At 58.4% G+C, this 115,343-nt stretch carries 93 protein-coding genes and 6 pseudogenes; 58 read left to right on the forward strand and 41 right to left on the reverse strand.

From position 1 onward, the window contains the following. The 3 genes and pseudogenes from CGZ66_RS31060 to CGZ66_RS31070 all read right to left on the reverse strand — a co-directional run. Positions 1 to 829 (reverse strand): annotated as a pseudogene (locus tag CGZ66_RS31060) (hypothetical protein); the annotation flags it as partial. Next, entirely contained in the window at positions 826 to 2,172 is a 1,347-nt protein-coding gene (locus CGZ66_RS31065; protein WP_245331108.1) for a tyrosine-type recombinase/integrase, read from the reverse strand. The gene CGZ66_RS31065 and the pseudogene CGZ66_RS31060, both read right to left, overlap by 4 nt. Positions 2,173 to 2,500: 328 nt before the next feature. Beyond that, the gene (locus CGZ66_RS31070; RefSeq protein WP_095084961.1) at positions 2,501 to 3,229 is read right to left on the reverse strand and encodes an ArdC-like ssDNA-binding domain-containing protein; all 729 of its coding nucleotides are present in this window, start codon (positions 3,227 to 3,229) and stop codon (positions 2,501 to 2,503) included. Positions 3,230 to 3,839: 610 nt separating this feature from the next. Between CGZ66_RS31070 and CGZ66_RS31075 the strand changes: the two genes are divergently transcribed. The 11 genes from CGZ66_RS31075 to CGZ66_RS40450 all read left to right on the forward strand — a co-directional run bounded on the left by CGZ66_RS31075 (position 3,840) and on the right by CGZ66_RS40450 (position 15,248). After that, entirely contained in the window at positions 3,840 to 5,009 is a 1,170-nt protein-coding gene (locus CGZ66_RS31075; RefSeq protein ID WP_095090557.1) for an ImmA/IrrE family metallo-endopeptidase, read from the forward strand. Between the two features lie 6 nt (positions 5,010 to 5,015). Continuing rightward, positions 5,016 to 5,480, forward strand: coding sequence for a DUF4411 family protein (locus tag CGZ66_RS31080; protein ID WP_095090558.1), 465 nt, complete (start codon positions 5,016 to 5,018; stop codon positions 5,478 to 5,480). Positions 5,481 to 6,570: 1,090 nt separating this feature from the next. Then, positions 6,571 to 6,816: an acyl carrier protein gene (locus CGZ66_RS31085; RefSeq protein WP_206073821.1), complete on the forward strand. Its 246-nt coding sequence runs from the start codon at positions 6,571 to 6,573 to the stop codon at positions 6,814 to 6,816. Positions 6,817 to 6,847: 31 nt separating this feature from the next. Beyond that, positions 6,848 to 8,725: an HAD-IIIC family phosphatase gene (locus CGZ66_RS31090; RefSeq protein ID WP_143748909.1), complete on the forward strand. Its 1,878-nt coding sequence runs from the start codon at positions 6,848 to 6,850 to the stop codon at positions 8,723 to 8,725. Positions 8,726 to 8,795: 70 nt separating this feature from the next. Continuing rightward, complete coding sequence (locus tag CGZ66_RS31095; protein WP_095091660.1) at positions 8,796 to 9,989, forward strand: pectate lyase family protein; 1,194 nt, start codon at positions 8,796 to 8,798, stop codon at positions 9,987 to 9,989. A 71-nt stretch (positions 9,990 to 10,060) separates the two neighbouring features. Continuing rightward, positions 10,061 to 11,032 (forward strand): NAD-dependent epimerase/dehydratase family protein, encoded by a 972-nt coding sequence (locus tag CGZ66_RS31100; protein WP_095090560.1) that lies wholly within the window; start codon positions 10,061 to 10,063, stop codon positions 11,030 to 11,032. A gap of 60 nt (positions 11,033 to 11,092) precedes the next feature. After that, positions 11,093 to 11,713, forward strand: coding sequence for a hypothetical protein (locus tag CGZ66_RS31105; protein ID WP_095090561.1), 621 nt, complete (start codon positions 11,093 to 11,095; stop codon positions 11,711 to 11,713). Next, positions 11,710 to 12,993 (forward strand): polysaccharide biosynthesis/export family protein, encoded by a 1,284-nt coding sequence (locus tag CGZ66_RS31110; RefSeq protein WP_095090562.1) that lies wholly within the window; start codon positions 11,710 to 11,712, stop codon positions 12,991 to 12,993. Before CGZ66_RS31105 ends, CGZ66_RS31110 begins: the two co-directional genes overlap by 4 nt. Before the next feature lie 86 nt (positions 12,994 to 13,079). After that, a complete protein-coding gene (locus tag CGZ66_RS31115; protein WP_095090563.1) occupies positions 13,080 to 14,525 on the forward strand; it encodes a UDP-glucose dehydrogenase family protein in 1,446 nt (481 codons plus the stop codon). A 23-nt stretch (positions 14,526 to 14,548) separates the two neighbouring features. Next, positions 14,549 to 14,839: a hypothetical protein gene (locus CGZ66_RS31120; protein ID WP_095090564.1), complete on the forward strand. Its 291-nt coding sequence runs from the start codon at positions 14,549 to 14,551 to the stop codon at positions 14,837 to 14,839. Between the two features lie 13 nt (positions 14,840 to 14,852). After that, positions 14,853 to 15,248, forward strand: coding sequence for a hypothetical protein (locus CGZ66_RS40450; RefSeq protein ID WP_206073822.1), 396 nt, complete (start codon positions 14,853 to 14,855; stop codon positions 15,246 to 15,248). Here CGZ66_RS40450 and CGZ66_RS31130 read toward each other — a convergent pair. Beyond that, a complete protein-coding gene (locus tag CGZ66_RS31130; protein ID WP_095090565.1) occupies positions 15,241 to 16,035 on the reverse strand; it encodes an inositol monophosphatase family protein in 795 nt (264 codons plus the stop codon). The genes CGZ66_RS40450 and CGZ66_RS31130 overlap by 8 nt on opposite strands. Before the next feature lie 302 nt (positions 16,036 to 16,337). Here CGZ66_RS31130 and CGZ66_RS31135 point away from each other — a divergent pair, with 302 nt between their 5' ends. Further along, positions 16,338 to 17,105 carry an FkbM family methyltransferase gene (locus CGZ66_RS31135; RefSeq protein ID WP_095090566.1) on the forward strand — a complete coding sequence of 256 codons (768 nt, stop codon included), beginning with the start codon at positions 16,338 to 16,340 and terminating at the stop codon, positions 17,103 to 17,105. 538 nt (positions 17,106 to 17,643) lie between these two features. Here the strand turns inward: CGZ66_RS31135 and CGZ66_RS31140 are convergent. The 11 genes from CGZ66_RS31140 to CGZ66_RS31190 all read right to left on the reverse strand — a co-directional run bounded on the left by CGZ66_RS31140 (position 17,644) and on the right by CGZ66_RS31190 (position 35,539). Then, positions 17,644 to 18,438, reverse strand: coding sequence for a class I SAM-dependent methyltransferase (locus CGZ66_RS31140; protein ID WP_095090567.1), 795 nt, complete (start codon positions 18,436 to 18,438; stop codon positions 17,644 to 17,646). A 142-nt stretch (positions 18,439 to 18,580) separates the two neighbouring features. Continuing rightward, positions 18,581 to 20,557, reverse strand: a complete 1,977-nt coding sequence (locus CGZ66_RS31145) for a tetratricopeptide repeat protein (RefSeq protein WP_167392331.1) — start codon at positions 20,555 to 20,557, stop codon at positions 18,581 to 18,583. Between the two features lie 7 nt (positions 20,558 to 20,564). Beyond that, positions 20,565 to 21,650, reverse strand: coding sequence for a KpsE/RkpR family capsule polysaccharide export protein (locus CGZ66_RS31150; protein WP_143748910.1), 1,086 nt, complete (start codon positions 21,648 to 21,650; stop codon positions 20,565 to 20,567). Positions 21,651 to 21,738: 88 nt separating this feature from the next. Continuing rightward, the gene (locus CGZ66_RS31155; RefSeq protein ID WP_095090570.1) at positions 21,739 to 22,464 is read right to left on the reverse strand and encodes a P-loop NTPase family protein; all 726 of its coding nucleotides are present in this window, start codon (positions 22,462 to 22,464) and stop codon (positions 21,739 to 21,741) included. Positions 22,465 to 22,470: 6 nt separating this feature from the next. Beyond that, positions 22,471 to 23,811, reverse strand: coding sequence for an ABC transporter permease (locus tag CGZ66_RS31160; RefSeq protein ID WP_095090571.1), 1,341 nt, complete (start codon positions 23,809 to 23,811; stop codon positions 22,471 to 22,473). A 172-nt stretch (positions 23,812 to 23,983) separates the two neighbouring features. Continuing rightward, positions 23,984 to 26,350 carry a hypothetical protein gene (locus CGZ66_RS31165; protein ID WP_095090572.1) on the reverse strand — a complete coding sequence of 789 codons (2,367 nt, stop codon included), beginning with the start codon at positions 26,348 to 26,350 and terminating at the stop codon, positions 23,984 to 23,986. After that, on the reverse strand, positions 26,347 to 28,371 hold the full coding sequence (locus CGZ66_RS31170) for a glycosyltransferase (RefSeq protein ID WP_095090573.1): 2,025 nt from the start codon (positions 28,369 to 28,371) through the stop codon (positions 26,347 to 26,349). Before CGZ66_RS31170 ends, CGZ66_RS31165 begins: the two co-directional genes overlap by 4 nt. A gap of 10 nt (positions 28,372 to 28,381) precedes the next feature. Next, positions 28,382 to 30,361 (reverse strand): glycosyltransferase, encoded by a 1,980-nt coding sequence (locus CGZ66_RS31175; RefSeq protein WP_095090574.1) that lies wholly within the window; start codon positions 30,359 to 30,361, stop codon positions 28,382 to 28,384. 119 nt (positions 30,362 to 30,480) lie between these two features. Next, a complete protein-coding gene (locus CGZ66_RS31180; protein WP_143748911.1) occupies positions 30,481 to 32,172 on the reverse strand; it encodes a tetratricopeptide repeat protein in 1,692 nt (563 codons plus the stop codon). A 128-nt stretch (positions 32,173 to 32,300) separates the two neighbouring features. Continuing rightward, positions 32,301 to 33,875 carry a hypothetical protein gene (locus CGZ66_RS31185; RefSeq protein ID WP_095090576.1) on the reverse strand — a complete coding sequence of 525 codons (1,575 nt, stop codon included), beginning with the start codon at positions 33,873 to 33,875 and terminating at the stop codon, positions 32,301 to 32,303. Positions 33,876 to 33,907: 32 nt separating this feature from the next. After that, positions 33,908 to 35,539, reverse strand: coding sequence for a glycosyltransferase (locus tag CGZ66_RS31190; protein WP_143748912.1), 1,632 nt, complete (start codon positions 35,537 to 35,539; stop codon positions 33,908 to 33,910). An 826-nt stretch (positions 35,540 to 36,365) separates the two neighbouring features. Here CGZ66_RS31190 and CGZ66_RS31195 point away from each other — a divergent pair. From CGZ66_RS31195 to CGZ66_RS31260, 13 genes and pseudogenes are all read left to right on the forward strand, one after another. Beyond that, positions 36,366 to 37,490 (forward strand): annotated as a pseudogene (locus CGZ66_RS31195) (IS701 family transposase); the annotation flags it as partial. A gap of 419 nt (positions 37,491 to 37,909) precedes the next feature. Further along, on the forward strand, positions 37,910 to 38,428 hold the full coding sequence (locus CGZ66_RS31200) for a Ros/MucR family transcriptional regulator (protein ID WP_095091661.1): 519 nt from the start codon (positions 37,910 to 37,912) through the stop codon (positions 38,426 to 38,428). Between the two features lie 123 nt (positions 38,429 to 38,551). Then, on the forward strand, positions 38,552 to 38,860 hold the full coding sequence (locus CGZ66_RS31205) for a sunset domain-containing protein (RefSeq protein ID WP_342586891.1): 309 nt from the start codon (positions 38,552 to 38,554) through the stop codon (positions 38,858 to 38,860). A gap of 206 nt (positions 38,861 to 39,066) precedes the next feature. Beyond that, a complete protein-coding gene (locus tag CGZ66_RS31215; RefSeq protein ID WP_143748913.1) occupies positions 39,067 to 39,291 on the forward strand; it encodes a hypothetical protein in 225 nt (74 codons plus the stop codon). A 260-nt stretch (positions 39,292 to 39,551) separates the two neighbouring features. Then, positions 39,552 to 40,604: an ABC transporter substrate-binding protein gene (locus CGZ66_RS31220; RefSeq protein ID WP_095090581.1), complete on the forward strand. Its 1,053-nt coding sequence runs from the start codon at positions 39,552 to 39,554 to the stop codon at positions 40,602 to 40,604. Between the two features lie 31 nt (positions 40,605 to 40,635). Continuing rightward, positions 40,636 to 41,517 (forward strand): ABC transporter permease, encoded by an 882-nt coding sequence (locus CGZ66_RS31225; RefSeq protein ID WP_095090582.1) that lies wholly within the window; start codon positions 40,636 to 40,638, stop codon positions 41,515 to 41,517. After that, positions 41,493 to 42,239 carry an ABC transporter ATP-binding protein gene (locus CGZ66_RS31230; RefSeq protein WP_095090583.1) on the forward strand — a complete coding sequence of 249 codons (747 nt, stop codon included), beginning with the start codon at positions 41,493 to 41,495 and terminating at the stop codon, positions 42,237 to 42,239. The genes CGZ66_RS31225 and CGZ66_RS31230 overlap by 25 nt, the downstream gene beginning before the upstream one ends. Before the next feature lie 48 nt (positions 42,240 to 42,287). Further along, positions 42,288 to 43,478 (forward strand): annotated as a pseudogene (locus CGZ66_RS31235) (LLM class flavin-dependent oxidoreductase); the annotation flags it as partial. 850 nt (positions 43,479 to 44,328) lie between these two features. Then, a complete protein-coding gene (istA, locus tag CGZ66_RS31240; RefSeq protein ID WP_095085188.1) occupies positions 44,329 to 45,828 on the forward strand; it encodes an IS21 family transposase in 1,500 nt (499 codons plus the stop codon). Then, positions 45,818 to 46,594 carry an IS21-like element helper ATPase IstB gene (istB, locus tag CGZ66_RS31245; protein ID WP_206073656.1) on the forward strand — a complete coding sequence of 259 codons (777 nt, stop codon included), beginning with the start codon at positions 45,818 to 45,820 and terminating at the stop codon, positions 46,592 to 46,594. The genes istA and istB overlap by 11 nt, the downstream gene beginning before the upstream one ends. Continuing rightward, entirely contained in the window at positions 46,591 to 46,812 is a 222-nt protein-coding gene (locus tag CGZ66_RS31250; RefSeq protein WP_095090347.1) for a hypothetical protein, read from the forward strand. Before istB ends, CGZ66_RS31250 begins: the two co-directional genes overlap by 4 nt. Before the next feature lie 110 nt (positions 46,813 to 46,922). Further along, positions 46,923 to 47,081: pseudogene (locus tag CGZ66_RS41135) on the forward strand (LLM class flavin-dependent oxidoreductase); the annotation flags it as partial. A 281-nt stretch (positions 47,082 to 47,362) separates the two neighbouring features. Next, positions 47,363 to 47,827 carry a phasin gene (locus CGZ66_RS31260; protein WP_095090584.1) on the forward strand — a complete coding sequence of 155 codons (465 nt, stop codon included), beginning with the start codon at positions 47,363 to 47,365 and terminating at the stop codon, positions 47,825 to 47,827. A 91-nt stretch (positions 47,828 to 47,918) separates the two neighbouring features. Here CGZ66_RS31260 and CGZ66_RS31265 read toward each other — a convergent pair whose 3' ends face one another. Continuing rightward, positions 47,919 to 48,314 carry a hypothetical protein gene (locus CGZ66_RS31265; RefSeq protein WP_095091663.1) on the reverse strand — a complete coding sequence of 132 codons (396 nt, stop codon included), beginning with the start codon at positions 48,312 to 48,314 and terminating at the stop codon, positions 47,919 to 47,921. Positions 48,315 to 48,396: 82 nt separating this feature from the next. Further along, a complete protein-coding gene (locus tag CGZ66_RS41140; protein WP_245331323.1) occupies positions 48,397 to 49,770 on the reverse strand; it encodes an integrase family protein in 1,374 nt (457 codons plus the stop codon). Positions 49,771 to 50,357: 587 nt separating this feature from the next. Here CGZ66_RS41140 and CGZ66_RS31275 point away from each other — a divergent pair. The 3 genes from CGZ66_RS31275 (at position 50,358) to CGZ66_RS41145 (ending at position 53,415) form a co-directional block, all read left to right on the forward strand. Next, the gene (locus CGZ66_RS31275) at positions 50,358 to 51,044 is read left to right on the forward strand and encodes a hypothetical protein (protein ID WP_095090585.1); all 687 of its coding nucleotides are present in this window, start codon (positions 50,358 to 50,360) and stop codon (positions 51,042 to 51,044) included. Between the two features lie 219 nt (positions 51,045 to 51,263). Beyond that, entirely contained in the window at positions 51,264 to 53,000 is a 1,737-nt protein-coding gene (locus CGZ66_RS31280) for a beta strand repeat-containing protein (protein WP_095090586.1), read from the forward strand. A gap of 121 nt (positions 53,001 to 53,121) precedes the next feature. Continuing rightward, positions 53,122 to 53,415, forward strand: a complete 294-nt coding sequence (locus CGZ66_RS41145) for a PilZ domain-containing protein (RefSeq protein ID WP_095090587.1) — start codon at positions 53,122 to 53,124, stop codon at positions 53,413 to 53,415. A 135-nt stretch (positions 53,416 to 53,550) separates the two neighbouring features. Here the strand turns inward: CGZ66_RS41145 and CGZ66_RS31290 are convergent, their stop codons facing one another. Further along, positions 53,551 to 54,552, reverse strand: coding sequence for an adenosine kinase (locus tag CGZ66_RS31290; RefSeq protein ID WP_095090588.1), 1,002 nt, complete (start codon positions 54,550 to 54,552; stop codon positions 53,551 to 53,553). Between the two features lie 1,409 nt (positions 54,553 to 55,961). On the opposite strand from CGZ66_RS31290, the gene metK reads away from it, so the two are divergent. The 6 genes from metK (at position 55,962) to CGZ66_RS31325 (ending at position 62,100) form a co-directional block, all read left to right on the forward strand. Beyond that, positions 55,962 to 57,284 (forward strand): methionine adenosyltransferase, encoded by a 1,323-nt coding sequence (metK, locus tag CGZ66_RS31300; RefSeq protein ID WP_245331324.1) that lies wholly within the window; start codon positions 55,962 to 55,964, stop codon positions 57,282 to 57,284. Positions 57,285 to 57,898: 614 nt separating this feature from the next. After that, complete coding sequence (locus tag CGZ66_RS31305) at positions 57,899 to 58,231, forward strand: ArsR/SmtB family transcription factor (RefSeq protein WP_095090590.1); 333 nt, start codon at positions 57,899 to 57,901, stop codon at positions 58,229 to 58,231. 16 nt (positions 58,232 to 58,247) lie between these two features. Next, positions 58,248 to 58,754 (forward strand): arsenate reductase ArsC, encoded by a 507-nt coding sequence (locus CGZ66_RS31310; protein WP_095090591.1) that lies wholly within the window; start codon positions 58,248 to 58,250, stop codon positions 58,752 to 58,754. 5 nt (positions 58,755 to 58,759) lie between these two features. Further along, positions 58,760 to 59,464, forward strand: a complete 705-nt coding sequence (locus tag CGZ66_RS31315) for an aquaporin (protein ID WP_095090592.1) — start codon at positions 58,760 to 58,762, stop codon at positions 59,462 to 59,464. A 374-nt stretch (positions 59,465 to 59,838) separates the two neighbouring features. After that, a complete protein-coding gene (locus tag CGZ66_RS31320) occupies positions 59,839 to 60,576 on the forward strand; it encodes an antitoxin Xre/MbcA/ParS-like domain-containing protein (RefSeq protein WP_095090593.1) in 738 nt (245 codons plus the stop codon). 366 nt (positions 60,577 to 60,942) lie between these two features. Then, positions 60,943 to 62,100, forward strand: a complete 1,158-nt coding sequence (locus CGZ66_RS31325; RefSeq protein ID WP_095090594.1) for a porin — start codon at positions 60,943 to 60,945, stop codon at positions 62,098 to 62,100. A gap of 112 nt (positions 62,101 to 62,212) precedes the next feature. Here the strand turns inward: CGZ66_RS31325 and CGZ66_RS31330 are convergent, their stop codons facing one another. Continuing rightward, entirely contained in the window at positions 62,213 to 62,608 is a 396-nt protein-coding gene (locus CGZ66_RS31330; RefSeq protein ID WP_095090595.1) for a hypothetical protein, read from the reverse strand. A 228-nt stretch (positions 62,609 to 62,836) separates the two neighbouring features. Between CGZ66_RS31330 and CGZ66_RS31335 the strand changes: the two genes are divergently transcribed. Beyond that, complete coding sequence (locus CGZ66_RS31335; protein WP_245331326.1) at positions 62,837 to 63,055, forward strand: hypothetical protein; 219 nt, start codon at positions 62,837 to 62,839, stop codon at positions 63,053 to 63,055. Positions 63,056 to 63,471: 416 nt separating this feature from the next. Here the strand turns inward: CGZ66_RS31335 and CGZ66_RS31340 are convergent, their stop codons facing one another. From CGZ66_RS31340 to CGZ66_RS31380, 8 genes are all read right to left on the reverse strand, one after another. Next, the gene (locus CGZ66_RS31340) at positions 63,472 to 64,698 is read right to left on the reverse strand and encodes an ATP-grasp domain-containing protein (protein WP_095090596.1); all 1,227 of its coding nucleotides are present in this window, start codon (positions 64,696 to 64,698) and stop codon (positions 63,472 to 63,474) included. A 418-nt stretch (positions 64,699 to 65,116) separates the two neighbouring features. Continuing rightward, positions 65,117 to 66,175 carry a GlxA family transcriptional regulator gene (locus CGZ66_RS31345; RefSeq protein WP_095090597.1) on the reverse strand — a complete coding sequence of 353 codons (1,059 nt, stop codon included), beginning with the start codon at positions 66,173 to 66,175 and terminating at the stop codon, positions 65,117 to 65,119. A 323-nt stretch (positions 66,176 to 66,498) separates the two neighbouring features. Beyond that, entirely contained in the window at positions 66,499 to 67,827 is a 1,329-nt protein-coding gene (locus CGZ66_RS31355; protein WP_206073823.1) for an aspartate aminotransferase family protein, read from the reverse strand. A 20-nt stretch (positions 67,828 to 67,847) separates the two neighbouring features. Further along, the gene (gene fdxA, locus CGZ66_RS31360) at positions 67,848 to 68,171 is read right to left on the reverse strand and encodes a ferredoxin FdxA (RefSeq protein WP_095090599.1); all 324 of its coding nucleotides are present in this window, start codon (positions 68,169 to 68,171) and stop codon (positions 67,848 to 67,850) included. Positions 68,172 to 68,217: 46 nt separating this feature from the next. Beyond that, a complete protein-coding gene (locus CGZ66_RS31365; protein WP_095090600.1) occupies positions 68,218 to 69,648 on the reverse strand; it encodes a KamA family radical SAM protein in 1,431 nt (476 codons plus the stop codon). A gap of 740 nt (positions 69,649 to 70,388) precedes the next feature. Beyond that, entirely contained in the window at positions 70,389 to 71,945 is a 1,557-nt protein-coding gene (gene amaB, locus CGZ66_RS31370; protein ID WP_095090601.1) for an L-piperidine-6-carboxylate dehydrogenase, read from the reverse strand. A gap of 460 nt (positions 71,946 to 72,405) precedes the next feature. After that, a complete protein-coding gene (gene hglS / locus CGZ66_RS31375; RefSeq protein ID WP_245331327.1) occupies positions 72,406 to 73,845 on the reverse strand; it encodes a 2-oxoadipate dioxygenase/decarboxylase HglS in 1,440 nt (479 codons plus the stop codon). A 331-nt stretch (positions 73,846 to 74,176) separates the two neighbouring features. After that, a complete protein-coding gene (locus tag CGZ66_RS31380) occupies positions 74,177 to 75,292 on the reverse strand; it encodes a saccharopine dehydrogenase family protein (protein ID WP_095090603.1) in 1,116 nt (371 codons plus the stop codon). A 125-nt stretch (positions 75,293 to 75,417) separates the two neighbouring features. Here CGZ66_RS31380 and CGZ66_RS31385 point away from each other — a divergent pair, with 125 nt between their 5' ends. Together CGZ66_RS31385 and CGZ66_RS31390 are read left to right on the forward strand one after the other, a co-directional pair. Further along, on the forward strand, positions 75,418 to 75,849 hold the full coding sequence (locus CGZ66_RS31385; RefSeq protein WP_095090604.1) for an Lrp/AsnC family transcriptional regulator: 432 nt from the start codon (positions 75,418 to 75,420) through the stop codon (positions 75,847 to 75,849). Between the two features lie 174 nt (positions 75,850 to 76,023). Continuing rightward, positions 76,024 to 76,956, forward strand: a complete 933-nt coding sequence (locus tag CGZ66_RS31390; protein ID WP_245331328.1) for a LysR substrate-binding domain-containing protein — start codon at positions 76,024 to 76,026, stop codon at positions 76,954 to 76,956. Between the two features lie 58 nt (positions 76,957 to 77,014). Here CGZ66_RS31390 and CGZ66_RS31395 read toward each other — a convergent pair whose 3' ends face one another. From CGZ66_RS31395 to CGZ66_RS31420, 6 genes are all read right to left on the reverse strand, one after another. Next, positions 77,015 to 78,229, reverse strand: a complete 1,215-nt coding sequence (locus CGZ66_RS31395) for a GlxA family transcriptional regulator (protein ID WP_095090606.1) — start codon at positions 78,227 to 78,229, stop codon at positions 77,015 to 77,017. Between the two features lie 28 nt (positions 78,230 to 78,257). Further along, positions 78,258 to 79,187 (reverse strand): electron transfer flavoprotein subunit alpha/FixB family protein, encoded by a 930-nt coding sequence (locus CGZ66_RS31400; protein ID WP_095090607.1) that lies wholly within the window; start codon positions 79,185 to 79,187, stop codon positions 78,258 to 78,260. Positions 79,188 to 79,210: 23 nt separating this feature from the next. Continuing rightward, complete coding sequence (locus tag CGZ66_RS31405; protein ID WP_095090608.1) at positions 79,211 to 79,960, reverse strand: electron transfer flavoprotein subunit beta/FixA family protein; 750 nt, start codon at positions 79,958 to 79,960, stop codon at positions 79,211 to 79,213. A 105-nt stretch (positions 79,961 to 80,065) separates the two neighbouring features. Next, positions 80,066 to 81,232, reverse strand: coding sequence for an NAD(P)/FAD-dependent oxidoreductase (locus CGZ66_RS31410; RefSeq protein WP_095090609.1), 1,167 nt, complete (start codon positions 81,230 to 81,232; stop codon positions 80,066 to 80,068). Positions 81,233 to 81,295: 63 nt separating this feature from the next. Continuing rightward, entirely contained in the window at positions 81,296 to 83,455 is a 2,160-nt protein-coding gene (locus tag CGZ66_RS31415) for an oxidoreductase (protein WP_095090610.1), read from the reverse strand. 332 nt (positions 83,456 to 83,787) lie between these two features. Further along, entirely contained in the window at positions 83,788 to 84,957 is a 1,170-nt protein-coding gene (locus CGZ66_RS31420) for an ABC transporter substrate-binding protein (RefSeq protein WP_095090611.1), read from the reverse strand. Positions 84,958 to 85,470: 513 nt separating this feature from the next. Between CGZ66_RS31420 and CGZ66_RS31425 the strand changes: the two genes are divergently transcribed. Together CGZ66_RS31425 and CGZ66_RS41905 are read left to right on the forward strand one after the other, a co-directional pair. After that, positions 85,471 to 86,583: an aminomethyl transferase family protein gene (locus CGZ66_RS31425; RefSeq protein ID WP_095090612.1), complete on the forward strand. Its 1,113-nt coding sequence runs from the start codon at positions 85,471 to 85,473 to the stop codon at positions 86,581 to 86,583. Positions 86,584 to 86,804: 221 nt separating this feature from the next. Then, a pseudogene (locus CGZ66_RS41905) lies at positions 86,805 to 87,065 on the forward strand (helix-turn-helix domain-containing protein); the annotation flags it as partial. A 252-nt stretch (positions 87,066 to 87,317) separates the two neighbouring features. On the opposite strand, the gene CGZ66_RS31435 reads toward CGZ66_RS41905, so the two are convergent. Further along, a complete protein-coding gene (locus CGZ66_RS31435; RefSeq protein ID WP_095090614.1) occupies positions 87,318 to 88,631 on the reverse strand; it encodes a type I glutamate--ammonia ligase in 1,314 nt (437 codons plus the stop codon). Between the two features lie 670 nt (positions 88,632 to 89,301). Between CGZ66_RS31435 and CGZ66_RS31440 the strand changes: the two genes are divergently transcribed. From CGZ66_RS31440 to CGZ66_RS31480, 9 genes are all read left to right on the forward strand, one after another. After that, positions 89,302 to 90,078, forward strand: coding sequence for an N-formylglutamate amidohydrolase (locus CGZ66_RS31440; protein ID WP_095090615.1), 777 nt, complete (start codon positions 89,302 to 89,304; stop codon positions 90,076 to 90,078). After that, on the forward strand, positions 90,075 to 90,719 hold the full coding sequence (locus CGZ66_RS31445; RefSeq protein ID WP_095090616.1) for a cysteine hydrolase family protein: 645 nt from the start codon (positions 90,075 to 90,077) through the stop codon (positions 90,717 to 90,719). The genes CGZ66_RS31440 and CGZ66_RS31445 overlap by 4 nt, the downstream gene beginning before the upstream one ends. 175 nt (positions 90,720 to 90,894) lie before the next feature. Further along, the gene (locus tag CGZ66_RS31450; RefSeq protein ID WP_095090617.1) at positions 90,895 to 92,685 is read left to right on the forward strand and encodes a branched-chain amino acid ABC transporter ATP-binding protein/permease; all 1,791 of its coding nucleotides are present in this window, start codon (positions 90,895 to 90,897) and stop codon (positions 92,683 to 92,685) included. Further along, positions 92,682 to 93,431 (forward strand): ABC transporter ATP-binding protein, encoded by a 750-nt coding sequence (locus CGZ66_RS31455; protein ID WP_095090618.1) that lies wholly within the window; start codon positions 92,682 to 92,684, stop codon positions 93,429 to 93,431. Before CGZ66_RS31450 ends, CGZ66_RS31455 begins: the two co-directional genes overlap by 4 nt. A gap of 1 nt (position 93,432) precedes the next feature. Further along, positions 93,433 to 94,326 carry a branched-chain amino acid ABC transporter permease gene (locus CGZ66_RS31460; protein WP_095090619.1) on the forward strand — a complete coding sequence of 298 codons (894 nt, stop codon included), beginning with the start codon at positions 93,433 to 93,435 and terminating at the stop codon, positions 94,324 to 94,326. 137 nt (positions 94,327 to 94,463) lie between these two features. Then, a complete protein-coding gene (locus tag CGZ66_RS31465; RefSeq protein ID WP_095090620.1) occupies positions 94,464 to 95,783 on the forward strand; it encodes an aspartate aminotransferase family protein in 1,320 nt (439 codons plus the stop codon). A 270-nt stretch (positions 95,784 to 96,053) separates the two neighbouring features. After that, entirely contained in the window at positions 96,054 to 96,938 is an 885-nt protein-coding gene (locus CGZ66_RS31470) for a MurR/RpiR family transcriptional regulator (RefSeq protein ID WP_095090621.1), read from the forward strand. A 12-nt stretch (positions 96,939 to 96,950) separates the two neighbouring features. Continuing rightward, positions 96,951 to 100,157, forward strand: a complete 3,207-nt coding sequence (locus CGZ66_RS31475) for a heterodisulfide reductase-related iron-sulfur binding cluster (RefSeq protein ID WP_245331329.1) — start codon at positions 96,951 to 96,953, stop codon at positions 100,155 to 100,157. Positions 100,158 to 100,160: 3 nt separating this feature from the next. Then, the gene (locus CGZ66_RS31480; RefSeq protein WP_095090623.1) at positions 100,161 to 101,123 is read left to right on the forward strand and encodes an electron transfer flavoprotein subunit alpha/FixB family protein; all 963 of its coding nucleotides are present in this window, start codon (positions 100,161 to 100,163) and stop codon (positions 101,121 to 101,123) included. A 193-nt stretch (positions 101,124 to 101,316) separates the two neighbouring features. On the opposite strand, the gene CGZ66_RS31485 is transcribed toward CGZ66_RS31480, so the two are convergent. From CGZ66_RS31485 to CGZ66_RS31495, 3 genes and pseudogenes are all read right to left on the reverse strand, one after another. Further along, positions 101,317 to 102,105, reverse strand: a complete 789-nt coding sequence (locus tag CGZ66_RS31485; protein WP_095090624.1) for an aspartate/glutamate racemase family protein — start codon at positions 102,103 to 102,105, stop codon at positions 101,317 to 101,319. A 126-nt stretch (positions 102,106 to 102,231) separates the two neighbouring features. Further along, the gene (locus tag CGZ66_RS31490; protein WP_095090625.1) at positions 102,232 to 103,272 is read right to left on the reverse strand and encodes an L-histidine N(alpha)-methyltransferase; all 1,041 of its coding nucleotides are present in this window, start codon (positions 103,270 to 103,272) and stop codon (positions 102,232 to 102,234) included. Between the two features lie 261 nt (positions 103,273 to 103,533). After that, positions 103,534 to 103,835 (reverse strand): annotated as a pseudogene (locus CGZ66_RS31495) (integrase core domain-containing protein); the annotation flags it as partial. Positions 103,836 to 104,359: 524 nt separating this feature from the next. Between CGZ66_RS31495 and CGZ66_RS31500 the strand changes: the two are divergent. Then, complete coding sequence (locus CGZ66_RS31500) at positions 104,360 to 104,800, forward strand: Ros/MucR family transcriptional regulator (protein ID WP_095090626.1); 441 nt, start codon at positions 104,360 to 104,362, stop codon at positions 104,798 to 104,800. Positions 104,801 to 104,869: 69 nt separating this feature from the next. Here CGZ66_RS31500 and CGZ66_RS31505 read toward each other — a convergent pair whose 3' ends face one another. Continuing rightward, positions 104,870 to 105,226, reverse strand: coding sequence for a DUF2958 domain-containing protein (locus CGZ66_RS31505; protein ID WP_095090627.1), 357 nt, complete (start codon positions 105,224 to 105,226; stop codon positions 104,870 to 104,872). Between the two features lie 9 nt (positions 105,227 to 105,235). Beyond that, the gene (locus CGZ66_RS31510) at positions 105,236 to 105,445 is read right to left on the reverse strand and encodes a hypothetical protein (protein ID WP_095091666.1); all 210 of its coding nucleotides are present in this window, start codon (positions 105,443 to 105,445) and stop codon (positions 105,236 to 105,238) included. Positions 105,446 to 105,842: 397 nt separating this feature from the next. On the opposite strand from CGZ66_RS31510, the gene CGZ66_RS31515 reads away from it, so the two are divergent. Continuing rightward, positions 105,843 to 106,040 (forward strand): hypothetical protein, encoded by a 198-nt coding sequence (locus CGZ66_RS31515; protein ID WP_143748914.1) that lies wholly within the window; start codon positions 105,843 to 105,845, stop codon positions 106,038 to 106,040. 434 nt (positions 106,041 to 106,474) lie between these two features. Here CGZ66_RS31515 and CGZ66_RS31520 read toward each other — a convergent pair whose 3' ends face one another. Continuing rightward, on the reverse strand, positions 106,475 to 107,056 hold the full coding sequence (locus tag CGZ66_RS31520) for a recombinase family protein (RefSeq protein ID WP_095090629.1): 582 nt from the start codon (positions 107,054 to 107,056) through the stop codon (positions 106,475 to 106,477). Positions 107,057 to 107,315: 259 nt separating this feature from the next. Here CGZ66_RS31520 and CGZ66_RS31525 point away from each other — a divergent pair, with 259 nt between their 5' ends. The 6 genes from CGZ66_RS31525 to CGZ66_RS31550 all read left to right on the forward strand — a co-directional run bounded on the left by CGZ66_RS31525 (position 107,316) and on the right by CGZ66_RS31550 (position 110,339). Next, positions 107,316 to 108,029 carry a hypothetical protein gene (locus CGZ66_RS31525; protein ID WP_206073824.1) on the forward strand — a complete coding sequence of 238 codons (714 nt, stop codon included), beginning with the start codon at positions 107,316 to 107,318 and terminating at the stop codon, positions 108,027 to 108,029. 31 nt (positions 108,030 to 108,060) lie between these two features. After that, positions 108,061 to 108,465 carry a hypothetical protein gene (locus tag CGZ66_RS31530; RefSeq protein WP_143748916.1) on the forward strand — a complete coding sequence of 135 codons (405 nt, stop codon included), beginning with the start codon at positions 108,061 to 108,063 and terminating at the stop codon, positions 108,463 to 108,465. A 160-nt stretch (positions 108,466 to 108,625) separates the two neighbouring features. Continuing rightward, positions 108,626 to 108,847 (forward strand): hypothetical protein, encoded by a 222-nt coding sequence (locus tag CGZ66_RS31535; protein ID WP_095090632.1) that lies wholly within the window; start codon positions 108,626 to 108,628, stop codon positions 108,845 to 108,847. Between the two features lie 121 nt (positions 108,848 to 108,968). Beyond that, complete coding sequence (locus tag CGZ66_RS31540) at positions 108,969 to 109,562, forward strand: hypothetical protein (RefSeq protein WP_143748917.1); 594 nt, start codon at positions 108,969 to 108,971, stop codon at positions 109,560 to 109,562. A 217-nt stretch (positions 109,563 to 109,779) separates the two neighbouring features. Next, on the forward strand, positions 109,780 to 110,043 hold the full coding sequence (locus CGZ66_RS31545) for a type II toxin-antitoxin system ParD family antitoxin (protein ID WP_095090634.1): 264 nt from the start codon (positions 109,780 to 109,782) through the stop codon (positions 110,041 to 110,043). Next, positions 110,040 to 110,339 carry a type II toxin-antitoxin system RelE/ParE family toxin gene (locus tag CGZ66_RS31550; protein ID WP_095090635.1) on the forward strand — a complete coding sequence of 100 codons (300 nt, stop codon included), beginning with the start codon at positions 110,040 to 110,042 and terminating at the stop codon, positions 110,337 to 110,339. Before CGZ66_RS31545 ends, CGZ66_RS31550 begins: the two co-directional genes overlap by 4 nt. A 319-nt stretch (positions 110,340 to 110,658) precedes the next feature. On the opposite strand, the gene CGZ66_RS31555 is transcribed toward CGZ66_RS31550, so the two are convergent. Next, positions 110,659 to 112,599 (reverse strand): ParB/RepB/Spo0J family partition protein, encoded by a 1,941-nt coding sequence (locus CGZ66_RS31555; RefSeq protein WP_095090636.1) that lies wholly within the window; start codon positions 112,597 to 112,599, stop codon positions 110,659 to 110,661. Positions 112,600 to 113,330: 731 nt separating this feature from the next. On the opposite strand from CGZ66_RS31555, the gene CGZ66_RS31560 reads away from it, so the two are divergent. Next, entirely contained in the window at positions 113,331 to 114,011 is a 681-nt protein-coding gene (locus CGZ66_RS31560; RefSeq protein WP_143748918.1) for a hypothetical protein, read from the forward strand. Positions 114,012 to 114,121: 110 nt separating this feature from the next. Next, positions 114,122 to 115,210 carry a tetratricopeptide repeat protein gene (locus tag CGZ66_RS31565; RefSeq protein WP_167392333.1) on the forward strand — a complete coding sequence of 363 codons (1,089 nt, stop codon included), beginning with the start codon at positions 114,122 to 114,124 and terminating at the stop codon, positions 115,208 to 115,210. The last annotated feature ends 133 nt before the right edge of the window (positions 115,211 to 115,343 follow it).

The raw sequence follows: 115,343 nt of genomic DNA on the forward strand, positions 1-115,343 counted from the left end.
CGAGATCGGCGGCGATGAGATGCCGGCGGCCATGCAGATCGTGGATGAGGCGGTCGTTCGGCAGGCCGCTCTCGCGGCGCAGCGTGTAGAGCCGCGTGAAGAGAGGATGCCGGTGCCCGATGACGCCTTCCGCATCGATCAACGCCATGGCCGCTTCGTGAGCCGTTGCCAGAGCCTCGTTCCGATCAACAACGTCGACCGTCGGAATGCGATCGGCCTCGGCGAAGCGACGAATGATGGCGGCGAGATCGGTGCGCGCAGCGGTCCGCAACGCCGTAGCGATGTAGTCGCCATAGGCATCGCGTGGACGGGCGCGCACGCCGGGCCGGTCGCTCGTGTACATCAGCCGCCGCGAGGCATCGGGCGGCAGGCGGCCGGGCTCCGCCGCCTCGGCGAGCCGGAGGAGGTTGAGCACCTTGCTCATCCGCTGCAGCCGGTGATTGGGATGGAGACCGCTCTCCTCCATCCAGGCATCGAAGCCGTCGATGCAAGCGGCGTTGACGTCGGAGAGACTGGCGACGCGCGGTCTGGTGGAATCGAGATAGCGCCAGAACGTCTTGAGCGCATTGGCATAGGCGGAGGCTGTCGAGATCGAGCCCGCTGGACCCCCGACCTGGCAGGCGCGCCAGAGCGCGCCTGCAAAAGTCCGGGCCAATGCGGTTCGACCGCTCAGCGTCATCAGGTCGATCGTGACGCTGCGATCCGCCAGTGTGACGGTGAAGCGGAGCGACGCGATCGCAGCACCGGCTTCGCCTTCCGGATCGGGCAACGCCTCGGGAAAGAGGGCACGGCGGCCCGGCCGCCGCACCGCCGCAGCTACCGTGGTCATTCCACATCACCGGTCGTCTCTTCAGCCCAACGATCGGCCGCCGCATCGACCAGCTCCTGCGCTTCGGCAAGGCTGTCGAGATAAATGTAGGTGCTCGTCACACTAGCGTGCCCCAGGAGGTGCTGGAGCTTCTGCAACGGATCGCCGAGAATCCGTCGATAGGCCGCACCATGCCGATCCTGTGGATCGAACACCGCGCCGATCTGCTCGCGGATCAACATGGAAAGCATGCTGACAGCGAAGGTGTGCCGCAGGGTGTGCGGCGTCACGTCGAGATCAATACCGAAGCGGCGGCAGCGGGCGCAGGCCCGGCGGAAGGCGGCTTCCCAGGTGGCCGATGGCACAGGCTGGCCGCCTTCGGTGAGCCAGAGCAAGGCGTGCTGCGCCTTGCCAAGTGCGCCGATCAGCACACGCCGGCGCTCGCCCGGCGTGAGCCGGTCGAGCCGGACGCGCTTGCCCGCCGCGTCGACAGCCTTCCCGGCATCCGGAGTCAACCACAGCGGATCGGGCATCGAAAGCTCTGAGCGCGCGGACGTGATGGTGCGCTCGAGATCGACATAGTCGCCGATCAAGGTCAGCACGCGGCGGGGAATGCGAATGCGCCGCGGTCGTCCGCCCTTGGCGATCGGACCGGGAAGATCGAATGGAACGGAGCGCGATCCGGGCTCGGTCGAGCGCGGCAGCTCGGTCAGAAGCAGGCTGCCCGCCTCCGTCAGCCGCAGACCGGTGGTTACCAGAAGCTCGGCGAACAGCGCGTTCCGCTCACCATTGCGGCCGCGCCATGTCGGGTCCTCCGAGCCGTCGGGCAAGCGTCCGCGCAGCCCCACGTCGCGGAACAGGAGATAGCGGCCGAGGTCGATGTAGCGCATATCGTGCCGCCGCGCTGCGCGCTCGCGCGCCCGGTTCGTCTGGACGGCCAGCACGGCGCGCGTGCCCGCCGCCCTGCGAAGAGCGACGCCATAGCTGAAGGGTGATGCCGTGGTGATCGCTTCTTCGACGGCCCAGCGGTAGAGCTTATCAAGCGCTGCAACGCTCCGATTCCAGCTTGCCGCCGAAATGCGGAACGCGGCGTCCGACAGGCGCCGCGCCCGGTGAAAGGCAAGCACGTCATGACGGTCCGCCTGCCAGACCGTCTTGCCGCCGCGCCGCTCGCCGAGAAAGCGCGCCCAGACGAGAATATCCCGGGCATAGGAGCGCCACGTGTTCGGCGACCGCGCGCCCACGCCCGGACAGGCGCGAAAGAACCGATTGAGGTTGGGATCGTAGCTGCCGTCATCCATCAGGATGAAGGGCATGCCGTCGATCAGACCGGCGCGCTCGGCGATGTCGAGCGCGCCGGTCATGATGTTCACGGGGGAGCCGTCAACAGAAAGCGGGCGCGACAGAGCGCCAAGATCGGTAAAATACAACTGCACGCACGTGACCTAAGCGGAGCGCCTACGGCGCAAGTTATTGTCTTGAATGCGAGGGGTTCCCCTCGCGCTCTCCCGCTCGCCGCGTGGCAGGGGTGCAGGACTTCGCCTGCACCCCATGAACAGCTTGTCGTGCCGCCGCCGCGTCAAGCGTTGTCCTCGCTACGCTGCGGGAACGCTTGACCCGGACGTCTGAAGAGCCTCACCGGAACAGTCGGTGGGGCCCCTCAATGCCTGATTCTGAGACAGGATTACAGAGTCAGGATAAGGCGACCAGCTCCTCGCGGGCATAGCCGTCGTCTCCGAACCGCTTCCGACCGAAGTCACGGTCAAGGCGCGTAGCGTGCCGGGTCCAGTGCGTGGCCTCGTGGGCAAGCGTGGCGTAGTAGGCTTGCGCATCCCGGAAGGCCTCGAAGGCGGGCATCTGGATAACGTCGAGAGCCGGGCTGTAATAGGCGCAGTCGCCGCCATGCCGGATGTCGGCGCGCGTCGAGGCAAAGAAGGCTTCGGCATGAGCGATGCGCTCATCCGGGTTCCGGACGCTTTCGGCGCGGGCATAGAAGTGAGCCGGCAGCCCGTCGACCTGCTCGACATTGAAGACCGTGTAGGCCTTTAGGAACGGGATGAAGCGCTCGGCCTCATCGCCGGTGGCCTCGTCGGTCTCGGTGCGCCGCATGGTGTCGGCATACACCACGGGAGAGCCCTTCTCGCCCTTGCGGACACGGCCGCCCAGCTCGATGGCCTGCTTGAAGGTGATCCAGATCGGCGCGGCGTAATGCGCGGTCATCGCGGACGCCCAGAGCGTCAGGACGTTGATGCCGGCATAGGGCTGGCCGTTATGGCGAAGCGGCCGGGAGACGTGGCCGGCGGCATGGGCGGCGCTCCAAGGCTGCGTCCAGGGTTTCACTCCCTGCTCAAGGGCTTCGATGATCTGGTTGGTGATGCGGCTGTAGACATCCTGCCGCGGGGTTTCGTTGGTGTCCGACATGACCTTGCTCCTTTTGCGTTGGGTTTTTCTCAAGACGCGGAGAAGCTGGGCCGGGCGATTGAGCCGGCCGGTCAGGCCCTAACACGGTCCCGCCCGGGCGGGAGTGGTGCGGGCGGGGTTTGACCGGGCGGCGCGCCCAGCCGAACGATCGCGGCAAATATTGAGGAAAGCGCGCCGCAATGAGCATGGACGGAACGCCGGAAAGCCAAACCGCGCGGCATCGGCGAAAGTCGACAGGAAGCGACCCTGCAAAGGCAGGCAGCACGCGAGTCAACGCAAATGGACGGCGCTGTGCGGGACCAACTTCACCGCGGCCCTTTTTAAGGTACGGGGCCAAGGCTGGCCTGTGCGACTGGGAAAACGACGACGATCCGGGCGAGAGCACCACGACCGGGCTCGCGTCAGCTGCACCCCGATACGAGGATCACCGGAGAGAAGATCGCATGGGGCGGGAGAACGCCAAAAACGGTCCCGTGGCTTCCGCCACGCCTAGCCCTTGCGACGTCCTTTCGAGTATGACCGGGATGCAACGCCACCACGATCCAACGGCGTTAACTGGAACAAGAGGTGCGGCGGCCATGTTGACAGCTGTGATAGAGTAGGCGTGACCATGACCAAAAGCACCCTCGCCTATATCAATCCGGCCATCCTGCGATGGGTCCGGGAACAGGCCCGCCTCAGCCCCGAGGCGGCGGCCGAGGGTATTGGCATATCCGCCGACAAGCTGCAGGCCTGCGAGGCCGGCGACAAGCACCTGACCTTCCCGCAGTTTCTGGCCGCGGCGAACTTCTACAAGCGCGCACCCGCAATCTTCTATCTGAATGAGCCTCCGGTCGGATTTCAGCCGATTCAGGATTTCCGGCGCCTTCGCGAGACGCCAGAGGACGCCTTCAAGTCCGGTCTGGAATGGGCGATCCGGCAGGCCAGGGAGAGACGTGAATTGGCGCTCGAGCTCCGCAATGATCTGGGCGAGCCGGTTCAGCCGTTCAAACTGCAGGCCGCCGTCAAAGACAACGTAGAGACCGTTGGGGCGGCGATCCGGACCTATCTTGGCATCAAGCAGGTCGACCAGCAGACCTGGCGCGCCAAGGCTTTCGATAACTGGCGCACTGCCATTGAAACCAAGGATGTGCTGGTCTTCATGGTGCCGCGCTTGGCATTGACCGAAATGCGGGGCGTGGCGGTCGCAGAACCCAAACTGCCGATCATCCTGATCAATTCCAAGGATCGCACCAACGGGCGCACTTTCACCCTATTGCACGAATTCTGCCATCTGGTCGTCAGGGCCAGCGGTATCAGCGGTCTCGATTTCGTCGCACCCGAGCCCGCCAGCGCCGTCGTAGAGCAATTCTGCAACGCGGTCGCCGGCGCCGCTCTGGTTCCGAGCTCCTGGTTGCTAAGCGAGCATTTGGTACGCACCAAGGGCCAGGTGAAGACCTGGGACGACGACGAGCTGGCCGCGCTGGCCGGCCGCTTCGGCGTCAGCCGCGAAGTCATTTTGCGCCGTTTGCTGGGCCTCGGCCGCACCACACAGGCATTCTATGAAAGCCGCCGTGCGAGCTTCCAAGCCGAGTATGATGCCTTGGCCGAGAAAAAGAGTAGCGGAGGTCCCGAGCGTCATCTGGTCGTGCTCAGCCAGCTAGGTCGTAGCTTCACTCGCTTGGTGTTGCAGGGTTACTACGATCGCCAGTTGACGCTGCGCGACGTCGCAAGCCACCTCAATATGCAGGTGACTGCCGTTCCGAACATCGAACGCGCCGCCTTCGGCCTTGCAGGGTAGCGCTACGTGGCGACGATTTATTGCATCGACACATCGGCCCTGATCGCCGCCTGGTACGAACGTTACAAGCCCAAGCGCTTCCCGAGATTGTGGGACGAGTTTGACAGGCTGATCGGTCAGGGCCGCCTGGTTTCGTCCCTTCTGGTCCAGGCCGAATGCGAGAAACGCTCCCCGGAGCTGCATGACTGGCTGAAAGAGCGCGCGGACATGTTTGTCGCGCCCGACCAGGCGATCCAGCAGCGGGTCCAGCATGTGCTGAACACCTACAAAGGCCTGGTCGCCGCCGGCAAAGAGAAATTTGCCGCCGATAGCTTTGTCATTGCCACGTCCGAGGTGTTGGGCCACACGCTCGTCACCGAGGAAACCGGCGTGGACAGCTTACGCAAGATCCCCGGCGTCTGTAACGCCATGAAAATACCCTGCATCAACCTGATGCAGCTGTTCGACGCCGAAGACTGGACCGTCGGTTAGCCGGAATGCCTTGGGGCCGGCTAAGCTGTCTGAGAGAGATAACTCCCTCTATGGAAAGCTCTCCAAGTTCCCGTCGACATTGCGAAGGCGCGATCCCTCCCCCGCGAAATTCGCAGGACGGGCAGCATACCCTCCCAATTGCTTCGTATCCTGCAGGGCGATGAACCTCATGGCCGATGTTCGCCGCTCGTGATTGAACCTGTGCCAAGCGGCGCGAAGAAGCACGTCCACCTCATCTTGTACCTGCCGGCGCGAAACGTTGGCATTAAAGACTCGCAGATATGATACCGCTCATCCGGCGCGGCCTGGACGCGGTCCCTTGGGACAAACCACTCTCCCGTCGGCGGGTCATTCCGAGAGTAAGGTTCGGGTTGTTTGACGTAGTAGCCATCCTTAGTAGGTCTGACGTCGCTGGAATCGATTGGATGGCAATCTCGATTGCCGCAGCACCTAAAATGAAGAACAGGGTCAGTCTTGTCTTTATACCAATCGTAGGCGTTAGCATCGCCGGCCAAGACAAGCCATACCAATGCAATGCCCCCGTGCGACTTCCCCATGGCCGGCCTCTCGCACTACTAATACCATATTAGCGATGACTAAACTACATGACTGAAGCCGTACTGCCCGGCGCAGAGGTCCCAACGGCGAAGAATGGCAATCTACGCGCGATAAGCGTTATTCGACCATTGGCCGCCCCCGGTCAGGGACCGCATCCCACCGGCAGCTAACATTACAGTTGTCATTCCCCGCATATATGCCCACCAGATCATCGCACAAATGTTCTCACAGGAGGAAAGAGCAACTGTAATACCAAGATCATATCTCGAAATTTTGTGTGTTTAGACGTCCGTTCTTGCAACTGTATTCATTTCATAGTGTCTCATTTTTGTCATCTTTGGATAGCGCGTGAAAAATTTATTGACAAGGGTTCTAGCGATGGTTCAGAGCATGTTCCGTTGACCTTTGGAGTTCCAGGAATGCTGCGATGAAAGAACCTCCTCTTTGATGGCCGCATGGTGGCCATACGTCAACTCAAGCACAATCCTTCTATCTTATTCAATCATAGCCAAATAGCAAAGGGCAATGGCGTATGGACCATAAGAAGATACTGTCCATCGTAAACGAGCTGATGACTGGCGTGTTTGACGAAGTGGATTTGGTCGCCACTGAGGAAACAACAGCGGATGATGTCGCGGATTGGGATAGTACCAACCATATCCGTCTCATCATGGCAATTGAAGAGACGTTTAAGATAACCTTCTCCTCCGACGAGATTACCGCTCCGCAGAATGTTGGAGAGTTGGTTGATCTAATATCGTCCAAACTGGCTGCATGAACTAAGCTTTCTGGCCCAGGAGTAGTGCAAAGTGCGAGATCTCAATTGGCTTCCCGCGGCGCCAGCTGACTATTCTGCCAAATGTCGTGCCCTCGCCAGCGGAGAAGGGGAGTTTGGCCTTCATCTGCAAAGGCTGTCCGGCTTCCGCCTCAACGGAATTGAGGCCCTGAGTTTCCGGCGCGCGATGGCGAAGGCGCAGATGGCCGGAAAAGATTTGTCGCCGCTTTCAGCTTTCAGGCTAGCCGTGGTGTCAAACGCGACGATGGATTTCGTGATCGACCATCTACCGGCGGCGGCCGCGAGGCATGGCGTCGCCCTTGAGGTCATTGAGACTGACTTCGACGTGGTAATGCAAGAGGCACTCGACACGACGTCGAAAGTCAATGTCAGTAATCCTGATGCGGTGTTACTGGCGGTCGACCACCGCTGGCTCGGGCTTGGTTTGGCAGTCGATGAATCCGGCACGGAGGTGGAAGGAGCTGTCACTAGGCTGCTAGAGGCGGCACGCCAATTCAAGAACAACAGCGGGGGAATGCCGATCCTTTCCTTGCTCGCAACGCCGGGTGATCTGCTCTTCGGCAGCTTCGACCGACGCGTGGCGGGATCTCTCGCCTCTAAGATTGGTCTGGTCAACCAGTCGATCCTCGATTTTGCGCGAGACGAAGGCGCCTACGTGCTGGATGTCGATGCCATAGCGCAGTCAGTCGGGGTGTCCGAGTGGTTCGATTCCATGAAATGGAACGCGCAAAAACAACCTTTCGCGCCCGCTTTCAGCGCTCTTTACGCAGATCGACTAGGCCGGTTGCTCGGAGCCATTCGGGGTAAAGCGCGCAAGTGTCTGGTGCTCGATCTCGACAACACACTTTGGGGTGGCGCGGTTGGTGACGAGGGTCTGGATGGCATTGTGCTCGGTCAGGGTTCCGCCGCTGGCGAGGCCTTTCTCAGCGTTCAACGGACCGCCAAGGCACTAAAAGAGCGCGGCGTCATCCTCGCGGTCAGCTCGAAGAACGACGACGAAGTCGCGCGTTCGGCGTTCCGTATCCACACGGAGATGATCCTAAAAGAGAACGACATTGCCGTTTTCCAAGCGAACTGGACCGACAAGTCGTCGAATCTTGAGGCAATTGCCAACGCGCTCAACATCGGGATCGATTCCTTGGTGCTGTTGGACGACAATCCCGCCGAACGGGGCCAGGTTCGAGCGGCTCTGCCGATGGTGGCTGTGCCGGAACTGCCCGCCGACCCGGCCTGCTTCGCAACCACCCTACTAGCCGCGGGCTACTTTGAAGCGGTCAGCTTCAGCGCCGACGACGTTCTACGCGCGGCCTCTTACGCCGAGAATGCCCTTCGCGCCGAAGTCTTGGCTAAGGCCCGCGATCTAGGCGACTATCTCACCTCCCTCGGCATGGTGCTGCGATGCGGACCAATCGATGCCTCGAACCGGACGAGGGTCACGCAATTGATGAACAAGTCCAATCAATTCAACCTGCTCACGAGGCGGCTCACAGAGAACGAGGTCGAGTCTATGGAGGCCGACCCGTCCATGATTACCCTTCAGGCAAAGCTTAGTGATCGCTTCGGCGACTTAGGGCTGATCAGCGTGGCGACATGCTCGATCGAGGGCGCCAACGCCACCGTCACCGATTGGCTAATGAGTTGCCGCGTGCTGGGGCGTAAGGTCGAGGAGGCAATTTACGGCGTTCTCTTGGATATCCTGGCCAAGCGAGGGGTCCGGACGCTCAACGCCAGCTATCTTCCGACCAAGAAGAACAGCATGGTGAGCGAGCACTTCGATCGGTTGGGTATGACAAGAGTGAAGGAGCTCGCCGACGGCGCGGTTTTTTATGAAGCCTCGACCCCGGGCGACGCGCTGCAATCGCTGCCAATGACGATCGAGAGCACTCTGTGAGGCGCCCCCCTTCTCACCGCGCATCCAGTGCGCCGCCATGGTGCTCGGTCGTTCTTTGGAGCATCGGGGCATGAAGATCGCTGCGGCACTCTCGACGCTCCTGCTGTCGTTCGGCTGCTTCATGCCAGGCGCGAAGGCGTTGAATGATTGTAGCTTGCCAACCCTGTCGTGTCCGGTCGTTCAGTCGCTGCTCAGCCAGCGCGAAGGTTATGGTCGTTCCGCAGCCGGCGGACTCGATGGGACATTCGTGACCGTGACATCGGCCTCGGACTCCGGCCCGGGCACCCTCCGCGATACACTGTCGGGCCGCGGCGCGAAATGGATCCGCTTTGCGAACGACATGACCATCGACCTGAAATCACAACTTAAAGTGCGATCAGGCACGACAATCGACGGACGCGGCCACACGATCATCCTTCACGACTATGGATTGAGCATCACCGATCACACCCAAAGCGTGATCGTTACGCATCTGACTATCGACGGGCGCTTCAAGACGATTGCCCAGGCCGTCAATATTGCCAATTTTTCAAGCGACATCTGGGTGAATCACCTCGATCTGTCACGCTTTATCGACCGGCTTATCAACGTGAAGAGCGGCTCCACAGATGTGACGATATCGTGGGTGAAGTTCCATGACCACAATAAGGTAATGCTGATAAACAACCTTCCGTCGAAGGATCTATTTGCTTTCTACGACCGGGATAAGATAGCGCGCGTCACGCTTCATCACTCCTATTTCCTGAACACTGTCCAACGTAACCCCAGGGTGCAGATCGGACTTCTGCACGCTTACAATAACTTGTTAGAGGACTGGGATGTCTATGGCATGAGTTTTAGCCTCGAAGCGCGTGCCACCGTAGAAGGAAACATTTTTGTCAATAGCACCTCCCGGCCCTGCCGGGAGCCGTCCGTCTTTGCAACAAAGGAGGGACCGGAGATGAACTACTGTAAATATATCCCTCGTGCAGCCGCCAATGCCCAGCTTCCTAACGGCAAGGCCGATGAAGCGAACTACAATGGGACAGTTGATCAGTATGGCTATCAACACGATATGAAGGCGTTTCTGCGCGTACGGGAGAATCTCTATGTCGGCGACGCACTTCAGGGGATTGACGACTACCACCCGGAGAAGGTGCCTACCCCGCCCTATTGTACGTCCTATGAGGCCCCCAGCCTTGGACTGGCGGCGCGTATTCGTCTGGAAGCGGGAAATACAACACAGGAGACCCCCCACGCCATCGATCGATGTCCTGCCCAGTAGACCCGCAGTAGGTCTTTGAATCCGAACGTAAAGTCCGTACCGGCCAACCGGTGCATTTGAGAGGTACGTACATGACCATCCTGGTGACTGGCGCCGCTGGATTTATTGGATATCACGTCGCCGACGCCCTGTTGGCGCTCGGGCACGATGTCGTCGGCGTAGACAATCTTAATTCCTATTATGAGGTGAGCCTCAAGGAGGCTCGGCTCTCGAAACTGACAGCAAAGAGAAGGTTCATATTTCAGAAACTTGATTTATCTGACCGTGATAAAATTTTAGGCCTAGCTGAAGAATATCCTGACATCACTCATATTGTGCATCTGGGGGCGCAGGCCGGAGTGCGTTATTCACTAATCGACCCGTACGCCTATGTGACGTCCAATCTCATGGGTCATGTTGTTATCCTTGAACTTGCACGTAAATTGAAATCTCTGGTACACACTGTTTACGCGAGCTCATCGTCGGTGTACGGCAACAATTCTAAGGTCCCCTTTTCAGTTGATACCCCGGTTGACCAACCACAGTCGCTTTATGCTGCAACGAAAAGGGCCGATGAGCTTATCTCGTACACATATTCACACCTTTATGGACTTAAAATCACAGGCCTGCGATTCTTCACCGTGTATGGGCCATGGGGGCGACCGGACATGGCCCCGATGTTGTTCTCAAAGGCCATTCTCGAAGGTACTCCGATTGACGTATTTAACCATGGAGAGATGTGGCGTGATTTCTCGTTCATAGATGACATCGTCATTGGCGTCATTGCGGCAATGGAACGGCCACCTACTCTCAAGCCACCGCATAAAGTTTACAATCTTGGCAATAGTAAGCCTGAGAAACTCACTGATTTTATATCTGTACTTGAAAGCTCGCTCGGACGAAAAGCGCAGAAGCGGTTTATGCCGATGCAGCCTGGAGATGTTGAGAGAACATCTGCTGATACTCTTGAGGCTCAACTGGACCTCGGCTTTGCGTCATCAACGTCAATAGACACCGGGATCCCACAATTTGTGAAATGGTACCGTGATTACTATGACGCTTGAACCGCAACCGACCTATGCTGCGAGGCACTTTCCATGTCTACCCGGCCAAGAGGTAGATAGATGAGCCGCAACCAACGCGCCACCATTCAGCATGACCATCGCGCGGAGCAGAAGATAGTTTCTGATAGCGGCGGCTATCGAGCGAACACTGAGGTCGCGGTAATGCGCGCCGAGTTAACAGACGGCCTTGCCCCACAGTATGCAGCCCAGCCGGCGGCGGTGCAGCCGATTGGCTATCTCTATCGCTTAACATCCCAACCCAACAATGGATGGCGGTTCACGAGAGATGCACACCTCGCGGAGCGGGCGGAGCCCGGATACTACATTGTCCGACCGGTTTTCGACGCTCCGGTCCCTGTCACCCCCGCAGCATCTGAACCTGAGACGATGGCGGCGAGCGAGGCGCTGCGGGAAGCGCTGGTCGACCACAACAACATATTGAGGTCTGCCTTTCAGATCGCCGGTCGAGAAGGGAAGGAAACGAACTGGACAGCGTTCGCACAGAACGTCAGTTCAACGCTCGCAAAACATCACGCGACAACAAACCAGGCCCGCGCCGCCCTTGCTGGAAAATCCGCGCCATTGGAAGACTTCCTGGCAAGACTGTCCGATGGGCAAAAAACCTTGCCGGAGATTATCGAGGCCCTGACGCGGTTGCGGGAGGATAGACGCGTCAGATGAAAAATGCCTCGAGCGGCTCGCATCGCCACGCTATTTCACAGCCGAATTGGCTCGGCAATCTATCGGCAGCGGCGTGCCGGGCTGCAGCCCATGGCAAGTGGTCCGGCGGCAGATTCCGCACAAGTGCGCTTCTGCTCTGCGTCGGCCTGGTCCCTTTGGCAGGCTGTCAGGTCGTACCCGGAGCAGGCCCTGATGCCGGCACGATATTGGCGGCATCTGGAAAATCCGGATCGGAACAGCATCGGCCTAATGCCGTGGTGTTTGACGTCGTAGAGATTGACGGCCACAGCGCCCGCCTTGTTGCCGACTATTCGTCTCAGATATTTAGCAAGCGCTTCGGCATGGGTGGTCCGCTCAACACCGCGGTCTTCGGTGTGGGCGATCGCGTGCGGGTAATTATCTTTGAGGCCAGTGACACCGGATTGTTTGCTACAAAGGACTCCAAGCAGACAAGCTTGGACTTGGAGGTGCAGCCGGATGGGAATGTTCCTATTCCCTACGCCGGTTTGATCCGCTTCGCCGGCCGCACAGCCGAACAAACACGGAAATCCATTCTTGCCGCCTTGACCGGGAAAGCCGTGGAACCTGACGTCATAGTCACCAGTATCGGAACGGATTCGCGGGTAGCCACCGTCACAGGTGCAGTCAAGGCATCGGCCCAGGTTCCGCTCAACTTGAATGGCAACCGACTGATGGATGTCATTGCAAAGGCCGGGGGGCCCGTTGATCCGCCGTACGAAAGTTATGTGACGCTGAGCCGTGGAACTAAGACCGCCACTACGTTGCTGAAGACAATCATCGAAAGCCCGGTTAACAACGTTTTTATTCAGCCGAATGACCAGATTTTTCTTGCACATGACCCTAGGACATTCACCATGCTGGGACAGACGACCAGCAACAACCGGATTGCATTCGGGGCCAACGACCTAAACTTGCTGGAGGCGATCGCACTCGCAGGCGGTGGGAACGACCGCAATGTAAGCGCCTCCGGTTATTTCGTCTTCCGTTATGAAGAAGAAGGGATCGTGCGGGCGCTCCTTGGCGACAGGCGCTTTGACGAACTGCTCTCTAAAGGTCTGGCGTCCAACAAAGACAACAAGTATCCCATCGTGTACCGACTCGACATGAACAGGCCTGATAGCCTGGTGAGTGGACAAACATTTCCGATAAAGAACCGGGACGTTATTTATGCATCGCGACATCCTGCGGTCGAGCTGCAGTATTTTCTGTCCTTGGCTGCACAGCCGCTCAACATCGCGCGAGGAGTGAGCGGATTCTGATCCTAATCTGACAGCTGTGGCAACGCGACCGCTTTTGCTTACCTTTGTAACAATCACAACGTTCTCAAGTATAGAAGAGATCTAAAATGAGAGTCGCCATCTTCGGGTCTGGCTACGTGGGTCTGGTCACTGGAGCCTGTCTGGCCGATGTCGGCCACAATGTTATCGGGATCGATATCGACGCCGCCAAAGTGGAGCAGCTGCGTCACGGAAAAGTCCCGATATCTGAGCCTGGACTGAGTGAATTGATCTCCCGCAATGCGGAACAAGGCCGCCTGTCATTCACGACTGACCCGGCAGTTGTGCTACAGCATGCGAATCTTGTTTTTATCGCCGTCGGCACGCCCTCCGACGAGAACGGCTCAGCTGACCTAAAGCATGTGCTGAGCGTGGCCAATACGATCGGCGCCCACCTCACTAACTCTGCGATCGTGGTTGACAAGTCGACTGTCCCCGTCGGAACCGCCGAAAAAGTTCGCGCCAGAATCGCTGAGGGCCTAAACGCGCGTCGCGTGAATATCTCTTTCGATGTCTGCTCCAACCCTGAATTCCTCAAGGAAGGAAGCGCTATCGAGGATTTTTCGCGTGGGGCACGCATCGTCGTCGGTACGGATTCGGAACACGTCCGTGAGGGAATGCGCGAATGCTACGCTCCCTATAACCGCAACCACGACAAGCTCATGTTCATGGGCATACGCGAAGCGGAACTGACCAAATATGCCGCCAACGCTATGCTGGCCACAAAAATAAGCTTCATGAACGAGGTCGCCAACATTGCCGAGGGCCTGGGGGTGGATATCGAGCAGGTTCGCCGCGGCATCGGCTCCGATCCCCGGATTGGCTATCACTTCATTTATCCCGGCGCCGGCTATGGCGGCTCATGCTTTCCTAAGGATGTCCGCGCGTTGGTTCATATGGCTCGCAGCGTCAATCACGAGCCGCATCTTCTCACCTCGGTCGAGACCGTAAATGTTGCGCAGCAGCAGACGCTATTCTCGAAACTGTCGGCTGCATTCAACGGCCAGCTTGCAGGACGAACGGTAGCGGTGTGGGGATTGTCCTTCAAGCCAAACACCGATGACATGCGCGACGCGCCTTCCTGTGTTCTCATCGAAGCTGTCGTCAATGCAGGCGGGTCGATCAGGGCGTTCGATCCGGAGGCTATGCGCGAGGCAGAGCGTCGTCTGGGCGTGTTAGATGATATTGTTTTTTGCGCCACCGCAAAGGAAGCCGTTGAAGGTGCCGATGCGCTCGTAATCTGCACCGAATGGAAGCAATTCCGCGTCGTGAATTTCGACTGGTTGGCCAAGACGCTTGGGTTTCCGATCGTCGTCGACGGCCGCAATCTCTATGAGCCTGCGGAGGTCATGAAGCACGGGCTTTTGTATTACGCTGTCGGGCGGGGCAATTCGCTACAATCTGGCAGTAATGCAGGAGCAGAGCCCCTCCTTGCCACGCACGATTCCCCGGCACGGGGAAGCGATGATATGCGGTCCGGACAGGCGCGGGCAGGCACTTGGCTTGACGCCTGATGCCGTGCGGATCCCCTTCCCGCATGCATCAGATCGATGCCGAACAACATCGTTACCATCCTGCCAAAACCGCGGTGACTATGCCTTCTGGTAACAGTTTTCTGCAGTGGGTGAACAGACTCAAGCCTAGGGGGTGGGGGCATATCACGAAGGCGATTGCCCTGGAGACGGAACAACAAGTGCGAATCCGCCATCCGTTCTATGACGGCTTGTTGTGGCTGGTCCCCGAGGTGTTTGACGATGCTGTGCGGGAGGAACTGGAACTGAGTGGGGCTCTACCTGGCTGGGCATCCGAGCTTTTTCTCGATTGCTGAAACGGAGCGTGGAATGGTTGCCGGAGAACCGAATGACGTGCGATTGAAACTTATCAAGGACCAATGGATTGTTCAGGTCGTCGAAAATGGCAAAGTAACTGGGCATTTATTCCACGCTCAAGACCTTGCCGAGAGCTACGCCGAACTCCAGCGAATGAGACTCGGCCTGCCCGTAAAGCCACCAATTTGGGAGGTAGACGAGCGCCGCGAGAGGCTTCGTGAAATATCAGACTTCATCATCGACGATGTTCTCGATCTCGCCGAGTACTCTGATCGGGGTATTGTCACTACCTTGGTTGATACACGCGGAGAGTGCCTGCGTCTCCACCTCACAGCCGTGACCTCAGAATTGCTTTGCGAGCGAATTGCCGACGCGCTGGAGCGCCGCTACGGCGGAGCAATCAGTTGAAATGCAAGATCCCGGTCCGAAAAGCGGAAACGAGCGCAGCGTGCCGGCGAGGGCCAGCGCTGACTAGCGCCGGATGACGTATCCAAGAGCGGTTATAGACCAGCCCCGCGCCATCGCTTGTGGTAAGACATCCGCCCGCTTCCGACAAGATAAGATCGGCGGCCGCGAGATCCCAGTCACGCGCGCCCGCCTTCACCAGCGCGGTATCGATCGTACCACTTGCCAGAAGGGCAATTCGCAAGGCCAGGGACGCAGAACTGCGAAGCCATATGGCTCGGGGCATCTCTGAAGCTGACTGTTGCAAAATTTTCTTGGGGCCGGTGAATATGCGAATGCTTTCCAATGGGCCATCGGATACGGACAATCGCTGCCCGTTTAGGCACGAACCACCACCGAGCACGGCGTCGTACAGATCGTCGGTTGCCGGACGGAAGAGGACGGCGGCAACCGGACGGCCGTCCTCCACTAAGGCAAGGGATATGACCCACTCATCACTTTCAGCCAAGAAACCCCGTGTTCCATCAATCGGATCTACGATCCAAACCCGCCGCTTGCTCAGCCGATCAGCGGAATCCGGCCGTTCTTCAGATAACCACCCGATATCTGGGCAAAAGGACGTAAGCCGTTCGATGAGGTATGCGTCGATGGCAAGGTCGGCTGCCGTAACGGGCGACTGATCCGGTTTTGAAGACGGGTTGATGTCTCGGGTTCTGAAGAACTTTAGGGCGATCAAACCGGCCTCCCGGGCAGCGCTGATCAGCAGGGCATGCGCTTTGAACAAATCCACGAAAGTTTGTCCTCTGTTTGCTTACGATGGCACGCTACCTTCTGGCCCAACGGCAGCTGCAGCGGGCTCGCCTCAAGGCATTTTGAGCGTAACCATTGGTACGACTTCGCATAATCTGGAGCGACCGGCCAGAATTATCCGTTACAATCACCTTCGTAGTTACTGTCGATTCGTGAATTTTTAAAGCGACACCACCATAGCCTCAGTAAAAAAGAGCCGCAGGAGTGGTTTGATGATTGACCAGTGCGACTTCACTAAATAGTTTTGGGTTTTAAACAGCGAACCTGGGATCGGTAGTTGTCATGAGCCTGAAGCAAAGAGCCGATTGGAAGGGCGTCGCAAGTTTCTCTCAGTCCGTTTTCTGCGCCCCAGAACCGCGGAACACCAAATTTATCTATGCGGTGGTGCGCAACTACATATTCGATGAACTGAGCCGCCAGGAAACTGTCCGGTTCGTTCAAGTTGGCACTAATGACGGCATGGGCACTGATCCCCTGCGTGCCCATGTCCTGTCGCACGGCTGGCGCGGCCTTCTCATCGAGCCGATTCCCCAGGCATTCAACCGACTGAAAGCGACTTATGGGGCGCCATCTGGCGTGGATTTCGCTAACGTTGCGATCTGGCCGGACGAAGGCGAGAAGACCTTACATGTCGTGAAGGGATATGACGTCCTCAGCAGCTTCTCGCTGGAAACGATAATGCGTCACGAGCCGAAGTACGATGACCTGCGGTCCGAGATTCTCGCCATCGAAGTGCCAACCCGCCGCCTCGACAGCCTGCTTCTCGAGACGGGCCATTCCGAACCGCACGTGCTCGTCGTTGATACAGAGGGCTGCGACGCCATCGTGCTGCGCACTTATGATTTTTCCAGACACAAACCCAGTGTCATACAGTTCGAGTACGTCCATCTTTCGGCCGAGGCGTCGTCCGATCTACGCGATTGGTTTACCGGTCTTGGCTATGCTCTTCTCTTCGACAGGCACGACGTACTCGCCCTCGTCACGACCCGTTTCGAGGTCGCCTTCGTCCGGTTTTGCCAGGATCTTCTGTCAACGGCCCGTGCAAACTAAGGCGCGATCGCGCTTCGGATCATGTGGAGAGACTCGTGGCCGTTTTGAACGTAAGCATCCTTGTCCGCGACTCTAAAAGGCGCACGCTGCTTCAGTTCCGCGATGCGTTCGCCCCCGCCTTTCCTCTGCATTGGAGTTTTTGGGGTGGAAGGCTGTCGGCGTTGGACGCAAGCCCTGCCCATGGGGGCGCTCGCGAGTTCAGGGAAGAACTGGAACTCGACGCGTCGCCTGACGACTTCAGCCTTGTGGGGGTTCGGACTTCTACTAAAGGCGAGTCTTGGCTTCTCCTATTCCGCCATGCTGTCGAATGGGGTGACTTCCGGGTCCGGGAGGGGGCCGGGGCGGCATATTTCTGGCGAAGTGAAATCGTCCGGCTGACTTTGAGCAAGCCGGTAGCGGCACACCTTCGGACAGCGCCGGAGCTTTTCGGCGAAAGCCCCTGCCCTACGCCGTGCAGTGATCGGTGAGTCCTTAGGGGCCAGACCCTCGCGGCTAAAGGAATAGCCAACTCACCTGGCCCCTACCGAATTGCTTTGATTTATCCCGCCGTGTCGAAGTAATCTTCGCGCGCTTCGAAGAAATCGCGGGCTATCGCATCCCGAGTTTCGGCCAAGGCTTGAGGCGCTCCGGATTCCGCATAGGCCTTATCGCCTGTCTTTCTAAGGAAAACCGTATTATTGACCGTTTTAATTTCCTTCATTAGCCCAAGGCTAACAAGATTTTTGGTAAATTTGTATACCGTGTAATGTTTGCCAAATGGCGTCAGGTCACGAATCTTTTTGGCACCTTTTGACTTCACGTATTTTTCCAGCCTGTCCGGCGGATACTGAACGTATTTCTCGATAGCCTTGTCTTCGCAGTCGTCTAAGATAACGAACCCACCAGGTATTATCCGGTCGTAAAATTGTTCAAAATCTCGGTCCAGTGCGCCATCGGCATCAATAAATAAAAGCCCTATGGATGCGTCTTTGGGAATCGACGTTTCAATGTCCTGTTGGCCCACGATGATAATATTTATGCCATCGCCCACCCCGAACGCCGCCAAGTTATCCTTGAGGACGCTAACGTTCGTATTCACGTCGGAGGTTTTCAAAGCATTCGAACCAGTGAAAACATCCGCAGTATAGATCAGATCCTGCCGCCCGGCGGCACGGCGTCCGAGGGCGATGGAGATCGTGCTGCCCCCTTGGGCAGGGCCAATATCTACATAAATACCCTCTTTTACATTGACTGCCGCCTCGTAGATCGCCTTGTATACATCCGATTTCAACATTCCAGCCGTAGATCTCCGAATCGCATCGAAGGTCTGATCCGATATTTCTTCGTTCGTCATAACATGATCTCCTAACCGGGGCACGATCGCCAAAGTAATGGTTTGTAGCCAAGCTCCACCAAGAATAACGCAAAAATATACTATAGAGTTATTGGCATACGAAAAGCCTCTGATAGCTGGGGAAGGTTCGATGCGGTTCTTCTTAGGGGATAGGGCGAATGCAACTCCATAGGCCTCCGGCAAAACGTAAATTCTCCGGCGGGCCGGCCAAACAGGTACGCAGATTGGCTAAGTAAGCTGCGCGCCAGCGCTCCGCGAACGGGAGCACGTCCTCGTTTGGAAGCGGTGACGGCAGAGGGGCGACCATGCATTCGATCCGGCCATCGTGCCAACGCGGTGCGTAGAAGATGGAGGGTACTTCGGCACGGTGGGCGGCGCGGGCCGCAAAGCCAGAGTAGGTGATGTCCTGGCCCTCAAAGCGGATCGTGGGCGAACCGATCCTCCCCGATCCATCCACGGCGATAGCCACCGCATAGTGGGCATCCAACGCCTTGAGGCAAGCCTTCACGACCTGTGAATCGGTCTGATCGCTGGTAGAAATCACTGAAGACGCGTAGTGCGCGTCGGCAATGCTCGGCGTAGAGGCGACCCAGCGCGATGGAAGGCCTAACAGCTCAAGAAGGATCGGGCCAGAGAACATTGGCCCCACATGGGCAGTGGCCACGACAAAGCCGCGGCCCCGGTACGGCGCGAGAGCCTCCTCCGCCGGAGTGAGATCCGCAAGCAGGGTCATGGCTTCCTCGGCTTGCTGTTCACGGCATTCCAGCCAATCAATGATAAGAAGGTCGGCGAGCAATCCCCATCGGGCGCGCCGCTCCCATTCTGTCCGGTCAATCTCGTTCTGATCCCGACTTAGTCGCCAGGCCCACTCGAGCCGTGCCTGCGGGATCTTTGCCGAGTCAAGTTTGTTGTCGAGACCCGACAGGGCCTCTTCAAAAGTCGGCGCCAGCGCGGCGGCCCGTTTCGTGATCATTGCTTTGAAAACGTTCGACGCGTCAGCTCGTCGGCCCGCTTGGCATAAGGCCCCGACCGCTTGGCGATGAGTCGACCAACTCTCGGGCGCATGGCGCAACAGTTCGACGTATTGATCGGCGCATTCCTCGTATCGACCGGAGTAGCGAAGGGCCCGGGCGTAAAGGTTGCGCGTTTTTGGCGATTTCATTTCGCTTGCAATCGCCTTCTGGAGGGGAAGAACAGCATCTTCATGCCGCCCCGCGCGAAGCAGGACCTCGCCGTAAAGGGCGTTGATCCGCCCATGCTCCGGCTCCCTCTCTACGCCGGCGCGAAGATGCTCGACCCCTCGGGACGCAACGTCTTGCGGTCTGCCGGTCGCCAAGATCGCTTCCCCCAGGTGGGCGCGGATGACGCCGGAGTCATGGCCAGCCGCAATGGCGGCTTCCCCCATGGCGATCGCCTTATGCGTCATGTCGGCGGCGACCAGAGCTTCAGTGGCAATAGCAGCCAGGTGTGGGGCAGGAAAATCCGCCGGATTGAGCGCGACCGCGATCTCAGCAGCCTCCCGGGCAAGGCCGCCTCGCAGAAGGGCCATCATCACGATATAGGCCTCGCGCGATTTCGGCGACAAGCGGGGTTTAAGGTGGGTCGCGAGGTCTGCGGCGGCAGCTATCTGGCGTGCTAGTAACCTGTATTGGATTCGGCTGGCCTCCAGCGAAATGTCATCGGGTGCGGCGGCCGCGGCCGTGTCGACGTGGGCAATCGCCTCGTCCCAGCGCTGCAGCCGGCCTAGCGCGCTGGCAAGCATACGACGCGCATCTACGAGATGCGGATAGGCCACAAGCAGCTTCTCAAGAACTGCCGCCAAAGTCGACAAGCGCCCGGACTTGTGAAAAGGCTTGACCAGATAGCGGCGTATGACCGCCTCGCCTTTTGCCTCGCGTATGAGAGCGGCATCCAAGCCGATCTCCGGTTCGTCCGCATCGGCGCTACGAATCCCGGCTATCTCCAACATCAGCCTGTCTGGAGCGGTCAGTAAGGCTCCGGTTTCGACCACAGCTTCAAACGCCGCGAGGCATTCCTGCCAGTCTTCGCGAGCGAATGCCTTCCTCGCTTGATTCTCAAGCGTGGCTTGGGGGACTGCAACAGCCCTTGCCGTGCTCATCTGCGGCTCATGCATAGCGGAAGCTTCGGTACAGCGCCTGGATCAGATTGTATCCACCGGCCAGGCAGCAACCGCTGCCGAGAGCCAAGAGCAGCACAATCAGGATATTAGGAATGCTCGGCTGCGTTTCGGAGACCGGCCGAGCGATGATCGACAGGTATCTCTGCAGGGCCATGGCATTGGTGAAGGCCTGTTGATAGCCTTGCCTGGCTTGCAACAAGTTGCTGTCGGCGAAGGTCTGCTGGTTTGTAAGTTCAACATAGGTCTTCAACTGAGACGCAAGGGTATCGCCTTGGCCGCTCATACGCGAACGAAGCTGATTTAAACGGTTATTGAGGGCGTCCACCTGCTGTTGCGCCGGCGCGAGCTGAGGATGTTTGGGGTTCCCCTGTGCCTTGATATTGTCCAGGTTCACTTCGGCCGCAGTTAGGCTTGTCTCCAATTCACTTATCTGGTTCAGAAGCATCCCGGCCTCCGCGGCGGGGTCGATGTTGCCGTGCTGCAGACGCCATTGTGAGATTTCTGCGTTAGCCGCTTTCCCCTTCTGTTCCGCCTGCCGCACGGCCTCGCGGCTCACCTTAATGGCGTCTTTAATACCCTCTTGGTTCATCCGGTTGACAAAGTCCTGCACGACTGCGAGCAGTCCATTCGCGACCGCCTCAGAGTCCGAAGGCGAAAGGCCATCCACTTCGAGAACATTGATCTGTTCGATCATGCTGTAAGAAGCATGGACCATTCTCAGATACCCCCTGTACGGATCACTGTGGGAACTATTCCCAGAGCCAGTTAGGGACTCCAGAGGCGATTTAGGCAGGTATTTCTCGAGACCGATCTTCTGGTCCAGCTGCTGCATGCAATCGCGGGAATTAAGGAAGTCCAGAACCGCCCAGCCATCGACGAAGCCGGCCGCTGCGCTCGCAGCCCCGTTGCCCTGGGACAATAAGCTACTCATCGTCGAGCCGGTCGTCGGAGCCGCGCTCAATTGGGCGGCCTGCACCGAGAAGCGAGCCTCTGCTTGGAACTGGGGCACCGCTAGGAAAATGAGATAGGCGCCCGCAGCAATGATTGGGATCAAAACAAGCCCGAGGGTCATCAGGCGCCTGCGGATCCGATGCCGTTGCGCCTCGGAGCGCAAGCGGCGCCGGTGATCAATCGTCGAGGTCCTCTCAACCAAAGCGCCATCAGAGGAGTCCATCCGCCTCAGCGGAGTCTCCGAAGTCGGCACCATCAAGTCCCTCGCCGCTGGGTTGTTCGGCTCGGGACTGTCGAGGAGGGTATCGTCTAATGCAAGCTTCGAGGTCATCATCGATCCAGAATTTACCTTGCTCATGTACCAGAGCCTTCGTACAATAGTCAATCAGCTGGTCTTCACGAAAAGTCGATAATATCAATCCGTTACCGACGATTCTGTCTTCAAATACTGATCTCCATAGCCGGCTAAACCTTGTCTCTTCTATCGGAATGTTCGCATCTATGACAAACATGTCAAATGCTGGCACCAGCGCAATGCTGAATGTATATTCGAGTCGCACGTAACTTGGCCATTCCGCGATCCGTTTTTGGAGAAACTCTGGGGCCGTCATTATCTCGGAAATGAAATTCAGACATGCTGTATAGTCGATGCCATACAACGAACAGATGAACTTCGTCATCTGTATACCTGTAAGCTTTCCCCGAACGAATCCCGCTCGGCCAATCGGCCATGAAATAAAGCCGGTGCGATAGACGAAGCCTCGCCGCGGCGTTCTTAGACCCGTCAAAATATTGATCAGCGCTGGGTGATACTCGGGATTGGCCGAAAGCAGCGCATAGCGCCCAATTGGTAGAACGAGGCTGGCGTCTTCCAACAGTACATGGCTGTCGCCAAAAATACGGGGCACGTCCAGCACGTTTTCGAGCATTATCATAATATATTAAGTCGGTTGGAGGTTGGGTCGCGCAAGCCGGTCCGCGACTAGCGCCGAGATGACGAACAGAGTGATCGCTACAAGAAAATAATTTAGGTTGGCGTCCTGCGATTTATACGCCTTGAAATAAGCAGATCGCAGGAGTTGAAAGCCGTGAGCCAAGGGGCACCAGAGGAAATATTTTCGGTATTCGTACGGCAATTGCTCAGAGACGAAAAAAACGCCCGAAAACACCTGGAGGAACCTCTCGATAGCCGACGAGAAGCGCATAAAAAAAGCCCACCTTGAAGCTATACTCGCAAACAATATCCCCATCGACACCGCAATGATCGCAATCCCTGCAATGCACGACAAAACACCGAGGACATCATCTGGAAGGGAGATTAGGCCCAATAATCTGCCGAAACCAACCATAGTCGATAGAACAAATATATATACAAGAAAGTAAACAGAACCAGTCATGACTGACATGATGACCGGCGAGAGAGGCTCAAAGTTCAACCATCCCCTGGCGCCGACATAGGCTTCACTACTTCTGAAGACAATCTGCCGCAGCATAACCCATATGACGACGCCAGTCAGGGTGAACGTAACAGTATCCATGCCCAGGACGAACCTCATCCCGTTCAAAATATACATGGAAGACCAAAGAACCATTATGACCAATGGCCCGACAAAGAGCCAAATGAGGGCGATGCGGCTGTCTGCCTGGATCAGCAGTAACCGAAGCAAAAAGAGAGGCCCGACCGTCTGGAAGGGAGGCACGGTGCCATTGTGGGTCGGCCTCTGGACCGCTCGAAGGTAGTCCAAAAGCGGCCGAAGACGCGCCAAGTCGGCGGCCTCGTCAGCCGGGACCGGTATGATATGGGCCCTATCCTCGCGAGTGGCCTGGCGACGTTCCTCTCTTGCGCGCGTGATCCGCATTTGCCGCGTTCGAAGACGATAGCCTGCCTCAAGCTTGGAATCGAATTCAGCGAGCCCCTGGGGCAAGTAGCCCGACGAGAACACGTCGACCCCCTTGCGCAGGTCCGCCTCGAGCATTCTGACCGCCCCTTTGACACGCCGCGTCCAGTAGTCCGCGGCCACCTCGGAAAGGCTCCGCTTCTTGATGGCAGCGTCCGTACCCTCGTGCATACGCTGGTAGAGTTCGCGTCGATCGGCGTCGGGAAAGGCGGGTAGACCATCGAGCGCAATCTGCACGATCGAGCGGATGTCGAGGTTCGGCTCGCCAACCAGGGCGAGGGTCCGGGTGAAGGCGGCGGAAAGAGCGTTGGCCTGTGGGTCGGTCGGCAAAAGTCCAGCCTGGCGCTTTTTCCTCCACCCCTCGATCCGCTCTTGGTTCGTCATTTGAGCATCCTAACGAGCCTACCGGCGGTATCGGAGCAGGGCGACACTCCATGACGCAAACCGGATCGCGGGTGACGAGTTGCTGCGCCGGGGCACAGTGATCGGAGGGCCGCGGCTAACGCGCTGATATGGCCAACGTCCTCACGCGCCAAGCTTGGTTGCGCAAGCATGATCAAAGGACCACCTGTTCGGAACAGGCCCAATCGAACAGTTCCGTGCCATCTAGGGGGTCGACATCAAAAGGCTCTCTGGACCTTATGCCGCTGCGCGCGCCGTCACGGCTTCCTACACCTCCTCCGCCGGTCGTTCGTGCCGCAATCAACAAGAGTTTTCGATATCCCTGGGAGGGAGCGGTGAGATCCACGTCGAGTTCACAGTCTTGCTCTCTTGCCAAGCGGACGGCCTCCACAATCGGCGACCAGGGCGTCCCGTCATGGAAGTCAACGCCTAGGCCCGGGCCAAGGTCGGAAACGTTGACCCGACCGTTGTCTTCTTCCAAGCCGATTGGCCGATTGTAGCGAAGGCGGATAGTCCTTTGGCCAACCCAATAAGCCTCCTCTACTCGCAGCGGCTCTCGCTGGGCGCCCCATAAGTCGTCGAGCAAGAACCGGCCGAACAGTTGACCGACACGCCGGTAGCCTAACGCTTTGAGGTGCATAGGCGCGCGCTCCGGCCGCGCCTCCGCGGGAGCGAAATAGGTGGGACCAACGCAATGAACGTATTGGTTGTCGAACCTGGCGTTGAGTTGGGCCATAGGCAGTTCCGGAGTCTTGAATCGGGCCGAGCCCCGGTTGGTTTGCGTCAGATACAAGCGAACAGGATCGGATTGCCCGGTCAGCGCGCGGATGTCAGCGTCGTATTGAACCTGCAGCAACGAAAGCCCACGGCGGTACGCAGGGCCGGAGCTATTGCGACCGGCTTCGTGCTCACCGTGCAGCAAGCAGATGGCCGCAACCTCAAGACGGCGCTTCTGGACTGCTGCAATTTCGCTTGCCCGGTGGAGAAGGCGCAAAACCTCGCGGTGTTGGGCCGAGCCACGGAGGAACCCGTCCTCTTCTGTCTGGCTGGCGCCCGATAGTCCCGAGCCTCCTTTGGAGACGGAGAAGAAGAGCATCGTCGGCGAACCCTGGAATCGCGCCGAAGTATTGCGGATCAATTGGTCGGCTAAACCCGCACAAGGCGTCTCCTTGGCACCTCCACCACCGCGTTCGCGCAAGTCGACGAAACTCGCTACCTCCCGTCCACGCGGTCGCAGGCCAACGTCGAACATCAGAGCCTTGCTTGGATGCTCGGGAACATCGGACACGGTGGCGTCCGCCGGGTCGCCGTTAAAGCCATTCGCCCAAGCACCGCCTAGCACGACGACCGCAGAGATGCTCGATGCATGATCAGGAAGGTGGCTTCCTGTCTTGGCGTCGAATTCGTATGCCCGGGGCGTTGCGACGACCGCTGGTGCAATGTTTCCCAAGACCTTGTCCTTCTTCTGAACAGTCTCCCTGGGCGTGCCTGGCTTTTGCGCCACCCTATTGGTCTTGGGTGCTACTTTCGCGGGCTTGACCGGCAAGTTTGCTGTCGCCGCCAGCGCGCCGACTCCCGACGTTCTGAGCCGTAGTCCTCCAGTCGTCAGCGCATTTTTTTGGGGTGACCGATCGACAACCTCGGTGCAGAAGTCGAACAAAATTTCCCCGAGCCGCAGGTAGTAAGGGGCATTCCAGTGGCGTCGATCGTCCATCAACACCTTTTCCACTCCCTCCTGGGCAACGAACGGCGCAAAGTCAAAAGCCGGCAGGTCGAGCCGCCGCGCGACTTCGATGCAGTCGGCCTTGAAGCTTGCTGGCCATTGCACAGGACGGCCGTCTGGCATGAACATGAAGTTGTAAAGTACCATTCCCATTGGCATGCCGAGCCGATCGCGCAGATCAGCCACGGACTTGGTCATCTCATCGACGTTTAGCGAACGCGAGAAAGTATGGGTGACAATTTTAGAGACGTTTTCAGGAACATGTCCATTTTCACGGATGTTATTATAAAGCTTTTCGGAAAGTGCCTTTCGAGACTCTTCGTCTGATTCCAGTAGCGCCTTTCTCCAGTTGGCTATCAGTTTCTTTTCTGTGGAAAATACAGACAATTGTTCTTTGATGAATTCGTCAAATTTGTTCACGTTGAGCAACGATCCCTCGAAGACCAGCTCCGTAGGCGTCGACATTCCCACCAGAGCAAGGTCGCCCTCGTAGATGAGTTCAGCTTTCTCGGGGCTCGGCGGGTCAACAAAATCACCATAGACTAGGTTTTTCACCCATTCCGGGAACTTCAGCTTCCCTGATAAGAAGTCGATAAGTTGATGATTTGTATTTGCAGATAGTGAGAACGGAGCTCCCCGAAGACCCATCTCGCTGAAGATGCTCGGCTTCTGTTCTTTCTTCAAAACGCCGTTGATCGGATTGTGAAGAAAGCATCCCCCGAATGGCAATGTCCGGATCATTGAACCTGTCCCGCCTCGAATTTCCTTCGCCTCTCGTTCAATCACCGCGCTATTCATTCGAGATAACTCTGAACGGTCAGTTCCAGCATTCGGCGCACGGAGAAATGAGCGTTTGCCCATTCCTTGAGGGACTCGGCAAGCTCGCTCCGATGGTGCGCATCGCGACGCCAAGCAAGGACGGCGTCCGCCACGACGACCGGATCAATCTCGATTGAGGGGAGCACGGTACCGGTGACGCCTGGCTCGAGGGCCTCCGCAGACCCGCCCGCAGGCGTCGTAACCACTGGGACGCCGCACATCTGCGCCTCGATCAGCACGTTCGGCAAGCCCTCGTATCGGGAGAGCAGAAGCAGTACGTCCATCTGGGAGTACCAGAACCCAACGTCGGGTTTTGTGCCGGTAAAGATAATGCGATCACCGATCCCAAGGCCGCGTGCGCGCTCGATCGCACTTTCTAGCAGCGGTCCTTTGCCAACAACGATGAAACTAGCTTCCGGGCATCTCGCCAGAATCGCCGCCGCGCAGTCAACCCACAGCAAAGGGCGCTTAACCTCGGCCATGCGCATCACCGCACCAACCACGAATCGCCTGCCCGATGATGGCAGGCGCGACGCTTGCGCTGAGCTCTCGGGCGTGGGCGTGATGTCAGGTGGTGCGACACCATTCGGTATGACGCGGGCCTTGTGGTGGCCTACCCCGAGCCAGTCAGCATACCGGCTTACGACCAGGCGCGAATTGGACACCATGGTGACACCAGGTCGTCTTAGCAGATCACAGAAGATGGGATGGTATTCCGGCTTTGCTCGATCGTGACGATCGGTAGGCGGCATGGTACGGACACCAAGGACGATGCGAGGGATCCCCGCCAGAACGGCCGCGGCCCCGGTAGCAAGGATGGAACCGTCCTGCCAGATGTGAACCACCTCAGGCGACAAATAGCGAAGTGCATCGGCGAGGTGAACGATGCCTTCCCGCATTCGGCTGGGCAAAAGGGGAAGAAAAGGAGCAACGAGCCGCGATAGCGATCGCCTCGGCCGCCCACCGAAGGGCTCAAACGTCGAATATTCGTGCACCTGCAGGTGGGCGTCGCGCAGGCGCGACAGGTAGAAATCATCGCCTGCTCGCGAGGTGATCGAGCGCAAGATAAGGGTCAGAGGCCCCTGGAAGTCGACCCCGTCGATCTGCCTCCCACTCGTGGCCGCGTCGTGCAGGCCAAGTGCCGTTACCGCGAACTGACGCTCAGCACCGCCCGGCGCGAGCGAGCCACCGATCATTACCACAGGACCGAGCGAGCTGGACGAGCGGGTCGCGGGAATTAATGAGACGATTGGCAGGTGCTCGCCCAGCACCTTATGAATCGTCCGAACCAGGACGGCGGAGCGGTGATCGTCTGGCGTACCAACCACACCCACCATCCGCTGGGCGTGATTGACCTCATGCAGCACAGCATTGTGCTCCGGCGTATTGCCGTACCGCGAGATCAGGACCTCTGCCGCGTTCTCAGCTTCGGAAAATAGGCCCTGCTTAAGCAGGAGCTGGGCAACCTTGATGAGCAGCGAAGCGTTCGACTCGGGTTGTTCAATGAGGTCTCGCAGCAAATCCTCTCCGGCGTCCTCCTTTCCTGCCTCTATCAAGACCCTGGCAAGAACGAACCGTCGCAGCGGTTTTTCCGGAATGTCCGGGAATTTCCGTCGGATATAGCCTTCGGCTGCTTCCGGCCCCTTGGCCCTGTAAATGTCGCGGGCAACGCGAACGGGCGCCGTATCGGATTCGGGAAACCGGCGGTCAATTGCACGCCAGACCAGAGCCGCGCGAGGATCCTGCACTCGGGCCAGAGCTGTGGCCACCAGACGCTGAAGACGCTCGTCGAATGGCTGTTTCCTTATCAGGTGGAACAGCACACCCAACATCGGCATCAGCTCAGCGGTCTTGCGCATGGCCTCCACGCGTGCCTTGATCTGCGCATGTTCATTGGACGTCAGGCGTTCGCCGGTCGCAGCCGTCACGCTCACGAGTTCGTCGTCAATGATGTCCCGGACCGCGCTCTCTGCCGCGGTTGCGATCGCTTCGGCTGTCATTGCCTCCCCATCACAGAGATTCGACTGCTGTCACGAGCGCTTTTCCGCTCGGATGAGCCGCATCCCAGGCGCGTGCTTCCGCCTCCTGGGTGCGGCGCCGTTCGCCTTGGAGAGCGAACGCCTTCAAAGAGTCGATGGCGGATCGTGTATGCTCTGCCCACACGACGGCAGAACCGAATAAGTCTCGGTAACTCTCGCCGCCAACCACGATCACGCACTTGCCGTGTCGCAAGGCCGCCACGATCTGGTAGGGCGACTTGACCGCCTCCTCTTCTGGCGCAAATGGGACAACGATCACGTCGACGCCTCGATAGGCAAGGGCCGCGCGCCGACCCGGCGGCGACTTCAACACAACGCTCACCCGCTGCCCTAAGCCGGCAAGCTCGAGTTGGTCCCGCACTGTCTGGATGCGCGTCCCGACCGAGTGGATGGTGAGTCTGGCTTCGAGCCCAGCCTCCACCAGACCCTTCAGAAGGTCGATAAGGCTTTCGAGATCGATATCGGGACTATTGTCCCCCACATACCCGAAGACGAACTCACCGTTCTCGCTCGACGTCGAGGAAGGTTCTGTGGAGATGCCTCCAGGGGTGTCATCCGTATCCAAATAGACTTTCGGCCCGCGCGGAACGAGGCCCAGGCGATCAGCGATCGCCGGCGTACGAGCCAAGGCGGCTTGCGCGTAATGGAGCAATGCGTCTTCTGTTCGCGACAGAATCCGTCCTCGCTCGGTGCGGCACTGGTCCTCCCCCGGGCTGACGCTCCAGCAATCCAGCAACAGGGGCACGCCCAATTTTTGTGCAGCCACTACGGCTGGGTAACTTTGCATCAACTCCAGGGGGGCAATTAGAACAGTGGTCCTCAGCCGCCTCATAAAGGATATCAAGGCAAGCGATGCCTGTTGGACATAGTCGTTGGTGATGCCTGGCCGCGCCTTCACAGACGGGAGGAGATGGTAGTCAATGCCGTCAACCTTGCGTGAAGAGGGTCGATCGGTCCGTTCGGCGCTCCCGACATCTGGGTATCCGGGGACTGTAACGACGTCTACAAGGACATCGGCCTGCGTGAGGCTCTCTGCAACAGCATGGGTCCGCATCGAAAGTGAGGACCAGTGATAGGGAAATGCTTGAGACGCAAGAATAAGCACTCGCCGGTTGGCTGATCCCACCGATGGCGCCCATCTCCGTTTAGAAGCAAAGACGAGGCCGGTCGATGCGAGATCGGCCATCGCTAGCAGTTCCTGACCACGTGCCTCCTCGGCTGCGTTGAACCTCGCACCCTTTCCGATCGCGGAACGGAGCAGCTGGGCAGCCTCCGTTACCGATCCGGACTCGGCCATCAGAAAGGCGAGACGCTTGACACGATTTTCGTGCGGATCTGCTTGCAGAGCGGCTTCTGCTAAACGAACGGCCTCGTTAAGGTCGATCTTTCGGGCATAGGAAGCGAGATCGGAAAGTGCCCGCGCGGCCACTGAATCCCGCAAATGCTGATCAGAGATCCAGCGTTTGGCTTCTTGTAGGCCTCGCTTCTCAGCCACTTCCAAGGCTCTTTCAGCTGCTGCGGTGTATTCGGTCACCGAACCGTTCGCGACCAGCAATTTTTCAGAGTCTTCTTGCTGCCGACGGCTCTCACGCGACCACCGAGAGATGGCCCCTGGCAGTCGGCCGATCAAACGCCAATCACGCCCCACTTCGATGAGCAAAGCGCCCAGGCGAAAGGTCGGGGACGCCTTTACCGCCTCTATTGAGGCCGTAGACTGTTCCAGTGCTTGGCGAAGGTCGACTGCGGTAAAGTCAGCCGTCTCCCGCGCTTCGCGATACGTCGTGATGTCTCGTTCCAGCCGTTCGATGCGTGACCGCAGCACCCGAGTGTTGTTGTAGAGTTCCGATTCTGCGAGGCGTTCCTCGAGTTCTGCCACGTGGGATGCGAGAGTAACGGCACGTTCGTCCGCGGTTACCCTCTCCGTGGCTACCCTGATAATGTTGGCCGTCACTACATCGCTCCTAGTCTCGGCCTTTCGGCGCCGTTTGAGCTGACCGAAAGGCGCGAAGCGCCGACTCCACCAGGGTGGGGGACGTCAACCAGCCAAATCAGACGCATATTCATCTTCGATCAGGCGGCTAGCTTGGCGCTCGCCCGGTCCAGCATCTTTTGCACAGCGTCGTATTCCGGGCCGGGTTTGATATGGGGCCGGCACAAAGCCACCAGTTCTTGACAGCGGTCGTGGCGCAACAGATCCCTGGCTACTATTTTCAGCGCAATCGGGTGATCCGGTGCTATATCCAAGACCTGCTGGGCTAACGGAACGGCCAAGGCCAGGTTGCCCGCCTTTTCGGCCTCCCAGGCGCTTGACGCCGCCCTCTTCAAAACAGCAGGTTTTAGAGCGCTGACCGACGGATGTTGGCCGTCGACGCGCGCCAACGTGCGGAAGCTGCTGATTGCCGCATCTAGGTCGGAGGCCTTGAGCGCGTTCTTGCAGGCGTTGATCACCCGCTTTCGCAGTCCGTGGACCTGGTCCTTCGGAATATTCGTCAGCCCGTGGTCAGCCAGACATTCTAGCGCACGCTGCTCCCGACCCGCGCGCTGTGCAGCTTTAACGATGCGCGCCCAAAGGACTGCGTCGTCAGGAGTGATCTCAAGAAGGGTGATAAGGCCCTCCAACAGCTCCGAATGATCTCCCAACTGCCGTGCCACGCGTATGACTTTTTTCGCGGCGCCGAGATTCGTCGGATCGAGGACCAGCACATCTTTCCATGCGACCAAATATTTCCGAGGCTCCGCGTCGCGATCCAAAATACGGGCGCGGGCCAGCGCTTCACGAAGCCGGACCTTCAAAATACTGTTTTGGCTCTCTCGTGCCTTAACGTCCCGAGTTTCGGACAACGTCTTGATGAGCGACTCTGCGCCCTCATTGTGATCCAGTTGGGCAAGCCCGCGGATCGCACGATCTTCCAGATCGTGGCGCAATGCCAGATAGCGAAGCCGCTCAAGGGCCTTTTCATGCGCCGGCGCGATGGCAAGAACCTTGAGCCAGGCATCGATCGCATCCTTCTGATCCAGTCGTTCGTACGCCCAGGCAAGCTTGGCGGCCGCGAGCACATCAGAGGGAGAAAGCCTGAGCACTTCGCGCCAGGCGTCCGCGTAACCCGCTAGGTCTTTATTTCGATCCTGGCCTTTGGCCGTCTTTATCGCTTGTTGTACAAGCTGCCGGACCCGGCGGGCCAGGACCTCGTTCCGGGGAGCAATCCGCAGGCCCGCCACCCAAAGCGTTTTGGCAAGATCGTGATTGCCGTCCTTGTCGGCCGCCTGCCCCGCCCTTAGAAGCGAAACGCCTTCTTTCGAAGCTAGATCCGCAACGCCGGCATCGAACCAATCTTCATGAATTTCCAGTTTGGCGTAGATCTGCGCTGCATCAAGTGTCTGGCCTGCACGGTTGAGCTTGCGGCCGGCATTGAAAGCGTCCCGAGGGCTATGACGGACGATCGCAGCCCCAGCCTCGGTAACGTCTGTCCAGTCGCCCGTATAGGCTGCGGCGCGCGCCAGGTAGATCAGCCCAAATATGTTTCCTGGTTCCCATCCAAGAAGCTTTCGGCTCAAACTCACCGTGCTGGAATAATCCTTGTCCTTCCACGCCTGCTTTATTTTGCGGACAGCTTCCCCGACCTCCTTCATATCGACAACATGAACCGGCTCGGCTGCTGAAGTTGCAGCCTTTGCAGGCTGCTTTCGTCGTCGCTGCTTCGTCGAAACGTCTATGGAGGACGCCGCTGCGCTCAACGACTCACCGGAATCTACAATCTTCACGCTCGTTTCTCCCGTGTCCGCTCTTGCTCGAGAAGCTTTGCTTCACGTCCTCGGAGCGCTGATGGATTCAGTTCATTCTATACTGGTATAAAACTTGCAGTCTCTGTGGGTTAGCGTCGTGATTGCAATCATGCCGCTCCCCTTTCCATCAATTCACGCAGCGCGTTTCTTCCGTAGCTGCTTTGACCTTGGTCAGGCAGCACTCCTGGGACCTCGTCGACTTGCTTGTCGCGCCGGTGGCGCGCTACCAGGGTGAGAGCCGCGGCATGATCTGGAACGAGTTCCAGCGTCTCCTCGGCCTGAGCAATAGCCAGGGCCCGGTCACCGTCAATTTCCGCTTTCCGGGCGCTTGCTGCCAAGCTGTTGGCCAGGGCGAACCGCAGGCCCTCTGCCCCGGCATGGTGATCAACCAGCCTCAGCGTTTGATAGCAAGCTAAGGCGAAATCAAACTCCGAGTCCTGCAAAGCAACTTTGCCCGCTTGTAGAACGCGCTTGCAAAGAACGTTAAGTCTTGCTTTGGGCAATTCGCCTGCAAGCTTGTTACGCGCCAGACAGTCTAGCGCGCGGTGTTCTTCGCCGGCGCGCAGGGCGGCAGCAGCCAGACGATCCGCCCCGGCAGCGTCCGGTGTGATCTCCAGATAAGCCGCCCAGCCGTCCACTAGCGCTGGGTAGTCACGTAGGTGGCCGGCCCCTCCGATCACCTTTTGGGCGGCACGGATGTTGTTCGGCTCTAGCCTCAGAACCTCTTTCCAGGCAGCTAGAAAGGTTTTGGGGTTTGCTTCGCGCTTCAACTTAGCCGCCCTCTGGGTGGCCAAACGGACCTCTTTGTCGAAGGTTTTTTTGGCTCTGGCGTCCCGCCCTGCGGCCAACTTTTGAATGATTGGATCAGAGGCTCCGTCCCGCCCGAGGGCGAGAAGGCCGGCAATGGCATAGTCTTCGAATTGGCCCTTACTGACGAGGCTGCTGAGCCGCGATTTCGCCGCCTCGTGATCGGGATCCAAAGCGAGTACCTTCAGCCACGCGTCGACCGCGTCAATCTCGCTCGACCCCTCGCTCGCCCGCGCGAACCTCACCGCCGCTGCCAAGTTACTGGGATTAAGCCACGCCAGCTCGCGACAGACGTCGACATAGCCAGCGGGATTCGTATCAGGGTCCGCGTTCGCAAGGGCCATCTTCAGCCCTCGGGTGAGCCGTCGGACCTTACCCGCCAGGATCTGGCTCCGCGGCGCAATTTGGGCGCCGGCGACCCAGATAACCTTGGCTGCCTTGCTGTCTTCCCTCGTAGAGGCGGATTCGCCTGCCGCAATCAGCAGGTCCGCATCCTTGCGGGCTAGATCGGCCACCTCTGCGTCGAACCAGTCTTCTTGAACGTTCAATTGGGCAAAAATCTTCGCCGCCTCCAGCGCACGTCCGGCACGGTTAAGTTTGCCGGCCGCCACGAAAGCGTCCTTCGGACTACTGTGAACCAGCGCCTCGCCGGCTTCGGCAACGTCCTCCCAGTCGCCAGTAAGCGTGGCCGCCCGTGCGAGATGGACGAGACCTTGAGTGGCATCGGCGTCGGATAGCAAAAGCTCTCGGCACAGATTGGCCACACCCGCGTAGTCCTCTGCCTCCCAGGCGACTTGGATGTCCTGCAAGGCAATTGCAATCCTCGCGTCTTTTACCTTAGACACAAGCTTAGCCGTATTGGTGGTCCCGGGCATATCTGGTTCCTTGTCGAGGTCATGTCACTAAATCATTCAGCAGCAATGCAGCTCGCTTCACCCTGACCCGACAACACACGCACAGTGTGCTCGATCATTGAACGGGCCGAGTAACGCGCCGCGATGTGCCGTCGGGCGTAGCGGTCGACGCCACCCGCTACGCGGGCGTGGGTTGCAATCTGGTCCACCTTTGCAACGATGTCCTCGATGTCGATGGTAACCGAGGTCGCCAGTCCCGTTACCCCATCGACAAAGGTGTCAGTTGCGTTCGCTACCAGCGTGCAGACAACAGGAACCCCGGCCAACTGCGCCTCAATCAGGACGTTCGGCGTGCCTTCGTAACGGGAGAGCAAAACGAATACGTCCATTTTCTTGAGCCAGAAGGTACCGGCCTTGGTCTGCCGAATAAGCAGCAGCCGGCGCGTGAGGCCCAGGGTGCGCACCAGATCACGGACCGTTTCGAAAAAGATGCCCGATCCGATCAGCACAAATCGGGCCTTGGGATGCGAGTTAAGGTAGCAGCGCGCGAACTGGATCCACTCCAACGGACGCTTGTTGGGATGCATGCGAAAGATGCCTCCGATCGTGATGGTCGCGTCCCGTGTCCGCGTGTCGAATTCCGACCAGGTCTTCAGCTCGCCGGCAGTGGGGTGGGCAGAATGGAGGTCAGATCCATTGGAGATCACGTGGAAGGTGTCGGGCGGACAGCCGATCCAGTCCGAATAGGCTGATGCCGCCTTACTGCTATTGCAAACGAAGGTGACCCCCGGCATTGCGGCGAGCGCGGTATACAGCTTTTCGAATTCCGGGAGATGCTCTTTCCAGCGGAGGACGGGCGGCATCCCTCGGAAATTGAGCACCAACCGGGGCACCCCGGCTAGTAACGCAGCCACGGCGAAATGCAGAATGGCGTTGTCCTGCCATATGAAGGCCACTTGAATCTTCTGCTGCTTGAACCATGAGATGAGACGCAAGCCCTTACGGATATTCGGATAGAGCAGCGGCAGAAGAGCCTTTGTGGTCTCGTCATCCAAAAGGCCGTCCTCGGGGCAGGAGCCGGGTAAGTCCTCCATGGACCAAACAGGAACGTTCTTTCGCGCCAGAATCGGTCCAAAAAAATTCAGCGGGCGTGTAGGGTTCGGCGTCAGCGAATTCACAACTACATGAAATGGAAGGGAGAGCTTCACGCCCGCTATTTTCTGATGACTACCTGCCGCCGCAGCGAGCATCTCGGCCGTCCGCGCCATCTGCAGTTCGGCTCCTCCGGCGCCGAGGTGGCCTGTCATTAGCGCCACACCCGATAGCCGCTTGGTGGGAGGTGCCGGGCGCCGGCGCGCTGCCTGGGCATCAAGAATGCAGCCGAGCGCGGCCAGCGAAGTGCTTTCGCCATGTGCAAGCCGTCCATGCCGTTGGGCTTCCAGGACTTGGAGCGCGCGCGCCAAATCGTTGCGGAGACGTCGCAGCTCCGGAGCGTGGACGGTAGCCTCTTCCCGATCGAGACAGGCCAAGGCTTCATAGGCCCGGCCTCCCTCAACCAAGTCAGAAATCGAAGAAAAGAATTCGGGTTGCGGGATTTTGTGGGGCGCCCACGCATCGGGCGTCACCTTGAAGGGTGAAGTATCATAACAATGCTGATGATTAGACCACATGTATTTTCTGACCACATAATGCGCCGGCTAAGTTGGGTTCTGCCATCGACAGCGGTACTTCGGACACGGCCATCCTCTTAGGCCGGTTCCCTGCTCTCATTCCTCTTTGGTGCCATGCTCACCCGCCGATCTGCAAACGCCGTCGCATGCGCGAGCCTTTCGAAAGGGTCTCCCTTGCGCTGGCCATAAATCTTCGCAAGCGGCACACTATCCAACCTCTGGTCATCCCAGATATCTCCCCGCATCTCGTAAAGTACACATCCACAACCACTTGGTGCATTCGAACAGAACTCGCGGGTGCCGAGATACGCTTAAGTTCACGCGTTTCACCAGCGTCCTGCCCACCGATGCTCCCATCATGGGTCCCTTACGAGTTGCGAATTTCTTACTGACAATAGTTGATAATTCTGGGTTCACGAAAGAATACGTGAAGTCCATGTTGATGATTGGCGCTGCAAATCAGGTTTCCACCTTTTGCTTTGTGTCTTCAGTTCTCTATCAGCGGTTTATGATGCCCGGTTGGCTAGCTCTTATTATGATTTTTTATGTTGAAGCGCGAGCCTTAAAGCCATTGTGACCCTGTCCTTCGCCGCTATGCTTTCATTGTTGACTGCGCCTGGGTTATGGCAATCCGAATTTGTTAAGTCAAGCTTGTTTCTAACAAGATAATATGTGATTTGTATGCCGCCTAAATTGTCATTACGGCACTACTGTTATCGGTAAAAAACAAACGAGAAAGTGAGCAGTGTTACAATTGCGTTTCACCTGTAAAATTACTCATCTTTTTTGAATCCGTGGCGGGCAGCTAAAGGGGTTACTGGCGGTGGTTGAATCGATTGAAATGACACTGGCGATATGGGCCTCGGCACTACGCGAGGTGAAGTCCCTGATTAGTGGGCTTTTCCCTCAGGAACGTGTGGCGATTTCGGCCGGACTGTTCCTTGAAGGCCTGCTCCGGGACGAGCATCGCAAGACCGGCTGGATGCGCGCCGAGGCTGCGGGTGACCCCGGGCCATGGCGCCAACAGGCCATTCTGGGGAGGGTCAAATGGGATGCGGACGCTTTGCGCGACATCGTGCGCGAATACGCGCTCAAAACGCTGGCCGACAACGAAGCCGTCCTCGTGATCGACGAGACGGGGTTCATCAAGCAGGGCAAGACGTCCTGCGGCGTCGCGCGGCAGGTCAACGTCTCGACTGGCAAGATGGCCAACTGCCAGATCGGCGTGTTCGCGGCCTATGTATCCCGGCACGGGCAAGCGTTTATTGATCGCGCGCTGTATCTTCCGAGAGCATGGACGGATGACCCTGCCCGCTTGGCGCAGGCCCACGTGCCTGCGGGCACGACTTTCGGAACAAAGTCCCGCCTGGCACTGGTTATGATCTCACGCGCCGTCGCTGCCGACGTACCCTTGAGCTGGGTGGCATCTGACCGCGTCTTCGGTGGCGCCGACATCGAGATGGCCCTCCGACGCTGGTACAAGGGCTATGTGCTCAGCGTTAACGCCAACCATCACTTCTTTTGCCGAAATCGCTTCCCAGAAGGAGGAACAGCCGAAGATATCGCGCGGAACCTCGATCCCTCCCTGTGGCGGAGCTTGCCCCAAGGAGGAGCCCTCCAGGGTTCTGAATCATGGGCTTACTGCCCGTTCACTGACTTGGACGTCGCGGAATATGACAAAACCCGCTCCGGGCTCTGGACCCCGGGGCTCTTGATCCGACGCGATGCGAACCGGGCTCTCAGCTACTTTTCGACATCGTCTCCAGCGGGAACCGAGATCGAAACCCTAGTCGCAGTGCACCAATGCTGCAGGATTATCGAGGAAGGCCTACGCACGGCGAAGAACGAACTGGGCCTCGACCATAACGAAACCCGTTCCTGGCACGGGTGGCATCGCCACGTCTCCCTAGTCATGCTCGCTTTCGCGATGGTGTCGACCGTGCGCCACAAGGCGAGCCTCGAGCCCTCGGGAGCGGTCGGAAGGCTCATGGTGACCAGTCGCAGATTCGAACGCTTACCGAGGCCTCCCAGGAAGCCGAAGCCGGGATCGCTCGGCGCCGCGGCCGCCCTCCCATGGCTAGATCATTCCGGCGAATGTGGCCGCAAGCCCTTGCCGAGCAAAACGCAATAGTAGCGTGAGGTTTCCATGGTGAAATTGTCCGTGAAAACGAGATCCACCCGTCTTCCAAACGAGGCCCGAAGGGCAGCCGGATTCGCCTGAAACGGGAGAAATGAAGAGGTGGTCATGCGACAAAATGCCGTCATCGGTGTCAGTACGCCAGTTCGAGATATCCGACCTGAGCCAGCGCGTAGCCAGGAGCTCTCCGAGGTCGGTTTTCCGGTTGGAGCGAGTAGGAAAGCTATCAAGAAGCAAGGAGCATGATTATGCCTGAAGACAATACAGAACGGACAATCGCAGAAGACGACAATACTGAACAGACAGGCGTGAATGAGGAGAATACTGAGCACATTAGCGTGGATGAGGAGGATGCTGACCAACCAGACGTGGATTTGTTGGGCCTTACGGCAGATATCGTCGCGGCCTTTGTCCAGAAAAACCCGATCCCGGTCGCCGATCTTCCGGACTTGATCGCTAGCGTCAATTCTGCGTTGAGGGGGATTGTACAACCGCCTGCTCCGCCAGAATCTAAGCTCGTTCCGGCGGTCAATCGCAAGCGGTCCGTCTTCCCCGATTATATCATATGCTTGGAGGACGGAAAAAAATTCAAGTCTCTCAAACGGCATCTCCGAGCCAATTACGGCCTGACACCCGACGATTATAGAGCCAAATGGGGACTTGGTCCTGACTACCCGATGGTGGCGCCGAATTATGCCTCCCGGCGGTCCCTCCTTGCGAAGTCCGCCGGTCTCGGCCGCAGGCCAGCCGTCAAAACGCCAGGGTAAAGCCTCCCCGCTTGCTCGCGAGTTCTGGACTTTTTGCTTTGACAGACGCATCCTCTCTTCGGGGAGATGGCGATGGGGAATGCGGCTCAGCCATGGCGCAAACGGCGCACACCATGGTGGCGAATGCTTCTGAAAGGCCGGCTTGCAATCGTTCTTGCGCTGCTTGCGATCTCGTCTGCCGCCTATGTTGCGGCTGACAACCGGCCCCGGCTCCCGGCCGTTCACTCCTATGGCGCGTCATCGAGCGAGGTTGCGGCGCGCAAGGTAGGTTGTGACATCAAGGGCAACATCAATGAGCGCGGCGAGCATATTTATCACGTGCCGGGCCAGGAATATTACTTGGCCACGCGGATAAACCCTGCGCGTGGGGAACGGTGGTTCTGCTCCGAATGGGAAGCATGGTGGGCCGGCTGGCGAAAGGCTAAGGTATGACCAAGCCTGGAACATCCTTTACCGCGGAGGAAATGGCGGCCGAGTTGGAACGCCGGCGGAACGCTGAGAGCCTGATCGAACATGATCGAGCGCGGGTAGCCCAACGTCTCCGTGAGTCCCGGAACGGCCAAAGCGACGGGTGCTTTCGCTGCAATGGCGACGCCGTCGCGTTTATCGGCCGCTTCTAGGCCAGGAGCTATATCGGCGTGTCGATGATCACCATCGGCCAGGACGGCTTGCCGACACCGACTGCCGACGAGGACCGGACACCGGCAATGGATCTGCCGGAGTGGAAAAGCGTGTCGCCATATTTCTGGTTTGGCCCGGCGGCCAGCAGCCGCGACTACTCCATCACGTTCTCGCCTCGTGCCGCATGGGGCAGTTCTGCGATCGTCACGATCTGCGGCCGCCAGTCCTCGCCAGAAAACTGACATAAGCTTTTTTGCAATAACCGGAACAGTCCCTTCGTTCGGCCGCCGCCAGACTGCCGCTTGCGAAGAGGAAGCCGTCGCCGTCTGCGAGTCCCTCCCGCCTCTGTCGAGCGACGCATGCCCCCAAATGGGCATCGGAGGCGAACAGCGTTTCCCTCCGGCGGCAAAGAACAGCATCCGATACTTTATCGTCTACAAAATTGATAGACATAATAAACAGCGAAAGTAGGAAGCCATTTCCAAATTGGAGCAAGACCAGGATGTTAGCTGTGGAGAGATTTTCGAGAAGAAGGTTTAGCGCGCTCGTGGCTGCCTTTGCGGTGCCCTTGGTCGCTTCTTCCTCGCCTTTCGGGGCTCAGGCGGGTAGTTCGGACGCGGGTAAACTGCCGACCGAAATCCCGGAGGGCACCGTGCTTCGCATCGGCGATCCCGAGACGCAAAGGGCGCTGGAACTCTCGGGTCTGATCGATCAACTGCCGTTCAAGGTCGAATGGGCCAATATCAGCGGCGGTCCACAAACAATAGAAGCTTTTCGCGCCAATGCGTTGGACGTTGGATCGGTCGCCGACATTCCGCCCATCCACGCGACCTGGACCGGGCTCAAGGTCAAGATCATTGCCGCGAAGTTCCGCAAGGATCCGGTTGCGCCCCCGATTTATCAGCTCGGCATTGCACCCGGCGTCGAGGTCAGGACGCTCGCGGACTTGCGCGGCAAACGGATTGCTTTCAGCCCGGGTCAGGCGCAGGGCGCGCTGGTGCTGAGGGTGCTGCAGGCCGCCGGCCTGAAAAAGGAGGATGTCAATCTCATCGAGCTGCCCAGCAATGGCGATGCCTATCCGGTGGCACTCGCCAGCAAGCAAGTCGATGTCGCACCGATCTGGGGCGTCCTCATCAAGCACTATCTGCACCAGTATGGTGCCGACGGCGCTACCACCATTCCGCACGGCTTGCGCGACGATCCAGCCCATCTCTATGCGCCACAGGCGGTGCTGGACGACCCGGCCAAAGCTGCCGCTCTCGGCGAGTATGTGCGCTACTGGGCACTTGCGACCCGATGGGTGGAGGAGCATCCGAAAGAGTGGATCGAAGGCTACTATGTCGCCACGCAGGGGCTCGACAGCGAAGATGGCCAGTATCTCGTCGACGCCGACGGCCAGTTCGACATCCCGCCCGACTGGAACGACGTGATCGCGCGCCAGCAGGCAACGATCGATCTCCTGGCCCGGGAACTGAACAGGCCCCCGATCAAGGCCGAGGATCTTTTCGACAGGCGCTTCGAGAAGATCGCCACAAATGCGCTGAACGCGTCATGACGCCCGTTTCTAAAGACTGGAGACGACCCAGATGAACGCATTCTCACACCCCGCCGCGGTTGCGCCCACCATTGGGTATGCATCTGATGAAAGGGCGTTGATCCCGCCCGCCGTAAAGCCCCGCAAGACCGGGACGAGGCGCCGCCTGGCGCTTGGGCGTGCGATCCCGTTTGGCGCGCTGATTGGGCCCGCACTTCTTATTGTTGTCTGGTCCATCGGCAGTGTTGCCGGCCTGATCGATCCAAGAACGCTGCCGGCGCCTTGGTCGGTTGTCGGCACCGCCGTCGATCTTATCGCAGAAGGCAAGCTTCAGGGTCATCTGATGACGTCTGCCTGGCGGGCAGCGCAGGGGCTGGTGTTCGGCGTCCTGATCGGGAGCGTGCTTGCCCTCATTTCAGGGTTGTCCCGGCTTGGCGAAGCGATCATCGACGGTCCCGTTCAGATCAAGCGGGCGATCCCGACGCTCGCCCTGATCCCGTTGCTGATGCTGTGGTTCGGCATCGGCGAGGGCATGAAAGTGACGACGATCGCGCTGGCTGTCCTGATCCCGATCTATATCCAGACCCACAGCAGCTTGCGCAGCATAGACAGCCGTTATGTCGAATTGGCCCAGACCCTGCGAATGGGCTATGGCGAATTCATCCGCGAAGTCATCCTGCCAGGCGCCCTGCCCGGCTTCTTCCTGGGCCTGCGTTTCGCCGTGACCTATGCTTGGCTGTCCCTGGTGGTGGTCGAACAGGTCAATGCCACCAGCGGCATCGGCTATATGATCGATCTCGCACGCAACTACGGCCAGACTGACATCGTCATCGTGGGCCTCGTCCTCTACGCGCTGCTCGGTCTCGCCTCAGACGGCATCGTCAGCTTCTTCCAGGAAAGGTCGCTGTCATGGCGTCGCACCTTGGCGGATTGAGCGGCGCACCCGTCGTGCGGGTCGAGAGCCTTATCAGAAGCTTCGGCCCACGAACCATTCTCGACGGGCTCAGCCTCGACATCGACAAGGGGGAGTTCGTCGCCCTTCTCGGCCGTAGCGGATCGGGCAAGAGTACGTTGCTGCGCGCGCTCGCAGATCTCGATGACAAAGTATCCGGGTCCGGCCGGCTCGAAACGCCCGATAAGAAATCGGTGGTGTTCCAGGATGCCCGACTGTTGCCATGGAAACGAGTGCTGGAGAATGTGATGCTTGGTCTCAACCTACCGGACGCAGCCAAACGCGGACGGGCAGCTCTCGAAGAAGTTGGCCTGGGCGGCCGTGAGAACGCTTGGCCGGTCGAGCTCTCTGGTGGCGAGCAGCAGCGGGTGGCATTGGCGCGCTCGCTGGTCCGTGATCCCGAACTGCTGCTGGCGGATGAGCCGTTCGGCGCACTCGACGCGCTGACCCGCCTGCGCATGCACGATCTGCTGCGTCAGCTTTGTGCCCGTCACCAACCGGCGGTCCTATTGGTCACCCATGACGTTGACGAAGCTGTGACGCTGGCGGACCGGGTTTTGGTTCTCGACAAGGGCGGGATCGTCGCCGACATCGCAATCGATATCCCAACGCCACGCGATCATGGCGATCGCCGGTTCGGCGAGATTCGCTCCGAACTTCTGCGTCATCTCGGCGTCGAGACGAAGCCTGTGCTGCCGGTCTGACCGGTCGAAAACCTGTCGCTCAGAGTCACCACCCAAGAGGACCCCCATATGCCCGCCGAATCACGACAGTTGAAGCTCAATCTTTTCATCTATCCTGGCGGCCATCATGAAGCCGGCTGGCGCTACAAGGATTCCGCCCCTGAGAGAATGCTGGACATCGCTTATTATCAGGAACTGGCGAAAAAGGCCGAGGCGAGCAAGTTCGACGCGCTGTTCTTTGCCGATGGGCCGGCGCTCGCAGACAACATCCGTTACGCAAGCCGCTTCAGGCTGGAGCCGCTGACCTGGATTTCGGCGCTTGCCGCCGTGACGCAACGCATCGGCTTCATCGCGACCGCCTCGACCACCTACAACGAACCCTATAACCTCGCCCGGCTGTTCGCTTCGGTCGATCATCTGAGCGGCGGCCGCGCCGGTTGGAACATCGTCACGACGGGCGATGCGTCCGCGGCGCTGAATTTCGGCTTTGACCGACATCCAACCCATGCCGACCGTTACGAGCGCGCCGGCGAATTCGTTGATGTGGTGACCAAGCTCTGGGACAGTTGGGAGGACGACGCGCTCGTCTCGGACCGGGACTCTGGAATTTTTGCCGACACTGACAAGATCCACTCAATCAATCACATCGGCAAATATCATCGGGTGAAGGGTCCGCTCACGCTTCCGCGCTCACCACAGGGGCGTCCGGTCTACGTCCAGGCGGGTTCATCGGAAGACGGACGATCATTCGCAAGCTGCTATGCCGAGGCGATATTTACAGCCCATCAGACACTCGGCAACGCGCAGGAATTTTACGCTGACATCAAAGCGCGCGTGAAGTCGGTTGGCCGCAACCCTGACCACGTCAAGGTCTTGCCCGGCATCAGTCCCTTCATCGGTTCAACCGAGGCGGAAGCCCGGGCACTGCATGACGAGTTCAATGAGCTGACGCAGCCGGAATACTCTCTTCACCAGCTACGCCGCATCGTAGACGCCGACCTTTCCGGCTACGATCTGGACGGGCCATTTCCGCGCGAGCTCATCCGCGTCGAGGGCGAGCGCGGCGCGAGCAGCCGCTTCCACGTCGTACTCGACATCATTGAGCGCGAGAATCCAACCATCCGCCAGTTGCTGCACCGCCTCGCCGGGGCGCGCGGGCATTGGGTCCAGGCCGGGACACCCGAACAGATCGCCGACAAAATCCAGGAATGGTTCGACAATGGTGCCGCGGACGGCTTCAATATCATGCCGCCCTATCTACTGTCGAAGACGGTCGAAACCCGCTGATAAACGACGACAAGATCTGAAGCGCTGGAAGAGCAAAGGCGGCCGCCCGCGCGCTCTTCAACTAGCGCTGTAGCGGGCGGCCGCCTTTGCGGCGCGGTGCTGATCATGGGAGGTTGAAGGGATAGACGCGGGGCACGTCTCCAGCCGCCCTGAGGCGGCTTTCGACGTACCCCGCCATGCGCGTGCCTTGTGGTAGATCTGCGGGTAATCAGCGCCGCAGAAACAATCCGGCGTAACACCGATCTCAACTGGCAAGTCCGGGCTCGGTGTCACGCTCCACTGACGGTGCGCGACTGCATTATCGCATTGTCAGCGCATTCCGTCGACCTTTTCCCCGAACTCCCAGCGGCGCTCCGAAAGGATCGTCGCGGATGCTCACGGGCCGCTTCTTTCTGTGCGGCCGCTGCCGTTCGCAGGTAACGATCTGCCGCAGCTGCGACCGGGGACAGCGCTACTGCGGCCAGGACTGCGCCCGTGCTGCCCGCCGCGAGAGTGTGCGCGAGGCGGGGCGACGTTATCAGCGCAGCCGCCGGGGACGCCTGGCTCATGCGGTCCGGGCCCGACGATATCGGGCTCGGCACAATAAAGTGACGCATCATTCTCCACCTGCATCTCCTGCCGGTTCACTACTGGTCAGTCCCTCGAACGATGTTGTCGCTGCTTTTGCTGACGTCGCCGGGCGGGCGACGACATCGGTCATGCCCACGCCGTGCTGTCGGCGCTGCGACTGTCGACTGTCGCCGTTCGTTCGCACCGGCTTCGTGCGTCGCCGGGGGCCTCGTTATGCCCGTGAAGCTGACTACGCAGACGGAGAGCCCGTATCATGACCATCAGCCCCGAACTGGAAGCGCAGATCCTGCGCCTGTATCACGCCGAGAAGTGGCGCTGCGGCACCATCGCCAGGCAATTGCATGTCCATCACACGACGGTGCATCGCGTTCTGGCCCAGGCGGGATTGCCCCGGCACAAGCCGCTGCAGAGAGCCTCAATCATTGACCCGTATCTTCCATTCATTGAGCAGACGCTGGAAAAGTTCCCCTCGCTGACCGCCAGCCGCCTTTATGCGATGGTGCGCGAGCGCGGCTACCGGGGCTTGCCGACGCACTTTCGGCACCTGGTCGCCCTGCACCGTCCCCGCAAGCCGGCCGAGGCGTTCCTGCGGCTGCGCACATTGCCGGGCGAGCAGGGACAGGTCGACTGGGCCCACTTCGGTCACATCGAGATCGGCAACGCCCGCCGGCCGCTCATGGCGTTCGTGATGGTGCTTTCTTACTCACGCGACATCTACCTGCGCTTCTTCCTCGACGCGCGCATGGAAAACTTCCTGCGCGGTCACGTCGGCGCGTTCAACACATGGTGCGGGCTGCCCAGGGTCCTGCTCTACGACAATCTCAAGAGTGCGGTGCTCGAGCGCCAGGGCGATGCGATCCGCTTCCATCCGACGCTGCTTGCCTTCGCCGGCTTCTATCGGTTCGAGCCACGTCCTGTCGCGGTTGCCCGGGGCAACGAAAAAGGCCGCGTCGAGCGCGCCATACGGCATATAAGGGAAGCATTCTTCATCGCCCGCAAGTTCACCGATCTCGACGATCTGAACGCCCAGGCCGAACAGTGGTGCCGCAACCAGGCAGCCGACCGGCCATGCCCCGAGGACCGGACGATGACGGTCCGCCAGGCGTTTGCGCAAGAGCAGCCACTGCTTCTGCCGCTGCCCGCCAACCCATACCCCGTCGAGGAGCAGGTCGCCGCCAAGGTTGGCAAAACGCCCTATGTGCGCTTCGACCTCAACGATTACTCGGTACCGCATGCTCATGTCCGGCGCACGCTCAGCGTGCGCGCCGATCTCGGCCTGGTCCGCGTCTTCGACGGCGCAAAGATGATCGCCAGTCACCGTCGCAGCTATGATCGCGACCAGCAGATCGAGGACCCTCAGCACCTCAAGGCACTCGTCGCAATCAAGCGCGAGGCGCGCCAGCATCGCGGCCTCAACAGCCTGACCCGCGCCGTGCCGGCCTGCCAGACCCTGATGATCCGGGCCGCCGAGCGTGGCTCCAATATCGGTGCGATCACAAACGCGTTGCTGAAACTGCTTGACCTGTACGGCGCGCAGGAACTGCAGGCCGCCGTCGAGGAAGCTTTGCATGCCGGCGCCTCCCATTCGAGGTCGGTTCGCGACGTACTGGAACGCCGCCGGGTCGCCCGCGGTGCTCCGCCGCCGGTCGAAACGAGCCTGCCCGAACACGTGCGGCGCAAGGATACGACGGTACGGCCGCATCGCCTCGACAGCTACGACCAACTGACCCTTGGAGGCAAAGATGATGAATAATCCCGACATCCTGCTCAACCGGGCCAAGGCGTTGCGCCTCAATGGCCTGATCACCCATTGGGACGAAATCGCTGACGCGGACTGGCTGGCCGCCGTCCTTCAATGGGAAGAAGAGGAGCGCTCCGACCGTTCGATGCGGCGACGCACGCGTGCCGCCAGGCTCGGCCACTTCAAGCAACTGTCCGATTATGACTGGCACTGGCCTCGCCGCATCGACCGCGCCGCCGTCGAGGATCTGATGACCCTGTCCTTCATGAACGATGCCGCCAACATCGTCTTTATCGGCCCCAACGGCGTCGGGAAATCGACACTTGCTCGCAATGTCGCTCACCAGGCGCTCATCTGCGGTCACACCGTCGTCTTCCGAACCGCCAGCGAGATGCTCGGCGAACTCGCCGCCCTCGACAGCGACGCAGCCTTGCGCCGACGCCTTCACCACTACGCCGCCGCCGACGTTCTTGCGATCGACGAGGTCGGGTATCTGTCCTACTCGAACCGTCATGCGGACCTGCTGTTCGAACTCATCAGCCGGCGCTACGAAAAACGCTCAACCATCATCACCACCAACAGACCCTTCGCTGATTGGTCGGAGGTCTTTCCCAATGCCGCCTGCGTCGTCAGCCTCGTCGACCGCCTCATGCACCGATCCGAGGTGATCTCCATCGAAGGCGATTCCTACCGCTTCAAGGAAGCGGCCGAGCGATCAAAGGCACAGCGCGAAAAACGCACCAGCCGCTCCTCCGGCGAAAAGGTGCCCGCAGCATGAAACCAGATCCTCAATCGTCCGGCCTCAGTCGTGGTATCCACTTCCTCATCAATCCCGAATGGACACCCGAACAGGCGCTCGCTGTCTTCGAGCTCCTCAACGATCTCGCCGATAGCATCTGGTCTCACTACGGCGTCCAACTCCAGGAACTTATCCAGGAGCAGCAACGAACACCGACCGATCACAGCGATATCGAAAAAGCCCCGTCCTCGCTCTAAAGCACACATCCTCCACACTCGGCGGCCTGCAAAGGCCGCCTTTTTGTTCCGTCCACAAGCACCAAACGCTTGTCGTCGTTTAGACGCGCTTTTGAAAAGCCATCAACAATCTACAGGGCGGGTTCGACATATTCGCCGAGGAGGTGGTGCCGATCTTGCGCAGGCGCGGACTTTTCCGGCACGACTATGACGGGGCAACGCTACGGGACCATTTCGGTCTGCCGCGTCCGCAAAATACATTCAGCGGACTGCAAAGGGCGACCGCTTGATGCATCATGAAGATCGAAGACCTGCTGTTTCCTTTTTTCGGGGTTCGCTGAGAAATCTCCAGCTTAAACCCGATCATTGATTGACGCTGACGCGCTCCCACGTTGATTGCCGCACCCAAAGGAATCCCAAACTCGGCGGTATACCCTCATGCCGCTATTCGAACTGGTACGGCGTACTCCGCGTGCAATTTCACATCAGCTTCACAAATCCGTTGCGACCATTTCGTACGTGAAGGAGGCGGCTTTGCTTCGCGGCCGCCCCCTGCAAAAAGGATGGAAAAATGTCCAAGATCACCGGTAAGACCGAAACGATCGAAAACGTCGAATCCCCTACCTTCGAACCATCAAAGGCTGTCGAGCAAGTTCGCGCTGTCGCCGAACAGGGCGTTGAGCAGTCGAAGGAAGTCCTTTCCAAATTGAGCTCGGACGCCGAAACGCCTCAGAAGGCTCTCGAGTCGACCTTTGCAACGCCCAAGGCTACCAGTAACGAGGTGTCCCTGAAGACGATTGCCGCTCTGCGAGCGAATGCCGAAGCCGGCTTCTTCACGCACCTCGAAGCACTGGTTGCAGTTAAGTCACTGTCCGAGTTTTTCGAATTGCAGACCGCTTTCCTGCACAAACAGATGGAAAATTCCGCGGAGCAGGCCAAGACCTTGCAGGCATTAATGTTGAGAGCTACCGAGGACGTGTCCAAGCCGTTTAAGGATGCCTTTGAGAAGGCGTTTCAGCAGCGCGAGGCCGCCTGATTGCTTAAGGCTCTTTTTTGTTTGAGCACACAGGCTTGGCGGCTATTCTAGTAAACGTTGCGCAAAGCCGAAGCGATGCGGATATCGCCTGCTACCGTTTGCGGTAGTAGGCATCCCAAGCCAGCTTGATGTCGGCGAAGGACCATTCCCTGCGTCGACCGTAGGCGGGGCTTGGGCGGGTAAAACACTCGTTCAGTCCCGTCTCCCTCTGGAATCTCATAAACCACGCCGTGGATTTTGGCTTGCCGCGCGCCGTCGGCTGAATCCGGCGGATGAGCTCGCTATGCGCCCAATGGTCTTGCGGATTGGCAAGGCAGGCCGGGTCCGCCAGGTAGGCCCGGAGTTTCTTGAGGGTGGCGTCGTCGGGCGCCTGATGAAGTTCCGCACGCAATGACGCGACGGCCAAACTCGCTCCCTCTCGAGCAGCTTCCGTCAGCATGTCGCGCAGCTGGGTGCTGGTCAACACAAGCGCCTGCATGACTTCCATGGGCATAGCTTTCGTTGTGGATTGTCGCGGCTGAACATCGCCGCAGGCCCATTGCCTCACAAACGAAAAATGACGTCAAGCGCTAGACGCCGAGCAGGACGCCAAGCCGTTCAGTCACCGGGCGCATCGGGTCTACAAGACCGAGGTCGTAGATCATGGTCGTTTCAAGATTTCCTTTGTGGTCGACGTAGTGTGACACGGCCTCGTGCGATACGCCTTGGGCTGTCAACATCAGGGAGATGGCAATCCGCTTGAGGTCGTAAAGCTGGAAATACTCCGGAACGCCCGGCATCGCTTTGAACCTGTCCAGCCCCTTGCGGAAATTGTCGCGGGGCTGGGTCATATCGGTGTGCGAGGGGAACAGTAACTTGCTTTCAGGCCAGCGGAGGCGTTGGGCCCGCACCATCCCGGCCACCCTAGGATGGATCGGCACCGAACGGTATGCGTATTCATAGAGCGAACGCGACAGTTTGATGCCCTTGGTGTTGTGCTTGTGCCAGACAAGCTTCTCCAGATCAAAATGGTCGAATTCCGCCTTGGTCAGATCGCTGGGGCGGGCCATGGTCAGGAACAGGATGCCCATAAAATTGGAGAGCTCCTCCATCTGGTCGTTGGCCGTTGCCACCTGCCCCTTGACCAGAGCCATGTTCCGTTTGGCGAACCCTTCCAGGTGATCAATTTCAGGCGGTGCCTCGAACACCGGATAGAAGATGTGAGCTGCGATTTGGCGGATCTGCTCTGTTGAGTAATCCCGGCGTCGGCGTATAACCTTCCGGGCTCGGATAGGAGTGCAGGGGTTGCGCATGTCCACCAACTGCATACGGATGGCCCAGTTATAGAGCGCCAGTACGTGCCGTAGCGCGCTGTTGAACACGTATCCCGACGAAAATTGCTTCTGGAATTCCTCGATATTCAGCGGTTTGATCGAGGAAAGCGGCCGGTCGGCGAACATCGTCCCGAAATCTTTGTAACGACGCCGACTGTTGTGGCCGCGCTTGCTTGCCACCGTCGGCGCGGGCCGCAGCCAATGCGCCACAAAGATCGCGAAGTTGTAGCGGTAGCCGGCGGAGAGGCCGCTCACATGGCTTTCCCAATAGCGGTCGATCGCCTCACGGACCGTTAGAAGATGAGCACGGCGAGGGTCGGTTCGGTCGAAATCTGGATTGTTCCCGGCCTCCAGGCGGCGTTGCCGTTTGCCGACCGCCAGCCGGGCAGAGGATACGTTGAGGACGACGGTAGACCCGAGCACTGTTCGATAACGCCTGCCATTGAACGTGTAAGCATGGACAAAGGCCTTGTGCCCCAACTCAGTAACACGGAGCCCCAGACCCGAAACGGAGTCACTTCGTATACGACCGTCCACTCCAACGGGATAATCCCAGTATATTTCCTGGCCTTTCCCAAGTGGGCAACTTGCAGTAAAAACAAGATCGTCAGTCAAAAACAATTTAGGCATTTCATGTAACTTCCATGTAACCGATTTATAGCAAATGTTACATAGAAAGTGAAGTAATGATGTTGAGTACATCAACAAAAATGACCAGAAAACAAATGATTAGGAATTTCAATAATCTCGTATTGTCGTACGGTTGGCGCTCCGAAGGAAGGGGTCATGCGTTCGAATCGCGTCGGGTGCGCCATATTATTCAAATAGTTACATGAAAACCGATCCAGTCGATTCTTCCCATGTATCTTTCATGTAACCGATCTTTGGTCGGGACGTTCATCCGGCACTAATAGTCACTGGAGTGGGGCGGATCGGGTTCTCCGTCCGCGACCGTGTCACCAACTGACCCCTCGCCCGATCTGTTTTGCGCGGCACTTCCCCTCGACCGAGCATCGCCCTTTTGGAGGAGAAGTGAAAAAAGCAGGAGGAAAGCCTTGAGCTCCGCCTCCTTCGTTTTCCTACCTGACTGCACCCCACTGGGCCAGTGCACAAATCACACACCGGCCTGTCAGAAATTTCCCCACCGCCTGTCAGAACATCTGGAGCGAGGTACCATAGGTCTCAAGACCCAACAATCAGCAAGGAACCTCATGACTATGCAACTCACTTTCAACAGCCTTTTCAGCCGTCTTACCTCCAACAAGGGCTATACGATCGACCAGACCATTCTGATCGTCGCCATCATCGCCATCCTTATCACCCTCGTGATCATCACCGTGGGTTGGCAGCTCATCAACCGCTCCAGCGGTACCAAGGCCGGTGCCCAGCTCAAGCAGGTTGAAGACGCCAACGGCCAGTTCTATTCCGGCCAGCACGTGTGGCCGCACGTGGCTCTTACTACCGCCGGCACCCCTACCAGCAACATCGCCGTTTTGGTTAATAACACCATCCCCGCTGCCAGCTGGGCCAGCAACGTCGACAAAACCGACCTGCGCAACATCCTGCCCGGCTTCCGCATAACCGGCACCGGCACCTCCGCCGTGGTTTACCATGGTTTCGGCGGTGGCAACTCCACGACCGGTATCATCACCGAACAGGCCAACACCATGGCCACCGTCGGTAGCGACCAGCGCATGGTTGTCCAGTTTGCTGACATGCCCCTGGCCGACGCGAAGGAAGCCGACAAGGCCATCGATGGCGCGATCGACGCCACCAAGGGCCGCGTGGTTTACGGCACCACTGCCTGCCTGAACAGCACGCTCGGCGGTGCGACCACCATCCCGACCGCTCAGCCAACCGCCAGCCTTGTAACCGTCTGCTACGCGGCCAACACCGTCAACTAAGCCTGAGCCTACCCAAAAAGCCGCCCCACCGGGCGGCTTGTTGCGCTTTTACTCCGCTTCACCGTTCATTTTCGGCTCGCCCCATCATCACGCGCCGGCGCCTGACCCAGGCGAAGTCGGCCGAGGTGAAACAGCCCGGCGTGGCGTAGCCGCAACGGCGGTTGCCCCATTTGGCGTCACTGGCGACGCCAAGCGGTTGAGGTTGCGGTAGAGTGGCCTATGCATCTCCTATGCCGCCTGTCGCTGCTCGCCGCCTTGCTGGTGGTGGCGCCAGCGTGGGCGCAAGATTGGGGCGCTGTCGCCAATATCTCCGCCACCATGGGCGTCACAGGTGGCCGGCTTTGCTATGGCGAGGCTAGCCGCGGCGATATCGGTTGCCCTTCAGATGCGCCAATAATTAGCGGCTCGACCATTTCGGGCACGTTTGTGGGGGATGGATCCGGCCTCACCGGCGTCACGGTAGCCACCGATCGCATTGTGAGCGGCACGAGCGCCGCGATTATCAGCCCCGACGGAACCGTGACCATGCTCGGGCGACTGGAAATCGTGACTGGCACCAATGTGGTCTCCCTCGGCAAGGGTGCCGGGTATAGCAATACCGGGAGTAATGTTACGGTTGTCGGCAAGTCGGCCGGAAATTTCAACTCAGGCTCCAACGTCGCAGCGTTGGGCGATTTTGCCGGTCAGAACAATCCCGGGAGTGCCCTCACGGCGGTCGGGCATGCCGCCGCGCAGAACAACACCGGAAACAACGTCACCGCCCTGGGGGCTTGGGCTGGCACCTCCAACACCTTCAGCAACGTCACCCTGCTGGGCTACAACGTCTATACCGCCGACAAGTCCAACCAGGTGGTGCTGGGCAACGGCAACGTGGTGGAAGTAAGCACCAGCGGCGTTTATGTCGGCAAGGGCGTTAGTATCACGGGCACCATCTCCGCCACCAATTTCGTCGGTAACGGCTCCGGCCTCACTGGCATCAGCACGGTTACCGACCGGATCATCTCCGGTACAGCCAGCGCCATCATTAGCCCCAGCGGCAACCTTAACGTCCGGGGCCTGCTGGATATCGTCACCACCTCCAACGTCGTCGGCATCGGTTCTAGCGCAGCCAAAAACAATACGGGCGTCCAGGTCACCGCCTTGGGCTATGCCGCAGCCCAGAACAACACCGCCAACTACCTCACCGCCGTTGGTTATGCTGCGGCGTTGTCCAACAGCATGCCGAATGTCACCGCCGTGGGTACCAACGCGGGATATAGCAACTCCGGCACCAACGCCACTGCGGTCGGTATGAGTGCAGGCCAAAACAACACGGGCAGCAGCCTCGCCGCCTTGGGCTATGCTGCAGGGCAGAATAACAGCGGGGATTATTCCACCTTGGTCGGTGGCCTTGCCGGGCAGAACAACACCCAGACCCATCTTACGGGCATCGGCTATTTCGCAGGAAAGGACAACACGTCCCCCTTCGTGACGGCAGTGGGTGAAGAGGCCGGCCAGCTCAACTCCGGCTACGCCCTTGTGGCGGTAGGCGTTGCAGCCGGCAAGTACAATACTGGCTCCAACTCCACCGTCATCGGCTCCTATGCAGGCCAGTACAATACGGGCCTCAACGCTGCCACCTTGGGTTATCTTGCGGGACGGAACAACATCGGCAGCAACGTCACCGCCCTAGGTGCCTATGCTGTCTACAGTAGCGTCGTGTCCAATACCTTCAGCAACGTCACCGGCGTTGGCTTCAACGCCCAGCCCAGCAAGTCCAATCAGGTGGTTCTGGGCGATGGCAACATCGTCGAAGTCTCCACCACCGGCGTCTATCTCGGCAAGGGTGTCAGCACCACCGGCGTCGTCACCGCCACGGCCATCTATCTGGCCGACAACCCCGCCATCACTTGCGGCCCAGCCACCTACGGCACCACCAAATTCATCAACGGTCGCCCTTATTACTGCCGCCAGTAGGAAGTTTCATCAGGACTTGCCGCTTATTTCTGGGAATGGGCGGTCCCGGCTTGCCGGCCACGCTGCGGGCAAGTAAAGAAGCGCACGTGGCAATCTGACGTTACTCGTCCATGGGTGTTTTATGCACGGCGGTGAAGAATTGCGAAAACAGCGGCGTCGGCGCGTTCTGAAAGGAGCGACGATTCTGACAGGTATATCAAATTCCGAGGTCAAGTGCACTGTTCGAAACATGCATTCCAAAGGTGCAGAGTTACAAGTGTCAATCGAAGCGCGCGTTCCGGACGAATTCCTTCTCTACATCCCGATTGACGGCATAGGCTATAAGTCAGTTGTTCAGTGGCGAAGAGCAGATAAGATCGGGGTGATGTTCTTTGGCACAGAACCAAAGCCACATTGGCACTACGGTTCGGTCTAAACTTCAGGAACAGCCTTGTATCTGATAAGTAACCACCCCTGTCTTTACCACCGACAAGAAGGCACCTGCTTGGCATTTCCGAGCTCAAACGCCCTAAGGGCCTGCGAGGACCGGGGCGCGAACCTGCCGTTCGCCTCAGGTAGCCTTCAACAACCTCGCCTGTTCGGCCTCGTGGCGGAGGTTCTGCCGCGGCCTTGGCCCGATCTGCTGGATCACCAGCCCGGCGGCCAGCGAGCCGAGATCGCCGCAATCCTTGAGACTGCGTCCCGTCGTGTAGCCATAGAGGAAACCGGCGGCGTAGAGGTCGCCGGCGCCGGTCGTGTCGACCAGTTCCTTAATCGCGGCCGCCTCGATGGTGACGGTCTCCTTGCCGCGCACGATGACCGAGCCCTTTTCCGAGCGGGTGACGGCGGCGATCTTGCAGTCCTTGCGGATGGCGGACAGCGCCTCGTCGAACGAAGCGGTTTGGTAGAGCGACTTGATCTCGTGGCTGTTGGCAAAAACGATGTCGACGGTGCCCGATCGCATCAGGTCGAGGAATTCGTCACGGTAGCGGTCGACGCAGAACGAATCCGAGAGTGTCATCGACACTTCGCGGCCTGCCGTGTGCGCGAGCTTCGCCGTCTGCCGGATCGCTTCCTTGGCGCGCGGCGGGTCCCACAGATAGCCCTCGAAATATGTGACCTTGGCGCCCGATGCCTTGTCGGCCTCGACATCCTCCGGCCCGAGCTCGACGCAGGCGCCGAGATAGGTGTTCATCGAGCGTTCGCCGTCCGGCGTGACGAAGATCATCGAGCGCGCCGTCGGCGGCTCACCCTTGAGCGGCCTGGTGTCGAAGGCGACACCCTGCGCACGGATGTCATGCGCATAGATTTCGCCGAGCGCATCGTTCGAGACCTTGCCGAAGAAGGCGGCACGGCCGCCGAAGCTGGCGACGCCGGCCGCCGTGTTGCCGGCGCTGCCGCCGGACGCTTCGATCGCCGGGCCCATGCGGCTGTAGAGCAGTTCGGCGCGCTGGGTGTCGATGAGGTTCATCGCGCCCTTGATGATGCCGTTGGTCTCGAGGAAGTCCTCCTCGCACTGGGCGATGATGTCGACAATGGCATTGCCGATGCAAAGCACGTCATATTCCGGCATCAATGTCTCCGCCAACAACCCGCCGGCTTTCCACCATGGTGGCCGGGCGCGGGCCTACTGATTGACTACGGGTTTGCTCGGAGCGCGCGCCTCTCTCGAGGATGCGGTCCATGGCAGTTCCTTTGGTTTCGGATTTTGGTATGGGTCGATGAGAGGAAGCAGGTCCATGGGAAGTTTCAAAGTCGACGAGATGGACGGCACAAAGATCGTCTGCAGCGTGACAGTCGAGGCACAAAGCCATGTTCACGCTGTGGTGAAAGCGATACAGCGTCCGCTCAAGCCAGGTCGAGTAGCCGGTAGGCCGTGGATACGCGTTACCGACTCCAACCACACGTCCAGAGAGTTTTCCGGCGGAGATTAACCGGCCCATGTCATCCCTCTTACTCGCGAGCAGCTTAATTTTGACTCTATGGTTGTGTGGAATGCTTACGTTTGGAGGAATGGGAGGTCGCGACTTGTTCGAAGACTGGAAATCGGGGCGAGATGGAGACCAGACGTGTTTGTTCTGGATCGTTGTAACCGTCTTCGCGATAGGATTCGCCGCTTGGTTGACAATGTAGTAGCCACCATAAATATTAGTAATCATTAACATTGCTCGAATGATGATGTGCCTAATTTGAATCGTTTTTATGACACCAAATTGCAACTGTAATAATATACTATCGGTTGTATGACAGCAAGGATCAATGCCCGTGCCAATTTGGTTTCGTGTCGTAGACATTCCGACCGCACTTCGGCTTGTCAATAATACACACTAAACCCGCTCGCGGCCACTTGCCGCTCAACCGAAAAGATGCAACGATAAATGGGTTGTTGGACAGACGACACCCCTTTTGGACAGGGGTCTGGAGGGGCAGTGTATTTTCCGAAGTTTCTTGTAATCGCGACAGCTGCATTGGCGAGCCTTCTGTTGTGGACATACGGTGTGACCGGATCGGTTTGGTATTCGTTAATTTGGACTGGGCTCGGCGCTTTGTCTCTGCAGCTTGGATATTTTCTGAGTGTTGTATATTTTGTTCTTCGCAGCGAAGCGGGGAAGGAGGAGAAGTTATCTGTAAGCGACGAGGAGCGCGTCAAACTGTTGGGCTGGACAGGATCGTTGTTCCATTGAATTTGAAATCCAGATGATTTCCCAATCGTACTTCCGGCGAGTGTCAAATTGACTTTGATGTTCGACAGCCTTGGCGCCTCAATAGCCTTGTGAATGAAAAGTTCACCTATACACAATCTCCTGAAGGATCGATGGCCGGCAGACAAAGTTGTATGAACAATATTGTCGCAAAAGTGAAAGATTTATAGAGTATTGCCTTGAACCGACGTCAATTGCGCTTGACGAGCGGCGCCCGGCACCGCTAACACGTGGCGCGCCAAAATCGGCAACCTGCCGATGTTTTTCGAGAGGGACACCCGTGACACGGCAGAACTACTTCTTTACCTCGGAATCCGTTGCCGAGGGCCATCCCGACAAAGTCTGTGATCGGATCTCCGACGAAATTGTCGATCTCGTCTATCGCGAGGCCGAGAAGACGGGCATGGACCCGTGGAAGGTCCGCGTCGCCTGCGAGACGCTGGCCACCACCAACCGCGTCGTCATCGCCGGCGAAGTGCGCGTCCCCGAGACGCTGTTGAAGAAGGACAAGGCCGGCAATATCCTCAAGGATGCGGCCGGACATTCGATCATCAACCCAGCCAAGTTCAAGTCGGTCGCCCGCAAGGCGATTCGCGAGATCGGCTATGAGCAGGCCGGCTTCCACTGGAAGACCGCCAAGATCGAAGTCCTGCTGCATGGCCAGTCGCCCGACATCGGCCAGGGCGTCGACAATGCCGCCGATCGCCAGGGCGAGGAAGGTGCCGGCGACCAGGGCATCATGTTCGGCTATGCCTGCCGCGAGACGCCGGACCTGATGCCGGCGCCGATCTACTACAGCCACAAGATCCTCGAACTGCTGGCCGCTGCGCGCCATGAAGGCAGCGGCGATGCCGGCAAGCTCGGCCCGGATGCCAAGAGCCAGGTCACTGTGCGTTATGTCGACGGCAAGGCGGCGGAAGCGACACAGATCGTGCTGTCGACGCAGCACCTAGATTCGAACTGGGATTCGAAGAAGGTCCGCAAGGTCGTCGAACCCTATATTCGCGAGGCGCTGGGCGATCTCAGGATCGCCGACGACTGCAACTGGTATATCAATCCGACCGGCAAGTTCGTCATTGGCGGGCCGGACGGCGACGCCGGCCTGACCGGCCGCAAGATCATTGTCGACACCTATGGCGGTGCGGCACCGCATGGCGGCGGCGCCTTCTCCGGCAAGGACACGACCAAGGTCGACCGTTCGGCGGCTTACGCGGCGCGCTACCTTGCCAAGAATGTGGTGGCAGCCAAGCTCGCAGACCGCTGCACCATCCAACTGTCCTACGCCATCGGCGTTGCCCAGCCGCTGTCGGTCTATGTCGACCTGCACGGCACCGGCAAGGTCGACGAGGCAACGCTGGAGGAAGCGCTGCGCTCCGTGATGGACCTGTCGCCGTCCGGCATCCGCCGCCACCTCGATCTCAACAAGCCGATCTATGCCAAGACGTCGTCCTATGGCCATTTCGGCCGCAAGGCCGGCAGTGATGGGTCCTTCTCCTGGGAGAAGACCGATCTCGCGGATCGCCTGATGGCGGCTACGGACCTGCCCATATCCGAAGTCCCGACCGCCGGCAAGCTGCTAGGCGTCGGGATTCACGTAGGATAGAGCGATGAATGATGACTATGCCAAAAGTGGATCTGAGCTATCGCCAAGATTCGTCGCGAGGTGTACAGTCTTCGCTTTGATTTTGGTAATATTTGCGCTTATTTATCTTGCGACAATCCATTAAACTATCGCCTACAGTCGGCAACTGCTTTGAAAACGAGCCTAAGTACCGGGAATTTGCCGGGCGGGCGGGGAGCGCGAGGGGCGGGCCAGGGGCGCCCTCGCCTGGCCTCGGCCGGTTCGACAACGGCCTGAGGACATTCCGAACGCAAAAAACCCGGGGCATCGTTGCCCCGGCCTGACCGGATCCGCAGCGCAGCGGGAGGCCAGCCCTTGCCGTCCAGTTCCTTCTCGGCCTGCAAGACGCCCTCGGGTCTTGGGCCGCGTTCGACCGCTTTCGCGGCATCTTCCCTTATGCGGCGAGACGGTTGAGGATGTCAAAACACTGTGCAGGGAGATGAAAAACGTTCCTGAGCGGCGCAACTTCTTTGTGACAGCTTTGAAGTATCCAACCCTGCTAAGCCGTCTTTAGCAACTAGCTCGGCAACCTGCCTATTGTCATCCGGCTGTCATATATTGGCGATACGTACCCTTAATTCCGGATTTACAGATACATGGATAAAAAATTAGCTCTCCTCGGATTGGCAGCACTTGGCCAGGATACAAGGCTTGAGGTCTTCCGCCTGCTTGTTCAGGCGGGCGCCGGGGGAGTGCCCGCTGGCGAGATCGCTGCTCGCCTCAATACCGTGCAGAACACTATGTCGGCGCACCTGAAGGTCCTCGACCATGCCGGCCTCGTCCGCTCTGAGCGCGACGGACGCACAATCCGCTACGTCGCCGACATGACCGGCTTCCGCGATCTGCTCGCCTATCTCATGGAAGACTGCTGCAACGGCGCGCCGGAATTCTGTCAGCCCGTGATCCAAGCAGTCACCTGTAAATGCTAGAAGGAGGGCATACGCCATGAGCGAGCCATATAACGTTCTTTTCCTCTGCACCGGCAACTCGGCAAGGTCGATCATCGCCGAAGCAATTCTGAACCGTGTCGGCGCCGGCAAGTTCAAGGGCTATTCGGCCGGATCGCACCCCAAGGGCCAGGTTCACCCCTACACGCTCCAGCTCCTTAAAAACCTGAATTACGACACGTCGTTTGCCCGTTCGAAAGACTGGGAAGAATTCGCAGTGCCCGGCGCGCCGGAAATGCATTTCGTTTTCACGGTGTGCGACAACACTGCCAATGAATCGTGCCCGGTCTGGCCGGGGCAGCCGATGACGGCACATTGGGGCGTGCCTGACCCGGCTGAGGTGGGAGGGACCGATGCCGAGAGGCATCTGGCGTTCGCCGAAGCCTATCACATGCTTAACAACCGGATTTCGATCTTCATCAGCCTGCCGATGAACATGGTCGACAAGCTCGGGCTGCAAAAGCGGCTCGATGAAATCGGCCGCAAGCTTCCGAAAGCCGGCTAGGCGTCATGGTCGACCTGTCCCGACGCATCGCCGCAGAGGCCCTCGGCACGGCCTTGCTCGTCGCGACTGTGGTCGGCTCCGGTATCATGGCCAACCGCCTCACGCACGACACTGCGCTGGCGTTGCTCGGGAACACCATCCCTACAAGCGCCATCCTTGTGGTTCTGATCACAATCCTCGGACCGATCTCGGGCGCCCATTTCAATCCGGCGGTGACCCTGGTCTTTGCATTGAGGCGGGAGGTTGAAACCAATTCCGCCGGGGCGTACGTCCTGGCTCAGGTCTTAGGCGGGATCGCCGGCACGTTCCTCGCACATGCCATGTTCGAACTGCCGGTGTTGCAGCTATCCCAGACCGTGCGGACCGGTAACGGCCAATGGGTCGCCGAAGTGGTCGCCACCTTTGGCCTTGTCCTCACCATCCTTGCCGGGTTGCGGGCTCGCCCGGACTCAATCCCATGGCTGGTAGGGCTCTACATTACCGCCGCCTACTGGTTCACCGCCTCGACCTCGTTCGCCAACCCGGCCGTCGCTATTGCGCGGGCATTGTCCAACACCTTCGCCGGAATCCGCCCGGCCGATCTGCCAGGGTTCATCGTCGCTGAATTGCTGGGAGCGATCGTCGCTATGGCCTTGGCCGGATGGCTGCTCGCCAGCCCCAAATCCGCCACTTCAATAATGGCGCAGCCGCCCGGCCTGATGCGGGACTGACGGCCCCGGCGAATTTTATCGGGCATTGGGACACCACCAATCAGCTCCCGCAGATGTCCTCCAGTGGCCAAGCTCCGCGGCCGCGCCCGAAGCTACGCCACAAAGCAAGCAGCAAGACTGCAATAGTAAAGGTGCGTCACCCTATAAGGGCATCAAACAACGCGGTCTGTCGTGCATCTGTCACACACCACCCCTACACGCAGACTGAGGCGTTCCGTGACTGACATTTCGGGGCAGCCAGTTGGGGTATGAAAATGCAAGACAGCTGCCTGTCAGGTCGCTGTGTCTATGGTCGTTACCATTTCGTCTTCCTGCTGTAGCCTTTCAATCGGCCGCAATTGGGGACGAGCGCGCGTGGCCGGCAAGTCAGATACATGACCAGATTTCCAAATCCGATGGTTGGGATATCCCACGAAGCCTTGGCAGGCCTGGTGGGCGAGGCGGTACAACAGGCATTGACGCAGCATGGTGTCCTGCTGGACGCCGAGGCGCTCGTTTCCGTCAGCGTGATTGCGGGCAGTGTGGCCGCCGCCCTGCCCTTCCTGCCGCAGGCACAATGGCACGCGATCGGCTCTCTCAAGGGCGACTTGACTGCGCTCGCCTCTGAGTTCTTCCGCACGATGGCAAACAAGATCGCGCACAGCCACCCCGCCGAAGCGGACCACGCTTCGGGGAGGCCGGCGCCGGCGGCCGGACCCGGCCAGCCTGCGTTCCAACACGTTGCCGAGGGAACCGCAGAGCTCCAATCGATGGTGATCGAGGACTGGGCGGGCGAAGTTGCCGGATCGACCTATTTGGAAGAGAAGCTCCGCATCCCGCGCTCCACGCTTCATCGCTGGCAAAGGCGAAACGAAGTCATCGCGTTGCGCAAGGGCGGCCGCAAGCATGTCTTCCCGCTGGCCCAGTTCATCGACGGCAGGCCGGCGCTAGGGATCAGTGAGGTGCTGTCCCTCATTCCCAATCCAAGGCTGGCCTGGTTTTGGTTGGCCCGCCCTTCGCCAGATCTCGACGGTCGCATTCCCATTGAAATGCTCAAGCGCGACATGGTGCACGAGGTCATACTGGCCGCACGCGACTTTTCATCGACCGGCAGTATCAAATCTTCAGTTTGACGTTCTGATTTTCAAATCGATTAGTGTGCAATTGTAATGCCGCTCACTAGATGAGTAAGGTCCCTTTACAAAGACAGTCATAAATAGAATCAACTCAGGCTATCCCGCGTTTCCTTTGTGCCGCTTGTGCAATCTGTGCCAAATTTAGACGCATCTTCGTGATATTTCCGCAACAATACTTCTTAAACAGCCAAAGAGCCGCTTTCCAGTTTCAATCTCCGTTTGTGCACTGCAGCGAAGTCGGCCATGTCGAGCGCGAAGAAGCCGCACGGTGCGCGACTTTTTCAACGATGAGGACGGGGTGGCAGGAAAGCCCAAGTGACCTGCCGAAGCCTGTCTTGAACCTTTGACTGGAGATTCAAGAAAATGAACATCAAGAGCCTTCTTCTCGGCTCCGCTGCGACCCTGATCGCAGTTTCCGGCGCCCGCGCCGCCGATGCGGTCGTCGTCGCCGAGCCGGAACCGGCCGAATACGTCAAGATCTGCGACGTCTATGGCGCAGGTTACTTCTACATTCCCGGCACCGAGACCTGCCTGCGCATCGGCGGTTACGTCCGCTATGACGCCGGCGTGGGCGACATCGGCACGTTCGATGGCGCTAAGACCACCGACGTACAAAACGGCAGCGAGAACAGCACTTGGTTTAAGAACACCCGCTTCACGCTGAAGACTTGGACCGGCCAGGAAACCGAGCTCGGCACGTTGAAGACCTACACCGAAACGCGCTTTAATTTCGGTGACAAAAACCTTGTCACTGATGGGCGCGGTAACGTCGACAGCAATCCCGCCGCCAACAAGCCGGTCGACCTGCATTTCGCGTGGATCCAGCTCGGCGGCCTGCGCGTCGGTAAGGATGAGACGCCCTACGACGCGTTCATCGGCTATGCCGGCAATGTCATCCAGGACACGATCATCCCGTACGGGATCAAGGACACCAACGTCGTCAGCTACTACTTCGACGCTGGCAGTGGCTTCTCGGGCGTTGTCTCGCTGGAAGAAGGCTCAGGCGCCAACACGATCGACAGCTATGTTCCGCATGTCGTCGGCGGCTTGAAGTACAAGGCCGACTGGGGTGCGATCACCGGCGTTGTCGCCTATGACAGCAACTACGAGGAAGTGGCCGGCAAGGTTCGTTTGGACGTCAACGTCAGCAAGGAACTGTCGCTGTTCGTCATGGGCGGCTACGGCACCGACAACAACCTCACCGACCCCACCAACGCCGTCAACGCTCATGGCCGCGGCTTCTACAAGCCGTGGGGCGGCAAGTGGGCTGTCTGGGGCGGTGGCACCTACAAGTTCAATGCCAAGGCAGCGTTCAACGTCCAGGCTTCGGCTGATGACGACAAGAACATCGCTCTGGCTGCGAACGTCGCTTACACCATCGTTCCGGGCTTCACGATCACGACCGAAGTCGACTGGGACCATTTCGGTCACTTCGATGATGGCACTCCGTTCGGCAACTTCACCAAGGCCGACAAGAAGGATAGCGTTGGCGGCATCGTCCGTTTCCAGCGCAACTTCTGATCGAACCCCAGCCGATCAGAAGGGAAAGGCCCGCGACGTCGTCGCGGGCCTTTTTGTTTTTGGCGAGAGCTGCCGTACCGACGCGAATGTGCCCTCCCGTAAGAAGCAGCGCTCAGCCGGCAGGGAACGGGGCGAAGTGACCCGAGCCACGAAGCCTCGCGAGAAGGATGATGGCCGTTCCGCGGTGCTCACCCCTCGCTTGCTCACTTAGCGGCGACGCATCCCAGGCAGCCAATTCTGCCACCAAAAGGGCTGTGTCTCCGTTGATCGAGGCGCATCTAAGCTGTCCGCTCTTCTCCATTACGATTATCGCTGTGCCGGTTTCGCCATATCCAATCCCAGCCATCCGCTGAACGCAGATATCGCCGTCGACACGTACGTCGAATAGAACCGATCCTGCTGTTTTCTCCGCAGCGTCAGCCACACGATCACCGAACGGTTGATGCAGGCCCTCGCGATTGCCGAGCGACTGCTCAAACAACGCCAATTCAACATGCTCCGCCACCATGGTACCCAGGGTGCGCGCCGGCTGGCGTAATCCGCAATAGGCCAGGCCTAATTATCCACATCCCAGCCGCCGTCCCGCAGCCGCTGCGACCTCGCAGTTGCGCTCCTGGGCCGGCGCCACCTTCGCCTGTCCGCCTCATGCTAGGCGCCTTATCTTCGCTAAATTAGCCGAAGTTAAATTTAGAGCGTTTCGGCTTGCCGGAAATTATGTCTCCGTGGATAAACCAACATGGCTTTTTGGGTGCTGCAAGGAAGACTAATGCGTGGTCGTGGATTGATTAGAGCGTTGCGCCAGGACGACGCTCGACAGGTGCGCGCGCGCATTGCCGAACTGGAGCTCGACCTCATAACGACCGCACCTTTGGGACGCCATCGACGTTTCGAAGCCGGACATGAACTTCGCAGGGCGAAGCTTCGCCTGGAGAAGCTCGAGGAATGCATCGGCTAACTACCGGAGAGCTCTGGACGTTAGTAGTAGCCTCGCCGCTTCCATCCTTGTCGCGCGGCGAAGCCGGCAGCATGGGTTCCCCCTTTCATTCACCGATCCTGACAGTCTTGCTTTACCCGTTCTGTTTGTCAGCGCCTTTTTCTCGAGCGCGCCGGCCGCGCATTTGGTCCATCATATGATAGCGGCAACGAACTCGTGCCGGTTTTATGGGATTTCAGCGACTAATTGGAAAAGCTGCTCCAACTGGCGAGTCGGGTTCGATGTCCCGACCGATCGAGCCGCCCCAACTTCTTGATTGGGTTTCGTGAGCTTCCACCAGGAGTGCGGTAACCGCTATTCTCTTCGAGGCCTAGGTCGTGCCTACAACAAGACCCTGACGGTGCCGACAGTCAGAGGCTGCAGATGTTCAGATGTTCTTATTCGACGAAGTTGGGGAATCGTGTGATCGACCAATCGATTAGGTCGACCGCTCGCTGAAGTATCGCCTCGGTTTGAGCAAGTCTGTGTGACGCGGCGATGACATGTGCGATCGTGTCTCGATAATCGCCTTTCCTGATGATCGGGGTCTTGGGTTTAACATACAATTTGACCTCGGCGACACCTGCTATGGCCGCCGCCCGACTGTGGCCATCGATCCAATCGAGGATGCCATCGCGATCGGGAACTAGGAACCGGACGGCCGCAGTCTGCGACTGCCTTTTGCGCAGATTCCATTCGTCGCCGATGACAAGCTTGATGTGCTCGGCGACGAGATCGACACCGTAAGCCAACTGGACCAGTTGAGGATCCGGCGAGCCAGCAAGACGCGGATTGACCTCAATGACGACCGGGCCACGTTTCGTCCACCGGAGTTCAATGTTTGTTGGCCCCCAGCCAAGGTCGAGAGCTCGCAGACAACTCAGAGAAATATCGGCGATATGCTCATGCCTGTCATCAGTCAGCAAGGCCGGAAAGGCGAACTCACGATAGACGAAATGCGGTGGCGGGCCGAACTCAGCGGCCGTAATTCCAATGACCTTATTTCCCATTATCTGAGCAGTATATTGGGGGCCTTGCACGAATTCTTCGACCAGCATCCTCGGTGAGGACCACCATATATGTTTGCCGCCCAATAGATAGGTCGTATGTTCGGCCAACTCATCGTCGTCGCGGCACAATCGAACACCAATGCTGCAGGTGCCGACGGCTGGCTTAAGAATCACCGGCAGGCCGATCTCCATGGCAGCGCTTTCTACGTCCGCCGCATTCGCTGCCAAACGATAAGCAGGCACTGAAACGCCGGCCTGCGCGAGGAGCTGACGTTGAGCGAATTTGTCGCAGCATTGTTCAATAGATGCGGGATTCGGTCCAGGAAGATCGAAATACCTGCAAAGCTTGCCAACTGTCGCGTACAAGGACTCCTCGGCGCTCGTAATGCCGGCAATGTCATAAGTCGTACCTAGCCGGGAACATTCGCCGATCAGCGCAGCGAGATCTTTTGTATCGATGCGGATTGCCTCAATCCCTTCCGTCGCAAGATCGCACTGAATTGGATCAGCCGATACGACAATTGGATGGACGCCAAGACGCTGGGCCGCTTGGATGTATAGCCGCGCGGTATCCATCGAATAGCCTTCAACCAGAATAAGTACTCTTCTTGCCATTGGTAAACCCGATGCTGTGATGTGCGGCGGTCCGAGCGTAACTGGCATCAGTTCTTGACCAATGTCTAACCTCAGCTGTCTAACCTCAGCCAATGTCTAACCTCAGACCTCGCGGCGAACATAACATCGTCAGCGATTTTCGGTTGTTAAGGTTCTGTAAATTAATTTGAAGTTTTTGTCGCAACTTAGAATAGGGACGATTGGGGAGTTGCTCGTCAGCTAGCCAAACATGCGCATATCGGAGCGATCCAATGATCCAGTCGGGCAGCGTCGACTTGACGCAACCACACGAGTTAAGCTCCCACCGCCTGATGAATATGGCCGATGGGACTTGGCTGGATGGGAGGCTTTCGACGGCCGGAGTTCCATCGACGATTGCCATTGCTATTCACCCAACGCGGCGCTGCGTTTGAATCGCCTATCTCTGCACAACGGTGCTTACCCACTGGCGGGTATGACTAGGAAGCATGCTGAAATGATCTTTGAAGACTTTCGAAAAATGTGAAGAGGAAACATATCCGCAGGCCATGGCCACTTCAATGACCGACATGTCTGTCACCTCAAGAAGCTGTCGCGCCTTTTTTAACGTAATCTGAGAGTAATAATTTCCCGGCGTAGTCTTTAGATGCTTTACGAATATTCTCTCGATTTGGCGACGCGACAAATCCACTGTCCGTGCTATTTTCTCGAGTGGCAACGGTTCCTCGACATGCTTCTCCATCAGCTTGATGACACGAATGATCTTTTCGACGGTACCGTTATATCCAAGTCCAAGCGGCGCAGATTGACAATGCGTACCTATACGCACTCTGTCTGCGGTCAATTGAGCACAAATCCAACGCGCTAGATCCTCGCCCCTTTTAAGATGAATTATCTCAGCTGCGAGATCGAACGCTGCGAACCCTCCGGCGCAAGTCGTAACGGAGCCATCCTGGACAAAGAGACAATCTTCGGCGACTAAATCTGGGAACTTTTCGGCAAAAGCCGATAATTTCGACCAGTGAATTGTACATCGCATGCCGCTACGCAAGATTGCTGCGTCAGCCAACAACCAGGCTGCGGTTCCGATCGCACAAATTGGCAATTTACGATGAATTTTCACTCGCAGAAGAGCTGTGAGAAGGGGTGACTTTTGCTCTTCGATGCGTTCTCCACCTATAATTACAAAGGGTGAATCGTCATGATCGTCTTTGTAGGAATTGATGTCGATGTCGGTTGTGATTGCGATGCCGCTTGAGCTCACCACCGGATTTCTGTCTGTCCCGACAACTCGCCAATCAAAGAGCTTCTCGCCAGCGCTGCAATTGGCCTGATAAAGAGGCTCTACAAACGAGGAGAAACTAAGCTGCGAGAACCCTGGTAGAACAAGGATGCTGAACCTCAGCGTGCTGTGGAACGAGGCCTTTTCTTCCGACGAGCCTTCATTGAAATCGCAACGCCGAACGGACGAGTCCGCATTCACGGTTTCAGCCATCATCAACAGCTCCCGACCGGCCGCTTCTTTCCCGCTCCTGTGCTTTCACGCCAAGCCCGATTGGTTGCGCTGTCTCTTCGAGGCGGTCAGCGAATTTCGCTTTCCCGCGCCACGTCGCCAATACCGCGTCCCGCGTCGGCCCCCGTGCAGGTCCTCGTCACGTGCCGCCGCGTGCGGGATGAGATGCGTGAAGCCCTCGAACGCCACGCTGTCGCAATCAAAGAGGTTCTCCGCAAGGGCTTCGGCCATGGAACAGAACTTTACCACGGTTGTGGGCTCCACGTTAACTTGCTGGCTGCGCGCCGTAGGCGGTTGCGAGGCGATGGCTACAGGTAAGGCTTGATCTTGCGAAGGGCTCCGAGAACCACAGCCGCCATGTTATCGATATCCTGCTCCGACATGGCCGTAGACAGGAAACCGGTGCCCGTTTCCACCATGAGGAGGCCGCCATCGAAAAGATACCCGACGAATGCCGAAAGAAGTGCGGCTTTCTCCGGCGAGAGATAAGCCTGCCGGTAGTTCTCAGGCGCACCCGCGGACAGGTGGATGCGAAACATCGACCCTCGGCCGGTAACGCAAACAGGCACGTCCGCAATCTTGATTGCCTCGCCAATTGAGCCTTGCGCACGGTCGCCAAGCGCATTGAGCCTGTCAACAGCCTCCCGATCGTACAACTGCATCGCCGTATGGCCGGCGATCATCGTGATTGGGTTTGCCGAGAACGTGCCAGAAAGCGGAAACAGCGCCGGCCCATTTAGGGGGTTCAGCACGTCCATCACGTCGGCGCTGCCGGCAATGGCCCCGACGGGAAAGCCGCCCCCTATCATCTTGCCCAATGCAGTGATGTCCGGTTGGACATCATACCATTGTTGGGCTCCTCCAAATTTTGACCGGAACGTGATCACTTCGTCGAAGATCAGGAGCGCCCCGTTCTGCTTGGTCCAGCGTCTCAGCGATTGAACGAAATCTTCGGCCGCAGGAATCACGCCTATACGATGAGGAAGCAGATCGATAAGCACGCACGCCAACTGGTCGCGGTGTTCGTCGAGTATCTTGAGCGCCCGTTGCACGTCATTGAACGGGATCACAACGACATCGTCGAGCACGCGCTGAGGCGTTCCGCGCGATACAGCAACGCTGGACGGGTGCTCGGGCTGTCCCCAATTGTCCGGCTTGGCCGTCTGGCTTGCCTCGGCGTAGTCGTAAAGGCCGTGATAGGCCCCTTCGACCTTTGCGATCTTCGGCCGCCTGGTGAATGCCCGGGCAGCCTTGAGGCTCGCCATGACCGCCTCTGTTCCCGAGTTGACGAAGCGGATTCGCTCAAAGGCAGGATTACGGCTGCGAATATACTCGGCATAATCGATCTCGACTTCGGTGCCGAGCGTAAACGCGGTCCCTTTCTGCAGCTGTTCGCTGACAGCAGCAACGATCGCCGGATGTGCATGCCCGTGAATCAGGGAGGCGATATTATTCGCAAAGTCGATGCGACGGACGCCCTCCACATCATAGACGTAGCACCCTTGCCCCCTCTCGGCGTAGATCGGATGCGGCTTGCGCAAAATCGTGTTTCGGCTGCATCCGCCCGGCAAAATGGACTTGGCGCGCTCGAACAGGGCTGCGCTTTTCGAAATATCCGTATGCAAATTCGCGTCCACAAGGCATCTCCCGATAGCAGCTAGCGTTCCAAATGGCTGAACTTGCCTTGCACCCCATCCCAGGCGGCCGCGTCAGGAAGTGGTTCCTTGGAATCAGTTATGTTGGGCCACAATCGCGAAAGCTCTTCGTTGAGCTCCAGAAAGTGCTTCATATCCGCCGGCAGGTCCGTATCTCGGTAGATCGCCTTTGCCGGACAAACTGGCGTACAGGCATCGCAATCAATGCATTCGTCGGGGTGAATAACGAGAAAGTTCGGCCCCTCGTAAAAGCAATCGACCGGGCACACATCGACGCAATCGGTAAATTTGCACTTGATACAGTTCTCGGTGACGACATAGGTCATGTCTGGTCCCCATCCGTTGAAAATACCGGATATCTTTTCCGCGCAGCTACTCCGCCGCCTGCAGGAATGCGGGGTTGATCCCATACATGGAATAGAGGCCAGCCTCGTCGAAGATGACGCGATCATCATAGCCGCTGAACCAGATAGCGTCAGGGTTTCGGCCGACGATGGTCACCTTGCATCGGTCGCTTGCGCCAGCGGCTGAACGCAACAGCTTGAAGATCACGACGCCATTTTCACCCCCAGGCACGCCCGGTACAGGTTCGTTGGTGACCGCCGCGACTTCGGTCTTGCCCTTGTAGTGTGTGATCGAAAGCCGCGCATGGGCCTCGACGCCCGACAGGCCCTTTTGCGACTCGTTCAGGATCTGCCATGCACGCTCGATCGGGACATTGAACGCCTTGTGCCCGACTATGTCGCGACCACAGAAGAAATAGTGGTTGTTGATGCCGTTTCGTAGCATCTCGCGCTGCATGATCCGCAGCGCTTCGGCATCGTCGTTGATATCGCGAATGATCGGAGACTGATTGTGGATCGTAATCCACTCACGCCGAGCAAGTTCCTTGACCGCAACCCGCGTTTCGGGAATCCATTGCAGCCCGCCGCCCTGATTGTCGACATAGCCGCCATCGGGTGTCTTGCGGAGAAATTCGTCGGGATGGTTGAAGTGCACCATCATCCGCAGGCTGACCTCCGGATAGACCTCGTGGAATGCGTCGAGCATGGCAAAGAAAGTCTGGTCGAACCGCTGAGGATGAAACGCCAGCTCCTTGGTCCCGATGCGGATGTTCTCGACCCCGGCTTCCGCGAGCCCTGCCAGCCAGGCAGCGATGTTCTTGTTCCCCAGGACCATGGGATCGCCGCCTGACATCAGAATCTCGCGAAGCTTCTCACGCCCGGTTTCTGGATGGCGACCGCCATTCGCGGCCACCGCCCTGTTGTGCTCGCCAATGTATTCGACAATCTCCCCGAGCTGCGCCAAGCCTTTAGGAGCAACTGTCCCGTCCTCGCGTGTGATTTCCTTGCGGCCGATCAGTTCCTCGCGATAGCAGAAGCGACAGTGGGCGGAGCAGGTCGACGCCACATAGAGCAGACCAAGCTCATACTTATGGATCAGCCCTTCGCGCGGGCTGTAGGTCATTTGCTTGCCCGGATCTTCGGCACCGTCGAGATCGTAGGTTTCTTTCGGACTGGCTTTCACCAGCGTCTGCATGGGTCGACTGTATTGCGCCTGCTCATAATAGTGCCGAGTGATCTTGATCGGCATCCGCGCCTCCAGATCTCTCGCGGTGCCTTTCAGTTCAAGGATGCGGTCTAGTTCATCTTGTGAATAAAACCCCCGCATATCTTGGGACACGTCACCGCTGGCGAACTTGGCTATGCCGGTAATGATCTGCCGGTCGTATTTGCCGTTGAGGACTTTGTCCAGAAACGCCTGCTCACGCTGCGAGGGCATGTATTTTTCGATGATACTCACGGCGCATACCTCCAAGGCTGCAAGTTTAGACCGGTCCATACACCGGCGGAGCCAGTCCAAGTCAAAGGATTGATTTCTTGGACTAATTCTCGCCTCCCCCACTCCGACTTACAACCGCATATTCATCACCAGTTTGTGACTCTGGTTCATGAGCGGGGTGCTCAATTTGCATCAGCCACTCGATAGTCAGCGCCGCGGATTGGCGAGCGTCTAAGAAGAGAGGTGGCGCAGGCGCTGCAGCGCTGCCTGATCAGGATCGGCATGAACATGCTTAGATTCAATGAGCCAACCGTCCTATCTCGCTGTAGGCGCGTTTTCGAACCCATGTGATATCTCCAGCTACGGCGGAGCCAGGACTACTGCGCAAGCGCACGCCGGAGCGGCTGCAGCTTACTATCGAGCCTTTTGAGAATCGCGGACTTCGGCGGCTGCAACACGAATGCCGTCTTTGGAGGGGCGGAGTTTGGTGCGTAGGCAGCAGAAGGATGCTCCTGACAGCAAATCGCTTTCAGGCGTGACACGGGGCACATACCCCCTCGGCGAAGCTACGGAAAAACGGCAAAGACAACTCCGGATTGGCGTGGGTTCTACCGTCTCCAAAGTGAAAGCGCCCTGCCGGTGGGGAGGGAGGACACCGGCAGGGCGCGCCGCTCATACGTCGCGACCGTGTGGCGGCATGACATCGGGGCCAAGCAGTGGCTTAGGAAGCCTCTTCGCCATTGCGTGGGCGGCATGCTCAACTATCCGACTTCGAACGTCACGCCTTGGGCGAGCGGCAGGGTGCGACCGTAATTGATGGTATTGGTGGCCCTGCGCATATACACTTTCCAAGCGTCCGAGCCGGATTCGCGGCCTCCGCCAGTTTCCTTTTCGCCGCCGAATGCCCCACCGATTTCGGCGCCGGAGGGGCCGATGTTCACATTGGCGATGCCACAGTCGGAACCTCGCGCAGACAGAAAAGTCTCGGCCTCGCGCAGATCATTGGTAAAGATCGACGATGACAGACCTTGCGGCACGCCGTTGTGCAGCCGAAGCGCTTCATCGAAATCGCTGTAGCGGATCACGTAAAGGATGGGGGCGAAGGTCTCTTTTTCAACCGATCCTGTCTGCTTGGGCATCTCGACCAGCGCAGGGCGGACATAGTAGGCGTTGTTGCCAAAGCCGGCATCGACCCGCTCGCCGCCGAAGACCTTGCCGCCAGCGGCCTTCGTCTCGGAAAGCGCCGCCTGGTGTGCGTCGAAAGCCGCCTTGTCAACCAAGGGGCCGATGAGGTTTCCCGATTCGAGAGGGTTGCCAACCGACACGGAGGCATAAGCCTTCTTCAGTCGCGCAATGAAGCTATCATAGACACTGTCATGCACGAACAAGCGCCGCAGCGAGGTGCAGCGTTGCCCGGCGGTGCCCATCGCTGCGAAGGCGATGCCGCGCAGGGTCAGGCTTAGGTCTGCGGTGGCGGTGACGATTGCTGCATTGTTTCCCCCCAGCTCCAGGATTGAGCGACCGAAGCGGGAGGCGACGCGGGGGCCGACAGCGCGGCCCATTGCCGTCGAGCCGGTGGCGGAGATCAGCGGCACCTTCGGATGGTCGACCAGAACCGCGCCGATATCGCGGGTCCCGATCAGAATGCTTGCCAAGCCCTCCGGGACGCTCCCACCTTCCCGCCGGAAGCGTTCGACCGCACGGTTAAGCAGGGCCTGAGCCGCCAGTGCGCTCAGCGGCGTCTTCTCCGACGGCTTCCAGACGATGGAATTCCCGCAGACCAGCGCAAGCGCCGCGTTCCACGACCAGACGGCGACAGGGAAGTTGAATGCTGAGATGATGCCGGTGACGCCGAGCGGATGCCAGGTTTCCATCATGCGGTGCTCAGCACGCTCGGTAGCAATCGTCAGGCCGTACAACTGACGCGACAGGCCCACGGCGAAGTCGCAAATGTCGATCATCTCCTGGACCTCACCCAGGCCCTCCGAGGTAATCTTGCCTACTTCTATCGAGACGAGACGTCCGAGGTCACCCTTGGCCGCCCTGAGCTCCTCGCCAAGTAGACGGATCAGTTCGCCGCGCTTCGGCGCGGGCACCAGTCGCCACTCGAGGAAGGCCGAGTGCGCGCTTTCAATCGCTTCGCTGGCGGTTGTGGCATCGACTGTCTTCACTCGCGCTAGCGTCTCGCCCGAGATGGGTGATCTCACGGCGAGTTCGCCCTCGCTAAAGGCGGCGACCTCGACCCCGCAACGAGCGAGGATCGTGGCCACCTCGCCGGCGAGGGAGGGATCGATGATCTGTGTGGCGTGGGAAGTCATGGTGTTTCCTCCGGTGTTAGGGATTAGGCATCGCCACCACCGCGGCGGCAGGTGGGCGATCTAAAATTCGATCCTCGCAAGCGCGTGGGCATCAAGGGGGCAGAGCGGGCTTGTCTCCCGGCCGAGTGCTCGACAAGGGCCTCGGCCGGATGGCAAGCCAGCGATGCGCTTGGTTTGGCAGCGGCACGAGAAGCCGATGACAAGAGCGTGAATTTCTCCTTGTCGGCATGCGCCCGCCCAGCTTGTCGCAAAGAGCAGTTCCGAGAGTGCAGCGTGCCACCATTCGCGCCCGACCAGGCCAGCAATTCCGCAACATCCGCTAGAAGGTGTTTGGCCGCCAAGGTTGAGCGTCGAGAAGACGCAGTTCCATTGGGTAGAGGATCGTGGATTTGCCGTCTTTTCCCCGCCAGGAACCGCGATATATCGGCCGTCGCGCCCTGCCCGATCCGCCGCGGCTCCATCATGGAATTTTACCCGCCGCTTTGCTCAGCTGCGCCAATGCATCTTTGATCGAGTCCTGTTGCGCCTTGGCGTAGAGGTCGAGTTCATTGGCGACTTTCGCACCCAACCCCTGCTCGAAGGCCTCCCGGTTGGAGCGTTCTGAATAGTTCTGCTGTTCGTCGGCACCGAGGTTCGATTGAAAAATTCCCGCGGCGCTAACCGGCAGAAAATCCTCATAGATGATAGGATCGAAATGCAGATAGCCGCGAGCGACAAGCTCATCAACCGAGGCCGAAATCCTCTCTTGTGCAACGTTCGCAAGGCCTTCCCGAGTTGGGGAGTAGCGGAAATAGGCGAGTCCCTGTTCACGCAGTGCACTCCAACTGTCGGGAAACTCTTTGAACCGCTCGGTCAATTGGCTCTCGTAAGCACCGGCATGAGAGCCTGACGCGCCGACCCGGACATCGCGGCGAACCGAGGCCAGCAGCTTGTCATAGAGCTTGCGCCCCTTCGCAGTGAGCGCCACGCCACGCTGCTCGATCTCGCCGAACCGAGCCGTGTGCCTGCCCTCAACTAGTCCGCCGTCTGCGGCTTCGAACTCGATCCGCTCCTCGAGCGCCTTGAAGCTGGTCTGGCGAAGCAGGATCGGGCATTTGCGGCGCGGCGGGCCTTCAATGACGGCCTTGGGCATGATACCGCGTTTGGGCATGCCGACTTGAACGGCGTTGATGTCAAGCGTGCGCGGCGTCAGGTGATTGATGTGCGGTCCGCGGAAACTCACCACGTCGGCAATCAGCCGGTGCGTGCCGTGTAGCTTATTGTAGGTGGCTAGCGTCACTGTGGCGTCGCTATGCCAGCGGAACGTTTCCAATACCTCGCGCACGAACTCCTCGGAGTCGGCCTGTTCAAAGCCGCCTTCGGCCTCGAAGACCTCGACGAGTTCGAGTGCGCGGGCGGTGAATATCTGTCGATCTGACAGGATCCCCGCCGCCATTTTGCGTAGCGCTTGGTCCTCGATCAATTCCAGGCGAAGAAGCGAGGTGAAGACGCGGAATGGATTGCGTCGCAACGCCTCGTCTGCGATGGGGCGGAAGGCGGTGGAGTGCACAGGCACGCCAGCGACCGAAAGATCATAGTAGCCGACCGGATGCATGCCGAGTACCGCAAAGACGCGACGGATGTTGAAGAGCTCTTCCGGCGTACCGAGGCGAATGGCGCCGTGACGTTCGACGCCAAGACGATCCAGCTCATCCTTGCGCCGTAACGCCTGCTCCAGCTCCGGGGCGTTCGCCAACGTCGCAGCATTGACCTCGGTCACGAGCTCAATGAGGGTGCCGTACCGCGGCACCTCGGCGCGATACATCTGCGACATAGCATTCGAGAACAGCGACCGGATCTCGTCGGCGTGGACTTTCATAGAAGATATTCTGCCTGGCTTCACTTGAGCATGCATGGTCATCCGGACCTCCTGAATGCCAACTGGTCAAAGAAGTAGCTGTCGCTCACGGCTGCTTGGGCCGATCTGGAAGCGATCAAACCATCGTTGCGACGACTACGATATCGACATCTATTCAGAAGTTCATTCCGAATTGGAATGAATACAAATTGAGGCGCCGTCGATTGCCCCTGACGATGGCAGCTCGATCGACAAGATCATGCAATTGCAGATTGACCTCCCGGGTGCTGGGGAGCGGGAGGAACATCCGCCGCTTCTCGCATTACAAAACCAGCCAGTCGCGCAAACTGCCGCCGATCGATAAGGCTGGCGGAAGGCAGCGGGATAGCCCCGCTCATGCGGCAACCGTGACGCCGTGGCTCTTCAGCGCCTCTCCCTGCCGATAGTAAACACCGAAGCGGTTCCCCAGAAAGGCGCCCAATGCAATGTCTTCCTGGCGAATGAAGCCCTGGCGCGGGATCTTGCCGGCGGCAAGCAGATCGAGAACCGCGCAGATGCTGGATGCGGTCGTAATCTGGATCGCGCTCGTGATGCGCCCGTCAATCTCCGCGCTGTAGATCTTGTTAGCGTAGGTTTCCTGGATCAAGCGCCCGTTTCTGCGTCCCGAAACGGTCACAAAGACAATCACAACGTCCTGTAGCGTGGTCGGAAGGGCGTGTTCGAGTATGTCCTTGAACACATCGCGGCGGTGTCGTAGCCCCAAGTCGTGCAAAAGCGCCTTCATGATAGCGGCATGACCGGGATAGCGAATGGTGCGGTAGTTGAGCGTGTTGACCTTGCCCTTCAACGTTTCGCAAAGCGTGCCAAGGCCGCCGGAGGTGTTGAAGGCCTCATAGGTGACGCCGTCGAGCGAAAATTCTTCGCGCTCCTCCAGTGCTGGCACTTCAACGAGTTCGCCATTTACGACTGCCTCGCAGGGCTGGATGTATTCGTTAATGACCCCGTCGGTGCTCCAGGTCAGGTTGTAGTTCAGGGCATTGCTCGGAAACTGCGGGAGTGCCCCGACACGCAGGCGCACACTATCCAGGCTATCGAACTTGCCCGCAAGATCGCTCGCGACGATGGAGATGAAACCGGGTGCCAGCCCGCATTGTGGAATGAATGCGGTCTTGGCTGTCTCGGCGATCCGTTTCACCTGCCGAGTGGATTCAACGTCCTCCGTGAGGTCGAGATAGTGTACGCCAGCCTTGGCCGCGGCAGTGGCGATGCCCACGGTGAGCTGAAAGGGCGCCGCGCTTAGAACCGCGAATTTGCCGGACAGCAGCGCACACAAGGCTGCCTCGTCGGTGATGTCCAGGTATGCCGTCGAGAGCGCGGGACCGCTTTCAATTTCCGACAGTTGTTCAGCGCTGCGGTCTACGACAGTGACATGATAGTCCCCGCTATCGGCGAGCAACTGCGAGATCGTGGAGCCGATCTTCCCTGATCCGATGATTACGACGTCTTTCATTATTTCCTCCTGCAACAGGGCCACGACCCGAGGTCACGTTTCGCAGAGCGCGTGGTTGATTTGCAGCGATGAATTACATAAAACTCCTACTCGTTTTGAGCATATCGTAGGGCCAAGTCGACAAAATGCAGGTTTCGGCGAAAGATCGTCAACTTCTCATGCTGCTCGCGGAAGACGCGCGCACGCCCATCTCCGTCCTGGCTCGCAGGTTGGGCTTGTCGCGCACGACCGTTCAGGCGCGGCTCGACCGCCTTGAGCAAGAAGGGGTCATCGCCGGATATGGCGTGCGCCTGTCAGACACTTATGAGCACGGCCTAGTCCGCGCCCATGTCATGATCGTTCTGAAGACCAAAGCACTGGGCGCGGTCGTTCGCGCACTCCGCGCCCTTCCGGAAGTCATGTCCGTCCATTCGGTCAGTGGGGCCTTCGACCTGATTGCCGACGTTGCCGCGCCATCGATCAGCGAGCTTGATCGGACAATCGACGTGATTGGCGACGTCGATGGCGTCGAGAAAACGCAGTCGTCGGTCATCCTGTCGACGCGATTCCAACGATAGAAGTGCAGGCGCCGGATGAGTGCGCTGCGGCGTAGGGACCATCGGACGCTATTTCAATGGCCAAAGGCAACATCTCGTCACAACCGAATGCCTGCAGGAGATGCCTGTTGAAATGAACCGGGCGAACATAATAGATACGAAACATGAGTTCCGTTTATAGAAGGTGTTAAGCCTGTGCACTCGGTGGGTCACCATAGTCTGCCGTCCTACGCCCTGTTGCGCAGCTTCGAGTGCGCCGCGCGGCACGAAAGCTTTACCCAGGCGGCAGAAGAACTTCATCTGACGCAAAGCGCAGTCAGCCGACAAGTCAAAGAACTTGAAGACATTATGGGCGCGACATTGTTCAGGCGGGTTGGACGACGCGTGGTGTTGACCGAGAGTGGCAGGCGGTTTGCCGCGGATCTGGCGATCGATCTCGAGAATCTCAGGCAATCGGTGGTGCGGGCGATTGCCGTCGGCGAGCGAATTTCGACGTTGCGCATCGGCATCCTGCCAACATTTGCCAGTCGTTGGCTGATCCCGAGACTGGCAACGTTTCTGAACGATCATCCCAACATCGAAATTAGGCTGGAGACGCGCACCCTACCTTTCGATCTCACCCGAGAGCGCTTCGATATCGCGATCCATTTCGGAAAGGCCGACTGGCCAGACGCACGTATGACCAAGCTGTTCGATGAGGAAATGCTGCCGGTTGCATCCCCCAGATTTCGCGACATGCACATGGCAACCGAGCCGGGTCGTCTCGCGGAGGCTCCTCTTCTGCATCTCATCACTCGCGAAAGCGCTTGGATTGACTGGTTTGCCATGATTGGGATCAGCGACAGGCGGCTGCTGAGCGGCCGACATTTCGATCAGTTTTCCATGATCATCTCGGCTGCGGCGGCCTCTCTCGGCGCCGCCCTTCTACCGAAATATCTAATCGAGACGGAGCTCGAGGGTGGAATTCTCATCCCGCTCAGTGACATGGCCCTGAAGACGCATAACAGCTATTTTGTGGTGAGCGCGGCCGGCGACGTTAACCCGCAGGTAAACGCATTTACGCGCTGGCTAATGTCGGCCGCACGGCGCGGCAGCATGCACGAGACTCGGCAGGACGGAAGGCTGTAAAGGGGCTTCGACGCCGACTAGGGCACCAATCCAGTGTCGCCCGGCTCAAGCTCCAAGGCTACGCTGCGTTTGAACAATTCACAACGGCGCTTACCCATGGACGAGTATGACTGGGCAGCATCCCAAAATGATCTTTGAAGGCTTTCGAAAAATGAGAAGAGGAAACATACCCGCAGGCCACGGCCACTTCAATGACCGACATATCTGTGGTCTCAAGAAGTTGTCGCGCCTTTTTTAACCTCACCTGAGCGTAATAATTCATTGGCGTGGTCTTCATGTGTTTTATGAAGAGACGTTCAATTTGGCGACGCGACAAGGACACTATCTGTGCGATTTTCTTGAGGGGCAACGGATCCTCTACATGCTTCTCCATCAGCTTGATGACACGAATGAGCTTTTCGACGGCGCCAGTGGCGCGAAGTCCAAGCGGCACCGATTGACAATGGCTACCAGTACGAAATCTGTCCGCGCTCAACTGAGCACAAATTTGGCGCGCAAAATTCTCTCCGCGCCTAAGGTGAATCATTTCCGCTGCGAGGTCGAACGCTGCGAACCCCCCGGCGCAAGTGGTAACGGAGCCATCCTGGACAAAGAGGCAATCTTCGGTGACCAACTCTGGGAATTTTTCGGCAAAAGCTGCTAGTTTTGACCAGTGAATCGTACAGCGCATAGCGCTATGCAAGATCCCTGCGTCAGCCAACAACCAAGCTGCGGTTCCGAGCGCACAAATTGGCAGTTTGCGACGACTTTTCATGCGTAAAAGAGCGGAGATCAGAGGTGATTTTTGCTCTTCGATGCGCTCTCCACCTATTATCACCATGAGTGAATCGTCATCGCCATTTTTGTAGGAATTGATGTCGATGTCGGGTGCGATTGCAACACCGCTCGAGCTTACAACGGGGTGGCTGTCTGTTCCGACAATTCGCCAATCAAAAAGCCTTTCGCCGACACTGCAATTGGCTTGATAAAAAGGTTCTACAAACGAAGAGAGACTAAGCTGCGAGAAGCCTGGCAGAACAAGGATGCTGAGCTTAAGCGTGCCCTCATACGAGGCTTCTTCGTCCGGTGGGCCGCCATTGAAATGGGCGCCCGACACGGATGGGTCTGCATTCAGGGCTTCAGCCATAATCATCCCTGTCCCCGGCTGGCCGCTTTCTCCCCGCCCCCTTGCTTGCAGGTCTCGCAGCGTTGCAAGCTCAACCCGCTTGGCGGCAGCGTTCTCTTCGAGGCGGCCAGCCGTAACGGTCGAACTGCGCGGCGCAAAGATGCCCACGGCAATGCGCCCGCTATGCAAGCCCCCATCAAAGTTGGTTCTGGAGCTCTGGAAGAATTTGGAACAGATCGCCAACCAGACCGTAATCGGCAACCTGGAAAATCGGCGCTTCCTCGTCCTTGTTGATGGCCACGATGACCTTCGAATCCTTCATGCCGGCAAGGTGCTGGATGGCGCCGGAAATGCCGACAGCGATGTAGAGGTCGGGAGCCACGACCTTGCCAGTCTGACCGACCTGCCAGTCGTTCGGCGCATAACCGGCATCGACCGCGGCACGGCTTGCGCCGACGCCGGCACCGAGCTTGTCGGCGACCGGCAGGATGACCTCCTGGAACTTCTCTGAGGAGCCGAGCGCGCGGCCGCCCGAGATGATGATCCTGGCCGAGGTCAGCTCCGGACGATCGGTCCCGGACAGCTTGTTCTCGATGAAGGACGATACACCGGGGTCGGCTGCCGCCGAGATAACCTCGACGGCAGCCGCATTGCCTTGGGAGGCGACTGGAAATGAAGCGGTGCGCACGGTGATGACCTTCTTGGAGTCGCTCGACTGCACCGTCTGGATGGCGTTGCCGGCATAGATCGGCCGCTTGAAGGTGTCGGGCGACACCACTTCGATGATCTCGGATACCTGCGCGACATCGAGCAGAGCAGCCACGCGTGGCGCGACATTCTTGCCCGACGAGGTGGCGGGGGCGATGATGGCGTCGTAAGCGCCGGCCAGCGAGACAACGAGTGCCGCAGTCGGCTCGGCGAGGCGTTCGACCAGCTCGTCGGCTTCGGCGAGCAGCACCTTGCTGACACCCTTCAGCTTGGCGGCGGCGTCGGCAGCGCCCTTGGCGCCCTTGCCGGCAACCAGCACATGCACGTCCGAACCGATCTGCAGGGCCGCCGAGAGCGCCTTGGCGGTCTGGTCGGAAAGGGTTGCGTTGTCGTGTTCTGCGATGAGGAGAATGGTCATTTTTCTGTTCCTTTCCCGATCGCTTACAACACGCCGGCTTCGTTCTTGAGCTTGTCGACCAGTTCGGCGACGCTCTTGACCTTGACGCCCGCCTTGCGGCCGCTGGGCTCCTCGGTCTTGATCACCTTCAGGCGCGGCTTGACGTCGGCGCCGTAGTCGGCCGGGCTCTTTTCGTCCAGTGGCTTCTTCTTGGCCTTCATGATGTTGGGCAGCGAGGCGTAGCGCGGCTGGTTGAGTCGAAGGTCGGCGGTGATGATCGCCGGCATCTTCAGCTCGACCGTCTGCAGGCCGCCATCGACTTCGCGCGTCACTTTGGCCTTGTCGCCGTCGAGCACGACCTTGGAGGCGAAGGTGCCCTGGGCCCAGCCGAGCAGGGCGGCCAGCATCTGGCCGGTCTGGTTGGAATCGTCGTCGATCGCCTGCTTGCCGAGGATGACGAGGCCGGGCTGTTCAGCGTCGACCACGCCCTTCAGCACCTTGGCGACACCGAGCGGCTCGGTCTGTTCGTCGGTCTTGACCAGGATGGCGCGATCGGCGCCCATGGCGAGTGCGGTGCGCAAGGTTTCCTGCGCCTGCTGCGGGCCGATCGACACGACGATGATCTCGTCGGCCTTGCCGGCTTCCTTCAGCCGGATCGCCTCTTCCACCGCGATTTCGTCGAACGGGTTCATCGCCATCTTGACGTTGGCGAGTTCCACCGCTGAACCGTCGGCCTTCACACGAACCTTGACGTTCGCATCCACAACCCGCTTCACGGGCACAAGGATCTTCATGTGTGCGCTCTCGTTGGATGAGTCTTGGAGCAAGCGCCACATCCCGCGTTGGCGCAAACCCTGAACGTGGATTCGGGAACGCGGGTGTGACCACGGGTTTCAGTTCTAGGCAAACCGCGCCATTGAGAAGGTCTCCATCAGTTCCTGGCGTTCGCCAAGTGCCCACTTCGCGACGGCTTCACCCATGGCAGGGCCGATCTTGAAGCCGTGTCCGCTCGAACCAGCGATCACGAAGAGACCGTTCGCACCGGGTATCTCATCAACCACCGGAAGGTGGTCCGCGCTCATGTCATACTGGCACGCATAGCCGGGCCGGATACCCAATTCGGCGATCTCCGGGGAGCGAGGCATGAGATGATTGATGATCCAGATGGACTCCTCCTGCGTGATGGTGCGGTCGAACTGGCCAGCTACATCGACGCGATAGTTCATCTTATGATGGTCTGATGCCAGAGCTTCGTTCTCGACGGAAGTGCCGCCGCCGCCCCACGCTCCAATCAGGATCGTATTTTCGCCTTCAGGACGGGCGTAGCAGTTGTAGGTGTCGTCGACCCAACAATGCGGGAGCAGCTTGCGCGCAATGCCTGGGGCGCTCATCACCGCCATGAAGTGACGCTCAATGTAGACCGGCAGGTTTACGCCGAGCTTGGACAGGAGTGCTTTGGACCAGACGCCGGTGGCAAGAATTACGCGCTCCGTCGTGATGGTCGATCCATCACTGAGGGTCACGCCCGTCGTTTGGCCATTGGCTACATGAATGTCGGTGACGGAGCGTCCGCCTAGGAACTTCACGCCGCTTTCACGGGCGCGGCGCACCAACTCGTTGGTCGCGCCGTAGGGATCGCAATGCCCGGATTCGTCTTCCCATGCGGCAAAGGTTATCCCATCCATGTTGATGTGCGGTAGGAGCTCAGAAGCCTGCGCTCCGGTCAGTCCTTCAATTCGGCTACCTTCGACGTTGCGTATCCGTTCCACTGTGGCTCGATTGACAGCCTCGGTCTTCTGGCCGCATGCCCAGAGAACACCGGACTGATCGAAGGCGCCCGGCAGATCCTTCAGGATCTCGATGCCGCGTTTGGCGAGCAAAGATAACGGGCGGTCTAGATAGAAGTAGTGGCACACGGCGGAAGACGACCCAGTCGGACCGGAAGCCGGATGATCGGTTTCGACCTGGATCACGTTCAGTTTCTGGCCGGAGAGATAGTAGGCCGCCCCAGCACCGGCGATTCCGGCGCCGACGACGAGCACGTCACAGCTGTACTTCTCAGTCATCAGGTTTCTCCTGGTTTATTGCTGGTTCAATAGTGGCGCACGCGCCAATTTCGCGCCGATTTTTTAAGTCCGCTCCCGTCCCCAGACCATCCGTTCGCGCTTGTAGGGAAGCGGCGTCTGGGGATCGGCGGATGTGATTTCGCGTGCGATCCGATGGCCGGCGAAAATCGTATCGGCAAGAAAGCGCGGCGCGTAGCAATCGCCTGCTTGGTAGATGCCCTTGATGTCCTCTTCCTTCCAGCGATCCTTCTGCGCTGCAAGTTCCTTGTAGAGGCCATCGTTGGAAACGCGCCCCGTTACAAGGACCACAGTGTCGAATTCCATGAGGGTCGCCTCATTGCTCATCTTTCGGGGATATTCCCCGGCTACCGGAACCGTCGTCCGGCTAGGGTCGTCGCGATAAAGATCGAACAGCCTGACCTGGACGCAGTTGCTTACCTCGACGTCCTGTATCCATGTCCCGCCAATCTGCTTGATGCCCTTCTTTCGCATGGTCCGCTGCATGAACGGTGTTTCGAGCGTGTAGTTGGTCCAAGAGCCGATCTGGCCGAACACGCTGACCGCGGTAACCTGCTTGCCCTCGTCCGCCAGTTTGTCGGCAATCGAATAGGCCGTGTAGTAGCCGTCCGCGTCCAATACCAGTACACGCTGTCCGATTGCTTTGCCCGCCATGACCTGTTCGGGTGTCGCGAAATAGGGCGTAGAACAGTCGATACCTGGAATGGCTCCCATGGTAACTTGGCTGAATCCGTTGTCCAGCCAGCGCGCGCCAGTGGCCAGAACAACCTTGTCGGCACCATAGGTCAACACGTCTTCAGCGGTCAGCCGCTGCCCGAGATGCAATTCAATATTCTTGAGCTTGGCTATCTGCGCCTGGCGGTAGGTGATCAGCCTCCACCATTCGCCGAGCCCCGGGAACTGGCTTACATATCGCATATGTCCGCCGATTTCTTTCTCCGCATCGACGAGATGCACCTCGTGGCCCTGCTCGCCAAGAACCCGAGCACATTCGAGTCCCGCTGGGCCGGCGCCTACCACAAGTATGCTTTCCGGTTGGTCGGCTTTCTTGAACTTCTCCGGATGCCAATCCCGGCGATATTCCTCCATTGCGGTGGCGTTTTGCGTGCAAACCATTCGGACGCCCCGTTCCCAGCGCGAGATGCACATGTTGCAGCCGATGCATTCACGAATGTCTTCGAGACGGCCCTCATCGATCTTCTTGGGCAGGAACGGGTCCGCGATCGACGGCCGCGCCGCGCCGATGATATCAGCCTGGCCGCTGTTGATGATATTCACCATATCGTCCGGACTGGTGAAGCGCCCGACATTCAGCACTGGAGCCTTGGTGACGGATTTCACATGCTTGACGAAAGGAGCCTGATGGTTGGCCTTGAAGAACCGTGAAGGCCCTGCGTCTTCGCCCCATTCGAACTGGTCGTTGATGTTCACGTCCCACAGGTCAACATGGCCGTCGCGATCGAGCAGTTCGATGAACCGCAGACCGTCGTCCAGAACCTCCAGACCGTCCGGGCCCATAAGCTGGTCAACGGAAATCCGAATGGCGAGCGCGCAATGGTCGCCGACAGCTTTCTTGATACGCTCCGACTGCTCTCGCCAGAAGCGAGCGCGATTTTCAAACGAGCCGCCATACTTGTCGGTGCGTTTGTTGTACCACTTGGAGAGGAACTGGAACGGTAGGACCGAGTGCGAGCCGTATGAATAAACGATGTCGAAGCCTGCGTCCACGGCACGCTTGGCGCCATTCTCGAAATCTCGATGACAGGATTGAATATCGTTCAGGTCCATTTCGTGCCCCGCGCAATGCGGGGTATAGACCGTCATAAGTTGGCCCACGCCCTTAGGCACGGCGCGCGACTCGTAGCACGGCGAGATCCCGCCACTGTGCCATAACTCCACGCCTGCGAGCGCGTCATGCCGATGTACTTCGTCGGTCATATGGCGAAGGTTGATCACATCATCATCATCGTAAAGGGATGCAAGAGTGTGTGGCTCAAAATCACCCTCGGGGTTCACCGCACAGGCTTCGGTGCACACGGCGGCCCAGCCCCCCTCTGCCTTGACGGCGCGGTGCTCGGCCTGGCTGCCCGGCCTATCAGACCCGGCGCCGTTGCAGTGGGGTACCTGGTAAAATCGGTTCTTCAGGACCTTGGGACCGATTTTTATCGGCTCAAACAAGACGTCATACTTGGGATCGCGGGCCATGATTTTCTCCTCCTAGCCGACTCCGAATAGTCAAGCGATTGGATTGAACTTCGATCTGTCGCTGGCTCTTCGGGCTTTGAACTAATGCGCTAGCACCTGCCGCCCCAAGGGGCGGGATGCTGAGCGTCTATTCTTGGTGTTATCGAGCAATGGATCCAAGGGCATTGGTTTCTGGTCTGGGGTCCGAAGGTGAATGACAGGCGGCGACTTCTCTGCACACGGGACTCCAAGACACGACGTGTTCGAGAGAGGCGAGCTGTCATTCGGGGTCCGGACCAATGCCATAGTCGTGACAACGAAAGGGCCGCTTCGGTGGCTTCAGCCGTTTGTGGCTATTGGAGACGCGGCTTAGGGATTAGAGAAGGATCTGGGAGTACCGAGCCCAGAAACTCACGCTTTCCGTCCTTGACACGGATAAGGAATCCGGGACGGATCGGAACACCATGTGCCCCCTTATACGTGATCTTCGCCGTTGCTCCCTGCACATTCTCCAAATTGGCAATAGCGTCTCGCAGACCAACGCCGTCGGTCTTCAGGCCATTTGCTATCACCGCGGCCTCGATCACCTTGATCAGATCATATCCCACGGCGTTGTAGATTGTCTGCGATGGGTGTCCATACCTTGTCTGATACTTGGCCATGAACTTTTCCATCTCGGAGCCAGGAACCGGGTGGCCCGCCGTGGTGAAAACAAGCCCCTCGCCTACAGCTCCCAGCGAAAACGTCGTCGGCGTGTCAATGCCGTCGGATCCTATGACGGGGGTATTAATCCCCGTCCCTCTCAGCTGCCGCAAGAAGGATGGAAAGTCCGGCTCATATGCAGATGTGTAGATTACATCAGGCGCTGGGTTCAGCGACTTGATCTTGGTGACCTCGGCCGAAAAATCCTGCTGCCCCAACTGATATGTGCTCTCGGCCACGACCGAACCGCCGAGCGACTTGAAGGCCTCGGCGAAATAAAGCGGCATGGTGGTATACTGCGTATCTGGCGAATAGAGCACGTATGCCGCCCGGTAGCCTTGTTGATATGCATATTGAGCGGCCACCGCTGCCTGGACGTTGTCGGCTGGGTAGTTGATGAAGACGAAATCCCCACCGATCAGGCTCAAACCCGGTGACGACCCGCAGCTTGAAAACATCGGAATCTGTGCCGCCGTCGCAATTGGCGCCGCTGCGAACGACGGATCTGCATCGCACGGCGCGATCAGAATATTTACTTTTTCATCAACCAGTTCTTGAGCCATTACAGCCGTCGGCGCTGCTTCCGATCGCGTATCCTTGACTATTTCCCGAATTTTGACTTTGCCGCCGATACCGCCAGCTGCATTGATCTCATCGATCGCAATGCGCTCTCCTTCAAAAACCGGCACATCGAATGACGCGAGTGTACCGGTTAGAGCCACAGCCTGGCCAAGAAGGAGCTCTTGATCGTCGGCTCTGGCAGACATCACACCTAAGGCAATAGAAAGCGGAAGAACGACGGCCACAACGTTCAGTTTCATTTTCTCTCTCCTTTTTCTGTACGAGGCGCCCCTTGCAGGGGATTTCTTTCCTCGTCTTTTCCCCTCGACGCAGCGATGGAGCCCTTTGAGACGATCCCGCCGAGTACCAGACACGGACGCCTGGCTCGCCAAAAGCAACCCGAGAAAGCGGTTCTTTGAGGTCGAGACAAACCCGCCCGGCCCCTTCCCCTTGATCCTCAAATTGCTTGGTATCAGTTCCCTTCAACAGCCATCCACGAACGAGCTCGACCAAGAAACTACGCTGGAATATATTTTCTGTCTAGCCGACTATTGAGGCGGTTGACAATTTTTTTTCAGAACGGCATGCTTGGGATATGGGGCGTCTGCTGGACGATAGACGATAGCGGAGACCTGACCAGGAGACGCCGATCGAGGGCGGTTCGCGGGCCCAAAGATCTAATTCCGGCATCAACGGCCTACCGAGGAATACCAGGGTCGAGCGACAATCTTTTTTGAACCCAGCCACATAGCTTCAAGAGGCGGAGAAAATATATGGAAATGAGAACACCATATCATTCGATCTATGAAAAACTTAACGCGCCAATTATCGATTTCGGCGGCTGGGGCGTGGCATCGCATATTACATCACCAGATGCCGAATACCTGATGATCCGCAATAGTGTCGGATTTGCAGAATACCATTTTCAAAGCTGCTTCGGAGTGTGCGGTCCGGAAGCATTCGATTTTATTCAGAGAATAATTGTCAACGACCTAGGCAAGATCAAGCCTGGCGGTACATTATATTCGAGCATTCTTGATGATCAGGCGAGGCTCATCGACGATGTGATCGTTTTTTGGATGAAGGAAGATCGGTTTATTATTCATGGCGGCATTACGCGAGAGGCGTCTCGCAAATGGATCGCCGAAAAGTCAGAGGGAAAAAAGGTCTGGGTTACGGAGTTGTCCAATACGTTCCTGTCCATACAAGGACCAAAGTCCATCAATGTCCTTCAGAAGGCGGTCGATATTGCGGACCTTGAGCACAACCGATTGACGCAGCTTGATTTTGAAGGCGTTCCGGTCACGATTGCCCGGGTGGGGTTTTCCGGCGAGCTGGGTTACGAAGTGCATTTCGGCCCCGAATATGCTTCTGGAATGTGGGAGAGGTTCACCCGATATTGCGCCGAATATGGGGGCGGGCCTTTCGGACTCATGGCGGCATTCCCGATTGCGGTGGACAAAGGTTTCCTATTTGGATCGGATTTTTACGCCGGTGGCTCGCCACTGGAATATGGACTTGGCTGGTCAGTGGCATTCGACAAGGGGTTCTTCCACGGTCGTGACGAAATGCTGCGTCGCAAGGAAACTGGGCTCCAGACCAAACTGGTGGGAATCGAAGCCGACGAAACGGGGCATGCGATCACTGGCGGTCTGCAACTAGCTCACAATGGCAAGACAGTCGGCGCGACCACCAACGGCTGGGTTAGTCCGGTACTGAAGCGAAATCTGGGCCGAGCGTGGATAGCAGTCGAGTTCGCCAAAGCTGGAACGGAACTGCAGGTAGAGTCGGAAAGCGGACCGAGAACGGTGAAAGTCAAAGAGAGCTATCGCTTCTTTGACCCCAAGAGCGAACGGGTCAGAGTGAATCCGCGTGACATGCTGTAGTCGACCTAACTGAACGGTGCGGATCTCGACTGCATTCTTTGGGTGGATGTGGGTAAGCTATGGGGGCCAGGTATGGGCTTTCAGCAGCCTTGTCTGTGAGATCCTGGTCGGAAGCAGAGCTTGTAAAGCTTCAGTGATCCTTCCAGGGCCGGATGACGTGCATGCCCGTCCGACGCCACACGGTCGAGGGCGGATTGTAAGGCAGGGTCGAGAGCGGGCAGACCCGCCGGGGCATTGCCAAAGCCGTTGATGTTTGCCAGCGAACGGTTCGCAAATGGATTGACCGATATCGCGACAAGCGATTGCCAGGTTTGCGGGACCGCTCGTCCGGCTGCGGTGGCAGACGCGCCCATGGCGATTATAGAGATCATGAAAAACGCCTGCAGCACAGCGTGGAGATCGCGGCCGGGCAATCCCCCGGCCCCCTGCGTCGTTTGAGCTTGAACAAGCTCATCATGCAGCCGGAACAGGGCGCTGTATGAGCGAGCGCATCTCGGCCAGCCGGTCCATTTTGGCGGCTCAGTCAGATCGGCGATCGGCTTTTGGGGCACCGCGCCAATGGGCGATGCGGGCGGTAGTGGCTGACTGTGGCAAGTGGCTGCGCCCACTCCCGATGCCGTCGCAAACGAATACACCGTTCCAAGTTCGATCCGCTGGCTCCGGAGGTTTTCAACGGAGCCAGCGGACGGGTGCAGGCCTTGGACTTCTTTCTTGCAGCCGTGTTTGATTCGCGGTCAATATACGTCGGCATACGCGGCGCAGCGCGAACTGGTGTCGCGATCGCCCAAGTGCGCAATCTCGGCACGCTTGTGAGCGGTGTACACTGGAACAAAGCTTTCGGGAAACCATCGAGTCACGACCTCATTCTGCTCGAAGCGCTGCAACGCTTCTTCAAGCGATTGGGGAAGCCTTTTATAGCCCCGGGCGGCAAGGTCGACCTCCGAAAGGGAGGATAGGTCCTCCTGCGTCGGCTGGGGGGCCGGGAGCCCCTCTTCTATGCCCTGAGCCCCGGCATGGACTATGGCCGCCAGGGCTAGGTGGGGCGAAGCGGCCGCATCCGCGGCGCGGTATTCGAAATTGTACTGCCGCGCGACCTTATCGGGGTCAGCAGAAGTCACGGGGCATATCCGGACCGAAGCTTCGCGATCCCGGAAACCGAGGTTGTTGTAGGCCGCACTCCAGCGGTGCGGCGTCAATCGCAGATAGGAGATGTCGGAGGGCGCCGTCAGCGCTACGATAGAATCGAGGTACTTGAGCAAGCCGGCCGTGAACGACGCGGTTATCCTGGACATTCCGCAAGGGCCCTGCTCGTCGTAGGTTGTGGGCGCGCCGGACTCGTCAACGAAGCTCATATGGATATGAACTCCGTTACCGACGCTGGCCGGATCCAGTATTGGGGAGAATGTTACCTGTTCGCCGTGGCGTACCGCCGTCATCCGGGTCAATTCCCTCAGCATCAATGCCTGATCCGCAGAGCGGTGACCCTGAGCTGGGCCGTTTGTAACTTCATACTGGTTGGGTCCGTATTCCTTCATGAAGGTATCGGGCGTCAGTCCTGCACTAGCGAGAGCTGACATCAAGGTCTCTCCGAACTGACGCCTTCGGGTGAAGCCGCGCAGAGAGAAGCCATCGGCCATGACCTCACCACGATCGCGAAACTGGAACTCGTGCTCAAAAGCGCTTACGAGGTGGATGCCGGCAGACGCCCGAAGGCGTTCAAGTGCCGCCTTGAGGGTCGTGCGGGTGCAGCATTCCCAGGGGCGCCCCTCGAGATCGGTGATGTCGCCTAGCATAAACCGCTCGACAGGGCCGCCGTCTGAAAAGTCGACCTCGACGCCCGCATCTCGGTCGGGAATCAGAAGTAGGTCGCCGAGCGAGCCGAAGGGGCTTGGGGCGATCGCATCAAAACATGTGATCATTACATTCGTAGGTGTCCAACCGACGCCGCGCTTGAGACGCTTGTCAAGGTCCGAAACCGGAAACGCCTTTCCTCGGGTCCTGCCGGCGATGTCAGACGTGGCTGCGAAGATGAGCGGGTTAGAGATCATTGTTGTCCTTTCTTGAAGGGGCTGGCGCACACCCAAGGTCCGTTACGGATCCTTGGGAAATCCTCGTCGCGGCGCAAGGTCTGTGGAGGCCGCTTTTCCATAGCGGGCACCACCCGATGGAAGAGCGATGCTCTGGTTGAGAACGGCGGGTTATGGAATCGCCGCTTCGGAAAGCTGCAGGCGAGGATCTTCCCGGGCGCAACGGCGGCGAACGGATGGCCAACCGCGTCAGCGATTTGCGGTGGCCAGGATTGCAGACGATAGTTTGTAGAGACCCTGCCGTGGCGGGCACATCTGCTGCTCGATTTCGATCTCGCATGGCTCTCTCCAGCTCCCGTCCCGAGACAATGCAGAGATGAAAATTTTCTGTCAATTGAAAATGGATGATTGACAATGAAATAATAATTTCGTTCTGTCGAATGAACAAGATGGGTTCGTACTCACTGTTCCCCGAAGGGGAGCCTTGATGCTTGCCCCGCACTTGCTCTGCGGGAGGTGCTTGTTTGTTTAGTAGAATGGATAATGGGATGAGGATGATGCTCTTCCTTGCAGGATTTGCGCGCACCGACCTGCAGACCGTTGGCGAGAACGAGATTATCGATCTCGGCCGAAGCCTTTTTGAACTTCCTCAGGGCGCCGTCTTTCCGGTCACTAGCACGTGGATACAGCCATGACGCAAGCTGCCGATGCCCTTAGCTTATTGGGGCCGGGTGACCCTGCGCCGTGCGACATCGTCAATCCTGACGGTTCAAGTCCCGTGCTTCTCGTCTGTGAGCACGCCGGGCAGGCAATCCCTGCCGCTCTTGGAGACCTCGGCATTACGCGCGAGGCGCTCGATGATCATATCGGCTGGGACATCGGGGCGGCAGCTGTTGTTCGCCTTCTGGCGCTGCGACTTGATGCAGTTGCCGTTCTCCAGTCCTATAGCCGCCTGGTCATAGACTGCAACAGGCCGCCGGAGGCACCTGACGCGATTCCTTCGGTTAGCGACGGCAAGACCATACCAGGCAACCAAGAGATCGCGCTTACCGATCGCTTTTTGCGAACGGCGCAGATTTTCGAACCGTTCCATGCAGAGATCGGACGCCGTCTGGACAGCGGTCGCCATACCGTGGCGATATCGGTCCACAGCTTCACACCGCGAATGAACAATGTGGCACGCCCCTGGGATATCGGCTTTCTGTTTCGCCTCGATGCAGAGACCCCGATACATCTGAGAGAATCGGTTTTGCGCCGATTTCCCGGCATCGTTGTGGGAATGAATGAGCCCTACCAGATCAGCGACGCTGGCGACTGGTTCGTTCCTCGCCACGGTGAGGCGCGGGGCATTCATCACAGCCTTATCGAGATCCGCAATGATAATATCCGGACGGTGGAAGGTCAGGAACGCTGGGCAGGTATTGTTGGTGCAGCTATCGAGGATTTCTTAAACGGAGGCCCGAAATGACTCTAACCCGCAACCTGCCACTCATCCCCGATCAGTCGGCACTGTTGTTTGTGGACGTGCAGAACTTCAGCGCCCATCGGAAGGGCTCGGAGTTCGCAGGCCTTTCGGAGGTGGAGTTCGAAACCAGATATGGCTGGTACTTCAACGAACTCGACACCAGTGTCATACCGAACATGCAATTACTACAGGCCGCTTTCCGTAAGGCTCGCATCGAAGTGATGTACACGACGATCGAAAGTCTGACGCTTGACGGGAGGGACAGATCGCTCGACTACAAGATCACCGGCTTCCACGTGCCCAAGGGTTCTTGGGACGGAAAGGTGATCGACGAAATCGCCCCGGAAGGCGACGAGATCGTGTTGCCAAAATCCTCTTCTTCGGTCTTCATCTCCACCCATATCGACTACATCCTTCGGAATCTCGGCGTCAAGCAGTTAGTGGTTTGCGGGCTAATTACCGATCAGTGCGTGGAAAGCGCCATCCGCGATGCTTGTGACCTCGGCTATCTGGTCACTCAAATTACGGACGCATGCCTGACCTATACGCAGGAACGCCACGATAACTCATTGCGCACGATCAAAGGATACTGTCGTCAGGTCACAACCAGCGAAGTTGTTGCGGAACTTCAAGCGTCGCCTTGATATTTCCGCCCTCGACAGTGCCGCTGTTGACTTGTCCAATTCCCGGAGCCGTGTACGCGGCCGGGACTCGGTTTCAAGCTGCAGAAGAATTGAAAAAAAAAGATCACATCCAGCGCAATGGATTGACATTAAAAATAAAATGACAGAACCATAAGAAAAATAGCGCAGGGGTGTTATGTCTACTCAATCGCGGCGCCATGTTGTCCTTGCCTCCGTCGTCTGGGTCGGCTTGATCGTCCTGGCGTCGCTGGCTGCGGCCCTGCTGGGCGCCTCCAGCGAGCGGGTGCTGACGGTCTTCTTCGTCTCGCTGATCGCTGTCGCGGGCATGGGCGTCTATTGCGGGAACAGCGGTATCCTCAGTTTTGGGCACCTGTCCTTTATGGCGATTGGTGCCTACGCGTCATCAATTCTGACGCTGCCGATACCGACGAAGATAGCCACCCTCCCCAACTTGCCCGCTTGGTTGTCGTCGACTGAAATGGGCCTTATCCCCGCCACGGTGATAGCCGTGCTGCTTACCATGCTGGTCGCCCTTCTCGTGGGGCTGACGTTGCGTAGTATGGAGGGAGCGGTCGCGACTATCTCTACGTTGGGCCTACTCATAATCGTGCATGGAATCCTGATCGGTTGGCGCGACGTCACTCGCGGGTCCGGAACCTTCATCGGCGTTCAGCGGGAAACATCGCTTCTTGTGGCCGCTGTTGGGTGCGCCATCGCATTGGTCGTTGCACGTTTCTATCGCGATTCAGTCTATGGCCTACGCCTGCGGGCAAGCCGCGAGGACGGTATTGCGGCCCGCGCCGCAGGTGTGGATGTCCCCCGGGAAAGGCTGGTAGCCTGGGTTGTGAGCGCCGCCTTCATGGCTCTATCGGGAGCTCTGCTGGCGCACTTTCTAGGCGCGTTTAGCCCCAAGACTTTCTTCTTCGTCGACACTTTCCAGCTTCTGGCAATGTTGATCTTGGGCGGAATGACTACCGTTACCGGCGCTGTCAGCGGCGCAGTGATGATCACATTGGTGACCGAGATTCTCCGCAGGCTTGAAGGCGGTTTCGACTTCGCCGGTATGCACTTTCCCCAGTTCTTCGGCGCGACGCAGATCGGTATCGCTCTCATCATCCTGTTTGCCATGTCGAGGAAGGCCGACGGGCTGACAGGTCTAAAAGAATGGGAAGAACGCTTGTTCCCCGGCCGAACGAATATCGACCGGAAAGCCGGAGAGCTTGCAATAACCAATGGAGTGACAACGGTCGGAGTACTCGAGGCCGCCGGCATAATGAAGCGGTTCGGTGGGCTTTTGGCTGTAAATAACGTATCCTTGTCGCTCAGGGCTGGCGAAATTGTCGGCCTCATCGGTCCCAACGGGTCGGGCAAAACCACGCTTCTAAATATATTGTCCGGCGTACTGACTGCGACAGATGGCAAGTTCACGCTGGGGGGCAGTTCGCTGAACGATGTTCCAGCTCATAGGATCGCCGAAAAGGGTATCGCCCGCACCTTTCAGAATATCCGTTTGTTTTCAAATCTGACCGTGTACCAAAACGTGGAGGTTGCAGCGCTTGCGACGCATGGTGGAAACAACGCCCGCGCGCGTGTCGAAGCCGCGCTAACCCGTATGAGCATCGTCGGATTTGCAGACAAGGTTGCCCAAACCCTCTCTTACGGCGATCAACGACGTGTGGAAATCGCAAGGGCCTTGGCGTGCCAGCCTTCTCTTCTCTTTCTTGACGAGCCTGCTGCGGGAATGAACCGGGAAGAGACCGACAACTTGATGGCAACTCTGCGTCGTCTCACCACCGATCTGGGGATCGGCGTGCTGCTGGTAGATCATGACCTCAAGCTCATCAACGAACTCTGCGATCGTATCGTAGTGCTCAATGAGGGCCGTGTGATTGCGGAGGGAACGCCGGCCATGATCAAGAGCAATCCGGCCGTGATCGAAGCCTATTTGGGAAGGAGTGGCAAATGAGACCAATCCGCCAGGAGGATATCCAAGCGGCCAGTGCGCTCCTGACAGCAACGTCTTTGAAGGTGCGGTACGGCGCCGTGGAGGCGGTGCGCGGGATCGATTTTGAGATCCGGGCGGGAGAAATCGTAGCTTTTCTCGGGGCCAATGGAGCCGGCAAGTCGTCCACACTTAATGCCCTTGTCGGGTTGGTCACGCTCGCTTCCGGAAAAGTCGTTTTCGATGGGCATGAAATCACGAATGGCAAGCCCGAAACGCTGGTGTCCGCTGGCCTGACGTTGTCGCCCGAAGGGCGTCGAATATTTCCCACACTCAGTGTCGCTGACAATCTCCGGATGGGAGCATATAGCGTTGTCAGCAAACAGAAGGTGGCCGAGGCCTGGGAACGGGTCTTCGAACTGTTTCCGATCCTTTATGAGCGACGTAACCAGCTCTCAGGGACCCTCTCGGGAGGGCAACAGCAAATGCTGGCCGTCGGTCGCGCTTTGATGAGCGGACCAAGGCTCTTGCTTCTTGACGAGCCCTCGTTGGGTCTGGCTCCAAAGATCGTCGAACAAATCTTCGAGCTCATCGTAAGGTTGCGAGAACATAAGGTCACAATGGCCATTGTGGAACAGAATGTCGCAATGTGCCTGGAAGTTGCCGATAGAGGCTATGTAATGGCCAGCGGTCGCATCGTCTTCCAAGGCAATGCTTCGGAGCTGAAATCGACGACGTTTCTTCAGGATGCTTATTTGGGGGGAAATTAGTATGGATTTCTTCGTGCAGCAAACCCTCAACGCAATTGCCCTGGGAGGAACCTATGCGCTTCTGGCGCTCGGGCTGGCGGTGGTCTTCTCAATCATGAAGCTGATAAATTTCGCCCATGGCGAACTGATGACGTCCGCCGGTTACGTGCTGATGTATTGCGGTTTGCACGGGGTTCCGTTCGCACTATCAGTGGCTTTGGCAATTTTGACCTCGACTGTCCTCGCAGTCCTTATGGAGCGCGTGGCATTCAGGTCTGTGCGCAATGCTTCCGGCGCCACCATGCTCATCACCTCCTTCGCGGTCGCGACGGTCCTGCAGGTGTTGTTTCAGAATCTGATTTCCTCGCGCTCCCAGCCCGTTCTTCTGCCGAATTTCCTTTCGGAGAGCGTTACCGTGGCGGGCTTTGTCATTGGCAACAACAAGATCGTCGCCATAGTTGCTACGGTCGTCATGCTGGGCTTCCTGGACTGGTTCATGAAATACCAGAAGCACGGTATCGCCATGCGCGCCGCCGCGGAGGACTTCGCCGTAGCAAGGCTGATGGGCATCCGCGCCAATACCGTCATCGCCGGAGCTTTCGCCCTGTCGGGTCTTCTCGCCGGCGTGGCTGCGGTTCTCTGGGTTTCGCAGCGAGCTTCGGTTGATCCTCTGATGGGCTTCACTCCGGTTCTCAAGGCTTTCATCGCCGCCATCCTCGGTGGCCTGGGCAGCTTGCGCGGCGCGGTGGCAGGCGGCTTTATGCTCGGCTTTATCGAAATCTACCTCGCTGCATTTCTTCCGCCTGACATGCAGGAGTTCCGTGACCCGATCGGCCTAGGAATTGTCGTGCTTCTGCTGCTACTGCGGCCAAACGGCCTGATCCCCTCGCCCGGCCTGGGTGCCGTTAAGGCGTGAGTATCCTTCGCGCCTGGCGCGATCGTGACCTCGCGGGAGGCAGCCCCTCCCCGTACCGAGCCTCTGCGACTTCCAGGAGCAGGACTCCGCATTCAGTCCCCCCGCACGGATAGCGGCGAATTGGGAAAGGACCGTTAATGGACGGACGCACACTTCAGGAGCGGGACCGTCAGGCTCTGTCTGCATTACAGAAACTGCGCTTTTTTCCCCTTTCGGTAACAGCCGGCGCTGGGTGCATGCTGGTCGAGGAAGGCGGTCGGCAGTTGCTTGACCTGTCCGCTGCGTGGGGGGCGGCAAGTCTTGGATATGCGCACCCGGCACTAAATCTGGCAGTTGCGGAGGCGATGGCGTCGCAGGCTGGCGCATCGATCCTTTCGTCCACCAACGCACCCGCTGTCGAACTGGCCGAAAAACTTCTCGATCTGGTACCCGGTTCTGACGATCGCCGCGTCTGGCTTGGACACTCAGGCAGCGACGCGAATGAGATGGTCGCCCGCGTCGTGCCGGAAGCAACGAGGCGCCCTCGGATCATGGCATTCTCGGGCGCCTATCACGGCGGCACCTTGGGCTCTATGTCCATCTCCGGGCATTTTGCGCAAGAAGGCGTGGAAAAACATCGCGGACTAATTCTGGTTCCATATCCCGATCCGTACCGCCCATTTGGCGACGATCCAGGAGGTGGCGCCCTTCTCGCTCACATCGAGCATCTGCTTCAGGCCGAAGGCACAGGGGAAGAGGTCGGATGTTTCTTCATGGAGCCCATACAATCAGACGGCGGAATGATCGTACCGCCGCCAGGGTTTCTATCGCGACTCTCCGACCTGTGTCGGAGATACGGAATCTTGACGGTGTGTGACGAGGTCAAGGTCGGCCTCGGTCGGCCTGGTCGCTTGCATTGTTTCGAACATGAGGGCTTCACGCCGGACATCCTTGTGCTTGGCAAGGGCTTAGGCGGCGGGCTGCCGATATCGGCCGTTGTCGGCCCCTCCCGGATCATGGATTATGCCCGAGCGTATTCCATGCAAACCCTGCATGGGAACCCGATCTGCGCGTCGGCCGCACTTGCCGTTCTTTCGACCATCAAGGCGGACGGTTTGGCAGGGAATGCCGATACCGTGGGTCGCGTCTTGATTGAGGAGATCATGCGCGCCACCTCCAGCACGGAATGCGTGGGCGATGTACGGGGACGCGGCCTGGCTATTGGAGTGGAGTTGGTCAAAGACGGAACCAGCGAGCCCAATCCAGACCTTGCGCGTAAGACCGTGTTCCGCGCCTGGCAACTAGGGGCGGTTCTCTACAGCGTCGGTATGCATTCAAACGTGCTTGAGTTGACGCCTCCTCTCATCCTAACGGAAAGCCAGGCGAAGTTCGCCGCCGAAACCATCGCCCAGGCTATCAAGGACGCCCACATGGGACTGGTCGGTGACGACGACATCTCTGATTTCACGGGCTGGTGAATAGTCGGAAGCGTTGGAACTGCCGTTCCTGATGAGCGGACTTCCGGCGATGAGGCCACAGCGCGACAGGCAGGGTTAAGTGACTTGGCTGGTCCGACATCGGTCATTCGCCGAGGCAACGTAAGCCTCCTCCCGTTGCGCGACCAGGCCAGGGTCGAAACGAAAAGGGACAAATTCGGGCTTGATAAATAGCTTTCAGTGCAACATACTATGCCAGCTTTTGACAACATATTTGCAATATGGCCGCACCTGCGGTCGAGAAGGTAAAGCATGAGTGACAGCCCAGCATCCGTCGGAACAGTACGGGAACAAATCAGGAGAGCCTCAAAGTCGCTCACCGCGACGGAGCGCCGTCTGTCTGCGCTGATCCTGGCAAACTACCCGTTTGCCGGCCTTGAGCCAATTCCGACCATTGCGACATCTTCAAACGTCTCGGCTCCTTCTATCTCGCGGTTTGTCAGCAAGCTGGGCTATCAGGGGTTTCAGGATTTTCAGCAGCAACTCATCAAGGAACTGAGGGAGGGCCATAAGTCCCCCCTTGATCTTCACACCGCTACAAGTCCTTTGTCGGAAGACTTTTTCGACAAATTCACCGCAAAGTCCGCGGAACTGCTTAAGGAATCCGCCAAGTCGATCACAGTCGCGCAGTTTGAAAGGGTGGGATCGCTGCTATCGGACCCCAAATCCGAAATCTTCCTGTTGGGCGGCCGCATGAGCGATCTGGTCGCGCAATTCCTGTCGCGGCATCTAAAACAAATCCGTCCCGGCGTGAACCAAGTTTCGTCCGAACCTGATTGGTGGCCCGAGTATATCTTGCGTATGCGGCAACGAGACGTTTTGGTTCTTGTGGATTTTCGCAGATATCAGCGCTCTCTCGAGGAATTTGCTGAACGGGCATCGAAACATTGCGGGCTGAAAATCGTGCTGATTACCGATAGTTGGATGTCGCCTATCTCCAAGTATGCGTCTGACATACTTGCGCTGAATATCGAGAGTGGAACGGCATTCGATAGCTACATTGCAGCGTTTTCACTCGTCGAAGCTCTCATGACGCGGGTTGCAGAGGCCACCTGGCCGCAGGCCAGTCAGAGGATCACGAGATGGGACTCGCTACGGACCTTGCCGGACGATCAAGCGAAAAGCCTCAAATCGTAGCTGGAACGCTGATTGGCCACGGCCGATCAATATCGAGGTCGCATGGAAACCCGTGAACTTTTCTGGTCATTGACGCCCAATGCCATTGTGCTGTTTTACGTCATTGGGTATGGCGCTATCGCGGTTTTCCTATACGGGATTGTGCGTCACCTGGTTAAGTACTATCGCGGTCGCTCACCTGGCAAGATTCCTTCGTTGGGCTCGTGCATTCAGCGCCTGCTGACCGATCTCCTCACCCACCGCACACTGAAGAAGCGCGACCGATACGCCGGCTACGCCCATATGGGTATCTTCTTCGGGTTCTTGATTGCCGCGGCAGGCACCGCAACCATCACGCTCGAATACGACATCATCTATCCACTTTTCAGAATACGTTTCTGGAAGGGGGATTTCTACCTTCTGTTCAGCCTGATCCTCGATCTAGGCCATTTGGCGCTCACCGCCGGCATCGTCATGATGATTTGGCGCCGGGCAGCGTTCAAGCTTCCGAGACTTAGCTATCTGCGCTCCTACAAGGGCGAAACCGAACTGCGCCCCGTGGCAAAGTTGTGGAAGCTCGAGGATTGGAGCTTTCTGGTCGTCCTCTTGCTAATCGAGTTGTCGGGCTTTTTGCAGGAGGCCGTCGGCCTGATGGTGGACAAGCCCGAATGGGCGATCTGGTCGCCCGTCGGTTTGGTCCTGGCAAAGGCGTTCAGCGGCTTGGGGATGAGCGAGGGGACGGCCGCGTCCATTCGTGGCGCGAACTGGTGGATGCATGGGGTGCTTGCCCTAGCCTTTACTGCCGCGATTCCCTGGTACAAGGCCAAGCACATAATTGCAGTAATCGGCTCTCTCGCAATGCGCGACGACCGGCCGCTTTCGCGCCTGCCTCGGGAACCTGAAGGCAAGGACGAAAGTGGTGTTGGCTGCATGTCCGATTTCTCGTGGAAGGACATGCTGAATTTTGACGCCTGCACAAAGTGCGGCCGCTGCCACGAGGTCTGTCCTGCGACCAATGCCGGTTATCCACTCAGCCCGCGAGATCTAATCCTCGACCTGAGGACGTACAATGACAAGGTTCGGGGGCGCAGCGAGGAAGGCGTCGATCTGATCGGGGACATCATCGCGCCCGAGACATTGTGGTCGTGCCGAACCTGTGGCGCGTGCCAAGAGGTCTGCCCGGTCGGGATCGAACACCCGACAATCATCGTGCAGATGCGCAGACATCTGGTTGAACAGGGCGAGATGGAGCCGATGCTTCAGACGGCGCTCGACGCCATTGCCAACACCGGAAACAGCTTCGGCGAAAATGCCCGCAACCGCGCAGCCTGGACTCGCGAACTCGGCTTTGCCGTGAAAGACATCCGCAAGGAACGGGCGGACCTACTTTGGTTCGTAGGCGACTATGCCTCTTTCGATCCGAGGAACCAGCGAGTCAGCCGAGCCTTCGCCACCCTGCTCAAAGCTGCGGGCAAGGATTTTGCCCTGTTGCACGAAGGTGAACGCAATGCGGGTAACGACGTGCGCCGGGTTGGCGAGGAAGGGCTTTTCGAAACGCTCGTGGACGGAAATCTGGCCGCAATAGCGTGCGCGCAGCCGTTCGAAAGGATCATTACAACAGACCCGCACAGCTACAATACCATCCGCAACGAATATCCGGAATTCGGCGAAACGCCGCTGATCGAGCACTACACTTCCGTTCTGGCCGACATGCTGAGCTCCGGCCAGCTTAAGGTTTCCAACCCGCTGAACAAGCGAGTGACTTTCCACGACCCCTGCCATCTAGGGCGACTCAACGGGGGATATGATGCCCCGCGCGAAGTTTTGAGGGCAATCGGTTGCGAAGTGGTCGAGATGCCACGCAATCGAGAGAATTCGTTCTGCTGCGGAGCCGGAGGCGGCAGGATCTGGATGCCCGATCCCCCTGGTAAAGAAAAGCCATCCGAAAACAGGATCCACGAGGCAGCAGCGCTTGGGGACATCGATGTATTTGTGACCTGTTGCCCAAAGGATTTGACCATGTTCGAAGACGCACGAAAGACCAGCGGCCATGAACGTGATTTCGTCGTGATGGACATTGCCGAGCTCGTGGCCGAGGCGGTCAAGCTAGGAACTTTGACGCCAGAGAACCTGCCTCCGATAGTCGAACGACTGACTGACGCCATCGCGTCGCGCATAGCCGATGTGGTGAGTGCCAGACTTGAAGAGATGCTAGGCCGGTTCGCGCCTCCGGCTCTGACGGACGCCTCGGCGGTCATCCCTCTACCAGACCGAACGCACCCGCAGTTCGACGAAGATACGGTCCTACAAAAGCAACAAATGCCGGCTCACCCGGCGCCCGAACCGGCCACTCTCCCGCCGACCAAGGCGAGCACGCCAAGTATCGAGGTGCCGATCGCAAGTACGAACTGGGACAACCCCTCCCCCCTGCAGCCAGCGGTTTTCGAGGCTTATGCAGCTCCGGAAAAGACAGGCATCCGCATCCTTGTGACGGTGAAGAACGTGGCCAAGCTTGGCGACGAGATACGGTTCACCGCCGACGGACGGGACGTCGTCAGCGATTATATCCAGTACGAACTCAACGAATGGGACGATTCTGCGCTGGAACAGGCACTGCTGCTGACAGAGGCAAATGGCGGGGGTGAAGTGGTGGCTGTCTGTGTCGGCCCGGAAGAGGCCGAACAATCGCTCCGCAAAGTTCTGGCCAAGGGTGCCGATCGGGCCGTGCGGATCTGGAGCGATGGGCTGTCTAATGCGGACCCATTGGTCATTGCACGCGCCATCGCCGGAATAGCCAAGGCCGAGGACCCCGATCTGATCTTTTGCGGAACGCAGAGCGCCGATAATGCCCATGGTTCCACCAGCACTGCCCTGGCGGCGATTCTGGGCCTGCCACGCGCCGTGGTCGTGGAATCCGTTCGGTGGGATGGTCGCGGTGCACTAACCGTGACGCGAGAGCTTGAAGGGGGCATCAAGGAAATCCTGACGATGCCCACGCCGGCCGTCTTGGCGATCCAGACGGGAACCGACTTGCCACGATATGCGACGATGAAGATGATCAAGCAAGCCAGGAACAAACCGCTTGAAGTCGTCGATGGATCGAGCGCCATAGACGGCGTTGGCGGTTATCGCGTTCGCCGGATGTACGTACCGGTTCGACAGCGCGCGGCGATGCTGGAGGGGACCGCCGAGCAAGTGGCCGAGAAGATTGCCGCTATAATTCACGAAAGAAGGGGGTAGGTCGTGCCTGGGATCCTTGTGGTTGCTGAACAGCATAACGGCCAACTCTGCGACGTTACCGCCGAATTGATAGGCGCGGCGGTGACGGTCAAAAGCCGGATCGGCGGCCCATTGCGGGTGCTGGTGATTGGGGCCAGTGTCAACCCACTGTCAAAAGGTGTGGCACTCGCCGGTGTCGACGAAATCCAGACGGTGCAAACGGCATCTGATCATTTCGACCCGCTTGTCTACGAGCAGGCGGTAATGGCCGCGGCAAGCCAGGACAAACCTTTCCTCATTCTGATTGCGCATACCGCGAACGGCACAGCCTTCGCCGCAGGTGTTGCCGCACGGCTCGGCGCAGGCCTCGCCAGCGACGTTTTCGGTCTCGACGTCGAAGGCGAATTAATCGCCACGCGTTCCGCATACCGTAACAAGGTGGCGATGGAGCTGGATTTCCCTGGGAAGGACATTGTTGTGCTAACCTTGCGCGGTGCAACCTTTGCGCCTGCGGAACAGGGTGGTTCGGCGCCGGTGTCACCCATATCGTTGCATCTGGGGGCGATCAAAGGCGCCTCGTCCCACATCGAGTATCAGGAGCCGACATCCTCGGGCATAGACATAACAAAGGCCGAATTCATCCTTTCCGTCGGACGCGGTATCCAGAACAAGGACAATGTGCAGCGATTTGAAGCTCTGGCCGAGAGGATCGGAGCTGTTTTGGGCTGTTCGCGACCGATTGTGGACAGCGGCTGGCTGCCAAAGGCGCATCAGGTCGGGCAGTCCGGAAAACTCGCCTCGAACTGCCAGCTCTATCTGGCGGTCGGGATCTCAGGCGCGACCCAGCATTTGTTCGGGATGAAGCATGTGCCTGTCATCATTGCGGTGAATACGGATCTCGGCGCCCCCATTTTCGATGTTGCGACCTTCGGTACCACTGTCGATATGTTCGAACTGGCCGATGCGCTTCAGCGGCACTTCAATTGAAACCAACGGCCTTAACCTCAATGCGCCCCCTGGGGTGACCTAGGCGTGCCCTTGAGCCCTCCTGTACCGGCATCGGCTTCACAACACGGGCGGCTGAGATCGATCAGGATAGCTTTGGACATTGCCAACCGAAACAGAATTGCCAACCGAAACAGACTCGTAGGCCTTTTTCAACCGCGGATCCGACCGTGGTTCAAACGTGGCCATAGTGCTCACGATGAACGACAACTGAAAATGCGTAGTCGAGCAACGTACTCCAAGAGAAAATCGGCAACCTCACTTCGCGCTGCACAGAGCGTGCAAACGGCTGAAGACCTGTGCAACTGAAAACCAGGGCGCCAAGGTCGGGATTCTTGGAAACATAGTCCTTACACGCACTAACGAATTCGGCTTCGGCGCGTTTGAAACTGGCGGTCGGGATCGCCGGCCGCTGGCCTGCGCTCCACAAATTCTCGAATTCCGAGCACGAATAATCCTCGCATGCGCCCATGAGCGCAAGGTTTGACGTGGGATCGATTCCGACATTGACGAAATGGTGCTCGGTCAGCTGACGAACGAAGGCACAAACAATCCCAACTCGTTTCGTGCTTCCGATTAGCCGCTGCGCCAGAGGCACCTGCAAAAGGCTCGACATAAATACAGGCACCGATACTTCGGCCGCCACCTCCTTCTGGAAATACGCGAAGTTACCGCACTCAGCGGCGATGGCTCGGCACCCCATACGTTCAAGCCGACGCGCCGCCTGCAGTATGGGCTTTAGGCAAGCGGATTTATCCGCCTGAAATACGAGCCGATCGATGTCGACACCTTCGACTACGTCATATTGGATCGGGAATGGATACGCACTTGCGTTCCGCACATCGCCGGGGAAACCAGGGTATACCTCATCAAGCAGCATGATCCCCAGACCCATACCACAAGCATATGTTCCCGGTTGGGCGCGAATGACGTTGATCCCAAAGTCGCGGCTTCCAAATATCATGATAACTCCCAATCTGAGACTGTGCCGGCCATCCTGAGTCGATCTAGACTAGCGCACCGTTCGCCATTGCAAGAGTAAAGGAACGAGAGTAGCTCCGAGCCGCCGATTCAATTTCCTCCAAAATGGCTAGCTTGCCACCGGTGGCTCCGAGCCATACTTCGTCGGCTCATCCGACAGTTGAAACAGACATACCGCATATCGATTGTCAGAATCGATCCAATGCTGCACCGGGTGAAAGCCATACTCCATGAACAAGCGATTCAGGGCTTGTGGTGTAAACTTACGCATGATCTCAGTCCTAATCAGCTCTCCTTTTTCCAGATGAAAGGAGAACTCCAATTTGCCGAGATTTATCGACTGTTCCTGCGCGGCTTCTACGTAGCTTTCGATACGGTTCATCGATCGATTGTAAAATGCGACGTGTCGAAAGTTAAAAATATCAAAGTTCCCGCCGAACCTCCGATTCAAATGTTGTAGAGCACAAAGGTTAGATAGAATAGCCGTTTGATTATTATAGGCCGCCTCCAATATTTTACTATCTTTGTCTAGGTCTATACCAACCAAGAAAAAGTCACCGTGCGACGAGGCTGCCCGCGCCGCCAGGAGGAGATAATACAATTCGTCATCGTACAAGTTCCCGATGGTGCTGCCGAGACAGACCAAGAGCTTTCGACCAGCGAGCTTTTTGGTCTCCGTGAGTCCGGTTTGGTATGTGCCGACGATCCCAAGGAAATCCAAATCCGATGTCTCTGAGAGAATGTTTTCAGCTGCTCTCTCCAAGATCGAGTGGTTGATGTCGATTGCAGCGTAAGAGGTTGGGCCATGAGCTGTTACATATGCATCGATCAAAAGAGTCGTTTTTTTCGCGTTTCCAGACCCTAGCTCAACGAGATAAACAGGACCCGTAATGTCGGAAATTGACTTGGCGTTATCAACAAGTAACCCTCTTTCAGTCCGGAATAGGTAGTATGTTTCTTCTTCACAGAGACGCTCAAACAACGCAGATCCAGCGTCGTCATAGAAGTATATGGAATTTATAGCGCGCGGTGACGCTGACAGGGACGATATCAGCAAGTCCTTTTTGAACAAGGTCGCTTCAGGAACGTCTGCACCAACGATTTGGTACCTCTTTGATAGTATGTCCTCGCTTTGACGATGTCGAACCATATGTCTCTCTATCAAGCTGCGGATGAATTGGAGGGGCACTGTAACCTCCGGTCGGCAACGTCTGGCGCTTTGCGACAAGGAGCTTCAAGAGTCGTGCCAACTGCTCAGAAAGTGCCTTTGAAACAAACTTTCTGGCTCTCATTCAATGGTTTAATTGAAAGCACTAAGGAAGCCGCGCTGAACACGACGGTGTCTCAGACTCGACAAACCCGACAGTAGGGGTTTGAACCGCCGGGTTTCCCAGAGGCCGTTTCGTTTGAGTCACGCCGCCATGGCTGGCTCATCCAGCATGGCGTAGTAGCGTTCCTCGGCTTCCGCTGGCGGGATGTTGCCAATGGGCTCCAGCAGCCGGCGATTGTTGAACCAGTCGACCCATCCAGCGTCGCGAACTCGACGGCCTCGAACGAGCGCCACGGTCCACGTCAGTGGATCACCTCGGCCTTGTAGAGGCCGTTGATGGTTTCGGCGAGAGCGTTGTCGTAGCTGTCGCCGACGCTTCCGACGGACGGCTTGACGCCGGCCTCCGCCAGGCGCTCGGTGTATCGAATGCTGACGTATTGGGCGGATTCTATCGCTATGCAGGGGGCGACATCGAAGCCCTCGCGCTGCAACGTCGCGGGCGCGAACTGGCTCCTCCCACGGATCGACACCCAAAATTTCCGCCATTTCTTCTACGCTGGCTTCGTCGAACCACGCCTCCAGGAGCTTCAAATAGATGGGCTGATGCTCTCGATCGTAAGCAGTTAGGTGGTCCGACCAAGGGACATGGATAGAAACAGCAGAAGCTTTATTAGGCATTTTCGATCTATACTACGTGATATCTCGCTTTCTATAATCCTAACCCCACCTTTGATCCCTATAGACTATCGTCAATCGAGGCAATTGCAACATTCTTTGGTCCCGCACTAACCGGGAGGTTGGTTTGGCGTGGCTACGCTTTGCCACCAAACGAACGTTCGCATTTGCCCCTGCGTCATACAGAAATGCCAAATATCCGACTTGATTGGAGAAAGTCCAAATGGCATAGGTTGGGCGCATATCGTCTCTTTGACGGATATGAGAATATGGTGATTGAAGGAGCACGTCGATGCCCGGGGAACCAAACAATAATATGATTGAACTTACTGCCGATATCGTTGCCGCCTATGTCCAAAAGAACCCTGTTCCAGTGTCCGGATTGCCGGATTTGATCGCGAGCGTGAATTCGGCATTGTCGAATATTAGCCCGCCATCTCCCATAGTAGAACCCCCGCCCAAGCCGGCAGTTAACCCCAAAAGGTCGGTGTTTCCGGACTACATCATCAGCCTCGAGGACGGTAAGAAATACAAGTCGCTTAAACGCCATCTTGCGACCAGTCATGGGCTGACGCCTGAGGAATACCGGGCGAAATGGGGGTTGGGGAAGGACTATCCCATGGTGGCGCCGAGTTATTCGGCGACCCGTTCGGCTTTGGCAAAGTCGCTAGGCTTGGGAAGAAAGCCAGCTCCGGCCAAGAAACCTGCGACGAAACGTAAGGCCAGGGCCTGAGGTCTGGCCGCTATCGCCTTCGGCACTCAACGCCATCCGTAAGGATGGCGTTGAGCATCGTGACGAACGTTACGCCCGAATCCGACCATGGCGACGAGCCTCGCGGGCATAGCCCGATAGGGCTCTGTCCGGCTTAAAGTGCCGGTCGCGTTCCACGGGTAGACCAAGGCGGCCTCGAACGGCAGCTAGTTCCGAGAGGCTCACGTTCCCGATCTCGGGACAACCAAGCCCAAGGTCACAGAGACCGAAGGCGATATCCGGGTCTTCTGGATCGATCTCGGTCAGGAGCCAGGTCGCGCCGGCATCCGGCGTGAACAGTTTGACGACGGGGACGAAGTCGATTTCGCTGCCGGTGCCGCGGAGAGGCTGCTGCTGGCGACCATTCGCCAGCAGCTTGTTCCGCAGGTCTTGGGTCAAGAGCTGCATGGCGGCCTCCTACTCGTCGGCCTTCGGGGCGCGAAGGACGATGCGCCCGTCGAGCGGCAGCGCGTCAAGGAGGAGCGTTCCGCCCTCGCCGTCGTCGTGTGCGAAGAAGGAGCCGATGCGGGTCCAGAAGCCCTTCTGGCCTTCCTTGCCGTCGCGCACGGTGTAGGCGTGGTAGAGCGGCGATCTCGCCTCGGACTTGGTGTTGCGGTTGTAGGTCATGGTCTTTTCCTTTGGTTGATGGTTTCTGTCCCGGAGGACGGTTCCAAAGGTGACGGCGCTCAAAGCGGGCTTGTCCCCAACACGGGAGCGCAGCGAATGGAGCGGGCAGGATCGGGACAAGACGGCTGCGCAGACTAGAAGGGAACGTCATCGGCTCCGGGCGGACCAGCAACGGAAAAGGCAACGCCCAACCGCATGGCACCGAGTGTGATGGCCAGGTTCGCTCTCACAATCACTCCCGTGGTGACGGGCGATATGGTCTGTTTGACGGACCCACATTCGTTCGACTCGCGCAACGCGCAGTAAGGCGTATGATCCCCAAATCGCCCGTACCGAATAAAGGGCAATTGCGGACGGTTGGAAGTTGGAGCTTCCGCCTATGTCCGGGAGCCTGACAATGTCACGCGCCAAGGTGTCTGCATTCGATTGCGAAATCCTGCGAAGCGCCATCCGCCGGGCGATCATCGAAGGGGAAATCCCGGAAAGCCAGTCCCGAGAATACGCCGCCCAAATGATCCGAGATCTCACCGGCGACGAGCAGGTTGACCCGGACATACTGGATTGGATAGTGCGGGAGCAGCCGGGCGCGTCTTAAAAGACGGCACTGCGAGCCGCGATTTGACGGCATCAGGACTGGAGCGGTCGTGGCTCTTCATGCCATCTGTATCAGAACGATTTCCCATCACCGTCGAGAAGCCCATGGCTCTGCCGTTGCTACACCGTGAGCACAATCCCAATCAAATCTGCAAAATGCGCCACGACTTGTCGGCACGCACGGAGCACACCCTGCAAGCGGGGCTGCACCTTCGCGCGAAAACCGCCAAGCATCTTTAGTCCCTCAGCCAGAACCGGGAATATCTCGTCACCCGCTACGGCCCCGAACTGGCGGCAACGGTCTCGCAGATAAACCGACTTACCGCTACCCTCGACGAAGTGGCGGCACACCGTGTTGATCGGGCGGTCCCCAAGAACGCCGCAGCCTACAGCCCGGCCGCAGGCGGCAAGGCTTGAGCCAACTGGTTGCGTTGTTCAGATCTGCGGCTCGGCGTCATCTCTGTCCGCCTCGACCGCCTGCAATCGGGAAATCGTGCTGCCGCTGACCTTGAATGAGCTTGCAACGTCATGCCTGGCCTCCCCGGCGGCTAGCCTGGCAAGCGCTTCAAGACGCTGCTGCAGCGACAGTTTTGGCTTGCGACCAAATTTGACGCCTTTCGCCCTCGCCCGGGCGCGGCCAGTCGCGGTGTTTTCGAGAATTCGACGGCGCTGCCATCTGGCTGCCCAGCCCAGGAGGAAGAGCATCAGGTCGGACATCTCCGATGTCGTGTCGATGAAAGGTTCGTCAAGAAGGCGCAGGCCGGCGCCAGCAGCCGTGACCGTTCTGAGAATATCCAGCATATCAACGGGGTCGCGGGCAATCCGGTCGCTGACGACCGCGTGAACCAAGTCGCCGGGTTTCAGGGCTTTCAACAGCCTCTGCAATTGGCGTCGGTTCGCGTCTTTGCCGCTGCGTTTCTCGAAAAATATCTTCTCGCAGCCAGCCTCCTGCAAACGCTCGACCTGTATAGTCAAGTCTTGAGCCTCGGTGGAGACCCTTGCGTATCCGTATTTCATTTTCGCGGCCTCCTTTGCTCTTCAAAAATCACGAGATTTGCAACATCCCTGCCCTGATATTTTTGTCGCTATTCTCGGTGATGGTCACGACTGTTTGCCTAAATTTTGCGCATAAAACCCAATACCGTGTTAGTTAGCGCAGGCTTATATTCGAGCTCAAATCTCGTGATTTCTGCGTAAACGTCTGGTCTCTCCACCACCAACAGGTGCACCCTTGAGACGCAGCGCAGGCCTGTCTTTCGTCAAGATTAGACTCCTTTTGACGTGCAGCCTGCTGGCGATCGCCGTCATCCCTGTTTGCGCTCAGGAAGGGCTCTCTCTTCAAGTAACCGTATCTGCGGTCACCCCACAGTCAGAGCTGTTCCGTCCCAATGGCCAGCCAGCCGACTTCCTCGGCGTGGGCCTGACCCAGACGGTCGGCGACATACGAAAGATCTTGACCGGCCAGGGCTTCTCCGATGCAAATTCGGCAACCCTGTTCCTGCTCGATGAGGAGTATTTCACCGTCGAGATTGTGGCTACCGGCGCCAATCGATACCCCACCTACGCCATTTGGTCCGGACCGGAAGACGCCACCGCCAGCCAAAGTGTGAGGGTGGAATTCGCCTCGCCACTGACAGGCCAGCGCTCGACGGACGTGCGCCGCTTCGTCAGCTACAAGGATGGGCGGGGGCCGCTGCTGGAAACGCTCCGCTCGGCGATCATCGCGAAATACGGCGCCCCGAGCGTCGATAACGAAACACAGATGACGTGGTTCTGGAACCACGGCCAGCTCGTCAAGTCCGGTGCCCATGACAAGCAGATGACGATCGGCATGGAGACCGCCAGCGACTATGTGAAACGAGTGGCCTACAGCCTGGCCGACATCGCGGCGAGCAACGCTGATAGGGATGCGGTCAATGGGTTCCGGGAATCCGTCGAGCAGCGCGCCAAGGCAGTTCGCGACGGGCACGCCACCACCCCCAAACTTTAGACGTAAGTTCCACAACCAACGGAGGAAGATTGTGAATAGGATTTCGTGCGCCCGAACTCTTCGGATCACGGCTCTCGCCGCCAGCTTGACGGCTGCGGTGTTGCCGGCTGCGGCCAAGGACATTGTCGGCTTCATCGATCAAGAGATGGCGCAGGCCACCCCAAAACATTTTCTCATTCTCCACAACAAGCAGGGTTGGACGGCCAATACCATCGACACCATGAGAGCCAGGCTGGACGCCAAGGCCTTCAAATACGATTTTCAGACCTACAATGATGGCGACCGGCCGAAGGACATAGCCCGGCCCTTCAACTGGCCCGACTACGGGGCGGTGTTCTGTTTCGGGGAGCACCTCGATTGCGAACTGGTAAGATCGCAAGCGCTGCAAAAAGGCTTCGAAGGTGACTATTTCGACGCCGGGCTGGACAAGCGATAGGGATCACTGAGGCCTGTACACTTACCCGCCGCCAAGAGCGTCTATCTATCAGATGCAACAGGCGGGTGAGCTGTGCAAGACAGGCACCCTCGAAATCGCGGCCACCGGCGCTAACCGGTTCTTCAGGTAAGTCCAAATCATTTTCAGGAGGGAGCAATTCATGAACAACGCCATAGGTCTCGGCATCGTGGGGGCAATCGTTGGGGCGGGCGTCGGATTCTTGACGAAACCGCAGCCCGCACTGTCGATGCTCGCGACCGCCGACCCCGACGCCACCTACCAGTCAGCGATCGTCAGCCACATCGCCACGTTTGCGGTTGTGGGCCTGGTCGCGGGCGCGGTCCTCGGGGCGCTTACGCTCCTGGCCAGCAAAAGCAAGTGACGTCGCACAACAGGTGATTTCCATAAAACGAAGATGTGCCTCGTGGCGAACATTCGTCGCGAGCACGGCCTTCCGTAATTCCTTTTCAACAACCGAACTGATGTCTCTGGAGATCATCACCATGAAAACAAAGTTGCTTGCAGCGGGCTTTGCCGCGTCTGTTCTATCGGCTTGCTCAAGCTCAGCCGGGCCTTTCGACGGCAAATCGCAGGAGGAGGTTGCCACGTTCATCCTGTCGGGACTTGAAAACGGATTCGTGCATTCGGATCAGAAAGGTCTCAGCCTTAAAGTCACCTCTTCGTCGGCCAAGCCGTTTGTACTCGATGTGGTTGCGTCTAACGGGCAGCAGAGCCGCACCATGTTTCAGGTCAGCGTCACGCATGATGGCGGGTGTTCGTTCACGTATCAGATGAAAGATTTAACGCCGCAACAGGATGTTGCGTCCATTGGCTCCTATACGCTCAAGGCTGACCTGTCGAACGTGACACATGCCACGCAGACGGGCGACAACAAACCGACAATTTTCGAGGGGGCAAAGTTCCAGTGCGTTGCCGGGGGCAAGTACTACTGCCAGTATCGACAGCCTGAGATGGATAAGGGCGAATGGCCTCGGATTGGCCCGCTTGACGATTCCCACAGGGAAAAAGGCGACGCAGCGGAAAACCGGCTGAACGATGCTATCAAATACATGAAGTCCAACTTCTGCAAAATCTGACCGGGCTATCTTCACGAGATGTCCTGGTTGGCAGAAGACGAGGCGGACAGGCCCGGTCCTGCTTGACCACTGAAGAACGTCGAACCCGTTGACGAGCAGCCGTCGGTTGAGGTCGCCAGGGCGCTGGTCATGATACCGGGTCGCCGACTTCACCCAAGGGTCAGGATTGTTGATAACAGTTATCACGCTGTGCTATAAGGAGGTAAGGAGGTGCATCATGCCCAGCAGTGCGAATCTCGGACGCCACCTTGAGCAGTACGTGTCCGATTTGTTGAAAGACGGCCGCTATCAATCCCGCAGCGAAGTCCTGCGCGAGGGGGTGCGGCTGGTCGAGGAACGCGAAAAGCGACTTGCTGCCTTGGACGCGGCCATCGCCAGGGGGCTTGCTGATGCCGATGCCGGTCGCGTGACGCCGCTGGAAACAGTCGCGAAGCGTTTGCGCACCAAGTACCAGCAAATGGCGAAAGCACCCGGTGCGTGAACGTCGTCATAACGGATGAGGCCCTGACCGATCTCGAACATATCGGCGACTACATCGCCCAGGATAACCCCAAACGCGCTGACAGCTTCATTGCCGAACTCGTGGATCACTGTTTCAAGCTGGCCGACATGCCCCGCGCGTTTCCGCTCGTGCCGCGGTACGAGCATACGGACGTGCGCCGTTTGCCGCACGGGAACTACCTCATTTTCTACCGTATCGGCGCCGATCGGATTGATATCCTGCACATCCTGAATGGGGCGCAGGACTATGAAGCCGTTCTCTTTCCTTCCGAATAGTACTCGGGGCGGGAGGAGCGCGAGGAGGGGAAGCCATTGGGCACCTCGCTGGCGTCGCGGGCGGCTCGATGCCGCCGGGGCGACATTCTGCCCGGGCCTGCCGGGGTCTATGCAGCTGCCGGCACGACCTCATCGTCCTCGCCCTCCCCTTTTGCCTCCGCAGCTTCCATGCGGATGCCATCAGCAGCGCGGCGGGGAGCGCGAGGGGCGGGTCAGGGGCGTCCTCGCCTGGCCTCGGCCGGTTCGATACCGGCTGAGGGCCATTCGGACGCAAAAAAGCCGGGGCGTCTCTGCCCCGGCCTTAGGTGATGCACCGTGCCTACTCGGCGGCGACCGCCAAGCTTTCGCTCTCGACCTTGAAGGGAGCCCGCAGCGCTGCCGGAAGCCAGCCCTTGCCGTCCAGTTCTTTTTCGGCCTGCAAGACCCCTTCGGACTTCGGGGCACGTTCAACCGCTTTTGCCGCATCGTCCGTGCACCCGGCCTCACGCATCACACCGGCGATGTCGGCTTTCGACAGTCGCGACAGGAACGCCGCCTCCGGCGTCCACCACAGGCGCATGTCCAACCCGACCGCCACCGCCATCACGTCGGCATGGGCGATGCGCGTCTTGCCGGGTTCGTGGCGGGCGACCACGGCGTTGAGGTTGGCGGCAGTGACCACCGCCAATAGGTCAAGCAGCACATCCTGCGGTTGTGTCACCAGCCATAGCCAAAGGTCGGCAGGGTCTCCGGGCAACCGATGGCCCCAACCCTCCAAAACCTCGTTCCAGCCGGTCAGGGCGCGGCAGGCATCCGGCTCCTTGATAGACGGAACCAGATTACGGCGTTGGCCGGAGACCTCCACCGCAGGCTCGATGCGCCCATGGTGGTGGTCGTAGAACACACGGCTCACCAGCGCTTGCAGGATGGCGACCAAGGCCACTTCGGGACGGTTCGACAGTTCCACGCGCAAGGCTGCGGTGCGAACTGCTGTCAGTTCCTCGATGAGGGCCGCCGACATGCCGGTGGCCTCGACTTCGGGTGTTTCCTCATGACCCGCTTCGTCGGCCTCGTCTTGGTCATAGCCTTCGTTGCCACCCTGTAAAACGGCAAGGGCCTTGCGGTCTTCGGCCTTCACTAGCCCCGGCGTGACCTGCAACATGCCATCGTACGAAATCGACACGAGACAACCCGCCAACGCCATCTCTTGCGGGTCAAAGGCTTCCGCCGCGTTCTGGATGGCCTCGATGCGACTTTCCAGCGCGTGCAGCTTGGCCTCGTCGGCCTCGAGTTGCGGGTTGCCCTCGGCATGGGCGTCGATGGCCTCTGCCAATTCGTCGTATTGCGCGCCCAGCGCTGATAGTTCTGCCTGCTCGCCTTCGGTGAGGTCGCGCCGCACCGCATGAATACGCCCGAACCCGCCACTGTGGATGAAAGTGCCGTCGAGGCTGATTTCAGCCCATTTCCAACCCAGCGGACGCAACTCGTCGGCCACCGCCTCAAGCCGCTCACTCGCAAGCTTCACCAGCAAAGGCCGATCGGTCAGGAACGTCAGTTCATCCGCTGCGAACAGGTCACGCAGCACCCCGCCCCCCGCCCCTTCATAGTTTTCAACACCGACAAAGCGGGCCAGCCGGTCATTGCCGCGCACGTGGGCGCTGGTCAGGAACGAGCGTATACTGCCCGGATTGCGGCTCCAACCATCCTGCTCGAACCAAGCCGCCTCCTGTGCCGCATGGTCGTCGCTCACGGCCAGCGCCTTGGCCTGCTCAAGGGTAACTTCATCGGCGCGCATGGCATCGAGGACGCGTGGCGACAGGGTCGCCAGTTTGAGCCGCTGGCGCACCGTCACAACGGACTTGCCAAAGCGCGCGGCAATGTCCTCCGCCGCCATGCCCTGTTCGACAAGGTCGCGGTAGGCAATGACTTCATCCACCGGGTGCATCGGTTCACGCTGGTCGTTCTCGGCCAGCGAAATCTCGGTATCGCTGCCTTCGTCACGCATGATGGCCCTGACCGGATAGTCCTTGGTTACGGCCACGCCCTGCACGGTGCGGCCTTCATCTAAGAGCAGACGCAACGCCCCCAGACGCCGCCCCCCGGCGACGACTTCAAACTTGGCTCCCTTCGGGGCCTTGCGGGTCACAAGGTTATGGATGAGGCCGTGGGCCTCAATGCTGGCGGCCAATTCGGCCCTGCCTGCCTCGGAATTGACGCGGCGGACGTTGGCCTTGCTCGGCACCAGCTGGCCGAGCGGGATGGTTATTTCAGCGGTATTCATGGACTTGCTCCTTTGATTGTCGTTTCAGGCATTCCCGTTCCCTACGGGTTCAGGCCACCTGAACCCCTGCCTCGCGGCGAGTAGCGGGGAGAGAGGGGGCAAGTCCCGGGGGCGGAGGGGTCTCCCTGGTCTGCACGGAGCGAAGCGGAGGAAGATGGGGGAAACCGGCCGCGGCGGCTTGCTGGGAGAGAGGGCCGCGCACCTCTCTCCCGGTCAAACAAGAAACGTGCCGCCAGGCATATCCATATCGGCGCAGCCGTGCCGCGAAGCGGCCCCAACAAACAAGGGCGCACAAGGCGGAAGCACCGAAATGCCCGCCAGCGGGACTAAGTCAGTTCGGTGCTGGAGAAAGTTCGTGGCCCTGAGACCGGTTCAACGGGGCGGCCGTAGGAGCATCAGCATAGCGCCGTCGTCAGGCGGGATGCGGGACCGACCGCCCCCGGCGAAGGGTACCGCATGGAGGCACTAAACGTAACATGCCCAAAACTGAATTCTTAGAGAGTTCTATTTATATCAAAAATACAATAATCTTTAGTTTATAGCCCGTAGTAGCCTCAAAACAGCTAAACATTCTAGCTTTTCTGCCTAACCGTGTGTCGCTCCGCGCGTTGCGATCGACCCCATGTTGATACCTCTGTCTGTGATGAATTCAAAAAACTTTTCTTGATTGCGTATTTACATTCTTCAAGAGTTTGCTTACGCATTCCGTAACGGCAAGGGGGCCTCAAAAGGTGTTGAAGATTATATCAGTTGCTGCTGCTGCGGCGCTGCTCAGCGCGTGCACGACTCCACAAAACGGAAATTTCCTACCGCAAATTGGCGGGTCCAGCCCAACAGTAGCAGCGCAGGCGCTTGGGCCGGAAGCGTATTCAATCGATCCATCATATGGGTACGCGATCACGACACCGGGCATCTACAGGTTTCACAAAGACGGCTCAGCTTACGAGATTTGCGAGCTTGATATGGCAATCGCTGCCATTAAGGGCCTGTCGACGAAGGTCGTAGAGCATGATGACTCTCTGGAAGATAATCTTGCCTCAACAAACTTCGCGTTGTCCGTTCCGGGGATCGGCGTAATCACAGCGCCTTACAAAAAAATCAAAGTTGACGGCTACAGTGTTACCCATTTGGTCTCCGGCGACTCCCGTAGTGCGGCCGACTTCGTTCTAGCGAACCTTGGAAAGAGCTGTCGGACCGAAATCCTAGACGCCAATCGGCCTTACATGATCGTCACTGAAGTGGCGAACGCTAAGAAAGTCTACACGCTATCCAAGGGCGCATTCCAAGCCGCGTTTGCCGCCGGTCCAGCTTCGCTATCTTGGGCAAACCCGGAAATAAAATCTACGACCCGAAGCAACGTCACCTTCGCCATTCAAGGCAAGTACGTCGCAGCGAGTAAAAAACGAAAATAGTCGTCAGTATCGCGCTGGCCTCCGTTCAATGTGAATTTTGCAGCTTCGGACGGTATCGCATGCAACGTTTTGCTAGACCGAAAACCCGCAGTACCAATTGGACCATCCTGTTGGTCCTAGCTTCTATCGCATTCGCGGCTGGGGCGCGTCCGGCTTATTCCGGTGGTTCCGCCTTAGACGAAGCGACTAAGAAGCAGTTCGACCAAGCCGTATCCCTCAGGACGGCCGGGAAGTTGGACGAGGCCGAGAAGGCGCTGGAAAAGATAATGAAATCCAGCATGCAATACGACGACGTGAGCATCGTGAACGTCATCAAGGAAAGGGGGACGGTAAAATTCCTTCAGAAGCGGTGGGATTCGGCAGCAAGGTTCCTTGGTATCTACTACGAATTCAGCTCCGACGATATGGAAGCCCTTGAGATGCTTGGGAAGTCACTCAGGATGACAGGGCGATACGAGGAGGCGGAAGCCGTTTACGAACGAGCTGTTTACCTCGATCCCGACAGCTTCGAGGTGCTGGATGGGCTCCAGAATATTCACAGGAGGCTCGGCGACAACTACCAGGAGGCGGACAGGCCAGAACTCGCCGGGGCGGAGTTCGCCAAGGCTCTCGATATCGTCGCAAAGATGACGAAGCTGTCGGAAGGAATGAACGACGAACATTTGCGTATATCGAAGATCGCCAAGGCCAAGATCTTTTACGAGAAGAAGAGCTACAGCGAGGCTGTCGCCGCTTATGCTACCATTGTCTCCTCGTATCCCGACTTCAGAGAAGCTCGGGAAGAGCAGGCAGCTTTGGCGGTAGACTACGCAAAAGCTCAAGGCGGTCCCGCTCAGATTCAGGCGGCGCTGGACCTTTACCGCGCGCTCTACAAAAGCGCCAAGTTGACCGATGAGATCGCCTACAGTGGCGCGGGATTTGCAGAAGCTGCCGGGATAGCGAGGGACCTCCCGGCCGATGTTCGAACCGAGGCGGAAGAGGCGGCAAAGTCCGCATTATTGGATTCGGATCCCAACGACCCCTATCCTCACTACGCGAGCGCCGTGCTGATGTATGCGACCGACGCGAAGGACGATGCCATTAGCCAGTTGAAAGAAGCCATTAAGCTGGAACGAAAGCGCGCTGCCGATCCATATCAGAATGACTACGCTAGACTGGTGGAGTACGAAAAACTGATGCAGGCCTGGACCGGCAGCTGAGGCTTATGCGTCAGAGATCCGACTGTTTGCACGGCGCACGACCGCATCGCGTCGAGCGGTCGGTTTCATGTACCTAGCCATCGTTTTCCTCCTGAGTACCCACCCCGGAATGGGGGATTCTCTTGGCACCTGA

Origin of the sequence: Mesorhizobium sophorae, from assembly GCF_002270415.1 — a bacterium.
GTDB lineage: Bacteria > Pseudomonadota > Alphaproteobacteria > Rhizobiales > Rhizobiaceae > Mesorhizobium > Mesorhizobium sophorae.

Excerpts from the sequence above, each read along its gene's own strand:
- CGZ66_RS31065 (WP_245331108.1), bottom strand. The coding sequence starts at position 2,172 with ATGACCGGCGCGCTCGACATCGCCGAGCGCGCCGGTCTGATCGACGGC.
- CGZ66_RS31070 (WP_095084961.1), bottom strand. The coding sequence starts at position 3,229 with ATGTCGGACACCAACGAAACCCCGCGGCAGGATGTCTACAGCCGCATC.
- CGZ66_RS31075 (WP_095090557.1), top strand. The coding sequence starts at position 3,840 with ATGACCAAAAGCACCCTCGCCTATATCAATCCGGCCATCCTGCGATGG.
- CGZ66_RS31085 (WP_206073821.1), top strand. The coding sequence starts at position 6,571 with ATGGACCATAAGAAGATACTGTCCATCGTAAACGAGCTGATGACTGGC.
- CGZ66_RS31095 (WP_095091660.1), top strand. The coding sequence starts at position 8,796 with ATGAAGATCGCTGCGGCACTCTCGACGCTCCTGCTGTCGTTCGGCTGC.
- CGZ66_RS31100 (WP_095090560.1), top strand. The coding sequence starts at position 10,061 with ATGACCATCCTGGTGACTGGCGCCGCTGGATTTATTGGATATCACGTC.
- CGZ66_RS31105 (WP_095090561.1), top strand. The coding sequence starts at position 11,093 with ATGAGCCGCAACCAACGCGCCACCATTCAGCATGACCATCGCGCGGAG.
- CGZ66_RS31110 (WP_095090562.1), top strand. The coding sequence starts at position 11,710 with ATGAAAAATGCCTCGAGCGGCTCGCATCGCCACGCTATTTCACAGCCG.
- CGZ66_RS31115 (WP_095090563.1), top strand. The coding sequence starts at position 13,080 with ATGAGAGTCGCCATCTTCGGGTCTGGCTACGTGGGTCTGGTCACTGGA.
- CGZ66_RS31120 (WP_095090564.1), top strand. The coding sequence starts at position 14,549 with ATGCATCAGATCGATGCCGAACAACATCGTTACCATCCTGCCAAAACC.
- CGZ66_RS40450 (WP_206073822.1), top strand. The coding sequence starts at position 14,853 with ATGGTTGCCGGAGAACCGAATGACGTGCGATTGAAACTTATCAAGGAC.
- CGZ66_RS31135 (WP_095090566.1), top strand. The coding sequence starts at position 16,338 with ATGAGCCTGAAGCAAAGAGCCGATTGGAAGGGCGTCGCAAGTTTCTCT.
- CGZ66_RS31140 (WP_095090567.1), bottom strand. The coding sequence starts at position 18,438 with ATGACGAACGAAGAAATATCGGATCAGACCTTCGATGCGATTCGGAGA.
- CGZ66_RS31145 (WP_167392331.1), bottom strand. The coding sequence starts at position 20,557 with ATGAGCACGGCAAGGGCTGTTGCAGTCCCCCAAGCCACGCTTGAGAAT.
- CGZ66_RS31150 (WP_143748910.1), bottom strand. The coding sequence starts at position 21,650 with ATGACCCTCGGGCTTGTTTTGATCCCAATCATTGCTGCGGGCGCCTAT.
- CGZ66_RS31155 (WP_095090570.1), bottom strand. The coding sequence starts at position 22,464 with ATGATAATGCTCGAAAACGTGCTGGACGTGCCCCGTATTTTTGGCGAC.
- CGZ66_RS31160 (WP_095090571.1), bottom strand. The coding sequence starts at position 23,811 with ATGACGAACCAAGAGCGGATCGAGGGGTGGAGGAAAAAGCGCCAGGCT.
- CGZ66_RS31165 (WP_095090572.1), bottom strand. The coding sequence starts at position 26,350 with ATGAATAGCGCGGTGATTGAACGAGAGGCGAAGGAAATTCGAGGCGGG.
- CGZ66_RS31170 (WP_095090573.1), bottom strand. The coding sequence starts at position 28,371 with ATGACAGCCGAAGCGATCGCAACCGCGGCAGAGAGCGCGGTCCGGGAC.
- CGZ66_RS31185 (WP_095090576.1), bottom strand. The coding sequence starts at position 33,875 with ATGCCCGGGACCACCAATACGGCTAAGCTTGTGTCTAAGGTAAAAGAC.
- CGZ66_RS31200 (WP_095091661.1), top strand. The coding sequence starts at position 37,910 with ATGCCTGAAGACAATACAGAACGGACAATCGCAGAAGACGACAATACT.
- CGZ66_RS31205 (WP_342586891.1), top strand. The coding sequence starts at position 38,552 with ATGCTTCTGAAAGGCCGGCTTGCAATCGTTCTTGCGCTGCTTGCGATC.
- CGZ66_RS31220 (WP_095090581.1), top strand. The coding sequence starts at position 39,552 with ATGTTAGCTGTGGAGAGATTTTCGAGAAGAAGGTTTAGCGCGCTCGTG.
- CGZ66_RS31225 (WP_095090582.1), top strand. The coding sequence starts at position 40,636 with ATGAACGCATTCTCACACCCCGCCGCGGTTGCGCCCACCATTGGGTAT.
- CGZ66_RS31230 (WP_095090583.1), top strand. The coding sequence starts at position 41,493 with ATGGCGTCGCACCTTGGCGGATTGAGCGGCGCACCCGTCGTGCGGGTC.
- istA (WP_095085188.1), top strand. The coding sequence starts at position 44,329 with ATGACCATCAGCCCCGAACTGGAAGCGCAGATCCTGCGCCTGTATCAC.
- istB (WP_206073656.1), top strand. The coding sequence starts at position 45,818 with ATGATGAATAATCCCGACATCCTGCTCAACCGGGCCAAGGCGTTGCGC.
- CGZ66_RS31250 (WP_095090347.1), top strand. The coding sequence starts at position 46,591 with ATGAAACCAGATCCTCAATCGTCCGGCCTCAGTCGTGGTATCCACTTC.
- CGZ66_RS31260 (WP_095090584.1), top strand. The coding sequence starts at position 47,363 with ATGTCCAAGATCACCGGTAAGACCGAAACGATCGAAAACGTCGAATCC.
- CGZ66_RS31265 (WP_095091663.1), bottom strand. The coding sequence starts at position 48,314 with ATGGAAGTCATGCAGGCGCTTGTGTTGACCAGCACCCAGCTGCGCGAC.
- CGZ66_RS41140 (WP_245331323.1), bottom strand. The coding sequence starts at position 49,770 with ATGCCTAAATTGTTTTTGACTGACGATCTTGTTTTTACTGCAAGTTGC.
- CGZ66_RS31275 (WP_095090585.1), top strand. The coding sequence starts at position 50,358 with ATGCAACTCACTTTCAACAGCCTTTTCAGCCGTCTTACCTCCAACAAG.
- CGZ66_RS31280 (WP_095090586.1), top strand. The coding sequence starts at position 51,264 with ATGCATCTCCTATGCCGCCTGTCGCTGCTCGCCGCCTTGCTGGTGGTG.
- CGZ66_RS41145 (WP_095090587.1), top strand. The coding sequence starts at position 53,122 with ATGCACGGCGGTGAAGAATTGCGAAAACAGCGGCGTCGGCGCGTTCTG.
- CGZ66_RS31290 (WP_095090588.1), bottom strand. The coding sequence starts at position 54,552 with ATGCCGGAATATGACGTGCTTTGCATCGGCAATGCCATTGTCGACATC.
- CGZ66_RS31305 (WP_095090590.1), top strand. The coding sequence starts at position 57,899 with ATGGATAAAAAATTAGCTCTCCTCGGATTGGCAGCACTTGGCCAGGAT.
- CGZ66_RS31310 (WP_095090591.1), top strand. The coding sequence starts at position 58,248 with ATGAGCGAGCCATATAACGTTCTTTTCCTCTGCACCGGCAACTCGGCA.
- CGZ66_RS31315 (WP_095090592.1), top strand. The coding sequence starts at position 58,760 with ATGGTCGACCTGTCCCGACGCATCGCCGCAGAGGCCCTCGGCACGGCC.
- CGZ66_RS31320 (WP_095090593.1), top strand. The coding sequence starts at position 59,839 with ATGACCAGATTTCCAAATCCGATGGTTGGGATATCCCACGAAGCCTTG.
- CGZ66_RS31325 (WP_095090594.1), top strand. The coding sequence starts at position 60,943 with ATGAACATCAAGAGCCTTCTTCTCGGCTCCGCTGCGACCCTGATCGCA.
- CGZ66_RS31330 (WP_095090595.1), bottom strand. The coding sequence starts at position 62,608 with ATGGTGGCGGAGCATGTTGAATTGGCGTTGTTTGAGCAGTCGCTCGGC.
- CGZ66_RS31335 (WP_245331326.1), top strand. The coding sequence starts at position 62,837 with ATGGCTTTTTGGGTGCTGCAAGGAAGACTAATGCGTGGTCGTGGATTG.
- CGZ66_RS31340 (WP_095090596.1), bottom strand. The coding sequence starts at position 64,698 with ATGGCAAGAAGAGTACTTATTCTGGTTGAAGGCTATTCGATGGATACC.
- CGZ66_RS31345 (WP_095090597.1), bottom strand. The coding sequence starts at position 66,175 with ATGATGGCTGAAACCGTGAATGCGGACTCGTCCGTTCGGCGTTGCGAT.
- fdxA (WP_095090599.1), bottom strand. The coding sequence starts at position 68,171 with ATGACCTATGTCGTCACCGAGAACTGTATCAAGTGCAAATTTACCGAT.
- amaB (WP_095090601.1), bottom strand. The coding sequence starts at position 71,945 with ATGACTTCCCACGCCACACAGATCATCGATCCCTCCCTCGCCGGCGAG.
- hglS (WP_245331327.1), bottom strand. The coding sequence starts at position 73,845 with ATGACCATGCATGCTCAAGTGAAGCCAGGCAGAATATCTTCTATGAAA.
- CGZ66_RS31380 (WP_095090603.1), bottom strand. The coding sequence starts at position 75,292 with ATGAAAGACGTCGTAATCATCGGATCAGGGAAGATCGGCTCCACGATC.
- CGZ66_RS31385 (WP_095090604.1), top strand. The coding sequence starts at position 75,418 with ATGCAGGTTTCGGCGAAAGATCGTCAACTTCTCATGCTGCTCGCGGAA.
- CGZ66_RS31400 (WP_095090607.1), bottom strand. The coding sequence starts at position 79,187 with ATGACCATTCTCCTCATCGCAGAACACGACAACGCAACCCTTTCCGAC.
- CGZ66_RS31405 (WP_095090608.1), bottom strand. The coding sequence starts at position 79,960 with ATGAAGATCCTTGTGCCCGTGAAGCGGGTTGTGGATGCGAACGTCAAG.
- CGZ66_RS31410 (WP_095090609.1), bottom strand. The coding sequence starts at position 81,232 with ATGACTGAGAAGTACAGCTGTGACGTGCTCGTCGTCGGCGCCGGAATC.
- CGZ66_RS31415 (WP_095090610.1), bottom strand. The coding sequence starts at position 83,455 with ATGGCCCGCGATCCCAAGTATGACGTCTTGTTTGAGCCGATAAAAATC.
- CGZ66_RS31420 (WP_095090611.1), bottom strand. The coding sequence starts at position 84,957 with ATGAAACTGAACGTTGTGGCCGTCGTTCTTCCGCTTTCTATTGCCTTA.
- CGZ66_RS31425 (WP_095090612.1), top strand. The coding sequence starts at position 85,471 with ATGGAAATGAGAACACCATATCATTCGATCTATGAAAAACTTAACGCG.
- CGZ66_RS31435 (WP_095090614.1), bottom strand. The coding sequence starts at position 88,631 with ATGATCTCTAACCCGCTCATCTTCGCAGCCACGTCTGACATCGCCGGC.
- CGZ66_RS31440 (WP_095090615.1), top strand. The coding sequence starts at position 89,302 with ATGACGCAAGCTGCCGATGCCCTTAGCTTATTGGGGCCGGGTGACCCT.
- CGZ66_RS31445 (WP_095090616.1), top strand. The coding sequence starts at position 90,075 with ATGACTCTAACCCGCAACCTGCCACTCATCCCCGATCAGTCGGCACTG.
- CGZ66_RS31450 (WP_095090617.1), top strand. The coding sequence starts at position 90,895 with ATGTCTACTCAATCGCGGCGCCATGTTGTCCTTGCCTCCGTCGTCTGG.
- CGZ66_RS31455 (WP_095090618.1), top strand. The coding sequence starts at position 92,682 with ATGAGACCAATCCGCCAGGAGGATATCCAAGCGGCCAGTGCGCTCCTG.
- CGZ66_RS31460 (WP_095090619.1), top strand. The coding sequence starts at position 93,433 with ATGGATTTCTTCGTGCAGCAAACCCTCAACGCAATTGCCCTGGGAGGA.
- CGZ66_RS31465 (WP_095090620.1), top strand. The coding sequence starts at position 94,464 with ATGGACGGACGCACACTTCAGGAGCGGGACCGTCAGGCTCTGTCTGCA.
- CGZ66_RS31470 (WP_095090621.1), top strand. The coding sequence starts at position 96,054 with ATGAGTGACAGCCCAGCATCCGTCGGAACAGTACGGGAACAAATCAGG.
- CGZ66_RS31485 (WP_095090624.1), bottom strand. The coding sequence starts at position 102,105 with ATGATATTTGGAAGCCGCGACTTTGGGATCAACGTCATTCGCGCCCAA.
- CGZ66_RS31490 (WP_095090625.1), bottom strand. The coding sequence starts at position 103,272 with ATGGTTCGACATCGTCAAAGCGAGGACATACTATCAAAGAGGTACCAA.
- CGZ66_RS31500 (WP_095090626.1), top strand. The coding sequence starts at position 104,360 with ATGCCCGGGGAACCAAACAATAATATGATTGAACTTACTGCCGATATC.
- CGZ66_RS31505 (WP_095090627.1), bottom strand. The coding sequence starts at position 105,226 with ATGCAGCTCTTGACCCAAGACCTGCGGAACAAGCTGCTGGCGAATGGT.
- CGZ66_RS31510 (WP_095091666.1), bottom strand. The coding sequence starts at position 105,445 with ATGACCTACAACCGCAACACCAAGTCCGAGGCGAGATCGCCGCTCTAC.
- CGZ66_RS31515 (WP_143748914.1), top strand. The coding sequence starts at position 105,843 with ATGTCACGCGCCAAGGTGTCTGCATTCGATTGCGAAATCCTGCGAAGC.
- CGZ66_RS31520 (WP_095090629.1), bottom strand. The coding sequence starts at position 107,056 with ATGAAATACGGATACGCAAGGGTCTCCACCGAGGCTCAAGACTTGACT.
- CGZ66_RS31535 (WP_095090632.1), top strand. The coding sequence starts at position 108,626 with ATGAACAACGCCATAGGTCTCGGCATCGTGGGGGCAATCGTTGGGGCG.
- CGZ66_RS31540 (WP_143748917.1), top strand. The coding sequence starts at position 108,969 with ATGAAAACAAAGTTGCTTGCAGCGGGCTTTGCCGCGTCTGTTCTATCG.
- CGZ66_RS31545 (WP_095090634.1), top strand. The coding sequence starts at position 109,780 with ATGCCCAGCAGTGCGAATCTCGGACGCCACCTTGAGCAGTACGTGTCC.
- CGZ66_RS31555 (WP_095090636.1), bottom strand. The coding sequence starts at position 112,599 with ATGAATACCGCTGAAATAACCATCCCGCTCGGCCAGCTGGTGCCGAGC.